General features: G+C 68.8%; 109 protein-coding genes and 1 pseudogene (1 of these 110 cut by a window edge). 56 read left to right on the top strand and 54 right to left on the bottom strand.

The window, feature by feature from the left end; all coding sequences use genetic code 11:
* The 4 genes from rfbD to PKE75_RS10320 all read left to right on the top strand — a co-directional run.
* A protein-coding gene (gene rfbD, locus PKE75_RS10335; protein ID WP_271168654.1) for a dTDP-4-dehydrorhamnose reductase crosses the window boundary here: on the top strand, positions 1-505 show its 3' portion. The gene continues 383 nt to the left of window position 1, outside the view; only the last 505 of its 888 coding nucleotides appear in the window; its start codon lies beyond the left edge, outside the window; it ends in the stop codon at positions 503-505.
* A 170-nt stretch (positions 506-675) separates the two neighbouring features.
* Complete coding sequence (locus PKE75_RS10330; protein WP_271168653.1) at positions 676-864, top strand: YegP family protein; 189 nt, start codon at positions 676-678, stop codon at positions 862-864.
* A gap of 62 nt (positions 865-926) precedes the next feature.
* Entirely contained in the window at positions 927-2,078 is a 1,152-nt protein-coding gene (locus PKE75_RS10325; RefSeq protein ID WP_271168652.1) for a DNA cytosine methyltransferase, read from the top strand.
* 32 nt (positions 2,079-2,110) lie between these two features.
* Positions 2,111-2,500: a very short patch repair endonuclease gene (locus tag PKE75_RS10320; RefSeq protein ID WP_428979138.1), complete on the top strand. Its 390-nt coding sequence runs from the start codon at positions 2,111-2,113 to the stop codon at positions 2,498-2,500.
* Here the strand turns inward: PKE75_RS10320 and PKE75_RS10315 are convergent.
* On the bottom strand, positions 2,497-2,691 hold the full coding sequence (locus PKE75_RS10315) for a hypothetical protein (protein ID WP_271168650.1): 195 nt from the start codon (positions 2,689-2,691) through the stop codon (positions 2,497-2,499). The two genes, PKE75_RS10320 and PKE75_RS10315, sit on opposite strands and share 4 nt — an antisense overlap.
* Positions 2,692-2,880: 189 nt before the next feature.
* Here PKE75_RS10315 and PKE75_RS10310 point away from each other — a divergent pair, with 189 nt between their 5' ends.
* Positions 2,881-4,158: a sensor domain-containing diguanylate cyclase gene (locus tag PKE75_RS10310; RefSeq protein WP_271168649.1), complete on the top strand. Its 1,278-nt coding sequence runs from the start codon at positions 2,881-2,883 to the stop codon at positions 4,156-4,158.
* A 4-nt stretch (positions 4,159-4,162) separates the two neighbouring features.
* Here PKE75_RS10310 and lepA read toward each other — a convergent pair whose 3' ends face one another.
* Positions 4,163-5,968, bottom strand: a complete 1,806-nt coding sequence (lepA, locus tag PKE75_RS10305) for a translation elongation factor 4 (RefSeq protein ID WP_271168648.1) — start codon at positions 5,966-5,968, stop codon at positions 4,163-4,165.
* Positions 5,969-6,163: 195 nt separating this feature from the next.
* Entirely contained in the window at positions 6,164-7,369 is a 1,206-nt protein-coding gene (locus tag PKE75_RS10300) for an MFS transporter (protein WP_271168647.1), read from the bottom strand.
* 107 nt (positions 7,370-7,476) lie between these two features.
* On the opposite strand from PKE75_RS10300, the gene PKE75_RS10295 reads away from it, so the two are divergent.
* From PKE75_RS10295 to PKE75_RS10245, 11 genes are all read left to right on the top strand, one after another.
* Positions 7,477-8,103 (top strand): TetR/AcrR family transcriptional regulator, encoded by a 627-nt coding sequence (locus PKE75_RS10295; protein WP_271168646.1) that lies wholly within the window; start codon positions 7,477-7,479, stop codon positions 8,101-8,103.
* 114 nt (positions 8,104-8,217) lie between these two features.
* Positions 8,218-8,469: a DUF2934 domain-containing protein gene (locus PKE75_RS10290; RefSeq protein ID WP_271168645.1), complete on the top strand. Its 252-nt coding sequence runs from the start codon at positions 8,218-8,220 to the stop codon at positions 8,467-8,469.
* A gap of 125 nt (positions 8,470-8,594) precedes the next feature.
* Positions 8,595-9,413 (top strand): exodeoxyribonuclease III, encoded by an 819-nt coding sequence (gene xth / locus PKE75_RS10285; protein ID WP_271168644.1) that lies wholly within the window; start codon positions 8,595-8,597, stop codon positions 9,411-9,413.
* Between the two features lie 181 nt (positions 9,414-9,594).
* Positions 9,595-10,341 (top strand): Crp/Fnr family transcriptional regulator, encoded by a 747-nt coding sequence (locus PKE75_RS10280; protein WP_271168643.1) that lies wholly within the window; start codon positions 9,595-9,597, stop codon positions 10,339-10,341.
* Positions 10,338-10,574: a hypothetical protein gene (locus PKE75_RS10275; RefSeq protein ID WP_271168642.1), complete on the top strand. Its 237-nt coding sequence runs from the start codon at positions 10,338-10,340 to the stop codon at positions 10,572-10,574. Before PKE75_RS10280 ends, PKE75_RS10275 begins: the two co-directional genes overlap by 4 nt.
* A 128-nt stretch (positions 10,575-10,702) precedes the next feature.
* The gene (locus tag PKE75_RS10270; RefSeq protein ID WP_271168641.1) at positions 10,703-11,236 is read left to right on the top strand and encodes a YciE/YciF ferroxidase family protein; all 534 of its coding nucleotides are present in this window, start codon (positions 10,703-10,705) and stop codon (positions 11,234-11,236) included.
* A 94-nt stretch (positions 11,237-11,330) separates the two neighbouring features.
* Positions 11,331-12,245: a manganese catalase family protein gene (locus tag PKE75_RS10265; RefSeq protein ID WP_271168640.1), complete on the top strand. Its 915-nt coding sequence runs from the start codon at positions 11,331-11,333 to the stop codon at positions 12,243-12,245.
* A gap of 151 nt (positions 12,246-12,396) precedes the next feature.
* Entirely contained in the window at positions 12,397-12,648 is a 252-nt protein-coding gene (locus PKE75_RS10260; protein ID WP_271168639.1) for a hypothetical protein, read from the top strand.
* A 236-nt stretch (positions 12,649-12,884) separates the two neighbouring features.
* Entirely contained in the window at positions 12,885-14,063 is a 1,179-nt protein-coding gene (locus PKE75_RS10255; protein ID WP_271168638.1) for a zinc-dependent alcohol dehydrogenase, read from the top strand.
* A gap of 183 nt (positions 14,064-14,246) precedes the next feature.
* On the top strand, positions 14,247-14,534 hold the full coding sequence (locus tag PKE75_RS10250) for a hypothetical protein (RefSeq protein ID WP_271168637.1): 288 nt from the start codon (positions 14,247-14,249) through the stop codon (positions 14,532-14,534).
* Between the two features lie 119 nt (positions 14,535-14,653).
* Positions 14,654-14,851 carry a hypothetical protein gene (locus PKE75_RS10245; protein ID WP_271168636.1) on the top strand — a complete coding sequence of 66 codons (198 nt, stop codon included), beginning with the start codon at positions 14,654-14,656 and terminating at the stop codon, positions 14,849-14,851.
* 10 nt (positions 14,852-14,861) lie between these two features.
* On the opposite strand, the gene PKE75_RS10240 is transcribed toward PKE75_RS10245, so the two are convergent.
* Entirely contained in the window at positions 14,862-15,842 is a 981-nt protein-coding gene (locus PKE75_RS10240; protein ID WP_271168635.1) for an aldo/keto reductase, read from the bottom strand.
* A 299-nt stretch (positions 15,843-16,141) separates the two neighbouring features.
* Here PKE75_RS10240 and PKE75_RS10235 point away from each other — a divergent pair, with 299 nt between their 5' ends.
* From PKE75_RS10235 to PKE75_RS10225, 3 genes are read left to right on the top strand one after another with little or no spacing between them, the layout of a single operon-like run.
* Positions 16,142-17,491 (top strand): phospholipase D-like domain-containing protein, encoded by a 1,350-nt coding sequence (locus PKE75_RS10235; protein ID WP_271168634.1) that lies wholly within the window; start codon positions 16,142-16,144, stop codon positions 17,489-17,491.
* 16 nt (positions 17,492-17,507) lie between these two features.
* Entirely contained in the window at positions 17,508-18,230 is a 723-nt protein-coding gene (locus tag PKE75_RS10230) for an endonuclease/exonuclease/phosphatase family protein (protein ID WP_271168633.1), read from the top strand.
* Positions 18,231-18,265: 35 nt separating this feature from the next.
* Positions 18,266-19,174, top strand: a complete 909-nt coding sequence (locus PKE75_RS10225; RefSeq protein WP_271168632.1) for a VOC family protein — start codon at positions 18,266-18,268, stop codon at positions 19,172-19,174.
* Between the two features lie 109 nt (positions 19,175-19,283).
* Here PKE75_RS10225 and PKE75_RS10220 read toward each other — a convergent pair whose 3' ends face one another.
* Genes PKE75_RS10220 through PKE75_RS10195 form a run of 6 tightly spaced genes read right to left on the bottom strand, consistent with a single transcriptional unit; the run spans position 19,284 to position 24,871 of the window.
* Complete coding sequence (locus tag PKE75_RS10220) at positions 19,284-19,703, bottom strand: PaaI family thioesterase (RefSeq protein ID WP_271168631.1); 420 nt, start codon at positions 19,701-19,703, stop codon at positions 19,284-19,286.
* A complete protein-coding gene (locus PKE75_RS10215; RefSeq protein ID WP_271168630.1) occupies positions 19,700-21,184 on the bottom strand; it encodes a class I adenylate-forming enzyme family protein in 1,485 nt (494 codons plus the stop codon). The genes PKE75_RS10220 and PKE75_RS10215 overlap by 4 nt, the downstream gene beginning before the upstream one ends.
* A complete protein-coding gene (locus PKE75_RS10210) occupies positions 21,181-22,188 on the bottom strand; it encodes a zinc-binding dehydrogenase (protein WP_271168629.1) in 1,008 nt (335 codons plus the stop codon). Before PKE75_RS10210 ends, PKE75_RS10215 begins: the two co-directional genes overlap by 4 nt.
* A gap of 49 nt (positions 22,189-22,237) precedes the next feature.
* Positions 22,238-23,044 carry an ABC transporter permease gene (locus PKE75_RS10205; protein ID WP_271168628.1) on the bottom strand — a complete coding sequence of 269 codons (807 nt, stop codon included), beginning with the start codon at positions 23,042-23,044 and terminating at the stop codon, positions 22,238-22,240.
* A 10-nt stretch (positions 23,045-23,054) separates the two neighbouring features.
* Positions 23,055-24,038 (bottom strand): ABC transporter substrate-binding protein, encoded by a 984-nt coding sequence (locus tag PKE75_RS10200; protein ID WP_271168627.1) that lies wholly within the window; start codon positions 24,036-24,038, stop codon positions 23,055-23,057.
* Positions 24,035-24,871: an ABC transporter ATP-binding protein gene (locus PKE75_RS10195; protein WP_271168626.1), complete on the bottom strand. Its 837-nt coding sequence runs from the start codon at positions 24,869-24,871 to the stop codon at positions 24,035-24,037. The genes PKE75_RS10200 and PKE75_RS10195 overlap by 4 nt, the downstream gene beginning before the upstream one ends.
* A gap of 359 nt (positions 24,872-25,230) precedes the next feature.
* On the opposite strand from PKE75_RS10195, the gene PKE75_RS10190 reads away from it, so the two are divergent.
* On the top strand, positions 25,231-27,372 hold the full coding sequence (locus tag PKE75_RS10190) for a TonB-dependent siderophore receptor (RefSeq protein ID WP_271168625.1): 2,142 nt from the start codon (positions 25,231-25,233) through the stop codon (positions 27,370-27,372).
* Positions 27,373-27,384: 12 nt separating this feature from the next.
* On the opposite strand, the gene PKE75_RS10185 is transcribed toward PKE75_RS10190, so the two are convergent.
* Positions 27,385-27,984, bottom strand: a complete 600-nt coding sequence (locus PKE75_RS10185) for a HupE/UreJ family protein (RefSeq protein ID WP_271168624.1) — start codon at positions 27,982-27,984, stop codon at positions 27,385-27,387.
* Between the two features lie 366 nt (positions 27,985-28,350).
* Between PKE75_RS10185 and PKE75_RS10180 the strand changes: the two genes are divergently transcribed.
* The 6 genes from PKE75_RS10180 to ligD all read left to right on the top strand — a co-directional run bounded on the left by PKE75_RS10180 (position 28,351) and on the right by ligD (position 38,231).
* On the top strand, positions 28,351-29,994 hold the full coding sequence (locus PKE75_RS10180) for an OFA family MFS transporter (protein WP_271168623.1): 1,644 nt from the start codon (positions 28,351-28,353) through the stop codon (positions 29,992-29,994).
* A gap of 126 nt (positions 29,995-30,120) precedes the next feature.
* Complete coding sequence (locus tag PKE75_RS10175) at positions 30,121-31,491, top strand: sigma-54-dependent transcriptional regulator (RefSeq protein WP_271168622.1); 1,371 nt, start codon at positions 30,121-30,123, stop codon at positions 31,489-31,491.
* Positions 31,484-33,505: a sensor histidine kinase gene (locus PKE75_RS10170; protein WP_271168621.1), complete on the top strand. Its 2,022-nt coding sequence runs from the start codon at positions 31,484-31,486 to the stop codon at positions 33,503-33,505. The genes PKE75_RS10175 and PKE75_RS10170 overlap by 8 nt, the downstream gene beginning before the upstream one ends.
* A 167-nt stretch (positions 33,506-33,672) precedes the next feature.
* Positions 33,673-34,725 (top strand): NAD(P)-dependent alcohol dehydrogenase, encoded by a 1,053-nt coding sequence (locus PKE75_RS10165; RefSeq protein ID WP_271168620.1) that lies wholly within the window; start codon positions 33,673-33,675, stop codon positions 34,723-34,725.
* Between the two features lie 109 nt (positions 34,726-34,834).
* Positions 34,835-35,695: a non-homologous end joining protein Ku gene (ku, locus tag PKE75_RS10160; protein WP_271168619.1), complete on the top strand. Its 861-nt coding sequence runs from the start codon at positions 34,835-34,837 to the stop codon at positions 35,693-35,695.
* A gap of 4 nt (positions 35,696-35,699) precedes the next feature.
* Entirely contained in the window at positions 35,700-38,231 is a 2,532-nt protein-coding gene (gene ligD, locus PKE75_RS10155; RefSeq protein WP_271168618.1) for a DNA ligase D, read from the top strand.
* 132 nt (positions 38,232-38,363) lie between these two features.
* Here ligD and ku (PKE75_RS10150) read toward each other — a convergent pair whose 3' ends face one another.
* Positions 38,364-39,173 carry a non-homologous end joining protein Ku gene (ku, locus tag PKE75_RS10150; RefSeq protein ID WP_271168617.1) on the bottom strand — a complete coding sequence of 270 codons (810 nt, stop codon included), beginning with the start codon at positions 39,171-39,173 and terminating at the stop codon, positions 38,364-38,366.
* 205 nt (positions 39,174-39,378) lie between these two features.
* Here ku (PKE75_RS10150) and PKE75_RS10145 point away from each other — a divergent pair, with 205 nt between their 5' ends.
* Entirely contained in the window at positions 39,379-40,026 is a 648-nt protein-coding gene (locus PKE75_RS10145; protein WP_271168616.1) for a DUF1007 family protein, read from the top strand.
* Positions 40,027-40,066: 40 nt separating this feature from the next.
* The gene (locus PKE75_RS10140) at positions 40,067-41,170 is read left to right on the top strand and encodes a nickel/cobalt transporter (protein ID WP_271168615.1); all 1,104 of its coding nucleotides are present in this window, start codon (positions 40,067-40,069) and stop codon (positions 41,168-41,170) included.
* Positions 41,171-41,313: 143 nt separating this feature from the next.
* Here the strand turns inward: PKE75_RS10140 and PKE75_RS10135 are convergent, their stop codons facing one another.
* The 4 genes from PKE75_RS10135 to PKE75_RS10120 are packed head-to-tail and all read right to left on the bottom strand — an operon-like array spanning position 41,314 to position 43,976.
* Positions 41,314-42,207, bottom strand: coding sequence for a metal ABC transporter solute-binding protein, Zn/Mn family (locus tag PKE75_RS10135; RefSeq protein ID WP_271168614.1), 894 nt, complete (start codon positions 42,205-42,207; stop codon positions 41,314-41,316).
* 22 nt (positions 42,208-42,229) lie between these two features.
* The gene (locus PKE75_RS10130) at positions 42,230-43,102 is read right to left on the bottom strand and encodes a metal ABC transporter permease (RefSeq protein ID WP_271168613.1); all 873 of its coding nucleotides are present in this window, start codon (positions 43,100-43,102) and stop codon (positions 42,230-42,232) included.
* On the bottom strand, positions 43,099-43,854 hold the full coding sequence (locus PKE75_RS10125; RefSeq protein ID WP_271168612.1) for a metal ABC transporter ATP-binding protein: 756 nt from the start codon (positions 43,852-43,854) through the stop codon (positions 43,099-43,101). Before PKE75_RS10125 ends, PKE75_RS10130 begins: the two co-directional genes overlap by 4 nt.
* Positions 43,851-43,976 (bottom strand): hypothetical protein, encoded by a 126-nt coding sequence (locus PKE75_RS10120; protein WP_271168611.1) that lies wholly within the window; start codon positions 43,974-43,976, stop codon positions 43,851-43,853. Before PKE75_RS10120 ends, PKE75_RS10125 begins: the two co-directional genes overlap by 4 nt.
* 200 nt (positions 43,977-44,176) lie before the next feature.
* Between PKE75_RS10120 and PKE75_RS10115 the strand changes: the two genes are divergently transcribed.
* Both PKE75_RS10115 and PKE75_RS10110 read left to right on the top strand, forming a co-directional pair.
* Positions 44,177-44,635 carry a DUF4126 family protein gene (locus PKE75_RS10115; RefSeq protein ID WP_271169172.1) on the top strand — a complete coding sequence of 153 codons (459 nt, stop codon included), beginning with the start codon at positions 44,177-44,179 and terminating at the stop codon, positions 44,633-44,635.
* Positions 44,635-46,015, top strand: a pseudogene (locus tag PKE75_RS10110) (FAD-containing oxidoreductase). The gene PKE75_RS10115 and the pseudogene PKE75_RS10110 overlap by 1 nt, the downstream one beginning before the upstream one ends.
* A gap of 274 nt (positions 46,016-46,289) precedes the next feature.
* Here PKE75_RS10110 and nagA read toward each other — a convergent pair.
* Both nagA and PKE75_RS10100 read right to left on the bottom strand, forming a co-directional pair.
* On the bottom strand, positions 46,290-47,432 hold the full coding sequence (gene nagA, locus PKE75_RS10105; RefSeq protein ID WP_271168610.1) for an N-acetylglucosamine-6-phosphate deacetylase: 1,143 nt from the start codon (positions 47,430-47,432) through the stop codon (positions 46,290-46,292).
* Positions 47,429-48,301 (bottom strand): glucosamine kinase nucleotide-binding domain-containing protein, encoded by an 873-nt coding sequence (locus PKE75_RS10100; RefSeq protein ID WP_271168609.1) that lies wholly within the window; start codon positions 48,299-48,301, stop codon positions 47,429-47,431. Before PKE75_RS10100 ends, nagA begins: the two co-directional genes overlap by 4 nt.
* A 93-nt stretch (positions 48,302-48,394) precedes the next feature.
* Between PKE75_RS10100 and PKE75_RS10095 the strand changes: the two genes are divergently transcribed.
* Positions 48,395-48,520 (top strand): hypothetical protein, encoded by a 126-nt coding sequence (locus tag PKE75_RS10095; RefSeq protein ID WP_271168608.1) that lies wholly within the window; start codon positions 48,395-48,397, stop codon positions 48,518-48,520.
* Here the strand turns inward: PKE75_RS10095 and PKE75_RS10090 are convergent, their stop codons facing one another.
* Together PKE75_RS10090 and PKE75_RS10085 are read right to left on the bottom strand one after the other, a co-directional pair.
* On the bottom strand, positions 48,521-48,658 hold the full coding sequence (locus PKE75_RS10090) for a hypothetical protein (protein ID WP_271168607.1): 138 nt from the start codon (positions 48,656-48,658) through the stop codon (positions 48,521-48,523).
* A complete protein-coding gene (locus tag PKE75_RS10085) occupies positions 48,658-49,554 on the bottom strand; it encodes an ROK family protein (protein ID WP_271168606.1) in 897 nt (298 codons plus the stop codon). Before PKE75_RS10085 ends, PKE75_RS10090 begins: the two co-directional genes overlap by 1 nt.
* A 106-nt stretch (positions 49,555-49,660) precedes the next feature.
* Here PKE75_RS10085 and PKE75_RS10080 point away from each other — a divergent pair, with 106 nt between their 5' ends.
* The 4 genes from PKE75_RS10080 (at position 49,661) to PKE75_RS10065 (ending at position 52,048) form a co-directional block, all read left to right on the top strand.
* Complete coding sequence (locus PKE75_RS10080; protein WP_271168605.1) at positions 49,661-50,044, top strand: hypothetical protein; 384 nt, start codon at positions 49,661-49,663, stop codon at positions 50,042-50,044.
* Between the two features lie 110 nt (positions 50,045-50,154).
* Complete coding sequence (eda, locus tag PKE75_RS10075; RefSeq protein ID WP_271168604.1) at positions 50,155-50,805, top strand: bifunctional 4-hydroxy-2-oxoglutarate aldolase/2-dehydro-3-deoxy-phosphogluconate aldolase; 651 nt, start codon at positions 50,155-50,157, stop codon at positions 50,803-50,805.
* 74 nt (positions 50,806-50,879) lie between these two features.
* Positions 50,880-51,689: a tellurite resistance TerB family protein gene (locus PKE75_RS10070; RefSeq protein WP_271168603.1), complete on the top strand. Its 810-nt coding sequence runs from the start codon at positions 50,880-50,882 to the stop codon at positions 51,687-51,689.
* 59 nt (positions 51,690-51,748) lie between these two features.
* Positions 51,749-52,048, top strand: coding sequence for a DUF2934 domain-containing protein (locus PKE75_RS10065; RefSeq protein WP_271168602.1), 300 nt, complete (start codon positions 51,749-51,751; stop codon positions 52,046-52,048).
* A gap of 157 nt (positions 52,049-52,205) precedes the next feature.
* Here the strand turns inward: PKE75_RS10065 and PKE75_RS10060 are convergent, their stop codons facing one another.
* Complete coding sequence (locus PKE75_RS10060; RefSeq protein WP_271168601.1) at positions 52,206-53,387, bottom strand: pyridoxal phosphate-dependent aminotransferase; 1,182 nt, start codon at positions 53,385-53,387, stop codon at positions 52,206-52,208.
* Between the two features lie 151 nt (positions 53,388-53,538).
* Between PKE75_RS10060 and PKE75_RS10055 the strand changes: the two genes are divergently transcribed.
* Together PKE75_RS10055 and PKE75_RS10050 are read left to right on the top strand one after the other, a co-directional pair.
* Entirely contained in the window at positions 53,539-54,111 is a 573-nt protein-coding gene (locus PKE75_RS10055; protein WP_271168600.1) for a type 1 glutamine amidotransferase domain-containing protein, read from the top strand.
* 14 nt (positions 54,112-54,125) lie between these two features.
* Positions 54,126-54,590 (top strand): hypothetical protein, encoded by a 465-nt coding sequence (locus PKE75_RS10050; protein WP_271168599.1) that lies wholly within the window; start codon positions 54,126-54,128, stop codon positions 54,588-54,590.
* A gap of 23 nt (positions 54,591-54,613) precedes the next feature.
* Here PKE75_RS10050 and PKE75_RS10045 read toward each other — a convergent pair whose 3' ends face one another.
* The gene (locus PKE75_RS10045; protein WP_271168598.1) at positions 54,614-55,090 is read right to left on the bottom strand and encodes a MarR family winged helix-turn-helix transcriptional regulator; all 477 of its coding nucleotides are present in this window, start codon (positions 55,088-55,090) and stop codon (positions 54,614-54,616) included.
* A 147-nt stretch (positions 55,091-55,237) separates the two neighbouring features.
* Here PKE75_RS10045 and PKE75_RS10040 point away from each other — a divergent pair, with 147 nt between their 5' ends.
* The 3 genes from PKE75_RS10040 to PKE75_RS10030 all read left to right on the top strand — a co-directional run bounded on the left by PKE75_RS10040 (position 55,238) and on the right by PKE75_RS10030 (position 57,025).
* A complete protein-coding gene (locus tag PKE75_RS10040; RefSeq protein ID WP_271168597.1) occupies positions 55,238-55,888 on the top strand; it encodes a pyroglutamyl-peptidase I in 651 nt (216 codons plus the stop codon).
* 21 nt (positions 55,889-55,909) lie between these two features.
* The gene (locus PKE75_RS10035; RefSeq protein WP_271168596.1) at positions 55,910-56,722 is read left to right on the top strand and encodes a creatininase family protein; all 813 of its coding nucleotides are present in this window, start codon (positions 55,910-55,912) and stop codon (positions 56,720-56,722) included.
* Between the two features lie 90 nt (positions 56,723-56,812).
* A complete protein-coding gene (locus PKE75_RS10030; protein WP_271168595.1) occupies positions 56,813-57,025 on the top strand; it encodes a hypothetical protein in 213 nt (70 codons plus the stop codon).
* A 46-nt stretch (positions 57,026-57,071) separates the two neighbouring features.
* Here the strand turns inward: PKE75_RS10030 and PKE75_RS10025 are convergent, their stop codons facing one another.
* On the bottom strand, positions 57,072-58,025 hold the full coding sequence (locus PKE75_RS10025) for an alpha/beta hydrolase (RefSeq protein ID WP_271168594.1): 954 nt from the start codon (positions 58,023-58,025) through the stop codon (positions 57,072-57,074).
* 103 nt (positions 58,026-58,128) lie between these two features.
* Here PKE75_RS10025 and PKE75_RS10020 point away from each other — a divergent pair, with 103 nt between their 5' ends.
* Complete coding sequence (locus PKE75_RS10020) at positions 58,129-58,611, top strand: secondary thiamine-phosphate synthase enzyme YjbQ (RefSeq protein WP_271168593.1); 483 nt, start codon at positions 58,129-58,131, stop codon at positions 58,609-58,611.
* 101 nt (positions 58,612-58,712) lie between these two features.
* Complete coding sequence (locus PKE75_RS10015) at positions 58,713-59,378, top strand: response regulator (RefSeq protein WP_271168592.1); 666 nt, start codon at positions 58,713-58,715, stop codon at positions 59,376-59,378.
* Between the two features lie 34 nt (positions 59,379-59,412).
* Here the strand turns inward: PKE75_RS10015 and PKE75_RS10010 are convergent, their stop codons facing one another.
* Positions 59,413-62,907, bottom strand: coding sequence for a PAS domain-containing hybrid sensor histidine kinase/response regulator (locus tag PKE75_RS10010; RefSeq protein ID WP_271168591.1), 3,495 nt, complete (start codon positions 62,905-62,907; stop codon positions 59,413-59,415).
* Between the two features lie 155 nt (positions 62,908-63,062).
* Here PKE75_RS10010 and mscL point away from each other — a divergent pair, with 155 nt between their 5' ends.
* Complete coding sequence (mscL, locus tag PKE75_RS10005) at positions 63,063-63,494, top strand: large conductance mechanosensitive channel protein MscL (protein WP_271169171.1); 432 nt, start codon at positions 63,063-63,065, stop codon at positions 63,492-63,494.
* A gap of 4 nt (positions 63,495-63,498) precedes the next feature.
* A complete protein-coding gene (locus tag PKE75_RS10000; RefSeq protein ID WP_271168590.1) occupies positions 63,499-64,119 on the top strand; it encodes a glutathione S-transferase family protein in 621 nt (206 codons plus the stop codon).
* A 49-nt stretch (positions 64,120-64,168) separates the two neighbouring features.
* Here the strand turns inward: PKE75_RS10000 and PKE75_RS09995 are convergent, their stop codons facing one another.
* Both PKE75_RS09995 and PKE75_RS09990 read right to left on the bottom strand, forming a co-directional pair.
* Entirely contained in the window at positions 64,169-64,651 is a 483-nt protein-coding gene (locus tag PKE75_RS09995; RefSeq protein WP_271168589.1) for an SRPBCC family protein, read from the bottom strand.
* A 54-nt stretch (positions 64,652-64,705) separates the two neighbouring features.
* Positions 64,706-65,257: a methylated-DNA--[protein]-cysteine S-methyltransferase gene (locus tag PKE75_RS09990; protein ID WP_271168588.1), complete on the bottom strand. Its 552-nt coding sequence runs from the start codon at positions 65,255-65,257 to the stop codon at positions 64,706-64,708.
* Between the two features lie 107 nt (positions 65,258-65,364).
* Between PKE75_RS09990 and PKE75_RS09985 the strand changes: the two genes are divergently transcribed.
* Together PKE75_RS09985 and PKE75_RS09980 are read left to right on the top strand one after the other, a co-directional pair.
* Positions 65,365-65,703, top strand: coding sequence for a peptidoglycan-binding domain-containing protein (locus tag PKE75_RS09985; RefSeq protein WP_271168587.1), 339 nt, complete (start codon positions 65,365-65,367; stop codon positions 65,701-65,703).
* A 162-nt stretch (positions 65,704-65,865) separates the two neighbouring features.
* Entirely contained in the window at positions 65,866-66,804 is a 939-nt protein-coding gene (locus PKE75_RS09980; protein WP_271168586.1) for a S1C family serine protease, read from the top strand.
* Positions 66,805-66,826: 22 nt separating this feature from the next.
* On the opposite strand, the gene PKE75_RS09975 is transcribed toward PKE75_RS09980, so the two are convergent.
* The 6 genes from PKE75_RS09975 to PKE75_RS09950 all read right to left on the bottom strand — a co-directional run bounded on the left by PKE75_RS09975 (position 66,827) and on the right by PKE75_RS09950 (position 76,471).
* Positions 66,827-67,534, bottom strand: coding sequence for an alpha/beta hydrolase (locus PKE75_RS09975; protein ID WP_271168585.1), 708 nt, complete (start codon positions 67,532-67,534; stop codon positions 66,827-66,829).
* On the bottom strand, positions 67,531-70,608 hold the full coding sequence (gene polA / locus PKE75_RS09970; RefSeq protein ID WP_271168584.1) for a DNA polymerase I: 3,078 nt from the start codon (positions 70,606-70,608) through the stop codon (positions 67,531-67,533). Before polA ends, PKE75_RS09975 begins: the two co-directional genes overlap by 4 nt.
* A gap of 90 nt (positions 70,609-70,698) precedes the next feature.
* A complete protein-coding gene (locus PKE75_RS09965) occupies positions 70,699-71,094 on the bottom strand; it encodes a c-type cytochrome (protein ID WP_271168583.1) in 396 nt (131 codons plus the stop codon).
* Between the two features lie 133 nt (positions 71,095-71,227).
* Positions 71,228-72,289 (bottom strand): acyltransferase family protein, encoded by a 1,062-nt coding sequence (locus PKE75_RS09960; protein WP_271168582.1) that lies wholly within the window; start codon positions 72,287-72,289, stop codon positions 71,228-71,230.
* Between the two features lie 202 nt (positions 72,290-72,491).
* On the bottom strand, positions 72,492-73,085 hold the full coding sequence (locus PKE75_RS09955; RefSeq protein WP_271168581.1) for a TetR/AcrR family transcriptional regulator: 594 nt from the start codon (positions 73,083-73,085) through the stop codon (positions 72,492-72,494).
* Positions 73,082-76,471: an acyl-[ACP]--phospholipid O-acyltransferase gene (locus PKE75_RS09950; protein ID WP_271168580.1), complete on the bottom strand. Its 3,390-nt coding sequence runs from the start codon at positions 76,469-76,471 to the stop codon at positions 73,082-73,084. The genes PKE75_RS09955 and PKE75_RS09950 overlap by 4 nt, the downstream gene beginning before the upstream one ends.
* A 131-nt stretch (positions 76,472-76,602) precedes the next feature.
* Between PKE75_RS09950 and PKE75_RS09945 the strand changes: the two genes are divergently transcribed.
* Complete coding sequence (locus tag PKE75_RS09945; RefSeq protein ID WP_271168579.1) at positions 76,603-77,211, top strand: sulfite oxidase-like oxidoreductase; 609 nt, start codon at positions 76,603-76,605, stop codon at positions 77,209-77,211.
* Positions 77,208-77,945, top strand: a complete 738-nt coding sequence (locus tag PKE75_RS09940) for an FAD-binding oxidoreductase (protein ID WP_271168578.1) — start codon at positions 77,208-77,210, stop codon at positions 77,943-77,945. Before PKE75_RS09945 ends, PKE75_RS09940 begins: the two co-directional genes overlap by 4 nt.
* 10 nt (positions 77,946-77,955) lie before the next feature.
* Here the strand turns inward: PKE75_RS09940 and PKE75_RS09935 are convergent, their stop codons facing one another.
* Positions 77,956-78,132 carry a hypothetical protein gene (locus PKE75_RS09935; RefSeq protein ID WP_271168577.1) on the bottom strand — a complete coding sequence of 59 codons (177 nt, stop codon included), beginning with the start codon at positions 78,130-78,132 and terminating at the stop codon, positions 77,956-77,958.
* Between the two features lie 30 nt (positions 78,133-78,162).
* On the opposite strand from PKE75_RS09935, the gene PKE75_RS09930 reads away from it, so the two are divergent.
* Both PKE75_RS09930 and PKE75_RS09925 read left to right on the top strand, forming a co-directional pair.
* Complete coding sequence (locus PKE75_RS09930; protein WP_271168576.1) at positions 78,163-79,500, top strand: lysozyme inhibitor LprI family protein; 1,338 nt, start codon at positions 78,163-78,165, stop codon at positions 79,498-79,500.
* A 141-nt stretch (positions 79,501-79,641) separates the two neighbouring features.
* Positions 79,642-80,475, top strand: coding sequence for a tetratricopeptide repeat protein (locus PKE75_RS09925; protein WP_271168575.1), 834 nt, complete (start codon positions 79,642-79,644; stop codon positions 80,473-80,475).
* Between the two features lie 117 nt (positions 80,476-80,592).
* On the opposite strand, the gene PKE75_RS09920 is transcribed toward PKE75_RS09925, so the two are convergent.
* The 3 genes from PKE75_RS09920 to PKE75_RS09910 form a co-directional block, all read right to left on the bottom strand.
* A complete protein-coding gene (locus PKE75_RS09920; RefSeq protein ID WP_271168574.1) occupies positions 80,593-81,354 on the bottom strand; it encodes an ABC transporter permease in 762 nt (253 codons plus the stop codon).
* Positions 81,351-82,277 (bottom strand): ABC transporter ATP-binding protein, encoded by a 927-nt coding sequence (locus PKE75_RS09915; RefSeq protein WP_271168573.1) that lies wholly within the window; start codon positions 82,275-82,277, stop codon positions 81,351-81,353. The genes PKE75_RS09920 and PKE75_RS09915 overlap by 4 nt, the downstream gene beginning before the upstream one ends.
* 229 nt (positions 82,278-82,506) lie before the next feature.
* Complete coding sequence (locus PKE75_RS09910) at positions 82,507-82,638, bottom strand: hypothetical protein (protein ID WP_271168572.1); 132 nt, start codon at positions 82,636-82,638, stop codon at positions 82,507-82,509.
* 355 nt (positions 82,639-82,993) lie between these two features.
* Here PKE75_RS09910 and PKE75_RS09905 point away from each other — a divergent pair, with 355 nt between their 5' ends.
* On the top strand, positions 82,994-83,236 hold the full coding sequence (locus PKE75_RS09905; protein WP_271168571.1) for a hypothetical protein: 243 nt from the start codon (positions 82,994-82,996) through the stop codon (positions 83,234-83,236).
* A gap of 3 nt (positions 83,237-83,239) precedes the next feature.
* Here PKE75_RS09905 and PKE75_RS09900 read toward each other — a convergent pair whose 3' ends face one another.
* From PKE75_RS09900 to PKE75_RS09885, 4 genes are all read right to left on the bottom strand, one after another.
* Positions 83,240-84,655, bottom strand: coding sequence for an FGGY family carbohydrate kinase (locus PKE75_RS09900; protein WP_271168570.1), 1,416 nt, complete (start codon positions 84,653-84,655; stop codon positions 83,240-83,242).
* Positions 84,649-85,914 (bottom strand): NAD(P)/FAD-dependent oxidoreductase, encoded by a 1,266-nt coding sequence (locus PKE75_RS09895; protein ID WP_271168569.1) that lies wholly within the window; start codon positions 85,912-85,914, stop codon positions 84,649-84,651. The genes PKE75_RS09900 and PKE75_RS09895 overlap by 7 nt, the downstream gene beginning before the upstream one ends.
* The gene (locus PKE75_RS09890) at positions 85,911-87,290 is read right to left on the bottom strand and encodes an NAD(P)/FAD-dependent oxidoreductase (RefSeq protein WP_271168568.1); all 1,380 of its coding nucleotides are present in this window, start codon (positions 87,288-87,290) and stop codon (positions 85,911-85,913) included. The genes PKE75_RS09895 and PKE75_RS09890 overlap by 4 nt, the downstream gene beginning before the upstream one ends.
* Before the next feature lie 357 nt (positions 87,291-87,647).
* Entirely contained in the window at positions 87,648-89,240 is a 1,593-nt protein-coding gene (locus PKE75_RS09885; RefSeq protein ID WP_271168567.1) for an amino acid permease, read from the bottom strand.
* A 195-nt stretch (positions 89,241-89,435) separates the two neighbouring features.
* On the opposite strand from PKE75_RS09885, the gene PKE75_RS09880 reads away from it, so the two are divergent.
* The gene (locus tag PKE75_RS09880; protein ID WP_271168566.1) at positions 89,436-90,209 is read left to right on the top strand and encodes a DeoR/GlpR family DNA-binding transcription regulator; all 774 of its coding nucleotides are present in this window, start codon (positions 89,436-89,438) and stop codon (positions 90,207-90,209) included.
* Between the two features lie 215 nt (positions 90,210-90,424).
* Here PKE75_RS09880 and PKE75_RS09875 read toward each other — a convergent pair whose 3' ends face one another.
* Positions 90,425-91,894, bottom strand: coding sequence for a helicase HerA domain-containing protein (locus PKE75_RS09875; RefSeq protein ID WP_271168565.1), 1,470 nt, complete (start codon positions 91,892-91,894; stop codon positions 90,425-90,427).
* Between the two features lie 209 nt (positions 91,895-92,103).
* Between PKE75_RS09875 and PKE75_RS09870 the strand changes: the two genes are divergently transcribed.
* The 4 genes from PKE75_RS09870 (at position 92,104) to oxc (ending at position 97,724) form a co-directional block, all read left to right on the top strand.
* Positions 92,104-92,493, top strand: a complete 390-nt coding sequence (locus PKE75_RS09870; protein ID WP_271168564.1) for a DUF930 domain-containing protein — start codon at positions 92,104-92,106, stop codon at positions 92,491-92,493.
* Positions 92,494-92,647: 154 nt separating this feature from the next.
* The gene (locus tag PKE75_RS09865; RefSeq protein WP_271168563.1) at positions 92,648-94,066 is read left to right on the top strand and encodes an amidase; all 1,419 of its coding nucleotides are present in this window, start codon (positions 92,648-92,650) and stop codon (positions 94,064-94,066) included.
* A 218-nt stretch (positions 94,067-94,284) separates the two neighbouring features.
* Positions 94,285-95,577, top strand: a complete 1,293-nt coding sequence (oxlT, locus tag PKE75_RS09860) for an oxalate/formate MFS antiporter (RefSeq protein ID WP_271168562.1) — start codon at positions 94,285-94,287, stop codon at positions 95,575-95,577.
* A 377-nt stretch (positions 95,578-95,954) separates the two neighbouring features.
* The gene (gene oxc / locus PKE75_RS09855) at positions 95,955-97,724 is read left to right on the top strand and encodes an oxalyl-CoA decarboxylase (RefSeq protein ID WP_271168561.1); all 1,770 of its coding nucleotides are present in this window, start codon (positions 95,955-95,957) and stop codon (positions 97,722-97,724) included.
* A 172-nt stretch (positions 97,725-97,896) separates the two neighbouring features.
* Here oxc and PKE75_RS09850 read toward each other — a convergent pair whose 3' ends face one another.
* The 13 genes from PKE75_RS09850 to PKE75_RS09795 all read right to left on the bottom strand — a co-directional run.
* Positions 97,897-98,595, bottom strand: a complete 699-nt coding sequence (locus PKE75_RS09850; protein ID WP_271168560.1) for an alpha/beta hydrolase — start codon at positions 98,593-98,595, stop codon at positions 97,897-97,899.
* A complete protein-coding gene (locus PKE75_RS09845; protein WP_271168559.1) occupies positions 98,592-99,752 on the bottom strand; it encodes an HPP family protein in 1,161 nt (386 codons plus the stop codon). The genes PKE75_RS09850 and PKE75_RS09845 overlap by 4 nt, the downstream gene beginning before the upstream one ends.
* Positions 99,753-99,933: 181 nt before the next feature.
* The gene (frc, locus tag PKE75_RS09840) at positions 99,934-101,184 is read right to left on the bottom strand and encodes a formyl-CoA transferase (RefSeq protein ID WP_271168558.1); all 1,251 of its coding nucleotides are present in this window, start codon (positions 101,182-101,184) and stop codon (positions 99,934-99,936) included.
* Complete coding sequence (locus PKE75_RS17940) at positions 101,181-101,582, bottom strand: PAS domain-containing protein (protein WP_428979130.1); 402 nt, start codon at positions 101,580-101,582, stop codon at positions 101,181-101,183. Before PKE75_RS17940 ends, frc begins: the two co-directional genes overlap by 4 nt.
* A gap of 633 nt (positions 101,583-102,215) precedes the next feature.
* On the bottom strand, positions 102,216-103,013 hold the full coding sequence (locus PKE75_RS09835; protein ID WP_271168557.1) for an inositol monophosphatase family protein: 798 nt from the start codon (positions 103,011-103,013) through the stop codon (positions 102,216-102,218).
* A gap of 60 nt (positions 103,014-103,073) precedes the next feature.
* A complete protein-coding gene (locus PKE75_RS09830; protein ID WP_271169170.1) occupies positions 103,074-103,367 on the bottom strand; it encodes a TOBE domain-containing protein in 294 nt (97 codons plus the stop codon).
* On the bottom strand, positions 103,364-103,948 hold the full coding sequence (locus PKE75_RS09825; RefSeq protein ID WP_271168556.1) for a hypothetical protein: 585 nt from the start codon (positions 103,946-103,948) through the stop codon (positions 103,364-103,366). The genes PKE75_RS09830 and PKE75_RS09825 overlap by 4 nt, the downstream gene beginning before the upstream one ends.
* Before the next feature lie 38 nt (positions 103,949-103,986).
* Complete coding sequence (gene hpxZ, locus PKE75_RS09820; RefSeq protein WP_271168555.1) at positions 103,987-104,376, bottom strand: oxalurate catabolism protein HpxZ; 390 nt, start codon at positions 104,374-104,376, stop codon at positions 103,987-103,989.
* Between the two features lie 64 nt (positions 104,377-104,440).
* Positions 104,441-106,159 carry an ABC transporter permease subunit gene (locus tag PKE75_RS09815; RefSeq protein ID WP_271168554.1) on the bottom strand — a complete coding sequence of 573 codons (1,719 nt, stop codon included), beginning with the start codon at positions 106,157-106,159 and terminating at the stop codon, positions 104,441-104,443.
* On the bottom strand, positions 106,152-107,222 hold the full coding sequence (locus PKE75_RS09810) for an ABC transporter ATP-binding protein (protein WP_271168553.1): 1,071 nt from the start codon (positions 107,220-107,222) through the stop codon (positions 106,152-106,154). The genes PKE75_RS09815 and PKE75_RS09810 overlap by 8 nt, the downstream gene beginning before the upstream one ends.
* A gap of 28 nt (positions 107,223-107,250) precedes the next feature.
* Entirely contained in the window at positions 107,251-108,357 is a 1,107-nt protein-coding gene (locus tag PKE75_RS09805; RefSeq protein ID WP_271168552.1) for an extracellular solute-binding protein, read from the bottom strand.
* 189 nt (positions 108,358-108,546) lie between these two features.
* Positions 108,547-110,469, bottom strand: a complete 1,923-nt coding sequence (locus PKE75_RS09800) for a sigma-54-dependent Fis family transcriptional regulator (RefSeq protein WP_271168551.1) — start codon at positions 110,467-110,469, stop codon at positions 108,547-108,549.
* A gap of 104 nt (positions 110,470-110,573) precedes the next feature.
* On the bottom strand, positions 110,574-110,698 hold a 125-nt coding region (locus PKE75_RS09795; RefSeq protein WP_271169169.1), incomplete at its 5' end, for an aldehyde dehydrogenase family protein.

The raw sequence follows: 110,698 nt of genomic DNA, 5'->3' as shown, positions 1-110,698 counted from the left end.
GAGCAAGGCCGGCGGCGAGCTCGCGGTCAGGCTCGGCCAGCCGCGTTCGGCGATCGTGCGCACCTCGTGGCTCGTCGGCGCGGGCCGGTCGAGCTTCGTCGCGGCGATGCTGCGGCTGGCGCGTGAGCGCCCTGTCGCGCGCGTCGTCGACGACCAGCACGGCGCGCCGACCATCGCGACGGATCTCGCCGCCGCGCTTGCGACGATCGCGCTCCGGATGGCCGCGGACGAGGCGGCGCCCGCCGGCCTGTTCCACTTCGCGAACGAGGGCGACACGACGTGGCATGGCTTCGCGGCCGCGATCTTCGCGGAGCTGGCCGCCCGCGGCATGCAGACGCCGCGGCTGGAGACGATCTCCTCCGCCGATTACGGCGCGCCGGCGCGGCGGCCAATGAATTCGCGGCTCTCCACCGCGCGCATCCGGCGCGACTATGGCGTCATCCCGCGTCCCTGGGCGTCGGCGCTGCCCCGCCTGATCGACGGCGTGCTGGGAGACCGGACGTGAAGCGCGTCATGCCCGCCTGCGCGACGCGCCGCCGGCCGCCGCCGCGCCTTTCCGGATATGGAGAACCATGGGCTCGGTTCCGCCCGCATGTGCGGTTCCGCTTGGCGCGGGGGCGAGACTCGCTCTAGCTTCGTCTGGCGGATGCGCCATGAACGGTTTGGAGGATGTCGATGTACAAGTTCGAGATCTATAAGGATAAGTCCGGGGAGTTCCGTTTTCGCTTCGTCGCCTCGAACGGCGAGAAGATGTTCGCCTCCGAGGGCTACGCCGCCAAGGCCTCGGCCCAGAAGGCGATCGAGTCGATTAAGAAGAACGCGCCCGGCGCCGAGGTGGTCGACACCACGACGGCGGTGGCCTGACGCTCGGTCCGCCGCGGCGCGTCGAAAGCCCGGCTCCGGCCTGACGGCGCGGAGAGCGCTCCTTGGACGACTTCACCTTCTACGAGTTCTTCGCCGGCGGCGGGATGGCGCGCGCGGGGCTTGGGCCCCGCTGGCGCTGCCTGTTCGCGAACGACCTCAGCGCCAAGAAGGCGGCGGCTTACCGCGCCAACTGGGGCGATGACCATCTCCACGTCGGCGACGTGCACGAGATCGGGCCGGCCATGCTGCCGGGTCTGGCCGACCTCGCCTGGGGATCGTTTCCCTGCCAGGACCTGTCGCTCGCCGGGGCCGGCGCCGGCCTTTCGGGCAAGCGCTCCAGCGCGTTCTGGGGGTTCTGGAACGCGATCCTCGCGCTCAAGGCCGAGGGCCGCGCGCCCCGCACGCTGGTGCTCGAGAACGTCTGCGGCGCGCTGACGTCGCGCGGGGGGCGCGACTTCGCCGCGATCGGCGAGGCGCTGAGCGACGCCGGCTACCGCTTCGGAGCCATGGTGATCGACGCCGCGCTGTTCGTGCCGCAGTCGCGGCCGCGGCTGTTCATCGTCGCTGTCGCCGAGGGCGTCGGGATTTCCCCGGGGCTCGCAGGCGAGGGGCCGCTGGCGCCGTGGCACACGAAGGCGCTGGTCGCGGCGCATGCGGGGATGAGCGACGCCGCCCGTGAGAACTGGATCTGGTGGCGGGCGGAGCCGCCGCGCGCCAATGTCGCGACGCTCGCCGACATCGTCGAGGACGCCCCCCAGGGCGTCCGCTGGCACACCGCCCGCGAAACCGAGGCTGTGCTCGCGCTGATGGCGCCGTTGCACCGTGCGCGCATCGCAGCGGCGGGCGCTGCCGGCGCGACCTGCGTCGGCGCGGTCTACAAGCGCATGCGGCTCGACGCGACGGGCGCCAAGGTCCAGCGGGCGGAGGCGCGTTTCGACGGCGTCGCCGGCTGCCTCCGGACGCCCGCCGGCGGTTCGAGCCGCCAGACGCTGATCCTCGTCGACGGAGCCAGCGTGCGCACGCGGCTGATGTCGCCGCGCGAGGCTGCGCGCCTGATGGGGCTGGACGACGGCTATCGTTTGCCGGCGAACTACAATGACGCCTATCGGCTGGCGGGCGACGGGGTCGCGGCGCCGGTGGTGCGGTTCCTTGCGGACGCGTTGCTGGAGCCGCTGCTCGGCGCCGCCCGTCCGCTGGTCCGGAGAGCCGGGTGAGAGCGGAGACGCCGGCCGAGCGCTCCGCCGTGATGCGGGCGGTCAAGAGCCGCGACACCGGCCCCGAGATGATCGTCCGGCGCGCGGCGCATGCGCTCGGCTACCGCTTCCGCCTGCACGCCAAAAGTCTGCCGGGCAGCCCCGACCTCGTCTTTCCCTCGCGAAGGAAGGCCGTGTTCGTCCATGGATGCTTCTGGCACGGCCACGACTGCGCCCGCGGCGCGCGCGCGCCCAAGGCCAACGCCGAATACTGGAGCGCCAAGATCGCCCGCAATACGGCGCGGGACGAGCGGGTGCGGGGCGAACTTGCAGCCCTCGGCTGGGACACGCTGACGGTCTGGGAATGCGAGCTCAAGGCCGGCGCGCCGACGCTGCCCTCGCGGCTGGCGGGCTTTCTCGGCCGCCCCGGCCGCGCACGCTAGAGCCGCGGCAGGCTCTCGACGACCAGGATCAGCCCGCCAAGCACGACGACGCCATCGAGGATCGCGACATGCGGCAGGATCGGCGGCGGCGGCAGCCCCGTGCCGTAGCCCGCGACGCCTCCGCGCACGGAGGCCAGGACGGCGACCGCAGCCACAAGCATATATTGCGTAAATGAGACGTCCAAGATCATGCTGCGGGCCTATCGGCGATATCTTGCGGTACGGGCATTGCAAAAGCGGGCGTCGGGCATGTCGTGGATCGCGCCGGCTAGCCCCGCCGCCTCAAAGCTTCGTAAAGCTTCGCCCTGATACCGCTGTATGTCGCAAATCCGTCGCCGGGGCCCTGGAGCCTGACCCCGGCGGCGGCGAAGGAGTTCGTCATGGCCTCCAAACGATCGCCTCCTGCGGCCGAGGGGGGTGCAGGGCGCGTACAGGCCGAGGCTTCCGTGCTGCGGGAAGACGCCCGGCTGCTGGCGCTTGAGCGTTACGACATTCTCGACACCCCGGAAGAAGAGGCGTTCGATCGCGTCACCCGGCTCGCCCAGACCATATTCCGCACGCCGATGGTCACCGTGACGCTTATCGACGGCCACCGGCAGTGGTTCAAGTCGCGGCGCGGCATGACGCTGCGGGAGACCCCCCGGGCGCACGCCTTCTGCAACGAGACCATCAAGCGCGCCGCGCCCCTCGTCGTGCGCAACGCCCTCAAAGACGAGACATTCGCCGACAATCCGCTCGTGACCGGGGCGCCGGGCATCCAGTTCTATGCGGGCGCGCCGCTGGTGACGCCGGACGGCCACCCTATCGGCACGCTGTGCGTCATGGATCGCATGCCGCGAAGCTTTGACGACGACGAGCTGGCGATCCTCGTCGATCTCGCGGGGATCGTGGTCGACGAGCTCGAGCTCCGCCGGCTCGCCACGGTCGACGTGCTGACCGGCGCGCTCTCCAGGCGGGCGTTTCGCAACGAGGCCGGCCGCACGCTCCATCTCGCCAGGCGGCACGGGCACGAATTCAGTCTTGTCGTGTTCGACCTCGACAACTTCAAGGCCGTCAACCGCGCCCACGGGCACGCAGGCGGCGACGTCGTGCTGGCGCGCAGCGTCGCGGCCTGCGGCGCGCTCTTGCGGGCTTCCGACGTGATGGGCCGGCTGGGCGGCGAGGAGTTCGCGATCGCGCTTCCGCATACCGGCGCCGAGGCCGCGCTCGGAGTGGCCGAACGGCTGCGGGAGGCGATCGCGGCTGAGGCGCACCCGACGAACGGGGCGGCGGTTTCCGTCACCGCCAGCTTCGGCGTCGCCTCCTATATCCAGGGGGCCGCCGACATCGACGCGCTGTTGCGCGAGGCGACCAGCGCGCTCTACCGGGCGAAGGCCGAAGGCCGGGACCGCTGCGCAGCCGCGCAACGCGGCGACGACGGAGTCGACGCGCCCGCGCGACGTCGCGTGCTCAAGGGCGGCCGCATCCTGTTCAACCGGCGGACGTCTGCGGTCGACTGCACGATCCGCAGCCTCTCGGCGACGGGGGCAGGGTTGGACGTCTCCAGTCCGGCCGGACTGCCGGAGACGTTCGAGCTTTCGATCGAGGCCGACCGGATCATGCGGAACTGCCGCATCGTATCGCTGTCGGACCGGCGCATCGAGGTCGAGTTCGGCTGACGCCTCACTCGTCCATCTTCAGGGCGGCGATGAACGCCTCCTGCGGGATCTCCACGCGGCCGAACTGGCGGAGCTTCTTCTTGCCCGCCTTCTGCTTGTCGAGCAGCTTGCGCTTGCGGCTGGCGTCGCCGCCGTAGCACTTCGCCGTCACGTCCTTCCGCAGCGCCCGGATGGTCTCGCGGGCGATGATCTTGCCGCCGATCGCCGCCTGCACCGGGATGACGAAAAGATGCGGCGGGATCAGCTCCTTGAGCTTTTCGCACATCACGCGGCCGCGGGCCTCCGCCCGGGTGCGGTGGACCAGCATCGAGAGCGCGTCGACCGGCTCGGCGTTGACCAGGATCGACATCTTCACGAGGTCGCCGGGGCGGTAGTCGGTGATGTGGTAGTCGAACGAGGCGTAGCCCTTCGAGATCGACTTCAGCCGGTCGTAGAAGTCGAACACGACCTCGTTCAGGGGCAGGTCGTAGACCACCATGGCGCGCTTGCCGACATAGGACAGGTCGACCTGAAGGCCGCGGCGGTCCTGGCAGAGCTTGAGCACCGAGCCGAGATAGTCGTCGGGGGTCAGGATCGTCGCCTTGATCCAAGGCTCGTTGATCTCGGCGATCTTCATCACGTCCGGCATGTCGGCCGGGTTGTGCAGGTCGATCTCGGTCCCGTCCGTCAGCTTGATCTTGTAGATGACCGACGGCGCGGTCGCGATCAGGTCGAGGTTGAACTCGCGCTCCAGCCGCTCCTGGATGATCTCAAGGTGCAGCAGGCCGAGGAAGCCGCAGCGGAAGCCGAAACCGAGCGCGGCGGAGGACTCCATCTCGAAGGAGAAGCTGGCGTCGTTGAGCCGGAGCTTCCCCATCGCGGCGCGCAAATCGTCGAAGTCGGCGGCGTCGACCGGAAAGAGGCCGCAGAACACCACGGGCTGCGCCGGCTTGAAGCCCGGCAGCATCTCCGCCGTCTGGCGCTTGTCCTCGGTGATGGTGTCGCCGACGCGGGTGTCGGCCACTTCCTTGATCGAGCCGGTGAAGAAGCCGATCTCGCCGACGCCGAGCTCCGCGATCTCGGTCATCTTCGGCGTGAACACGCCGATGCGGTCGACGTCGTACACCGCGTCCGCGCCCATCAGGCGGATCTTCATGCCCTTCTTCAGCACGCCGTCCACGATGCGCACCAGCACGACGACGCCGAGATAGGTGTCGTACCAGCTGTCGACGAGCAGCGCCTTGAGCGGCGCCGTCCGGTCGCCCTTCGGCGGCGGCAGGCGCTTCACGATCGCCTCGAGCACGAGATCGATGCCGAGCCCGGACTTGGCGGAGATCGGCACGGCGTCGGAGGCGTCGAGGCCGATGACCTCCTCGATCTGCTCCTTCACCCGCTCGGGCTCGGCGGCCGGCAGGTCGATCTTGTTGAGGACGGGCACGATCTCGTGGCCGTTGTCGAGCGCCTGGTAGACGTTGGCGAGCGTCTGGGCCTCGACGCCCTGGCTGGCGTCGACCACCAGCAGCGAGCCTTCGCAGGCCGCAAGGCTCCGCGACACCTCGTAGGCGAAGTCGACGTGGCCGGGCGTGTCCATGAGATTCAGGATGTAGGTCTGCCCGTCCTGCGCGGGGTAGGTGAGGCGCACGGTCTGCGCCTTGATGGTGATGCCGCGCTCCTTCTCGATGTCCATCGAGTCGAGCACCTGCTCCGTCATCTCGCGCGCCTGCAGGCCGCCGGTGGTCTGGATCAGCCGGTCGGCGAGCGTCGATTTCCCGTGGTCGATATGGGCGACGATCGAGAAGTTGCGGATGTTGTTCTGGGGAGCTGCGGCCATGCGCGGCGGATAGCAGGGGCGGCGGAGAACGGCAAGGAGATGAGGGGAGAGACGTAGGCGTTCGGGCCGAACGCCGGTGTTGAAGCGTCCGCCGTCGCCGCCGGATGCGCCGAGGCGCTGCGCCTGGTCCAGCGCCCCTTTCTCCGCACAGCAGCGGCGCAGCGGTCAGCCGAATCGCGGCTCGGCCCGCTCCGATCAGCCGGCCGTTGCGCGGGGGCCGCTCAGAAAGCCGGCGGTCCGGGCGAGCCAGGCGATCGCGAGGCCGGCCACGAGCAGGGGCAGCGCCGCCCAGGGAAACGACGCCGCGCCCCATGTCTTAAGAAGCGCTCCCCCGAGCAGGCCGCCGCCGGCGATCGCGCCGTTCCATGCGACGACGTTCATGGAGAGGGCCACGTCGGCGTCGTCGCCCGCGTTATCCGCGAGAGCGGTCTGAAGAAAGGTCGCGGCCCCGCCGAACGTCAGGCCCCACGCTGTGACGCCCGCATAGATCACGAAAGGAACCGAGCCGAACAGTCCGAACGCAAGCGTCGTCGTCGCGAACCCCCCTAAGCTGACGAGCACGGCGATCCGGAGAAAGTGGTCGACCGTTCGTCCCGCGACCCAGATTCCCGCCAGCGCGGCGACGCCGAACACGAGAAGCACGAAATCGACCTCGCCGGCCAGCCCCGCGCGCGCGACGAACGGCGCGACGTAGGTGTAGAGCACGTTGTGGGCCAGCATCCATGCGATCACGACCGCCAGCACTGGGCGGACGCCGCGCGTCGTGAGAACACCCCGCAGCGACGACCGCGCCGTTTCAAGTCGCCCGGCATAGTTCGGCGCCTTCAGCAGAACCCAGCCGATCAGACCGACGGTGAGCAGGGACATGGCGGCGAACGCAGCTCTCCAGGATACGGCCGTTCCAAGCCATGTGCCGAGGGGCACGCCGAGCGACAGCGCGATTGGGGTCCCCACCATCGCGATGGCCATCGCCCGGCCCTGCTGGCTGGGAGCCGCCATCTGGCGGGCGTAGCCGCCGAGCAGGCTCCACGCCAGACCGGCGGAAGCTCCGGCGAGGAAGCGCGCCGCGAGCGTCAACGCAAAGCTCGACGAGACCGCCGTGATCGAATTGAACGACAGAAACCCGACGACCGTGACGAGCAGCACGGTGCGCCGCCCCCAGCGTCGCGTGGCGATCGTTAGCGGGATCGCCGCGATGAGGGAGCCGAGCGCGTAGACGGTGACCAATTGCCCGGCCGCCGACTGCGACACGTCCAGTCCTTCGGCGATCTGCGGCAGCAAACCAGCCGGCAGCGTCTCGGTGGCGATGCAGACGAAGCCGGTCATCGCGAGGGCGAGCAGCGCCGCGAGCGGCAGCGCTTCGGAGGATTCCTGCGCGGCGCGCGCGGGCGTGGCGTCCATGGTCGGCGAATCCAAACTTATGGAATGATCGTTCCATAAATATCGGGACGGTCCGCTTGGCAAGGACATATGGAGCGACTAGTCTAAAAATGCTGAGAGGGGCTGAGATGGCCAGAACAGGGCGCCCACGCGAGTTCGACCGGGAGAAGGCCGTCGACGCGGCCATGGCGCTGTTTTGGGAGCATGGGTACGAGCCCACCTCGCTGAGCCAGCTCAAGGACTGCATGGGCGGGCTTTCGCCCGCGAGCTTCTACGCGGCCTTCGGTTCCAAGGCCGGTCTGTTCCGCGAGGTCGTCGCCCGTTATCTCGAAACCCACGGGCAGGCTACGACGACCCTCAAGGACGCATCGCTGCCCCCGCGCGAAGCGATCGAGACCGCTTTGCGGCGCTCGGCGCGCATGCAGACGGCGGCGTCGCATCCGGCGGGTTGCCTCATCGTCCTCGGCGCCGCCAACTGCTCCCCCGAGAACCGTCATATCGAAGCGCTTCTCGCATCCGAACGGGACCGCAACCGGCGCGCCATCAAGGCTCACGTCGACCGTGCGGTGGAGAATGGCGATCTGCTTCGATCCGCGGACGGTCCGGCGCTCGTGGCGTTGATCAACACGTTCCTTCTCGGCATCTCGCCCGCCGTCCGGGATGGAGCGACGCTCGACGAGCTCGAGGCGTCCATCACGCGGATCATGAGCGTCTGGGACGATGCGGCGGCGAAGCCGCGGAGCGACGCGTCCTAGCTCCGCGGCGCCAGAGCCGCGGTTTTCGGCGAAAGATATCCGCGCGCCACCGCGGCCGCGCGGGAACAACAGCCTCCGGGGCGGGTTGAGCTCCTGTTCCGCATGGAGGCTTCGATGGACGACCTGACGCAAAAAATCCGCGACCGCGCCTACGAGATCTGGCTCGAGGCCAGGCAGCCCGAAGGCATGGAGCAGCAACACTGGGCGCAGGCCGAGCGAGAACTCGGCGTGACCGGTTCGGACGACGCGACCGGGGAGAGGGAGGATCGGCTGGACGATAGCCTCGAGGAGACCTTCCCGTCGAGCGATCCGGTCTCCGAAGCGCAACCCGGAGGCGGGATCACGGGGCCCGGCGACGACCGCTGAAGCCGACCGCCGCGCGCGTGGGCCGGGAGCGGCCGCGGGGCGCGACGCGGGACCGCGGATGAAATGGGCGCCGCCTATGCGCCGACGATAGGCTCGGCCTTTCGGAAGAACGGATCGGGCGGCGGATGAAGATCGCGACGTTCAACGTCAACGGCGTCAACGGGCGCCTCGCGGTGCTGCTGCGGTGGCTCGAGCAGGCGCGGCCCGACGCCGTCTGCCTTCAGGAACTCAAAACCCCGCAGGAGAAATTTCCGGCGGCCGCCCTCGAACAGGCCGGCTATGGCGCGGTGTGGCAGGGCAAGAAAAGCTGGAACGGCGTCGCGATCCTCGCCCGCGGCGCGGACCCGGTCGAGACGCGGCGCGGCCTGCCCGGCGATCCGGACGACGCCCAGAGCCGCTACATCGAGGCGGCCGTCGGCGGCGTCCTGATCGGATGCCTCTATATGCCCAACGGCAATCCGGCTCCGGGTCCGAAATTCGACTACAAGCTCCGCTGGTTCGAGCGGCTGACGGCCCATGCGGCGGAGTTGATGGCGGCCGGGATTCCCGCCGCGCTGGTCGGCGACTTCAACGTCATGCCGACCGATCTCGACGTCTACAAGCCGGAGCGCTGGGTCGACGACGCGCTGTTCCGGCCTGAGGTGCGCGCCGCCTTCGCAGGGCTGACAGGCCAGGGGTGGACCGACGCGCTGCGCGCGGCCCATCCGACGGAGCGACTCTACACCTTCTGGGATTATTTCCGGAACGCCTGGGGACGGGACGCAGGGCTGAGGATCGACCACCTGCTGCTCAGCCCCGCGATCGCCGGCCGCCTGACGGCCGCGGGCGTCGACCGAGAGGTCCGGGGCTGGCCGAAGGCGAGCGACCATGCGCCGGCCTGGATCGAGCTGTCGGACGTCGCGGCGAAACGGACGACGCGCGCCCGCAGGACCGCGGTTCCCTGACGCCGCTCATCCGGCGACCCCGCCCCGCGAAGGCGGATCGTTCGCCCCCGCCCGGCGTTTGATCACGGTGCCGGGAACGCCCGGTCCGATCAATCAGGAGCGTGGCCGTGCGCCGTCAGTCGAACAGTCGGCCGAGACCGCCCACCCTGGCCGCAGGCAAATTCCGCTGAAGGGGAGCCCGATGCTCGACGCCATGCTCGCCAAGCTCGAGGCGCTGCAGCCGCTGCCGGAGGAGGACAAGAAGCTTCTCCATGCGATCGTCGGCAAAGGCCGTCCGATCAAGGCCGGAGACCCGATCACGCTGGAGGGCGAGCAGTACAAGCTCGTGCACGTCATGCTGTCCGGCCATGCGTGCCGCTACAAGATCCTGGCCGACGGCAAGCGCCAGATCATCGGCTATCTCGTGCCGGGAGATTTCTGCGATCTGTTCGGCTTCCTGCTCGACCGGATGGACCACAGCATCTCCGCGCTGACGCCCTGCGAGATCGTCGAGCTGACGGAGGACGACGTGCTGATGCTGACGGCGCGCCCGATGCTGGCGCGGGCGCTGTGGTGGTCGAACCTCGTCGACAGCGCCATTTTGCGCGAGTGGCTCGTCAATGTCGGACGCCGCACGCCGGACAAGCGCATCGCCCACATCCTCTGCGAGCTGCTGGTGCGGCTTCAGACGGTCGGGGTGGCGAGATCCAACGGGTTCCGGCTCGCATTGTCTCAGGCGGACCTTGGCGACACGGTGGGCCTCACGACGGTTTCGGTGAACCGCGCGCTGCAGCGGCTCCGTCGCTCGCGCCTCATCGTCCAGACCAGCCGCGAGATCACCATCCCGGACGTCTCCGCCCTGATGGCGTTCGCCGACTTCGACCCCTCATACCTTCATTTCCGGCAGGATCGGGACGAACCGCTCCAGCCCCGGCAGGAGATCGCATGATGGAGTTTCAGCCGATCAAGGTCGCCACTGGCTCCAGCGACGAAGAAGGACGCCTCGTCCTGCTCGACGGCCGACTGATCGCCGTCATCGTCCGGCTCGACGACGAAGCCCACGGCGCCGCGCGCGGCCAATGGAGCCTCGAGGCCGGTTTCAACGGCGTGGACAGCGTGAAGCCGCCGCTGTTCGCGAACCTGCAGTCCGCGGAACGCTGGATCGAGATGCAGATTGTATAGGCGTATAACGCCCGCCGGAGTTGTTTCGCGGTTTGCGCGGCGTTCCGACTGAAACAACGTTTTGGGCCGGAACGTCCGTCCCTCCCGCACGTCTGTCGAGTCCTGACTCACAGACAAGGGAGGCCCGCTTGGCCAAGGAAAAGACGCTCGCAGACGCGTTCCACGAGACCCTCAAGGATGTCTATTTCGCCGAAAAGGCCTCGGTTCGCGCGCTGAAGAAATCCGTCAAGGCCGCCGGATCCGCACAGCTGAAGACGGCGTTCGAGGAGCACATGGAGGAGAGCGCGACGCAGGTCGAGCGGCTCGTCCAGGTCTTCGAGATCATCGGCAAGCCGGCCCGCGCCAAGACCTGCGACGCCATGCAGGGCCTCACCTCCGAAATGGAGGACGATCTCGAAGACTTCGGAGAGTCGCCCGCCGCCGACGACGTGCTGATCGGCTGCGCGCAGGCGATGGAGCATTATGAGATCGCGCGATACGGGCTGCTCAAGTCCTGGGCCGGCAAGCTCGGTTACGACGAAGCGGTCACCCTGCTCGACCAGACGTTGCAGGAAGAGAAGAAGGCCGACGAACTGCTGTCGCAGATCGCCCTAGGCCTCGACGTCGGCGCCGGCGCCGACAAGGCGACCTCCACGGGCCGAAAGACCTCCAAGGCGGCGTGAGCCGATCGTCGTTCGAACGACGTCCAGTCCCGCCGCAGCCCCCGCTGCGGCGGGCTCAGGAGCAGCCTGACGCTCCCAACAGAGGATTCGCCCCATGTTCATGCGTGTAGACAAGCTTCAGGCCGAGCTGCCGAAGCCGAAGAAAGCCGACCCGAACGCCGCGGCGGCTCTTCAGGAGCTTCTCGGCGGCAAGTTCGGCGAGATGTCGACGCTCAACAACTACATGTACCAGAGCTTCAATTTCCGCAATAAATCCAAGGTGAAGCCGTTCTACAGCCTGGTCGCGAGCATCACGGCCGAAGAGCTTGGGCATGTCGAACTGGTCGCCAACGGCATCACCATGCTCGCCAACGGTCCCGATCCCGAGAAGGACCACAACGGCGACGTTTCGACGGCGCCGTTCGAAGACATGAAGGACATCCGCTCCGCGGCGTCCTTCCTGCACGCCGGCGGCGGCGCGATGCCCGTCGACTCCAACGGGCTGCCCTGGAACGGAACCTTCGTGTTCTCGACGGGCAACCTCGTGCTCGACCTGCTGCACAACTTCTTCCTCGAATGCGGCGCCCGGATGCACAAGTTGCGGGTCTACGAGACCCTGTCCGATCCGACTGGCCGCGAGGTGTGCGGCTATCTGCTCGTCCGCGGCTCCGTGCATGCGCACTCCTACGCGCTGGCGCTGAAGAAGCTGACCGGCGTCGAGATGGAGAAGCTGCTGCCGACCCCGAATATCGATCTCTCGAAGATCCCGGAGTCGCAGAAATATCTGGACGAGGGATCGCATCGCCGGTTGTACACCTGGGGCGAGGAGACCTACCGCGACATGGAGGCGATCTGGGGCGGCGGCGAGAAGGCGCTTCCCGGCGACCCGCCCGGCGATCTCGAGGTCGTCTCGGGCCACCCCGACGGCGGCAAGATCGACGAACTGAAGGGCGCGTCGTCGGCGTTCACCACCGACTACGATCCGATGGAGATCTTCGAGATCGCGTCGAAGCTGCACGCCAAGCTCTGATTGCGGGTCGGTCCGGGCGCCGGCGGTTTGAGCCGCGGAGCGCCCGGACGGCGGCGCATAAACGCGTCGTCATCCGGGTGTTTCTTATCGGGGTATAATGTCCCGGTCTCGGATGTTGATTATCCTCGGCTCCGGTCTCAGGGAGTTGCGTATGCCTTTCCGGGTTTCAGCCGGCGCCGTGGGCGCCGTCACCATCGTCACTGAGACCGTCGAACAGGCGATCAAGCTTGCCGCGACCCTGACGGCGGAAGGCAAGACGCCGGTCATCCAGACGCTCGACGGCGTGGCGGTGGAGCTCGTGGCGTTCGAGAAGGCCGACAACAGCGCGTTCGCCGCTCCGGACCTCGGCATCGAGACCGCGAGGCGCGACCAGGATCTGGCGTCGGATCTCGACGAACAATAAGGCGACGCCGCTGTTCGGGCGCGGCCGCCGATGCGCGGTCGCTGAACGATGCTGCGCGCCGGCAATACATGGCGCCTGTCATAGATTTTCTTCGGCGTTGAAGAAAATCCGAAGACGTTGAGCCAAGCCGGAACGAAACCTCCATAACAGCGCTTCCCTTACGCTTGGCGGGCGATTTCGCCGGCGCGCGGTCTGTCGCCTCAGGCTGCACGGATCCAGCATTGGGAGCTTGCGGCATGAAGGCGCTCACCTGGCACGGCAAGGGAGACATCCGGTGCGACAGCGTTCCGGACCCGCAGATTCAGGATGACCGCGACGTCATCATCAAGGTGACGGCATGCGCGATCTGCGGATCGGACCTTCATCTCATGGGCGGCTTCATGCCGACCATGGAGCGCGGCGACGTGCTCGGGCACGAGACCATGGGCGAGGTCATGGAGGTCGGCCGCGCGGCGTCCCGGCTGAAGGTCGGCGACCGGGTCGTCGTGCCCTTCACCATGTCCTGCGGCGAGTGCCGGCAGTGCAAATGGGGCAACTGGAGCTGCTGCGAGCGCACCAACCCCAACGGCAAGATGCAGGCCGAACAGTTCGGCTATCCGCTCGCGGGCCTGTTCGGGTTCTCGCACATCACCGGGGGCTTCGCCGGCGGACAGGCGGAATATCTCAGGGTTCCGTACGCCGACGTCGGGCCCCTGATTGTTCCGGACGGCCTCAGCGACGAGCAGGTGCTGTTCCTCTCCGACATTTTCCCCACGGCCTATATGGCGGCGGAGAACTGCGGGATTAAGGGCGGCGAGACGATCGCGATATGGGGCGCCGGACCGGTCGGCGTGCTGGCCGTGAAGTCCTGCCTTCTGCTGGGCGCCGAGCGCGTCATCTCGATCGACGACGTGCCGGAGCGGCTTGAACTCGCACGTCAGGCCGGCGCCGAAACGATCGATTTCGGCAACCAGACGGTGCAGGACGAACTGATGGCGATGACCAACGGTCGGGGCCCCGACGCCGTCATCGAGGCCGTCGGCATGGAGGCTCACGGCGCCGACACGCTGGCGCAGAAGGTCTCGTCGGCGGTCATGGCGGCGACGTCCAGCATGGCGCGGCCCTTCGCGCTCAATCAGGCGATCCTCGCCTGCAGGCCAGGCGGCGTGGTCTCCATGCCCGGCGTCTTTGCGGGGCAGGCGGGTCCGGTGGCGCTCGGCGTGCTGATGAACAAGGGGCTGACGCTGAAGACAGGCCAGACCCACATGCTGCGTTACATGAAACCGCTGCTCGACCGGATCGAGCGCGGCGAGATCGACCCGTCCTTCATCATCAGTCACCGCACGACCTCGCTCGAGGACGGACCGGAGCTTTACAAGGCGTTCCGCGATAAGACCGACGGCTGCACGAAGGTCGTCATCAAGCCGCACGGCTGACGCCTCCCTCAACTCCCGAGTCTGCGACCCGACGTGATCTGTCCTAAGGACATCGACGTTGCTCTGTATCGACGCCATCGATTTTTGCAATGCACACAATCGATTTGAATAATCATAGGCCGCAGACGACATTGCTCTCAGAGGCGACGGAGGTCCCCGCCGCCAGCCAGTGAGAGCAGCACCATGTCGAACGTCTTGAAGAGTTTCGCGATCAGCGCCGCGATCGCCGCATCCACCGTCAGCGCCTTCGCGCAGGACGGCGTCGTCTCCCTCTCGACCGTCGATAGCCGGCCCGCAAGCCTGCAGGTCACCCGAGCGGACGGCGCCGCCGCCTACAGCCCCGGCTCCGTCGGCGCGATGCACTACGCCGTCGCCGGCCGCGCCACGAGCACGGCGGACGTCCGTCGCGAGAGCTCGAACCAGCTGACGGCCGTCTACGCGCACTGGGTCGCGCCGAAGGCCGGGTCATAACCGGCCCGAAGACAACGCCGCGCGGCGCCGGCTGACAGCCGGCGTCGCGAAGAACGGCCCGACTCTCGGAACTTCAGCGCCCGTCCGGCTTTTCTGTTCGAAGCAGGGAGTCGAGCGCGATGAATCCGTCAGGACAGGACCCGAAGACGCCGCCGCATCGGGGACAGGAGGGCGAGACGGACGACAAGCCCGACTCGCAGCACGACGAGCGGCCGGAGGGCCCTCACGCCAGGCCGGATCTCACCAACGAGGAAGCGACCCCCGGCGCCGGGACGCTGCCGGACGACGAGGATCCTGCGGGCGGGACGGCGAGCTGACCTCAGCCGTTCATTCGAACCCGGCCACGGCGTGGGGCGCGTAAGGCGCCTCAAGCGTCGCGATCTCGTCCGGCGTCAGCTCGAGCGCCAGCGCCGCGACCGCGTCGTCGAGATGGTGCGGCTTCGACGCGCCGATGATCGGCGCCGTCACCACGTCCTTCGCCAGCACCCAGGCGAGCGCGACCTGCGCGCGGGGAACGCCGCGCGCCTTCGCGACCTCGGCGACCGCCGCGATCACCTTGGCGTCGGCCTGCTCGGTCGCGGCGAACAGCCTCTTGCCATAGGCGTCGCTCTCCTGCCGGGCGCTGCCCTCGTCCGGGTCGCGCGTGAGGCGCCCGCGGGCGAGCGGACTCCAGGGCAGCACGGCGACGCCCTGGTCCTCGCAGAGCGGCAGCATCTCGCGCTCCTCCTCGCGGTAGAGCAGGTTGAGCTGGTTCTGCATGCTCACGAATTCGGTCCAGCCGTTCAGCCGGGAGACATAGAGCGCCTGGGCGAACTGCCACGCGAACATCGAGGACGCGCCGATGTAGCGGGCCTTGCCGGCCTTCACGACGTCGTGCAGCGCCTCGAGCGTCTCCTCGATCGGCGTGCCATAGTCCCAGCGGTGGATCTGGTAGAGGTCGACATAGTCGGTGCCGAGCCGCTTCAGGCTGGCGTCGATCGAGGCGAGAATCGCCTTGCGTGACAGGCCGCCGCCGTTCGGCCCCTTGCGCATCGGGAAATAGACCTTGGTGGCGATCACCACCTCCTCGCGCGAGGCGAGCTCCTTGAGCGCGCGCCCGACGATCTCCTCCGACGTGCCGTCCGAATAGCGGTTCGCTGTGTCGAAGGTGTTGATCCCGAGCTCCAGCGCCTGGCGGAAGAACGGCCTGCTCGCCTCCTCGTCGAGCGACCAGGGATGGTCGCCGCGGTCGGGGACGCCATAGGTCATGCAGCCGAGGATGATGCGCGAGACGTCGAGGCCGGTGCGGCCGAGCTTCACGATTTCCATGGGAAACGCCTTTCTGAGAGACGGCGCAGGTCGCGCCGCGCTGAGGAATGTCGAGACGGTCCGTCGGCGAGACGGCGCAGCCCTGCGACGCAGAATTGGAGAGGTTTGGCCCGCGGCGCCACTCCGCGGGGGGCGGATCGGCTCTGCGCGCCGGTGCCATCGGGGCTTGTCGCGACCCGGCCGGTCAGGGCACGGTCGGGCGCCGAGTTTCGCGATCCCGCGCGACCGCCGTTCAGGAGATCGACGCCATCCATCTGGATCTTCCTGCGGCCCAGGGGCTGGCCTTCACCCTCCTTCATGTGATCGTCGCGTCGGTCGCGACCATCCACGCGCTGCTGAACAAACGCGACGTCCGGGCCGCGATCGGCTGGATCGGCGTCACATGGCTGTCGCCCGTTTTCGGCGCTCTGCTCTATTTCGCGTTCGGCATCAATCGCGTCCATCGCAAGGCGCGCCGCCTGCGTGGGCTCAAGCAGGCCGGCGGCGCCCGCCGCGGCGCCAGGCCGACGAAGTCGCGCGACCAGCTGCAGGCCGCCGTCGGCGCCATCACCGGCCTCCAGCTCGAGGACGGCGCGGTCGACATGGTGCTGCAGTCCGGCGACGAGGCCTATCCGCGGATGATCGCGGCGATCGGCGAAGCGAAAAAGAGCGTCGCGCTCTCGACCTTCATCTTCCGCACCGACGCGCCCGGACTTCAGTTCATCGAGGCGCTGAGCGCGGCGCATCGCAGGGGCGTCGCGGTGCGCGTGCTGATCGATGGGATGGGCGGCGGATTCTTCCTGTCCCGCGCCTATCGCAGGCTTCGGTCGGAAGGCGTGCCCGCCGCCCGCTTCCTGCACTCGATCTGGCCGTGGAAGATGCCTCTGCTCGATCTCCGGCTGCACAAGAAGGCGCTGATCATCGACGGCGAGTTCGCCTTCGTCGGCGGCCTGAACATCGCAGCCGAGAACGTGCTGGCGCGTCCGACCGGCTCGCCCGTGCGCGACACGCATTTCCGGGTCATCGGCAACGTGGTCGGCCAGATCGCCGACGGCTTCGACGACGACTGGGCGTTCGCGACCGGCGAGGATCCGGACGACGCGCCCCCGCCGCGCATCGCCCCCGCTGCGGCGTTGGCGCGGGCGATTCCGTCCGGCCCCGATCAGGCGGTCGATCAGCTCGCTCTGGTGCTGATGTCGGCGATCGCCTCCGCCAAGCGCTCCATCCGGATCGCGACGCCGTATTTCCTGCCGGAGGAGCAGCTCATCACGGCGCTCCAGCTCGCAGCCTGGCGCGGCGTCGAGGTACGGCTCGTCATGCCGGCGAAAAACAACCACCGGATGGTCGCCTGGGCCGCGGAGGCCCACATCCGGCCGCTGCTGGAGGCGGGATGCAGCCTCTGGCGCTCGCCGCCGCCGTTCGACCATTCGAAGCTCATGACCGTCGACGACGAATTCAGCCTGATCGGCAGCGCGAACTGGGACGCCCGGAGCCTGCGGCTGAATTTCGAATTGACTGTCGAGCTCTATGACCGCGACCTTTCGGCGAGGCTCTCCGGACTGATCGACGGCAAATGCGTCGATCGCGTCACGCTTGCCGATGTCGACGGGCGGCTGTTCGTCACCAAGATGAGGGACGCCACCGTGCGTCTTCTTTCGCCCTATCTCTAAGGATCAAGGCAGCCCGTTGAAGGTCGCGTCCTACAACATCCACAAGTGCAAGGGCACCGACGGCCGCGTTCGGCCCGACCGCATCGCCGGGGTGCTCGGCGAGATCGGGGCCGACCTCGTCGCCCTCCAGGAGGTCGACCACCGTTTCGGCAAGCGGATCGGTCTCCTTGACCCGGACGTGGTGCGGCGCGAGGCGGGCCTGCATCTGCTCGCGCAGTCCGACGCGCCGGACGGTCACGGCTGGCATGGCAACGCGCTGCTGGTCGCGCGAGAGCCGGTCTCCTATCGCAGGCTTCGCATTCAGCTTCCCGGCGTCGAGCCGCGCGGCGCTATCATCGCTGAGCTCGATCTGGGCGAAGGCCCGTTCCGGGTGATCGCCGCGCATTTCGGTCTGCTGCGCCGGTCGCGCATCAGCCAGGCCAATGCGCTGATCGCGGCCTTCACCTGGATGACGCCGATGCGCACGATCCTGCTCGGCGATCTCAACGAGTGGCGCCGACGGCGCCGCTCGTCGCTGAGCGCCTTCGAGCCGCTGTTCGGCGAGGCCCGTCCGCTGCCGAGCTTCCCGTCGCGCCGACCGATCTTCCCGCTCGATCGGATCCTCGGCTGGCCGCGCGGGCTGGTGCAGGACCTTGCGGTCCACAACACGCCGCTCGCCCGCATCGCCTCCGATCATCTGCCGCTGACGGCGACGGTCGACCTGTCGTCCCACAGCCTGTCGATCCGCAACGTCGCCTGACGTCCCGGTCAGCATTCGCAGGAGCTTGAACGGCGATGGCGACACGGCAGCTTCCGGAAGCGTCGGAGATCTTTCTCGACCATGTCGGGCATTTCGTGGCCGACATCGCCGCGGCGGAGCGTGCGCTGCGCGCCGCGGGCTTCGCCCCGACGCCGTTCTCCGCGCAGGTCGCGCCGACGGGCGAGGGCGGCGCGCTGGAGCCGACCGGCACGGGAAACGTCTGCGCCATGCTCGGCCAAGGCTATATCGAGGCGCTCGCCAAGGTCGCCGACACGCCGCTCGGGCGCGAGCTCGAAGCGGCGGTGGACAGGCGGGCCGGGCTGCACCTCGCGGCGTTCGCGGTGGCCGACGCCGCGTCGTTCCATGCCGGGCTGGCGGAGGCCGGGTTTCCCACCCGACCGCTGGTCTTCATGCGCCGGCCGGTGGACACGGAGGAGGGGCCCTCCGAGGCGCGCTTCACCGTCGCCCGCGTCGAGCGCGGCGCGATGGCGGAGGGCCGCATCCAGGCGCTCACCCACCACACCGAGCGCGAGGTCTGGCAGGAGCGCTGGCTGACCCACCCCAACGGCGCTCTGGAGCTGCTGGGCGTCGTCGTGGTGAGCCCGGACCCCGAAGAGGCCGCGGGCCGCTTCGGGCGCTTCCTGGGGCGCCCGGCGGAACGCGCGGGGGCGGACAGCCTCCATGTCGAACTGTCGCGGGGCCACGTCAGGATCGTGGGGCGAACGACCGCCGCGGCCCTGTTCGGCGGCGAGACGCCCGAGCCGCCATGGATCGCGGCCTATGGCCTGCGGGTGGCCGACCGTGCGGCGACGATCCGGCTGCTGAGCGAGGCCGGCCTCGCCGTGCGGATCATCGACGGCGCGGCGCTGGTCGCGTTCCCTGCAGAACTCGGAGAGGGTTTTTGGGCCTTCGTCGAGGACCGCGACGCGCTGCCGTGGCTGTAGAACAGGCCGTCATGCCCGAAGGAGCCGGGTATCCACGACTTCTTGGGATCTGCAGGCGCCACCCAAGTCGTGGATGCCCGCAAAAGCGGGCATGACGGTTTGGTCGTCCCTACTTCGTCGACGTCGCGTAGGTTCCGCGGCCGCTGGCGAGCAGCCTGCCGGCTTCGTCCTCGACCGAGGCTTCCGCCGTCGAGAAGCTCGAGCCGAGCTTGATGATCTTGCCGCGGGCGCGCAGCAGCCCCTTGGTCGCCGCACGGTGATAGTCGACCCGCAGGTCGATGGTCGGGAACGGCCGGCCGAGCCTGGTCGCGATCGCCCAGTCGGCGGTGAGGTCGACCAGCGTGGCGAGTATTCCGCCATGGGCGTAGCCGCCCTCGGGGTTGACCACGAACTCCTCGCGCCACGGCAGCTCGATGACGATCTCGCCGTCTCCCACCTCTACGATCGAGAGCCCGAGCCACTGGTGATAGGGCGCGCGCCTGATGCGGGCGTCGAGCGTCTCGCGGTCCGTCGGAAGGGCGTCGGTCATCGCGGCGTCGTCTCCTTGGAGAAGAGCTCCTTGAGCGCGGACTTGTCGATCTTGTTGGCCCCGTTGAGGGGCAGGCTGTCGACGAACAGCACGCGGCGCGGGTGGGCGTAGGCCGGGCCGTTCGCGATGGCGTAGGCCTTGAGCGCGGCTTCGTCCGGCGCTGGCCCCGGCCGCAACACGACGAAGGCCACGGGCACCTCGCCCTTGGTCTCGTTGGGGACGGCGATGACCGCCGCCTGCCGCACGGCGGGGTGGCGCTCCAGCAGGCCCTCGACCTCCTGCGGAAACACGTTCTCGCCGCCGGTCACCATCATGTCGTCGATGCGCGAGACGAAATAGAACCAGCCCTCGGCGTCTCGCCGCAGACGGTCTCCGGTGCGGTACCAGCCGTCGATGAAGCGCTCGGCGGCGGCCTCCGGCCGGTTCTGGTAGCCCTTGGCGACGCCGGGGTTCTTCACCCAGAGCTCGCCTTCATCCGCCGTCGCGCCGCCCTCAAGCCGCCATTCGCAGCCCTCGATCGGGTAGCCGATGCTGTGGTTCGGCTGCGGCCGCCCGTCCGGATGATACCAGCCGAACATGATCGGCCCGCCCTCGGTCGTGCCGTAGTTGAGGTGGATCTCCGCGTTCGGGAACGCGCTCGCGAGGTCGCCCAGCAGCCGCTCGGATGCAGGCGACGATCCCATCGACACCACCCGGACCTTCGCGCGGGTCGCGGCGTCCGGGAGCTCGGGATGGTCGAGCAGCAGCCGCATCATGGTCGGCACGCCGGTTAGCATGGTGACGCCGTGATCCGCGATCGCGCGGGCGTAGGCGCCGGCCTCGAAGCGCGGCATGACGATCATCGCGGACCCCGAGACCAGCGCCGTCTTCAGCGCGACGATCGCGTTCTTGTGGTACATCGGCGCAGCCAGGATCGCCCGGTCGTCAGCCCGGAGCCTGCGGGCTTCGACGAGCGTTCCGGCGGCCCAGATCTGGCCGCCATGCGTCAGCAGCACGCCCTTCGGCGCGCCGGTCGAACCGGAGGTGTAGGGCTGCATCGAGATCGCGTCCGGCGCGACCGCGACAGGCTCGAAATCGCCGAAGTCGAGGAAATCCTCGAACCCCCGGTCGAAGTCGATCACCTCTACGCCCGCCGGGATCGCGCCGGCGAAGGCGGTCTCCACGAAGGCGAGCCTCGCCCCGCTCGCGGCGATCACCTCGGACAGCGTCTTCGCCGGCAGTTTGACGTTGAGAGGGGCCGCGATCGCGCCGGCGAGCAGCGTCCCGAGCAGCACGGCGGGAAAGTCGGCGCGGTTGAACGCCGCGAGCGCAACCCGCTCGCCCGGCCTGACGCCACGGGCGACGAGCCCGCGCGCGACGGCCTGGGAGCGCCGCTTCAGGTCGCCATAGGTGACGTCGAGCGGTTCAGGGCCCCGCAGATCGACCATTGCGACCCGGGCCTCGTCGACGTCCCAGCCGAGCGCGCCTGCGTTCGAGATCATGGGACGACGATCACCTTGCCGATCGCCTCGCGATCCTCGATCAGCCGCACAGCCTCGGCCGCCTTGTCGAGCGGCAGCACGGTGTCGATCACGGGCTTCAGGTCGCCGTCCGAGATCAGCTTCATCAGGTGCACGAGGTCCTCGCGCGCCCAGCTGTTCGAGCCCAGAATCTTGAGTTCGAAGGTCCAGATGAAGCGCAGGTCCTCGGTCGGGTCGAAGCCTGCCGTCGCGCCGCAGGTGAGCAGCCGGCCGCCGCGCTTTAGCGCGCGCAGCGACGGCACCCAGGTGTCGCCGCCGGTGAAGTTGACGACGACGTCGACGCCGCCGTCGAAGGTCCGGCGGTGCGGCTTGCCGAAACGCGCGAACACCTCCTTGGCGAAGTCGACGCGGGTGTAGTCGATCACCTCGTCGGCGCCGATCTCGGTCAGCCGCTTCAGCTTGGCGTCGCTGCCGCCGCAGGCGACGACACGGGCGCCGGCGTGCTTGGCGAGCAGCACCGCGCCGGTGCCGACGCCGCCGCTCGCGCCGAGCACGAGCACAGTCTCGCCGGCCTTCACATGGCCGTTGGTGAACAGCATGCGCTGCGCCGTGCCGTAGGCGACGGGCAGCGACGCCGCCTGCTCGAACGAGACCTTGTCGGGGATCGGCACGAGCTGATGGGCGCGGACGCGCGCGAACTCCTGCAGGCCGCCGTCCGTGGTCTCGCCCATCAGGCCGCCCTCGACGCGGTTGAGGGGGTCGACCAGCACGCGGTCGCCGATCGAGACCCCCGAGACATCGGGGCCGATCTCGACGACTTCGCCCGCGAGGTCGAGGCCCGGCACGACGGGCAGCGCGAGCTTGATGCCCGGCATGCCGCGGCGGGTGAAGACGTCGTGGTAGTTCAGCGAGCAGGCCTTCACGCGCAGCAGCACGTCGCCCGGGCCGATCTCCGGCTTCGGCCAGTCGCCGACGACCTCGAGCGCCTCCGGGCCGCCATGCGCACGAACGATTGCTGCTTTCACGTCATCGTCTCCTTGGTCGTTTTCTTGTCGGCCGGTTCTTGGGCGGCGGTCAGACCGACCGCGCCTTTTGCCAGCGGAACAGGCGGCGCTCCAGCGGACGGAGCAGGCCCGCCTCGAGCGCGATCATCATGGCGACCATGATGATCGTCCACGCGAACACCTGGTCGGCCTGGAACAGGTCGGCCGCCTGCCGCAGCCGGTAGCCGACGCCGCTCGAGGCGCCAAGCGTCTCGGCGACGAGGCTCACCCGCCAGCCGAAGCCGAAGGCGAGCCGCGCGCCGGAGAACAGATAGGGCAGGATCGACGGCAGGTAGATCGACGCGAAGGTCCGGAGCCGCCCGAAGCGCAGCGACAGCGCGACCTCGACGAGGTTCGGGTCGACGTTGCGCGTGCCGGTCCAGACATTGGTGATGATGAGCGGCATCGCCGTCATGAACACCACGAAGATCGTCGCCGCGTTCGACAGCCCGAACCACAGCATGGCGAAGATCGCCCAGATCGCCGAGGACACGGTGTTCAGCACCGGCAGGATCGGCTCGAAGAACGCGCCGACGCTCTGGTTTGACCCGAACAGCAGCCCGAGCGGCGTTCCGATCACGAGCGCGAAGGCGAAGCCCGCCACCACCCGGCCGAGCGTGGCGCCCATGTCGTTGAGGAAGGTCTGGGTCTTCGCCAGCTTGAGGATCGCCTGCGCGACCACCTCCGGTCCCGGCAGGATGTACGGCGGCAGCCCGCGCGCCGCGATCCACCAGACGCCAAGCACGGTGATGGCGAGCAGCGCGCGAAGCAGGCTCGGCGAGACGCCGCGCTCGTTGCGCGGCGCAGGCGGCGGTCGTTCGGTTGAAATTTCCGCCATGCCCTGTCGATCAGTTCTTGCCGGCGGCCTGGAACGGTCCCGGCGCGTAGATGTCGTCCGGGGCCACGCCGTTCGCGGCGCCGGCGTCGACGAAGGTCTTGTTCTCGTCCTTCATGCCCTTGATGTCGGCCTCCGTCAGCGACGCCACGTAGATCTGGCTCCAGAGCGCGGCGTAGGCCTTGGCGTCCTTCTCGTTGAGGTTCGCGACGCTGACCAGCGTGTTCGCCACCGCGTCGGGCTGCGCCTTGCCGTAGGCGACGGCTTCCTGCGTCGCCTTGACGAACGCGGCGAGCTCCGGCCCCCGCTTCGCCACGACGTCGGCGGTCGTCAGCGCGACGCCGAGGATCGGCGGGGCCTCGCCCTTGGTCAGCTTCTTCCAGTCGTCGACGACGTTGACCAGCGTGCGGAGCTCGCCCGCCGGCACCTGGGCGACCGTGACGTTGCGCACCGCCGCGGCGTCGATGTCGCCGCGCTGCAGCAGGCCGATGAGCTGACCCTCGTTGCCGGGCACGACCTCGTAGTCGCCGGACTGCAGCCCGTAATTGTTCTTGAGCAGCGTGGTCGCGAGCGCATGCGTCGAGCTGCCCGGACGCGACATGCCGATCTTCTTGCCCTTGAGGCCGTCGATCGAGGTGATCGGGCCGTTGGCCTTCACCACGATCTGGCCCTCGAGCACCTGCGTCGCGAGGATCACGCGGACGGGGGCGCCCTGCTGGCCGAGATTGAAGGCGGCGGCGGCCGGCGCCGCGAAGGCGACGTCGATATTGCCCTGGAGCACGGCCTGCGCGGGCGCGCCGACCTCTCCGAAGCGGCGGAACTCGACCTTGAGCCCGGCCTTCTCGAGGAACTTGTTCTCCTCCAGCACCGCCCCGAAGCCGAGGCTGTAGCCGCTGGTCCAGTAGCCGATGCGCAGCGGCGCGTCGTCCGCGGCGGCGGGGGCGACGGACGCGCCGAGCGCCGCCGCGAGCAGGGCGCCGAGAAGGCCGGTTCTCATGCGGTGGTCTCCATTAGCGCGTCGCCGCGGGCGGAAGCCGGCTGGCCGCCGAGCGCGTCTCTCAGGGTTCTGATGGTGGCGGTCGCCCCCGGCGACGTCGCGTCGCGCGGAGCGGCGCCGTCAAGGGCGAAGGTTTCGACCACGCGGCCGGGCCGCGGGGCGAGCACCGTGACGGTGTCGGCGAGCACCGCCGCCTCGTCGATGTCGTGGGTGACGAACAGCACCGTCATATCGAACAGTTCGCGCAGCCGCACCAGCTCGGCGTGCATCTGCCCGCGCGTCTGCGCGTCGAGCCGCGAGAACGGCTCGTCCATCAGCAGGATGCGGGGGCGCCGCACCAGCGAGCGGGCGAGCGCGACGCGGGCGCGCATGCCGCCGGAAAGCTCGTTCGGAAACGACTGGGCGAACGGCGTCAGGCCGACCAGCCCGATGATCTCTGCGGCGCGCGTGCGGCGCTCGTCGCGCGACAGAGGCTGGTTCTCCAGCGCGAGCTCGACGTTGCGCTGAACCGTGCGCCACGGCAGCAGGCGGTCGTCCTGAAACATGTAGCCGATGGCGGCCCAGTCCCTGAAGGCCGCGCTGTCGACGCCGTCGATTTCGAGACGCCCGGAATCGAGCGGCAGCAGGCCGGCGACGATGTTGAGCAAGGTCGACTTGCCGCAGCCCGACGGCCCGAGCAGCGCATGGATCTGCCCATGGCGCACGGCGAGCTGGATGTCGCGCAGCACTTCGAGCCGTCCCCCGCCCCTCAACGGCATCGCCTTCCTCACGCCATGCAGCGCGATCGCGATGGGAGGCGGCGGTGCGGTCGCGGGGGTTTGGGCTGGCGTCAAGTGGCGATGACCTCGGGGTGGGATGGCCCCGAGATAATAGGGGCGGGACGGCGTGATCCAATAGTCGTACGGCGCGACAGTCCGGGAAGAGGCCCGCTCCCGTGCGCCGCCCCCTTTTTCGTAACGCCGCGCCACGGCCGGTCTTACCGCACGATCGGAATCGGCCGTCGACCGAAAACCGCGGCAGCCCGATGCGGGGTTCGCCTCATTCTTTTTAAATAGAAAACTTAAAAGATACATCTTCACCGTTATTTGACATGCCTTGAATAAATCATTATCCGCCGAAGAGTACGTTCGGGGATCTTGAGATGCCTTTTATTTGTAGTCGCGCAAGCTTCGCTTGCGGCGGACGAGGGCGCTTGCGGTTATTTCTCTTCTCCGCGGCCATCGGCGCCGTCGGTCCGGCCCACGGCCAGTCAGCGTCGAGCGGCGCCGCAGTCGAGCTTGCTCCGATCGAGGTGCAGGGGACCGGCGCCGCCGCCGGCCCGATCACGGCGGACGGCTATGTGGCCAAGAGCAGCGCCGTCGGTTCGAAGACCGACACGCCGCTGACCGAGATCCCGCAGTCGATCTCGACCATCACCCGCCAGCAGCTCGACGACCGGCATGTCCAGACACTGAACGACGCGGTGCTGTACTCCTCCGGCGTCCGCGTCGGGACGTCCGGCTTCGACCCGCGCTTCGACAGCTTCTATGTGCGCGGCTTCGACGCGACCTATACCGGCGTCTACCGCGACGGGTTGCGCGAGCAGAACGGCAATTTCTCGATCTTCAAGACGGAGACCTACGGCCTCGAGGGCGTCTCGATCCTGAAGGGGCCCGCTTCCGCGCTCTATGGCGGCGGCTCGCCGGGAGGGATAATCGACCTGACCACCAAGCGGCCGACCTTCACGCCAATCGGCGAAGTCGGGGCCGAAATCGGCAACCGCGACCGCTATCAGGTCGAGTTCGACGTCGGCGGCCCGGTCAACGGCTCCGATGAGTTCGCCTATCGCCTGACCGGCTTCGCCCGCAACAGCGACACCCAGCTCATGGGGATGAAAGACGACAAGGTCTATATCGCGCCCGCCTTCACCTGGAAGCCGAACGACGACACCACCTTCACCCTGCTCGCCGAGTATTCGCACATCAAGACCGGCGGAAACACGTCCTACTATATGGACGAGACGCCCGACGGCAAGCGACGCATCACCAACTATTACAGCGGCGACCCGGCGTTCAACGACTTCATCCAGAACCAGTACCGCCTCGGCTATGCGTTCGAGCACAAATTCACCGACAACGTGACGTTTCGGCAGAACTTCCGTTACGCGCACATCGACGCCCGGGCGGAGTATGTCGACATCGACGAGGGCGCGATCACCCCCGGCGCGACCTCGGCGACGCGCAGCGCCGGCCTGATCATCGACCACATCAACACGCTCGCGCTCGACAATCAGGTCCAGGCCAACGTGACCACCGGGCCGTTCGCCCACACGCTGCTCGCAGGCGTCGACGTCCAGTACGCCAACGGCACCGACAAATCGGCGTACGGGGTCGCGCCCGACCTCGACCTGACCACGCTGAACTATGGCGACCAGCACATCCCGGCGCCGGACGACTTCAGCGACGACAACACCCGCCAGAGGCAGCGGCAGATCGGCGTCTACCTGCAGGACCAGATCAAGCTCGGGCCGTTCATCGCGACGCTTGGCCTGCGGAACGACTGGGCGCGGACGCTGACCACGAACAGGGCGACCGGAGACACGTCGCCCGCCCAGACCGATCACAAGCTCACCGGCCGCGCCGGCCTGACCTATGTCGGGCCGTATGGAATCTCGCCCTATGTCAGCTATTCGACGTCGTTCACCCCGACGCTCGGAACCGATGCCGACACCGGCAAGCCGTTCGTCCCGACGACCGGCGAGCAGTATGAAGCGGGCGTGAAATACGCGCCGCCCGGCTACAACGCGCTCATCACCGGGGCTGTGTTCGACATCACACAGCAGAACGTCCTGAGGACTGACCCGGACAACGAAAACCGCCAGATCCAAACCGGCGAAATGCGCTCCCGCGGCTTCGAGCTGGAGGCGACGGGAAGCCTGGACAACGGTCTGTCCTTCACCGCCTCCTACACGCATCTCAACCTGGAGATCGTGAAGGGCGAGGCCGGCACGGACGGCAAAGCGCCGTCGGGGATCCCGAGAAATTCCGCAGCGCTTTGGGCGGACTACGTCTTCCGCCCCGGCGCAGCGCTCGAAGGGCTCACCGTCGGCGCAGGGCTTCGGTACAACGGCCGAAGCTTCGGCGACGACGAAAACACCTTCAGGAACAAGGCGGCGGCGTTCGTCGATTCCGGGCTCAAGCTCGAGATGGACCGGTTCGACCCCCGCCTGAAGGGACTGAAGCTCAGGGTCGACGCGCGCAATCTGTTCGACAAGAAGACGGTCGCCTGCCAGTCCGGCTACTGCTATCGCGGCGACCGCCGCACGGTGATCGCGGGGCTCAGCTACGCCTGGTGAGGGCTGCGAGCCTCAAAGCAGTCCGGTGAGAATTCCGGCGCCCGCGATCGCTGCGAGGCCTCCGGCGGTGCGCATGAGCAGCGGGCCGCGGGAGTCTCCGATGCGGCCGACAAGGGCGCCCACCCCGACGCCGCCGGCGTGCAGGAGCGCGGTCGCGAGCATGAAGCCGCCGGCATAGGCGAGACCGGCCGCGCTGTCCGGCATCTCGGCGCCGTGCGCATGGCCGTGGAAGATCGCGAACAGGCCGACGAGACCCATGGCGGCCGCGACCGGCGCCTTCACGCCGAGCGCCACGACCGCGCCGAGCACGATGATCGACAGCGCGATCCCGACCTCGACGAACGGAACAGCCACGCCCGCGGCCCCGAGCGCGCCGCCGAGCGCCATGACGAGCACGAAGGTCGCCGGGACCAGCCAGAGCGCGCGTCCACCGAGCTGGTAGGCGAACAGGCCGACCATCACCATCGCCAGCACGTGGTCGAGACCGCCGATCGGATGCGCCACGCCCGCCAGGAAACCGCTGGCTTCGCCATGGCCGGGATGCGCCATCGCAGCCGAGGGAAGTAGGGTCAGTCCGGCCATCAGGCCCCCGAGGCGAAGCGACGCTTTCATTCCGGTTCTCCGTGCTTTCGAACCGCGACGCATTCACGGCCGGCCCAATCAACAGCCCGTCACCGGCTTGATCAAGCTGAAAAAGCAGGCGCGTTCAAGTGATAGGCGGGCGCGTGCTGGCGTCGCCGACCGTGGCGTCGATCGGGATGCGGGCGGCCCGGCGTTCGACCGGCGGCCGGTCATTTTGTCCGAAGGTCGCCGACACGCGGCGAGCCTAAATGGACATTTTGTCCATCGCGTGAGTGAGATTTCCTATCATTTCATTGAATCTTCAGCGTAAACGCCGATGGCGCGGGCATTGCTCCAGGGGGCGCAGGAGGGCGGCGCAGACCGCCTTCGTCGGCGATAAGAACCCCAGGAGGAACGATGTCGATCACCGTGTCGGACGCGCCCGATTTCTTCAGTCGAGAGCGCACCGTGGCAGGGCCCGCCTTCAACCGGTGGCTCGTGCCCCCGGCGGCGCTGGCCATTCATCTGTGCATCGGCATGGCCTACGGCTTCAGCGTGTTCTGGCTGCCGCTGTCGCGCGCGGTGGGAATCACGCAGCCGGTCGCCTGCCCGGCGGATCTCGGCTTCTTCGGCTCGCTGGTCGCCACCGGCTGCGACTGGAAGATCAGCCAGCTCGGCTGGATGTACACGCTGTTCTTCGTGCTGCTCGGCTGTTCGGCGGCGCTCTGGGGCGGCTGGCTGGAGCGCGCGGGTCCGCGCAAGGCGGGCCTCGTGTCCGCGGCCTGCTGGTGCGGCGGCCTGCTGATCTCGGCGCTCGGCGTTTACCTTCACCAGCTCTGGATGCTGTGGCTTGGCTCGGGCGTCATCGGCGGCGTCGGTCTCGGCCTCGGCTACATCTCGCCGGTGTCGACGCTCATCAAATGGTTCCCCGACCGGCGCGGCATGGCGACCGGCATGGCCATCATGGGCTTCGGCGGCGGCGCCATGATCGGCGCTCCGCTCGCCGACTGGCTGATGCGCTACTACGCCTCGCCGACGTCGGTCGGCGTCTGGCAGACCTTCGTCACGATGGCGGTCATCTACTTCGTGTTCATGGTCGGCGGCGCGCTCGGCTACCGCGTGCCGCGCGAGGGCTGGAAGCCGGAAGGCTGGACGGCGCCCGCCACCACCAAGAATGCGATGGTGTCGTCGAAGGACGTCGCCCTCGAGGTCGCCTGGCGCACCCCGCAGTTCTGGCTGATCTGGGCCGCGCTCTGCCTCAACGTCTCCGCCGGAATCGGCGTCATCGGCATGGCGTCCCCGATGCTGCAGGAGGTGTTCGGCGGCCGGCTGATCGGCGTCGACGCCGCTTTCGGCGCGCTCGACGCCGGGCAGAAGGCGCAGATCGCCGCCATCGCCGCCGGCTTCACCGGCCTGCTCAGCCTCTGCAACATCGGCGGCCGCTTCCTCTGGGCGTCGTCCTCCGACACGCTCGGCCGCAAGGTCACCTTCGCGATCTTCTTCGTGCTCGGCTTCGTGCTCTACGCCTCGGTCCCTACGCTCGCCGAAGCGCACAACGTGCTGCTGTTCGTGCTCGCCTTCTGCGTCATCATCTCGATGTATGGCGGCGGCTTCGCGACGGTGCCGGCCTATCTCGCCGACATGTTCGGGACCCGGATGGTGGGGGCGATCCACGGCCGGCTGCTGACCGCCTGGGCGACCGCCGGCATCCTCGGCCCGGTTCTGGTGAACTACCTGCGCGAACACCAGCTCGCCGCCGGACTGCCGAACGCGGAGGCGTACAATCAGACCATGTACATCCTCGCCGGGCTCCTGGTGGTCGGTCTGATCTGCAACCTTCTGGTCCGGCCTGTCGCCGCGCGCCACCACATGGCCGAGGAGAAGGCGGATGTCGGCGGCGCCCGCGTGACGGCGGTCGCCCCGAACGCCTCCGTCACGCCGGCTGGCGCGACCTCGGCGGTTTCGCCCGCGGTGGTGTTCGCGGCCTGGGCCGCGGTCGGCGTGCCGCTCGCGATCGGCGTGCTCATCACCCTGCAGAAGGCGGTGATCCTGCTGCACTGACCGCGCCGACGCCAAATCGAGCCGGCCCGCCATGTCCTCCGGCGGGCCGGCTTCGCCTTCACCCAAGCTATGCTCTAATCACGCCGTGACGGGCCGCATCCACGGGCCCCCCCCAGCGGCGGATCGATGAGCGAGCGGGTTGCAAGAACCGAAGGCGGCGACGGGCCTCCGGACCCGTGGCTGCCGCAGGCGACCGTCCTGGTCGTCGACGACGAGCCGGGCATGCGGAACTTCCTCGTCCGCACCCTCGGGCCGCGCTGCCTGCGGGTCGAGGCGGTGGGCGACACCGTCGCCGCGGCGCGTCTGATGGACGCCCAGCATTTCGACCTCGTGATCCTCGACAACGTCATGAGCGGCCGCACCGGCCTCGAATGGCTGCAGGAGCTGAGACGCGACGGCTTCTTCAACGAGGTGATCCTGATCACGGCCTTCGCGGACCTCGAGACCGCGATCGAGGCGCTGCGCGCCGGCGCCGCCGACTTCGTGCTGAAGCCGTTCCGCACCAAGCAGATCCTGAACGCGATCGCGCGCTGCCTCGACCGCGCGGCGCTGCGCCGGGAGAACTTCGTGCTGAAGCGCGCGCTGGGCGCGAGCCCCCAGGGCGACGCCGGGGAGCGGCTGATCGGCGCCTCGCCCCAGATCGCCCGCATCCGCGAGATGGTGGCGCGCGCCGCGGCCCTTCCGACGACCGCGCTGATCACGGGCGAGTCCGGGGCCGGCAAGGAGGTGACCGCGCGCGCCCTGCACGAGCTTTCGCCGCGGGCCGACAAGCCGTTCGTGCCGGTGAACTGCGCGGCGATCGCGGCCGAGATCATCGAAAGCGAGCTGTTCGGCCATGTGAAGGGCGCCTTCACCGGCGCGGCGTCGTCGCGCGAAGGCCTGTTCTTCTATGCCCAGGGCGGCACGCTGTTCCTCGACGAGATCGCCGAGCTGCCGCCGTCGCTGCAATCCAAGCTGCTCAGGGTTCTGGAGGACAAGAAGGTGCGGCCCGTCGGCGCGGACCGGGAGATCCCGGTCGACGTCCGCCTGATCGCGGCGACCAACAGCGACCTCGCCGGCGAGGTCGCTGTTGGTCGCTTCCGCGCCGATCTCTATTACCGGCTCGACGTGTTCCGCATCCATCTGCCGCCGCTGCGCGACCGCCCGGAGGACGTCGGTCCGCTCGCGCATATGTTCATGGAGCAGATTTCCGCCCAGCTCGGCGTGCCGCCGCTGCCGATCGGCGCCGACTCCCTGCGCCGGCTGGAGGCCTATCCCTGGCCGGGAAACGCGCGCGAGCTGCGCAACACGATCGAGCGCGCGCTGATCCTCGGCGGCTTCGCGGAGGCCGACGCCGACGCGGTCGGGGAGGCGCGCACAGACAGCCTCGCCGACATCGAGAAGCGCCACATGCTGCGGGTGCTGGCGGCGGCCGGCGGCAACCGCGCCGAGGCCGCCCGCCGGCTCGGCGTCTCGCGCAAGACGCTCGACCGCAAATGCGCGGACTGGAATGTCTGAGCAGCCCGCGCCGCGCGCCGGCCGCCTCGGCTCGGTGCGGACGCGGCTGCTCGCGATCGCGCTGCTGCCGATGGTGGTGGTGTTGCCGGTGGTGCTCGGCATCGCGCTGTTCTGGTGGCTCGCGCAGTTCGACACGCTGCTGATCTCGAAGGCGAACGACGATCTCATCATCGCCCGCCAGTATCTCCGCCGCATCATGGAGCAGAACGGCGACCAGCTTCGCGCGCTCGGCCAGTCCGCCGATTTCGAGCGGGCCCGCCGAGGGCCCGATGCGAGCGCGACGCAGGCGCTGCTCGATCGCAGACGGGTGGAGATGGGCCTCGACTTCCTCTATCTCGCCGAGCCCGGCGGCCGGATCGCGGCGGCCTCGCCCGCCGGGGCGACGCCGGTCAACCCGCACGAGCGCAAGGTGGTGGAGGCCGCGCTTCGCGGCGAGCCTCTGACCGCCATCGACGTGTTCTCGCCCGAGGAGCTTCGCAGGCTATCGCCCGAGCTCGAGCGGCGGTCTCGCATCGAACTGGTGCCGACCGCCGCCGCCGCGGCGACCGACCGCTCGGTCGAAACGCGCGGCCTCGTGGTGCATTCGGCGACGCCGGTCTCGCTCGCCGACGAAGGCGAGGGGGCCCTGGTCGGCGGCTCGCTGCTCAACGGCAATCTCGGTTTCGTCGACACGATCAACGAGCTGATCTACGCGCACGCCGAACCGCCCGCGGGAGGGCAGGGGACGGCGACCCTGTTCCTCGACGACGTCCGCATCGCGACGAACGTCCGCCTGTTCGGAGATCGCCGCGCGCTTGGCACCCGGGTGTCGAAGGAGGTGCGCGACGCGGTGCTCGGCGCCGGCCGGACATGGCTCGACAGCGCCTTCGTCGTGAACGACCGCTACATCTCGGCCTACGAGCCGATCGTCGACAGCGGCGGCAAGCGCGTCGGGATGCTCTATGTCGGATTCCTCGAGCGCCCGTTCCGCACGACGCGGCTCACCATGGTCGGGGCGGTGCTCGCGGCCTTCGCGATCGCGGCGGCCGCCACCGTGCCGCTGCTGCTGCGCTGGGCGCGCGCGATCTTCGGGCCGCTTGAGCGGATGGACCGCACGATCGCCGCGGTCGACGCCGGCGATCTCGGCGCGCGCACCGGCGCGGTCGCGGCCGACGACGAGATCGGCCGGCTGGCGCGCCATTTCGACGGGCTGCTCGACGGCATGCAGCACCGGGACCGCGAGCTTCGCGCCTGGACGCGCGAGCTCGACGCCCGCGTCGAGGAGCGCACCCGCCAGCTCGAGGAGACCCGGCGGCAGCTCGTGATGTCGGAGAAGCTCGCCTCGATCGGCGAGATCACGGCCGGCGTCGCGCACGAGATCAACAACCCGATCGCCGTCATCCAGGGCAATCTGGAGGTCGCGCGCGAGGTGCTGGGAGACGCCGCCGACGAGGTGCGCATCGAGTTCGCGCTGATCGACGCGCAGGTGCACCGCATCAACATGATCGTGACCCGGCTGCTGCAGTTCGCGCGGCCGGAGGAATACGCCGGCTATATGGAGGCGATCGCGCCGGGCGGCGTGCTGTCCGACAGCCTCGTGCTGGTCCGGCATCTGCTCGACCGCGCCGACGTGGCGGTCTCGATCGACGACCGCGCCGCCCGCATGGTCGCCGTCAGCCGCACCGAGCTGCAGCAGGTCGTGATCAACCTCGTCGTCAACGCGGTCCACGCGATGCCGGAAGGCGGCGCGCTCGCCCTGCGGACCGCAGACCGCGAGCGGGACGCCGTCGCCGGCGTCGCGATCGAGGTGGCGGACACCGGCGTCGGCATTCCGGCGGATCAGCTCAAGAAGATCTTCGACCCCTTCTTCACCACCCGCACCCATGGCGGCACCGGGCTCGGCCTGTCGATCAGCTACACGCTGATGGCGCGCTACGGCGGCGCGATCACCGTCGAAAGCGCTGCCGGCCTTGGATCGACCTTCACGATCTGGCTGCCGGCGGCCACCGCCGAGGTCGACGACGCCGAGGGCTGACGCGCTTGCACGAGCGCAGACCGGCATGACCGTCGTCGCCAGTGGAATATAGCGCCGGGCCATGCGAACCTGTGACATCGCCATTCATCGCTTTGCGACGCTCCTCCCGCGCTGAAGCCCAGCTCCGCGCGGCCGCGTCCATCGAGCGCACGACGGAAGGAAAGCCCATGTTCGCCTGCATCGGATACGCGACTGAATCCGCAGACAAGCCGCTGGTCCCCTACAGCTTTGAGCGCCGGGACGTGGGTCCGAAGGATGTGAAGATCGACATCGCCTATTGCGGCGTCTGCCACTCCGATCTCCACACCGCCCGCAACGAGTGGAAGAATACGATCTACCCCTGCTGCCCCGGCCACGAGATCGTCGGCACGGTCACCGAGGTCGGCGCGGAGGTCCGCAACTTCAAGGTCGGCCAGCTCGCCGGCGTCGGGTGCATGGTCGACAGCTGCCGCGAATGCGCCAGCTGCAAGGAGGGCCTCGAGCAGTATTGCGAGGCGTTCTTCACGGGCACCTACAACGGCACGGAGAAGGAGACCGGCAAGGTCACCTTCGGGGGTTACTCCAAGGCGATCGTCGTCGACGAGCATTTCGTGCTGCGCCTGCCGGAGAACCTCGAACTGGCGGCGGTCGCGCCGCTGCTGTGCGCTGGCATCACCACCTACTCGCCGCTCAGCCACTGGAAAGTCGGCCCGGGCCAGAAGGTCGGCGTCGTCGGCCTCGGCGGCCTCGGGCACATGGCCGTCAAGATCGCCCACGCCATGGGCGCGCACGTCGTGCTGTTCACGACCTCGCCGAGCAAGGTCGCCGACGCCAAGGCGCTCGGCGCCGACGAGGTGGTGATCTCGAAGAATCCGGACGAGATGGCGGCCCACGCCACCAGCTTCGACTTCATCCTCGACTGCGTGGCGGCGAAGCACGACATCAACGAATATCTCGGCCTGCTGAAGCGCGACGCCACGCTCTGCCAGGTCGGCGCGCCGGAGGACCCGCTCGCCGTCGCGGTGTTCAGCCTGATCTTCAAGCGCCGGAATTTCGCCGGCTCGCTGATCGGCGGGATCGCGGAGACGCAGGAGATGCTCGACTTCTGCGGCAAGCACGGCATCACCTCCGACATCGAGATCATCAAGATCCAGGATATCGAGGCGGCCTACGCCCGCATGCTGAAGAGCGACGTGAAATACCGCTTCGTCATCGACATGGCCTCGCTCGAAGCAGCCTGAGGCGCGCCGGGTTCCGAGGGGCGATCTCACGCCGGGATCGCTCCTAGGGAACCCTCCGGAACCAAGCCAAAGCCTGCGCGTTCGAGTCCCGTTTCCGGGAGTCCGACGCGTGGCGCCAAGAGCGAACTGGAAGGGCTTCCTGAAGGTCGGCGAGGTCGTCTGCCCCGTGGCGCTTTACACCGCCGCCTCGACCTCCGACCGCATCGCGTTCCACACGCTGAACCGCGAGACCGGCAACCGCGTCCGGCGCGAGTTCGTCGATTCCGAGAGCGGCAAGGTCGTCGAGCACGACGATCAGGTGAAGGGCTACGAGGTGGCCTCCGGCGACTATGTCGTGCTCGAGCCCGACGAGGTCGCGGCCGCGGTTCCGGAAGCCGACAAGACGCTCGACGTCGATGCGTTCATCTCATGCGGCGACGTCGACGACGTCTATTTCGACAAGCCGTACTACCTCGCTCCGAGCGACCGGTCAGCGCAGGAGGCGTACGACCTCATCCGCGAGGGGATGCGCGCCAAGAAGGTCGTCGCGATCGCGCAGACGGTGCTGTTCCGTCGGATGCGCACCCTGCTGATCCGCCCGCACGGGCCCGGTCTCGTCGCATCCACGCTGAACTTCGACTACGAAGTGCGGTCCGCGAAGGAAGCCTTCAGCGGTCTTCCCGAGCTGAAGATCAAGGGCGAGATGCTCGATCTCGCGCGGCACATCATCGACACCAAGCGCGGCGAGTTCGATCCGGCGGCCTATGACGACCGCTACGAGGCGGCGCTCGCCGATCTCGTGAAGGCGAAGATCGAAGGCCGCAAGATCGCCCCGATCAAGCCGAAGGCGCCGACGAAGTCCGTGGACCTCATGGAGGCGCTGCGCCTGAGCGCAGGCGGCGGAAAGACGGCGGCGAAGCCCGCGCCTGCGAAAAAGGCCAAGGCGCCGGCGAGCAAGCCCGCCGACGCGTCGCGCCGCAAGGCGAGCTGAGCCGATGGCGCTCGACGTCTATCGCCGCAAGCGGGACTTCAAGAGCACCAGGGAGCCGGCCGGCGCCGACGCCGCGTCGGGGACCGGCGACGCCTACCTCATCCAGAAGCACGACGCGCGGCGGCTGCATTACGACCTGCGGCTCGAGATGGACGGCGTCCTCAAGAGCTGGGCGGTGACGAAGGGGCCGAGCCTCGTCCCCGGCGAAAAGCGTCTTGCGGTCCATGTCGAGGACCACCCGCTCGAATATGGCGACTTCGAAGGCACGATCCCGAAGGGCGACTATGGCGGCGGCTCGGTCATCGTCTGGGATCGCGGCAGCTGGTCCCCGATCGGCGACGCCGCCAGGGGCTTCGCCAAGGGGCATCTCGAGTTCGAGATCCATGGCGAGAAGCTGCACGGCCGCTGGCATCTCGTCCGCATGGCCGGCAAGCGCGGCGAGAAGCGCGAGAACTGGCTGCTGATCAAGGGCGACGACGACGAAGCCCGCGCCGAGGACGCGCCCGACATTCTCGAAGAGCGGCCGGAGTCGGTGAAGACCGGCCGCCTCGTCGAACAGGTCGCAGGCGAGGAGCCGGGCTGGTCGTCGAAGACCGGCAAGATCGAGCGCGACGAGCCACAGGAAGAGACGACCGTCGTGGTCGATCCTTCGAAGATCAGGAAGGCGCGCAAAGGCCCGCTGCCCGCCTTCACGCCGCCTGCGCTCGCTACGCTTTCGGCCAAGGCGCCCGCCGGAACCCGCTGGGTCCACGAGATCAAGTTCGACGGCTACCGGCTGCTCGCCCGCATCGAGGCGGGGCGGGTGAAGCTGCTGACCCGCAGCGGGCTCGACTGGACGAAGAAGTTCGGCAAGCAGGTGATCGCGGCGCTCCAGGCGCTCCCGGCCGGAACCGCGCTGATCGACGGCGAACTGGTGGTCGAGGGCCCGGCCGGCGCGTCCGACTTTTCCGCGCTGCAGGCCGACCTCAGCGAGGGCCGGAGCGACCGCTTCACCTATTACGCCTTCGATCTGCTCCACCTCGACGGCTACGACCTCACCGGCGCCGCGCTTCTCGACCGCAAGGCGGCGCTCGAGACGCTGCTCGGCGCAGCCGACGGCCCGATCAAATACAGCGCGCATTTCGAGGACGACGGCGGGCTGGTGCTGCAGCACGCCTGCCGGCTCAGCCTCGAAGGCGTGGTCTCCAAGCAGAAGGACGCCCCTTACGCCTCCGGGCGCGGCAAGGGCTGGATCAAGTCGAAATGCGTGGAGCGCCAGGAGTTCGTCATCGGCGGCTTCACGCCGTCCTCGACGTCGCGCAACGCGATCGGGTCGCTGGCGCTCGGCGTCCATGAGGGCGACGAGCTTCGCTATGTCGGCCGCGTCGGCACCGGCTTCACGGCGACGGTTGCCGAGCGGCTGTTCGCGCGTCTCGAACGCATCCGGACGAAGGAGGCGCCCTTCGCCGGGCGGCTGACCGCCGACGAGGCGCGCGGCCTCCGCTATGTGCGCCCGGAACTGGTCGCCGAAATCGAGTTCCGCGCCTGGACCGGCGACCACCACCTCAGGCACGCCTCGTTCCGGGGCCTGCGCGAGGACAAGCCGGCCGAGGAGGTCGTCCGCGAGAACGCGACCGCCGCGCCGTCGAAGCCGGCGCCCCGGCCCGCGGTGAAGCTCACCCATCCAGAGCGGCTGTACTGGCCGGAGGACGGCGTCACCAAGGAGGGTCTCGCCGACTACTACATGGAGGTCTGGCCGCGCATCGCGCCGTTCATCGTCGCCCGGCCGCTGTCGCTGCTGCGCTGCCCCGGCGGGCTCGCGGCGCAGTGCTTCTTCCAGAAACACGCCTGGAAGGGCGCAAGCGCCTCCATCATCCAGACGCCGGACCCGAAGGACCCGTCGGCCGAGGCGCTGCTCTCCATCAACGACCGGGCGGGGCTGCTCGGCCTGGTGCAGGGCGGCGTGCTTGAAATTCACCCCTGGGGCTCGACGCTCGCCGCGATCGAGACGCCCGACATGATCATCATGGATCTCGATCCGGGCGAAGGCGTCGACTGGGAGACCGTCATTTCGGCCGCGCTCGAGGTGAAGCGGCGGCTCGAGGAGGCCGGGCTCGCCGCCTTCGTGAAGACCTCTGGCGGCAAGGGCCTCCATGTCGTGTCGCCGCTGAAGCCGTCCGCCGGCTGGGAGGCGACCAAGGCCTTCACCAAAGCGATGGCCGACTCGATGGCGGCCGACGAACCGGACAAGTTCGTCGCGACCGTCACGAAGGCGAAACGGGGCGGCAAGATCCTCGTCGACTATCTCCGCAACGGCCGCGGCGCGACGGCGGTCGCGCCCTATTCGACCCGGGCGCGCGCCGGCGCCGGCGTGTCGATGCCGCTCGCCTGGGAGGAGCTCGGGTCCGCGATCGGCCCGGCCTATTTCACGGTGGCCAACACGCCGTCCCGCCTCGCGGCGCTGAAGTCGGACCCGTGGGAGGATTTTCGCGCGGCGGCGAAGCCCATTCCGGAAGGCGCGGGCGACAAGGCGCCGGCCCGGCGAAAGCGCGGGTGAAACGCCCCGTCATGCCCGGCGGAGCCGGGTATCCACGACTTTCCGGAACGTGGAGCTTTGCGCCCAAGTCGTGGACACCCGCGAAGGCGCGGGCGTGACGGCGAGGCGGCCTTACGCTAACCCCGGAGGTTTCTAGCGCTTCGGCCCCTTGCCCTCGGACGCCAGGCTCTTGCGCAGCGCGTCCATGATGCTGACGACGTTGCCGCCGGTCGCGGCCGGAGCGTCGGTCTTGGGACGGGAGGCGGGCTTGCGGCCCTTCTTCTTGGAGGCGATGAGCTCCAGCAGACGCGTCTGAACCGGATCGTCGACCATGTCGGGAGACCAGGTCTTGGAGCGCTCCTCGATCAGCGTCTTCACCAGCGTCAGCAGCTTCGGGTCGACCTTGTCGCCCTTGAGGTCGCCGAAATAATCCTTGGGATCGCGGACCTCGTCACCGTAGCGCAGCGTCCAGAGCACGATGCCGTCGTCGCGCGGCTCAAGCATCACCGCGCGCTCGCGGCGATACATCACGAGCCGCGAGACGCCGACCGTCTCGGTCGCGGCCATGGCTTCCCGGATGACGGCGAAGGCTTCCTCCCCGACCTGATCGTTGGGGGTCAGGTAATGCGGCTTGTCGTACCAGATCCAGCCGATCGAATCCTTGGGCACGAACATCTCGATGTCGATCGTGCGCGTGCTTTCGAGGGCGACGGCGTCGAGCTCGTCGTCCTCCAGCATGACGTGATCGTTCTCGCCGCGCTCATAGCCCTTGACCTCGTCGTCCTCGTCGACGGCGGCGCCGGTGACGCTGTCGACGTAGCGGCTCACGACGCGTGCGCCGCTCTTGCGGTTGAGCGTGTGGAACCGGACCTTCTCGTTGTCGGTCGTCGCAGGCGTCATCGCGACGGGGCAGGTGACGAGCGACAGCTTGAGATAGCCCTTCCAGAACGACCGTGCGGCCATGGCGCGTGAGGACTCCGGGTTAAGCCGCTAACACAACCCCAGCATGGCCTTTACGGTTCCGGGCCCTGCCGGGAATGAACGGCCAGGACCGCGCGATGGCGGGTTCGTGACCGCGCCTCGCCGTCCGAGACATCGGGCGAGGACCGGGCGCCGCCATTCGGCCCCAGTCGGACGTAACAAAGAGCGGGCGATTCGAGGGGCTGTGATGAGTTTCTGGCGACCCGTTTTCGCGGCGCTTCTGCTGATCGCCGCCGCAACGCCCGTGCAGGCGCATCCGCATGTCTGGGTCACCGCCCGCAGCGAGATCGTCTATGGCCCCGACGGTCGCGTCGCCTCCGTTCGCCACGCCTGGACCTTCGACGAGATGTTCTCGTCCTTCGCCGTTCAGGGGCTCGACACGAATGGCGACGGCAAGCTGTCGCGCGAGGAGCTGGCGCCGCTCGCCGAGGTCAACGTGACCTCGCTCGAGGAGTTCAAGTTCTTCACCTTCGGCAAGTTCCGCGACCAGCGCATCGTGTTCGCCAAGCCCGTCGACTACTGGCTGGAGAGCGACGACAAGGGGCTGCTGACGCTGCACTTCACCCTGCCCGTGAAGGACAACGCGCCCGCGAAAGGCGAGCCCTTCAGGGTCGAGGTCTATGACCCCACCTATTTCGTCGCCTTCGAGTTCGCCAAGGAGAACCCGGCGCAGACCGTCTCGGCGCCTATGGGCTGCGGGGTCGATCTCGACCGGCCGAAGCCGCCGGACCCGACTCAGGCCAAGACGCTGTCCGAGAGCTTCTTCACCGGCCTGTCGCCGGGGTCGAACTTCGGCGCGCAGTTCTCCAACACGCTGCTCGTCGCCTGCAAGTGACGCGTGACTCCCCCTTACCCGTCACGCGTGGAGCATGAACGTGTCCGTTAGACCCACCGTCGTCATCCCGGCCGAAGTGCCGGGATCCAGACGCGCCCGCGGCTCCGGACTTGTCTCAGGTTATGGCTCTGGATTCCGGCACTTCGGCCGGAATGACGACGAGGGGAGCTACGGATGGAGGCCCTCCCGCTGCCTCGTCGTCCTGGCCGCGCTCGCCTGCCTCTGCCTCGCGGCCGGGGTCGACCATGCGCTCGCCCAGAACGCCGGGCCGTTCGGCGTCGGGCGACCCGACGCCTCGGGGCCCGGCTCGACGGTTGGGATGTTCGCCTGGATCGCCGAGATGCAGTCGGCGTTCTACCAGGCGCTGTCCGGGACGATCCGCTCGATCCGCACGGACAAGACCGCGCTCGCATCCCTCGTCGGGCTGTCCTTCGCCTATGGCGTGTTCCACGCGGCAGGACCCGGCCACGGCAAGGCGGTGATCTCCTCCTATCTCGTCGCGACCGACGAAGGCTTTCGCCGCGGCGTGATGCTGTCGGCGCTGGCCGCCCTCGCGCAGGCCGCGACTGCGATCGTGGTGGTCGGAATCTTCGCCGTCGCGCTCGGGGCGACCAGCATCGCCATCGGGGCCGCGACCTTCTGGCTGGAGGCGTCGAGCTACGCTGCGATCCTCGCGCTCGGCGCCGTGCTGCTGTGGCGCAAGGGACGGGGCCTGGCCCGCGTCGCTCGGGGCAAGTCCGCCCATGTCCACGGCCCGGACTGCGCCCACGACCACGGCGTCGATCCGGCGGTTGTGCAGGGGCGCTTCGACTGGCGGCGCGCGGGAATGGCGGTGATGGCGGTCGGCCTACGCCCCTGCACCGGCGCGCTGATCGTGCTGGTGTTCGCGCTGGCGCAGGGGCTCGCCTGGGCCGGAATCCTCGCGACGCTCGCCATGGCGGCGGGGACGTCCGTGACGGTCGCCGCGATCGCGGCGTTCGCCGTCGGCGCCAAGGCCGCCGCGCTTCGGATCGCGACGGCGCGGCCGGGCGCCGGGGCGCTGCTGATCGCAGGCATGGAGACGCTAGGCGCCGTGGTGATCCTGCTGTTCGGCGCGCTGATGCTGGGCGGGATGATAGTGACGGGAGCCGGCGGGGCGGGCTGAAGAACGGACCGCCGCCTCAAACCGCCGTCATCCCGGCCAAAGCGCCGGAATCCAGACGCGCCACCTGCGTTCAGTTTGGCGACCAATGTGCGTCTGGATCCCGGGACAAGCCCGGGATGACGGCGGAGATGTGGAGACGTCGCTTACTGCGTGATCGCCGCGGCGATCTGGTCGACGTTGTAGCGCAGCATCTTCACGTAAGTCGGCGTCGGACCGTCGGCGGCCGAAAGCGCCTCGGGGTAGAGGTCGCCGCCGGGCCTGGCGCCGGTCGCCTCCGCGATCTGGCGGATCAGGCGCGGGTCGTTGGAGTTCTCGAAGAAGTAGACCTTCACCTGCTCGCGCTTGATCTGGTCGATCAGCTTGGCGACGCCGCCGGCAGAGGGCTCGGCCTCGGTCGAGACTCCGAGCGGCGACAGGAAGGTCACGCCGTATTCGCGGGCGAAATAGCCGAAGGCGTCGTGGCTCGTCAGCACCTTGCGCCTGTCGCGTGGAATGGCGTCGAATTTCGAGTGGGCGTAGGCGTTCAGCTCCGAGAGCTCCTTGGTGTAGCGCTCGGCGTTCGCTTTGAAGTCGGCGGCGGCGGCCGGATCGGCGGCGGCCAGCGCCTTCTCGATATTGCCGACCCAGACGATGACGTTCTGCGCGCTGTTCCAGACGTGCGGGTCGGTGACCTTCTGGCCGTCCTCGTCCATCTCGTGGGTCTTGATCCCCGCCGAGACCATCACGGGCTTCGCCTTGTAGCCCGCCGCCTTGGCGAGACGGGCGAACCAGGTCTCCAGCCCGTCGCCGCTGACGAAGGCGAGGTCGGCGGCGCCGAGCGCCTTGGCGTCGGTCGGGGACGGCTCGAACTCGTGCGGGTCGCCGTTCGGCGGCACGAGGCTCTTCACCGCGACATGGTCGCCGCCGACGTTCTTCACGACGTCGCCGAGCACGGTGAAGCTCACCACGACGTCGAGCGTCTTGGCGCTCGCCGCCTGGGCGCCGAACGTCAAGGCGGCGGAGGCCAGCAGGCCGGCGATCAGAGTTCTGGTCTTCATCGAGGCGGTTCCCTTGCGATGATCAAGCCGCGAGATGCGGGCGGGGAAACAGACGGCGGAGCGCGCCGGAGGGCGCGAGCAGCAGCGAGCCGACATAGATCAGGCTCGCGGTGAGGATGATCGTCGGGCCTGAGGCGAAGCCGAGGTGGAAGGAGGCGATCAGGCCGAAATAGCCGGAGACGATCGCGGTCGAGACGGCGATCGCGAACATCGCGGGCAGCGTGCGCGCCCAGAGCTGGGCGACGGCCGCCGGCAGCATCATCATACCGACCGACATCAGGGTGCCGAGCGCCTGGAAGCCGGCGACGAGGTTGATCACCACCAGGAACATGAACAGCAAATGGTAGAGCGGCCCGCGCCCGCCGACCGCGCGCAGGAAGCCGGGATCGAAGCACTCGGCGACCAGCGGCCGGTAGACGGCGGCGAGCGTCAGCACGGTGAGCGAGGCGATGCCGGCGACGAGGTAGAGCGCGACGGAGTCGATCGCGAGGATGGTGCCGAACAGCACGTGCAGCAGGTCGATGTTGGAGCCGCGCAGCGAGACGATCAGCACGCCGAGCGCGAGCGAGGTCAGGTAGAGGCTCGCGAAGCTCGCGTCCTCGTTCAGCGCCGTGGTGCGGCTGACGAGCCCGGACAGCAACGCGACGCTCAAGCCCGCGACGAGGCCGCCGAGCCCCATGATGGGGAGCGACAGGCCGCCGGCGATCAGAAAGCCGATCGCGGCGCCCGGCAGCACGGCGTGCGCCATGGCGTCGCCGACCAGGCTCATCCGCCGCAGCATCAGCAGCACGCCAATCGGGCCGGAGCCGAGGGCGAGCGCGAGCGAGGCGACCAGCGCCCGGCGCATGAAGCCGTAGTCGACGACCGGCGCGATCAAAAGGGAATAGAGCGTCATGCGCGCCGCCTGTCGTCCGCGTCGCAAGGGTCGGCCTCTTCGTCCCAGCTCTCCGCCATCGAGCGGGCGCGCAGCAGGTTCGCGGCCGACAGCGCGCTGTCGGTGTCGCCCCACTCGATCGCCTCGCGGGCGAGCAGCAGGGTTCGCGGGAAATGCGCGCGCACCTGCTCGAAATCATGCAGCACGGCGATCACGGTGCGCCCGTCGCGGCGCCAGCGCTGGACGATCTCCAGCAGGTCGCGGGTGGTGCGGGCGTCGATCGCGGTGAAAGGCTCGTCCAGCACGATGACGCTGGCGTCCTGCATCAGTAGGCGCGCGAACAGCACGCGCTGGAACTGGCCGGCCGACAGCGAGCCGATGTGGCGGCGCTCGAAGCCGTCCATGCCGACCGCGCTCAGCGCCTGACGGGCGCGGTCGGCCGCGGCGCGCGTCGCGCCGCCGAAGGCGCCCGTCTCGCGCCATGCGCCGAGCATCACCGCGTCGGCGACGGTGAGCGGGAAGCGCCGCTCGATGTCGGCCGCCTGGGGCAGATAGCCGAAATCGCGCGCCGACAGTCCGCCGCGGTCGATCACGCCCCCCGACAGCGGCAACTCGCCCATCAACGCCTTGAGCAGCGTCGACTTGCCCGCCCCGTTCGGCCCGGCGACCGCCGTCAGGCTGCCCGCCGGGAACGAGCCGGACAGGTGATGCACCGCCGGATGCCGGTCATAGGCGATCGTGACGTCGCGGAATTCGATGCCCTTCGCGCTCATGCCAGAGAGACCGCCCACAGCACGGCGAGCCACAGCGCCGCGACCAGGCCCGCCGCCGCGATCACGCGGTGATAGGCGGGGCGCGCCACGAGCGAGGACAGGAATGGATCGCGGTCGGCCATGGGTGGGCTCCTTCGGCTCCTCTCGTATGCGTAATAATATAACATTACAATCCCGGCGACGGCCTTGAATCCGGATCGCCGTGGGACGCGGCGTCGCAGGCGCACTCGACGGGGCGCGTCGACTGAACGAGGATTGTGCTCCGGCCCGAGCGTGGCGGGCATGGGCCTGCCGAAGCAGGCCAATCGGGAACGCTCGTATGATGTTTTTCATCGGAGCTTTGCTCATCGGCGTGATCGCGGGTCTCCGGGCTATGACGGCGCCGGCCGCCGTCAGCTGGGCCGCGCATCTCGGCTGGATCGACCTGTCGTCCTCGTGGCTGGCCTTTCTCGGCTATGCTTGGACGCCCTACATCTTCACCGTGCTCGCGCTCGCCGAGCTCGTCACCGATCAGTTGCCCTCGACGCCGAGCCGCAGGGTTCCTCCGCAGTTCGGCGCGCGCATCGTCAGCGGCGCGCTGAGCGGAGCGGCGCTCGGCGTCGCGGGAGGCTCGCTGATCGGCGGTCTCGTGGCTGGCGCGGCGGGCGCCGTGATCGGCACGCTCGGCGGCGCGACGATCCGTGCGAAACTCGCCGCCTCCTTCGGCAAGGACCCGCCCGCCGCATTTATCGAGGACGCCGTCGCGATTCTCGGCGCCTGGGCGATCGTGGCCTCGCTCTGATGGCGGGTGCCTACGACGCGATCGTCATTGGCGCCGGGCAGGCCGGCCCCTCGCTCGCGGCGCGGCTTGCGGGCGCCGGCATGACGGTCGCGCTGATCGAGCGGCATCTGATCGGCGGCACCTGCGTCAACACCGGCTGCACGCCGACCAAGGCGATGGTGGCGAGCGCCTACGCAGCCCATCTCGCGCGCCGCGCCGCCGATTTCGGCGTCCGGATCGGCGGAGACGTCACGATCGACATGGCCAAGGTGAAGGCGCGGAAGGACGAGATCGCCGGAAATTCGCGCCGGAACAACGAGACGTGGCTCGCGGGGATCGACCGCCTCACCGTCATTCGGGGCCATGCCCGTTTCACCGCGCCGCATGAGATCGAGGTCGGCGGCGAGACGATGACGGCGCCGAAAATCTTTCCTGAACGTCGGCGGCAGGGCCGCGACGCCTGACATGCCGGGCCTCAGCTCGATCGACTACCTCACCAACAGCTCGATCCTCGAGCTCGACCATGTGCCGGCCCGGCTCGCGGTGATCGGCGGCAGCTATATCGGGCTCGAATTCGCGCAGATCTTCCGCCGCCTCGGCGCCGAGGTGGTCGTCGTCGAGATGTCGCCGCGGATCGTGCAGCGCGAGGACGAGGAGGTCTCGGCCGCGATCCAGGCCTTCATGGAGGAGGAAGGCGTCCGCTTCCGCCTGAACGCTGAATGTATCAGCTTCGAAAAGCGCGGCGGCGGGATCGCCTCTTTCGTGAGCTGCCGATCGGGCGAACCGGAGGAGGTCGGCACGCACGTCCTTCTCGCGGTCGGCCGGCGTCCGAACACCGATGATCTCGGGCTCGGCAGAGCGGGCGTCGCGACCGACGCACGCGGCTATGTGACGGTCGACGAGGAGCTCCGGACAAACGTCGAGGGAATCTGGGCGCTCGGTGACTGCAACGGCCGCGGCGCCTTCACCCACACCGCCTACAACGACTTCGAGATCGTCGCCGCGAACCTGCTCGACGGCGACAACAGGCGTCTGAGCGACCGCTTTCCGGTCTATGCGCTCTACACGGACCCGCCGCTCGGCCGCGTCGGCATGACCGAGGCTCAGGCCAAGGCTGTCGGGCGAGACTATCTCGTCGCGACCCGGCCGATGACGCGCGTGGCCCGCGCGCTGGAAAAGGGCGAGTCCAAGGGATTGATGAAAGCCGTCGTCGATGCGCAGACGAAAGAGATCCTGGGCGCGGCGATCCTCGGCGTCGGGGGCGACGAGGCGGTGCACAGCCTGCTCTACGCCATGCAGGGCGGCGTCGACGCCGAGGTCATACGGCGGACCACGCCGATCCATCCGACCGTGTCCGAGCTGCTGCCGACGCTGATGGGCAGCCTGGCGCCGCCGTCCTAACGCGTTCAACGGACTGATACTTTGGTCCATTCCAGGGAACTTGGTCCGAGGCGCGCCCGTTTATCGCCCGACCATGCGGCTGCCCCGCTTCGTGACCTGCGCTGGGCAGCCTCGCGTAAGGAGTTGAGCGATGAACATGATGGCCGGAACGCCGTTCGCCTTCTGGATGACCGGGATGATGTGGTGGGCGGAGACGCTGGCGAAGGCCAGCAAGCCGTGACAGGCGATTGCTGACGGATTCAGGGGCGGCTTCGGCCGCCCTTTTCATTTGCGCTCAACAGGTCTCGAACACGCCGCCGATCCAGGTGGCCGTCGCGCGCAGGCCGCCATCCAGCGCGACGAAATCCGCCCGATAGCCCGCGGCGACGCGGCCCATCTCGCGATCGAGGCCGAGGAACGTCGCCGGCGTCAGCGAGGCCATCGCGAGCGCGTCCGCGAGCGGGACGCCGAGCGCCTCGACCGTGTTGCGGACCGCGCTCGCCATGTCGAGGTCCGACCCCGCCAGCGTGCCGTCCTCGGTCGTCAGGCGGCCGCTTGAACGCAGGATGCGACGGCCCTGAAGCCGGAACTCCGTGACGTCGGAGCCGACCGTCGACATCGCGTCGGTGACCAGCATCATCCGCGCCGCGCCCTTGGCCGCGATCGCCGCCCGGGCGGAGGCGGGCGCCACGTGGTGGAGGTCGACGATCAGCCCGCAGAACGTCTCGCGCTCCGAGAGCGCTGCGCCCACCGGTCCTGGCGCGCGGCCCCCGAGCGGCGGCATGGCGTTGAACAGGTGGGTGTAGCCCGACAGCCCCTCCGCGCGAGCCCCGTCCAAATCCTCGACGGTCGCCTCGGTATGGCCCGCGGCAACTCTTACGCCCGCGTCCGCGAGTCGGGCGATCACCCCCTTCGCCACGCGCTCCGGCGCCAGCGTCAGCATCACGACGCCGGGGCCGGAAGACGTCAGCAGCGCGAGGTCGGCCTCGTCCGGGGCGCGCATCAGCGCGGGATCATGCACGCCCTTGCGCGCCGGATTCAGGAACGGCCCTTCGATATGGACGCCGATCACGCCCGGGACGCCCGCGTCGATCGCGGCGCGGACCGCGCTGAGCGCCGCGGCCATCGTGTCGTGCGTGTCCGTGATCAGCGTCGGCAGCAGCGCCGTCGCGCCGAAGCGCCGATGCGCCGCCGCGATCCTGGCGACGCCTGCGGACGAGGGATCGTCGTTCAGCAGCACGCCGCCGCCGCCATTGACCTGCACGTCCACGAAGCCCGGCGCCAGAAGGCCCGGCGCGCGCGTCACGGGCGCGTCTGAGGGCATGTCGGCCGCCGGCCCAACCGCGACGACGCGGCCGGCCTCGACCAGCACGGCCGCGTCGTCGCGGAAACGCTCGCCGTCGAACAGCCGTTCGGGGTGGAGCACGAAGCGGCTCAAAGGTTCTGCCCCTGCTTCGCCAGCGCGATCGCTCCGTCCATGGGATCGGCGATCGCCGCGACCAGCGGCGCGCGGGCCGCGTCCGTCAGATAGGGCTCAATCGCGGCCGACAGTCCGCCGACCAGCGCGACGCGGCCGACCCCGCAGGCGACGAGGCGATGGATCAGGGCGGCCACGTGGGCCGCCGCCTCGTCGACCAGCCGTCGCGCTTCCGGGTCTTCGGCCGCATGCTTCAGCGCGAGCGGCGCCAGCCTGCCGAAATCGGCGGGCGCGGCGCGGCCGACCCACTCGACCGCCGCATCCTGGTCGCCGCCGATCGCGTGCAGCACGTCCTCGGCCAGCGGCCCGCGCGGGATCAGACCGTCGGCTGCGCGCAGCGCCGAGCGCACCGCCTCGCGTCCGAGCGGCGCGCCGCCGCCGTCGTCGCCGACCTCAAAACCCCAGCCGCCGAAGCGCCATTCCGAGCCGTTCGCCCGTCCATAGGCCGCGCTTCCCGTGCCGACGATGACGATGCCGCCGTCGCCGCCGCCATGCGCGCCGAGGCAGGCGATCGCAAAATCGGTGGCGATCGAGATCGAGCGGAAGGGGTGCGGTTCGGCCCGCATCGCCGCCATTTCGCGCGTCTGCGACACGCCGGCGAGGCCGACGCCGGCGATCAGGTTTGAAAGCGTCTCCTCGGGCCGCCGGGCGGCGGCGAGCGCCGCGCGGCTCGCCGAGACCACGGCGTTCATCGCGGCCGCGGCCCCGCGGCGCGCATTGGCGGAGCCTGCTTCGCCCTCGCCGAGCAGCCGGCCGGCGCCGTCCCGGATCCGCGCGCGGCAGCGGGTGCCGCCGCCGTCCACGCCAACGTGCAGAACGCCGCCGTTCACAAGGCGTCGGGGGCTTGGGAACCCGGAGTCGACCCCGGCGTTCTACGAAACGGAAGGGTTTTCAGCATCGCGCCTCAAGGGGGAGAAATCGACATGACCGACCGCACGCTTGCGCGATTCGAACGGCGCCAGATCGCGGCACAATACGGCACTTCGGCCGCGATCGTCGCGATGTGGGGCATGGGACTTTGGGTCCTGGCGCAGCTTCTTCTGACCTGATCAGAACAGCGCCATCAGCCGGCGCGCGGCGCCGGCGGCCAGAACCAGCATGATTACGACATAGGCCACGATCCAGGCCTTACGCTCGAACGCGGATTCGCCATCCGTCGCCTTCGGCGTCTCCTCCTCGTCGGCCATCAGCGCCTCCAGAGCCATGCGGCGCCCCTGACGCCCGACGAGTCGCCATGAGCCGCCGGCCGGACCGGCGTCGAGAACGCGTCCGAGAACACATAGGCGGCGATGCGCTCGGAGAGGCCGTCGTACAGTTCGCCGACGTTCGACATCCCGCCGCCGAGCACGAAGACGTCCGGGTCGAGCAGGTTTGCGACGCTGGCGAGCGAACGGGCGAGCCGATCCGCATAGATCTCCAGCGATGCTTTGGCGGCGCCGTCTCCGTCGCGGGCGGCCGTCACGATCTCCTCGGCAGTCAGCGGGGCTCCGCCGGGGTTGTGAAGCCGCGCGAAGCCGGGGCCGGACAGGAAGGTCTCGATGCAGCCGCGCCGGCCGCACCAGCACGGCGGGCCCGGCTGCTCCGCCGCCCCTGCCGCCCAGGGCAGCGGATTGTGGCCGAACTCGCCCGCGATCGCGTTGCGGCCGCCGACCGCCCGGCCGTCGATCGCGACGCCGCCGCCGCATCCCGTGCCGAGGATGACCGCGAACGCCACCCGCGCCCCGGCGCCCGCGCCGTCGACCGCCTCCGACACCGCGAGGCAGTTGGCGTCATTCTCCAGGCGCACCTCCCGACCGAGCGCCGCCTCCAGATCGCGCTTCAGCGGCTTGCCGTTCAGCCAGGTCGAGTTGGCGTTGCGCATCAGGCCGGTGGTCGGCGACAGCGAACCGGGGACGCCGAGGCCGACGCCCTGCGCCGGTCCGAGCCGGCTTTCGAGCCCTGCGACCAGATCTGCGATCGCGCGGACGCCGCCGGCATAATCCCGCCGGGGCGTCGCGACGCGCTCGCGCGCCAGCGTTTCGCCGTCCTCCGCGAGGGCGGCGGCCTCGATCTTCGTGCCGCCGACGTCGAAACCGATCAGCATTCGATGGACCGTCCCGCGGGGAACGAACGTCGGGTGACGAGGTTTTTCCGGCATGAGCCGCCGAAAGCGGCGGCCCGCGAGACGCAGGAAGCATAGGGAGACGATCATGTCGATCATGCGCGAAGGGGCCCGCCTCACGATCACGGCTCTGGCCCTCCTATCGGCCATGGGCGTCGCGGCCGCGCAGAGCGGCGGCGGGTCGGGGGGCGGTTCGTCGGGCGGCGGCGCCGGCGGCGCCTCGGGAAGCGCCGGGACGGCGGGCGGCGGGGGCGCAGGGTCTGCCTCGCCTGGCGCCTCGGGCCAGCCGTCCTATTCGATCGCCCCCGGGGCCGGGGAAACCAGCGCCGATGGCGGCTCGGCCGCCAGCCGCGCCGCCGGCCACGCGTCGACGGGCGACGAGCCCGAACTCCCGACCAAACCGAAGATCGTGCGCTGCAGGGACGGCTCGGTCGGGGACCAGGCGGCGGGAGGTTGTCTCGGAGGCCGATAGGGCTGCGCGCGGGGGCCCGCCATTTGCGGCGAAAATGCGCGCAACTTGACTCTTGGGCTGAAGCGGCGCGATGGACGGCGACGTTAGTCTAGTCTCGTCGAGGAGCCCGTATGTCGTTCACGCTCGCCAAGACCGAACGCCTCGCCGCCATCCTCTCGACCGTTCCCGTCATTCCGGTGCTCACCTTCTCCGACGTGAAGTCTGCGGTCGGCACGGCGATCGCGCTGCGCGACGGCGGCCTCACGGTGCTGGAGGTGACGATGCGCACCCCGCAGGCGCTCGAGGCGCTGAAGGCGATCGTCGACGACGTCGAGGGCGTGACGGTCGGCGCCGGGACCATCCTCGAGCCCGAACATGTGCAGAAGGCGATCGTCTCCGGCGCGGCCTTCCTCGTCAGCCCCGGCGCGAGTTCGCGCCTGCTTGCTGCCGGCGGCGAGGCGCCGGTGCCCTATCTTCCCGGCTGCTCGACGGCGTCGGAGGCGATGCAGCTCGCCGAGCGCGGCGTGACCTTCGCGAAGTTCTTCCCGGCGGGCCCGGCGGGCGGGGCGCCGTTCCTGAAAGCGCTGGTCTCTCCGCTTCCGGACCTGACCTTCGTGCCGACCGGCGACATCAACATGGCCAACGTCCGGGACTACCTCGCGCTCCGCAACGTCTGCTGCGTCGGCGGCTCGTGGGTCGTGCCCAAGGCTGCGGTCGAAGCCGGCGACTGGGAGACGATCAAGGGTCTCGCTAAGGAGGCCTCCGCGCTCAAGGCGAGGTGATCAGGCTTGCGGGGCCCGTTCCGCAACCCTAACTCCGGTCGGCCTGCCGCCTGAACCCTCCGGAGATCAATCCCATGTTCGACGTCAAGACGATCCTCGACCAGCTCGTGGGCGCAGGCGGAAATTCGAGCCAGGCCGGCCGGCCGACAGGCCAGCCGGGCAGGGTTCCGTCCACCGGCGGGGGCCCGCTCGGCGGCCCGGGCGACCTGATGGGTCAGGTCCAGGATCTCGCGCGCGGTAATCTCGGCGGCCTCGCCGGCGGCGCGATCGCCGGAAGCCTCGCCTCGGTGCTGCTCGGCGGCGGCAGGAAGGGTCCGCAGATCTCCGGCTCGGCCGTGAAGCTCGGCGGCCTCGCGATCCTCGGCGGCCTCGCCTACAAGGCTTGGCAGAACTATCAGGAGAAGCAGGCGGGCGCCGCCGGAAGCCCGCATCCGGCGCCGCAGTCCGGCCCCGTGCAGGTCGCGCCGCCGCCTGCCGAAACTCCCTTCACTCCTTCGACCGCCGGCGAGGAGCAGGAGCTCGGCCAGATGCTGGTCCGCGCCATGATCGCGGCCGCGCGCTCGGACGGCCGCATCGACGGCGACGAGATCGCGAAGATTCGTGAAGGCCTCAAGGCCTCCGGCGCGGGCGACGACGAGCAGACCTTCCTGATCGAGCAACTCGGCAAGCCGGATGACCTCGACGGCATCGCGGCGCAGGCGCGGGGGCCGGAGCTCGCCTCAGAGGTCTGGATGGCGGCGCGGCTGACGATCGATGCGGATTCGCCTGCCGAACAGGCCTTCCTCAAGACTTTCGCCGACAAGCTCGGCCTCGGCGCGCCGCTGGTCGCGCATCTCGAGGCGACGGCCGCGCAGGCCAAACATTCCGGTGTCGACGCCGTTTAAAGGGGAACACCGGCTCCCGTCGGGGGTTGGGTTCGGTCACGTCAGTTCGCGAGGTTGTTATGTCCGAGACGCCAGTCACTCCGAAGATCCGCGAGCGCGCCCGCAAATTGTGGGAGGACGCCGGCAGCCCGGCGGGCCGCGAGGACGACTATCTCGAGCGCGCCCGTGAACTCGCCGGGATGGAGTCCAGCCCCGGCGCAGGCCTCGAGCCGAACCCGCTCGCCGACGGCGTCGTGACGCCGGCCGAGCGCGGCCAGCCGGTCGAGGAGGCGTTCCTGCAGGAAAATCTGGGGGAGTTCCCCGGCCTGCAGACCGATCAGGGCGACCAGGAATCGACGCCGCACTCCCATAAGGAGTGACGCGGCCGGTCACCAACCTCGCCGTCATTCCGGCTGCAGCGAAGCGGAATGCCGGAATCCAGACGCGCAGACTTCAGCCTAGCTCAGCGCCGTCGGTGCGTCTGGATCCCGGCGCTTCGGCCGGGATGACGGGTGACTTCACCTAGAACCGTCCCGCTCAGGCGGCTTTCCGCTCCGTCAGGAACCGGCCCATGCGCTCGAGCGCGCGGGTGATGTTTTCGGCCGAGTTGGCGTAGGAGAGGCGGATGTAGCCCTCTCCGAGCACGCCGAAGTCGGGCCCGCCGATCACGGCGACGCCTGCGTCCTCGAGCAAGGCGGAGGCGAGCGGCTTCGCCTTCCAGCCGGTCTCCGCGACGTTGGGGAAGGCGTAGAATGCGCCCTTCGGCGTCGCCGCCCTCACGCCGGGCAGCGCGTTGAGGCCTTCGGTGACGAGCTTCCGGCGCTTGTCGAACTCGGCCCGCATGTGCTCGACGGCGTCCTGCGGGCCTTCGAGGGCGGCGATCCCGGCGTATTGCGTCGGAGCGTTGACGCAGGACCAGGCGTTCACCGCAAGCTTGCGGACCTTGTCGTAGAGCGTCTTCGGCCAGACCGACCAGCCGAGCCGCCAGCCCGTCATGGCGTAGGTCTTCGACCAGCCGTTCAGCAAGATCAGCCGGTCGCGGATCTCCGGAAAGGCGAGCAGGGTCTGATGCTCGAGCCCGTCGAAGATCAGCTGGTCGTAGATCTCGTCCGACATGATCGCGACGTCGGGAAACCGCTCGAGTCCCTTCACGAGCTTCTCGATCTCCGCCTTCGGCGTCACGCCGCCGGTCGGATTGGCGGGCGAGTTGATGATCAGCAGGCGCGTCTTCGGCGTGATCAGCGACAGCGTCTCCTCCGCCGAGAACGCGAAGCCGTTCTCCTCGCGGATGGGGACGGGGATTGGATTCGCTCCGGTGAACTCGATCATCGAGCGATAGATCGGGAAGCCCGGATCGGGATAGAGGATGTCCACGCCCGGTTCGCCGAACAGCAGGATGGCGGCGTACATCGTCACCTTGCCGCCCGGCATGATCATCACGAGGTCAGGATCGACCTCGACGCCGAAGCGCCGGTTCAGGTCCTTCGACACCGCAACCCGCAGGGGCAGGATCCCGGTCGCCGGCGTGTAGCCGTGATGGCCGTCGCGCAGCGCCTTGATCGCGGCCTCCACCACATGAGGGGGGGTCGGAAAATCCGGCTGGCCGATGCCGAGATTGACGATGTCGCGACCCTCCGAGGCGAGCTTGGTGGCGCGCGCCAGCACCGCGAAGGCGTTCTCTTCTCCGATGCGATCGAAGGCGTCGACGGTCTTCAGCATGGTGTCCTCCGGCGTCCGCGCGACCGGGAACAATCCGCCGCGCAAGGTGTTGGTCCAGGGAAGGGCGGCCGCGGACCGAGCGGCGCGCCCATACGCGAAAGCCGAATTTAGCGCTTTCCGCACCCAGAAAGAACGCCCGAAGGAGAATGTCATGGCGACGCGCCTCGACGGACGCAAGATTGCAATTCTCGCCGCCGACGGGTTCGAGCAGGTGGAGCTCACAGAGCCGATGAAGGCCCTGAAGGCCGCCGGCGCCACGGTGACGGTCGTGAGCCCAAAGAGCGGCTCGATCAGGGGTTTCAACCACGACAAGCCGGGAGACGACGTTCCGGTCGACCAGGAGCTCGCTTCTGCGAACGCCGGTTCGTTCGATGCGCTGCTGATCCCGGGGGGCCTGTTCAATCCCGACGAACTGAGGCGCGATCGGAAGGCGGTGGCTTTCGCCAAGGCGTTCTTCGACGCAGGCAAGCCGGTCGCCGCCATCTGCCACGGCCCGCAGGTGCTGATCACGGCCGGCGTCGTGAAGGGCCGCAGGATGACCGGGTTCGAGGCCATCCAGATCGACCTCAGGAACGCCGGGGCTATCGTGTCGGACGAGGCGGTTGTGACCGATCAGGGTCTCGTCACGAGCCGCAAGCCGGATGACATCCCGGCCTTCAACGCCAAGATCATTGAGGAGTTCGCGGAGGGCCGCCACGACGGCCAGCGTCGCTCCGCGGCTTGAGACCGGCGGCCTTGATGAGCGATAGGAAGACGGCGGGCGCGAAGCCCGCCGTTTTTGCGACAGGGGTCGAGCTCATGCGGATCGCAGCGTTGATCGTCGTGGCGCTCGCCGTCCCGGCTGCGCAGGCCGCAGCCGCCGCGCCGAAGACGTTCGAGGTCGCGAGCAAGGTCGGGCGCTCGAACGTCCGGTTCAGGGCGATCCTGCATCCTCAGGCGGACGCCTGCTCGGCCGCCCAGATCAAGACGCTGCGCGCCAAGGTCCTCGCCGAGGGCGAGGCGCATATGCGCGCGCATCTCAAGGAGGTGATCGCCAAGAGCAAGACCGACGCCAGCGCGCCGAACGAGTTCTTCGGGCTGAGCTATCTCGTCGGCTGCCCCGCCGACGGCGGAGCGTGGGTCGCGTTCCCCGCGCAGGGGCCGAACAAGGCTGTCTCCCGCTTCTCGCCGGTCGAAGGCTGGTCCCCCATGGCGCCGCTATAAGGGGCTTAAGCCCGAAGGCTGCTTCAATCCTCGATGGGGCCTTCGAACTCGTCGACCTCCGCGCCGCCGAGTTTCGTCGAGACGTTTTGGCCGAGCTTGCGCAGCAGCTTTCTGAGCCGCTTGCGGTCCTTGCCGTCGATCTCGCCGACGGCCTCCCGCTCCAGCGCCTCCCAGACCGCCTCGACGGCCTCGGCGCGCCGGCGGCCCTCGGTGGTCAGCCCGACGCGCACGGTGCGGCCGTCGCCGCCGGACGACAGCCGCTCGACGAGCCCCTGCGCGGTCAGCCGCGCCACGGTTTTGGAGGCGGTTGGCGGGCGGACCCGCAGATTGGTCGCGAGTTCGCCCATCGTTCGGCCGTTTTCGGCCGAAAGCAGCGTCAGAACCTGCTCCTGGCCCGGGAAAAGTCCGAGCTCGCTCAGGAGCTGCGCGCTGCGCGCGCGATGAAGGCGGGCCGCGTGAAGCAGTTCGAAGCCGACCGTCTTAGCATAGGGGTTTTTCATCAGATGAACACTTACGATGACAATAAAACGCCGCCAGTCAGCATATGTTGTGTCCGGCAAAAGAAGTCGAGAGTCGGCCATGCATGATTTCGTACGGCCCTCTCGATTTGCGGAGACCTTCGGTCGCCGTTTGCGGCGCAGCGGGCGATGAGCCTTCTTCTCACGGCTTTCGGACGCTTCGACGGCGGCCCGAACTGCTCGGAGCGTCTGCTCGAGGCGCTCGCCGCCGATCGCGCGGCGCTGGAGGCGATCTGGCGAGGCCCCGTCGCCGCAGTCCGCCTTGACGTCGATTCGGAGACCGTCGCCGCAGCGCTCCGCTCGGCTGTCGAGCGGGCGCGGCCGACGCATGTGCTGCTCATGGGACAGGCCTCCGGCAGGGACGCCCTCTGCTTCGAGCGGATCGCGCGAAACCGGCGTGACCTTCGTACGCCGGACATCGCCGGGCGGATCGGCGATCTCGGGCCGGTGGCGCCCGGCGGTCCCGATCAGCTTGAGGCCACCTGGCCTGATCTCGCTGCGCTTGCGGCCGCGCTTGTCGCCGAGGGCGTTCCGGCGAGGGTGTCGGACGACGCCGGCGCGCACCTCTGCAACCAGACGCTCTATACCGCGCTCCGGGCGGCGGAGCGGGCGTCGCCCCGCTTCGTCGTCGCCTTCGTCCATCTCCCGTTGCTTCCGGAGCAGGTGGCGGCGCAGATCCCGGCCGCGGCGAGCCGGCCCGGATGCCCGACGGTCGCGCTCGACGACATGGCGCGTGCGGTTCGGGCCGTTCTGCGGCATACCCGGCGCGACGAAGCCTGACGATCCGAGGACACAAGCCCGATGCCCCTGCCGCGCCGCCGCTGGGTCGACATGACGACGGAGGATTTCGCCGACCCCGACGTCGGATCCTGGATCGCCGTCCTGCCGGTCGCCGCCGTCGAACAGCACGGACCGCATCTGCCGGTGGGCGTGGACGCCATGATCGGGGAGGGGTATCTCGAGCGCGCTCTTGCTCTCGTCCCGGCCGAGCTTCCCGTCACCGTGCTGCCGATGCAGACGGTCGGCGCGTCGAGCGAGCATTCATCGTTTCCCGGCACGCTCTCGCTGTCGCCCGAGACCGTGATCCGCGCCTGGACCGAGATCGGCGGCTCGCTCGCCCGGGCGGGTCTGCGCAAGCTGGTGTTCGCCAACAGCCATGGCGGCAACTCCGCCGCGCTCGACGTCGTCGCGCGGGCGCTGCGGGTGTCGCATGGCATGCTGGCCGTCGCCACGAGTTGGCCGCGGCTCGGCTATCCCGCCGATCTGTTCACCCATATGGAGCTGCGCCATGGCATCCACGGCGGGGAGATCGAGACCTCGCTGATGCTGTCCTTCCGGCCCGAGCTGGTGCGGATGGACAAGGCGCGGGACTTCACGCCCGCGACCTACGACATGGAGCGGGACTACGCCCAGTTGCGCGCGGGCTCGCCCGCGGGGTTCGGCTGGATGTCGCAGGATCTGAACCCCTCGGGCGCGATCGGCGACGCGGCGTCCGCGACCAAAGAATCAGGCGAGGCCGCCGCGGAGTTCGGGGCGAGAGCCTTCGTCGAATTGCTCCACGACGTGCATCGCTTCCCGATCGAGAGGCTGGCGAAGGGGCCGCTCGACGATTGATGGAGCCGTCGACCGGCGAATGCGGGTCGACAATCGCACGTCCGCGGCCCACGATGCGGACGCCAGAAGACCAAGAAGGCAGGGGGCGGAATGCCGGACGCGCGTCAGGACGAGCGGCTGATCGAAGGGCTCAAGGTCATCGAAACGATCGAGAGCGACAACGTGCTGCGCTGGGACGGCTCGGTGCTCTATGTCGAGCAGGACGTCTATCACAACGGCCAGCTCGTCCACCGGAAGTACCGCCGCCGGGTCACCGCCGAGGTCGCCCGCGTGCTGCTTAGCGTGGTTTCGGGCAAAGGCTGAGACCCGACGCCCGGCGGCGATGTGACGGCTTCAACTCGCCCTCCGTTCACCCCTTCAGGAACGCCATGACGCGCTCGAACGCCGGCGCCGCGTTCGGCTCGGGCAGCGAGGTGTGGACGTGGCCGGAGCCCGGCCACACCGAAAGCTCCGCCTCGTTCCCGGCCGCGATCCACCGCGCCGCCATGAACAGCGTGTCGTCGATCAGCGGATCGCGGGTCCCCACCGTGAAGATCGCCGGCGGCAGCCCCGAAACGTCGGCGTAAAGCGGCGAAACGTCGGGATCCGACAGGTCCTCGCCGTTCTGCAGGTAATTGGCCGCGAACATCCGGAGGTCGCGCGTGCCGAGCACGAACTTGTCCGTCTCCGACCGCCGCGCGCTCGGGGTGAGGCCGAGATCGTAGCTGCCGGCCGCGAGGTTGGCCTTCGAGAACGGCGTGAGACCGTGGCGGTCGCGGAGCCTCAGCATGGTGACCGCCGAGAGATGGGCGCCGGCGGACTCGCCGCCGATCATCAGGCGGTCGACCCCGAAGCGGCCGGGCGCTTCGCGGACGAGCCAGAGCGCCGCGGCCTCGCAGTCGTCCGGTCCCGCGGGGTACGGGTCCTCAGGCGCCAGCCGATATTCGACGGAGACGCAGGCGAAACCGCATTCGGTCGCGAGCCGTTCGAGCCGCGGGTCGTCCTGATCGCTCTCGCCTAGCGTCCAGCCGCCGCTGTGGAAGTGGAGATAGACCGCGACCGGGCTGTCCGGCGCGATGATCCGCAGCGGGATCGGCCCCCGCGGGCCATCGATCGAGACCGCCTCGGCGCGCGCGCTCTTAGGCTCCGTGACGAAGGGCGTCATGCCGGCCCTGCGACGCAGGCGGACCTCCGCCGGACCGAGCGACCAGATGTCGGGCGCGGTGCGGCCCTGCGCGATCAGGCTTTCCGCGTAGGCGACCGTCGCCTCCGGCGCGGCGCCCGGGGCGAACCAGGCGGGGTCGATCATGATCGGTCGCGACATTCGCGGGCGCCTCGCTCGCAGGGAAACAGGAAGGGCCGCAGAAAACGCGAGCGGGGGGCTCGCCGCAAGCCCGCCGGGACCCAACATCGCCTCCATGGGCGCCATGACCTCAGCGAAGCGCGTTTCCTCCGAGATCCGATCCGGACCCGTCGACCATCAGATGGTCGCCGGGCTTTCGGTCACGACCCGCGGCCCGGGGCTGGTCGACGTGACGGCGCAGATCGCGGACGCGCTTGCCGCGGGCGAGGCCGGCGACGGACTGGCGACCATCTTCGTGCGCCACACCTCGGCGTCGCTGACCATCCAGGAGAACGCCAGCCCGGAGGTGCGCGACGATCTCGTCGACGCGCTCGACCGGCTCGCTCCGCGAAACGCGGGTTGGCGCCACGACATCGAGGGCCCGGACGACATGCCCGCCCACGTCAAGGCGACGCTGACGGGCGTCTCGGTCGCCGTCCCCGTGCTCGCCGGGCGGCTCGCGCTCGGGACGTGGCAGGCGATCTACCTGATCGAGCACCGCGACCGGCCGCATTCGCGCGAACTCGTCGCGCATTTCATCGGGTCGAGGCTTCGACAAAATGCTTAGCGCGTCACGGCCGAGTTAATTACGCAACGGTCATACGGGGATTGCTTATGGAGGCGTTCTAACGCATCGATTTCGCAACCGCGAAGCGATATGAGAGCGTTATGACAGCTGCCGATTCCTACCGCCTGCTCATCGCCGACGACCACCCGCTGTTCCGCTCCGCCTTGCGCGAAGCGATGTCAGGGGGCGGCGCGACGATCGCCGAAGCCGGCTCGTTCGACGAGGCGTCGAAGGCGCTGGAGGCCGACAGCTCGATCGACCTCGTGCTGCTCGATCTCAACATGCCGGGCATCAGCGGCTTTTCCGGCCTCATGTATCTCCGGGCGCAGTACCCGTCGGTGCCGGTCGTCGTCGTCTCGGCGAACGAGGATCCGAAGGTCATCCGCCGCTGCATGGAGTTCGGCGCCTCCGGTTTCATTCCGAAGACCCTCGACGTCGAGAAGATGCGCGAGGCGGTGCGCGTCGTGCTCGCCGGCGACGAGTGGACCCCGCCCGACGTCGATCTCGGCGCGACCGGCGACGACGAGGCCGCCAAGGTCGCAGCCAAGCTCGGCACGCTGACGCCGCAGCAGGTGCGCGTGCTGATGATGCTGAGCCAGGGGCTGCTGAACAAGCAGATCGCCTACGAGCTCAGCGTGTCGGAAGCCACCGTGAAGGCCCACGTCTCGGCCATCCTCGCCAAGCTCGGCGTCGAAAGCCGGACGCAGGCGGTGATCGCGGCGTCGAAGATCGAATCCGGCCAGTGGCCGGAGCGCATGCCGGGCTGAACCGCAATACGGGCGCCGCCCTTGTGGCGACGCTCTATTCGGCGGCTTCCCGTCTGGCGAGAAGCTGCGCCAGCAGAGCCCGCAACGCCGCCGGACGCACCGGTTTCGGAAGAATCTGCAGGTCTTTCGCCGCCGCCTTCTCCCGCAGGCCCGGAGAGCGGTCGGCGGTGATCAGCACCGCCGGTATCGGCGACCCCAGCTTCCACCGCAGCTTGACGATCGCCTCGAGGCCGTCCGCCTCGTCGAGGTGATAGTCGGCGAGGATGACGTCGGGCGTCAGCTTCCGCCTGACGATCGCCTGCTCGGCTTCGCGTTCGCTCGCGGCCGCGATCGCGGTGCAGCCCCAGCCTTCGAGCAGCGTCGTCATGCCGTCGAGGATCGCCGGCTCGTTGTCGATCGCGAGCACCACCAGCCCCTTGAGCGCCGCGTTGCGGTGGCTCGGCGCGGCGTCCGCGGCGACGGGCGCCGGCATCGGGGCGGCGGTCGGCGCCTCGAGAGCGAACACCGACCCCCGGCCGGGGGTCGAGCGGAGCGTGATCGGATGATCGAGCACGCGCGCGATCCGCTCGACGATGGACAGGCCGAGCCCGACGCCCGGCGCCACCTTCGCGCCCTGCTCGAGCCGCTTGAACTCGCGGAACACCAGCCTCTGCTGCCCGGAGGCGATGCCGAGGCCGGTGTCCCACACCTCGATCCTGAGCTTCCCCTTGAGCCGTCGGCAGCCGACGATGACGCGGCCGGACGGCGTGTATTTGATCGCGTTCGAGACGAGATTCTGCAGCACCCTTCGCAGCAGCCGGCGGTCGGACCGCACGGTCAGGCTGGTCGGCAGCACCTTCAGCTTCAGACCCTTCTCGGCCGCGACCGGCGCGAACTCGCGCGCGAGCTGGGAGACGATCTCGTCGAGCCGGAAGTTCGACAGCTCGGGCTTCATCGCCCCGGTGTCGAGGCGGGAGATGTCGAGCAGCGTGGAGAGGATCTCCTCGACCGCGTCGAGCGAGGAGTCGACGTTGCGCGCCAGCCGGGCCTGGTCGGTCTCGGGCGCGGCGCGCTCGACGAGGCTGGTGGCGAACAGCCGCGCCGCGTTCAGCGGCTGCAGGATGTCGTGGCTCGCCGCCGCGAGGAAGCGCGTCTTCGAGATGTTGGCCTCGTCGGCCTCCGTCTTGGCGCGGGCGAGCTCCTGGTTGAGGCGGGTGAGCTCGCGCGTGCGCTCCCGCACCCGGCGCTCCAGCGTCTCGTTGGCGCGCTCCAGCGCCTCCTGCGCCGCGACCGTCTCGGTGATGTCGGTGTAGGTGGTGACGACGCCGGCGTCCGGCATGCGCGCCGAACGGATCTCGATCACGCGGCCCGATGGGTGAAGCCGGGTTCGCAGGGTCTCCAGCCTGACGACGAAACGCTCGATGCGGTCGGCGACGAACTCGTCGGCGATCACCGGCCCGTAGAGGCCGCGCGCGGCGTTGAAGCGGAAGATGTCGTCGAGGCCGACGCCGAGATGGATCATCTCCTCAGGCAGGTCGAACAGCTCGCGGAACTCGCGGTTCCAGCAGACCAGCTTCATGTCGCCGTCGATCGCGGTGACGCCCTGGCGCGCATGGTCGAGCGCGTTCTGCAGCACGTCCCGGTTGGTTTGCATGGCGGCGGAGGCGTCGTCGAGCAGCTGGAGCGCGGCGGTGCTCGTCACGTCGCGCTGGGTCAGCAGCATCGACAGCACCAGGCGCGAGGCCGCCGGCCCGATGGCCGAGGCGAGCAGCCGCTCGGCGAAGCGCAATGTCTGGAGGTCGGCTTCCGCCGCGCCCTCGGGCGCGCCGCCGCGGGCGATCGCAAAGCCGCGGAACGCGGTCTCGGTGCGCTCGGGACCGAGATAGCGCGCGACGGTCTGGGCGAGCTCGCCGGCCGTCGCCCGGGTGCGGCGGCTGCGGAGCGTCGCGGGCGTCGTCGTGGTCGCCGGGGCGTCCCCGAAGAAGGCCGCCGCCTGCTGGCGTTCGATGGGGAAGGGCGCCCGCGTCAGCGAGCCGCCGACGAAGGCCAGCAGGTTGAGAGCGAGGCTGACGAACAGTCCATGGGGCAGCGGATCGGCGAAGGAGAGCCCGAACATCGCGCCGGGCCGCAGCCAGCCGAAGCCGAACGGCCCGTCCGCCACCACGCTTTCGAGCGCCGGGACCTGCGAGGCGATCACCGGCAGCATCAGCGTCCAGAACCAGGCCGCAAGCCCCACGGAAATCCCCGCGACCGCGCCGCGGCCGGTGCCGCGCCGCCAGAACAGGCCGCCGAAGAACGCCGGCGCAAGCTGCGCGATCGCGGCCATCGACAGAAGTCCGATGGTGGAGAGTTCGGCCGCGCCCGTGATGCGGTGCACGAGATAGGCGGCGAACAGCGCGGCGGCGATCGCCGCCCGGCGCAGGATGAGCAGCCGGCGCGTCATGCTCTGGCGGCGGGCCCGGCCGCGCAGCAGGATCGGCATCGCGAGGTCGTTGGAGAACATGATGGCGAGCGCGACCGACTCCACGACCACCATGGCGCTGGCGGCCGAGAGCCCGCCGATGAAGGCCGCGCCCGTGATCCACGGCGCGCCGGCCTGCAGCGGCAGGGCGAGCACGTAGGCGTCGGGCGCGACGTCGCCCGCCGCATGGAACGCGATGAGGCCCGCGAGCGCGATCGGCGCGATGAACAGGTTGAAGACGAGCAGATAGAGCGGAAAGGCCCAGGCGGCGCGCTTCAGCTCGTGGTCGCTGCGGTTCTCGACGATCGCCACGTGGAACTGGCGCGGCAGCAGCAGGAAGGCGGCGAACGACAGCACGGTGAGCGCGACGCATTGCGACAGCGCGGGCGCCCGCGCGAAAGCCGCGCCGACGCCAGCCTCCCGCGCGCGGGCTATGATGTCCGCCGGGCCGTCATGCAGCCAGAAGACGGCGAACAGACCGACGGCCGCGAAACAGACGAGCTTCACAACCGACTCGGTCGCGATCGCGAACATCAGCCCGTCCTGGCGCTCGGTCGCCGCCACCTGACGCGTGCCGAACAGCGCCGCGAACAGAGCAAGCACCGCGGCCGCCGCGAAGCCCGGATCGACGACCGCCGACGCCTGCGGCCCCATCACGAGCTCGAGCGAGGTCGAGATCGCCTTGAGCTGCAGCGCGACGTAGGGCGTGACGCCTGCGATCGCCACGATCGCGACCAGGCCTGCGACCACCTCGCTCTTGCCGTAGCGCGCCCCGATGAAGTCGGCGATCGAGGTGATGTTGTCGGACTTCGCGAGCCGCACCACCCGCCGGATCGTCGAGCCGAACAGCAGCAGCGCGAGCGCCGGACCGAGCGAGAGCGCGAGAAAGCTCCAGCCGGCGTTGGCCGCAAAGCCGATCGCGCCGAAGAACGCCCATGACGTGCAGTAGACGCCGAGGCCGAGCGCATAGATCCAAGGCCTCAGCGGCCCGGCAAGCCAGAACGGCCGCTTGCGGTCGACGAAGGCGGCAAGCGCGAACAGCGCGCCCAGATAGCCGATCGCGACCGTGACGACGACCCAACCCTGCACGCTCAAATCCCCTTCGGCGCCGCCGATCCGGCCGGGCTGGTTTCCGCCCCGGCGCAAGCGAACTGCGGCTTGCGTCGCGCTCCGACGTCCCGTTAACGTCTAGCGGGCGGAGCGGCCCGGCGCCACCAGCGAGGGAGGGATCGACGCCAATGTCGGTGATCCAGGAATTCAAAGAATTCGCGATGAAAGGCAACGTCGTCGATCTCGCGATCGGCGTCATCATCGGCGCTGCGTTCGGCAGGATCGTCGAGAGCCTCGTCGCCGACGTGTTCATGCCGGTGATCGGCGCGGTCGTCGGCGGACTGGACTTTTCGAACTATTTCATCGGCCTGTCGTCGGCCGTGACGGCGACCTCGCTCGCCGAGGCGCGTAAGCAGGGGGCGGTGCTCGCCTACGGCAACTTCCTGACGATCGCGATCAACTTCCTGATCATCGCCTTCATCCTGTTCCTGATCATCAAGGCGATCAACCGGATGAAGAAGAAGGAGGAGGCCAAGCCCGAGGCGGTCGCCGAGGTCCCGCAGGACGTCAAGCTGCTGTCCGAGATCCGCGACCTGCTCGCGGGCGGCGCCGCCCCGCGGGCCTGACGTCGTGGCGCCCGCCCGCTTCGTCCTGCACCACAACCCGCGGTCGCGCTCCCAGCGCATCCGCTGGCTGCTGGAGGAGATCGGCGAGCCCTATGAGATCGTCGCAGTCGATCTGGAGGCCGGCGAGCACAAGCGGCCGGCCTTCCTCGCGCTCAACCCGGACGGCAAGCTGCCGACGCTGATCGACCGCGGGCCGGACGGCGCGTCTGCGGTCGTGGTCACCGAGAGCTCCGCGATCCTGCTGCACGTCGCGGACGCCTATCCCGAGGCCGGGCTCGCCCCGCTCCCAGGAACGCTGGAGCGCGGCCGCTATCTGACCTGGGTCTGCTATGCGGCGGCGGGCCTCGAGCCGGCGCTGGCGGATCTCGTCTTCCCGCGCGCGGCTCCGCCTCCGCCGATGGCGATCGGCTGGCCGACCTTCGACAAGGCGCTCGCCCGCGTGCTGGCGGCGGTCGAGCCCGGACCCTGGCTGCTCGGCGAAACGTTCTCCGCAGCCGACGTCATGGTCGGCGCGCTGCTCGGCTGGATCGTCTCATGGGGCAAGCTGCCGGAGCCGGAGCGCTTCGCGGGCTATCTCGGCCGCCTCGCCGCGCGGCCGGCATACGCCAGGGCCTACGGCGCCTGACGGCCTGGATCGGCTGCAGCCGATCCAGGCGCAGGACGTTCGCTCGCGATCAGGGCTTCGTCGCCTGATCCACGATGCCGGCGAGGCCCTTCACATAGATGCCGTCGATCACGTCCTTGGCGGCGGCGTCGCTCGCGCCCTTCGCCTGGAACGTGCCGGTCCACGTCACCTTCGAGCCCGCAGAACCCGACGGCTCGACCTGGATGGTCGAGACGTAGTCCGCGACCGGCAGCGGACCGTCAATGATCGCGTAGCTGTACTTCATCAACCCGTCGTCTCGGCGGAGCTCGCGCTCGACGAGCTTGCCGCCGCCTTTCAGAGCGAGCGTGCGGACCAGCTTGGCTCCGCCGGTCGACAGCGTGCAGCTCTCGACGACCGGGTGCCAGTTCTGGATTCCGCAGAAGCCGCCGATCGTGGCCCACACCTTGTCCGGCGTGGCGTTCACCGGGGTCGCCTCGGTGACTTCGACGGCGAGGGCCGGCGAGGCGACGAGCGCTGCGACGGCCGCGACGAATGAAGCGCGCTTGAGCATTTCCTCATGTCCTTTTTGTTTTGGACGGCTCTGTCGGCCGCCGAGGACAAGGGTCTAGCGCGCGCCTGGCGCTTGCACAGGAGGCCGGGCGTCCGCCGCCGACGCGCGGAACAGCCCGTTCCCGAACGGCGCGCCGCTCTCGAGCGTCAGGAGGCGCACCTTCGCCGCGAGGCCGCCCGCAAATCCCGTCAGCCTGCCGGACGCTCCGACCACACGGTGGCAGGGCGCGACGATCGAGATCGGGTTGCGCCCGTTCGCGGCCCCGACCGCCCGCACCGCCTTGGGGCTGCCGACCGCGGCCGCGATCTCGCCATAGCTGCGCGTCTCGCCATAGGGGATCGCGATAAGCGCCTCCCACACAAGCCGCTGGAACGCCGTCCCGCGGAAATCGAGCGGCAGCGCAAACGACCGGCGCTCGCCCGCGAAATATTCTCCAAGCTGCCGCGCCGTCTCGGCGAGCGCCGGATGCTCGCCCGCCACGCTCGCCGCCGCCCACGGCACGCGCCGCGGATCGTCGTTCTCCCACAGCACCGCGGCGAGCCCGGCGTCGCTCGCGACGAGGGTGAGGGTTCCGACGGGGGAGGGGAGGAGGGCGTGGAGGAGCATTGAGGTCTTCGGGGGTCTCGAGGCAAAAAAGCGGCTTTGGACTCGCGGTCCAGAATTTCCAACCTATAGTTGCCTGCAGGAGGTCGGCGCCTCCGTCGGGGCGAGCTATGAAGATCTGGGTCCTCTTCGGATTCCTAGCTGTGGCGGCCGCCATCGGCGCCCAGCCTGTCGCAGCCCTCAACCGCGCAGACTATCAGATCGCAGAACGCGCGTTCTATGCGTCGGATGCGAAACAGCACTTCGAAGTGCCGCTTCTTCTGATCGCAGCCGGCCACTTCAACGGAATGAGCACCGGCGCCTTCGGGCCACGGCTCTTCAAGGCGATTCAGGAATATCAATCGTCGCTCGGCGCGCCGCAAACCGGGTGGCTTACTCCGGACCAACTGGCCCGACTTCGCGTGTCCGGCTATGGCGCAATGTCAGCGTGGGGCATGACAGAGATCTAGCGTCCCTACACAAACGCCAAACTCTACGTTCCGAAGAAAGCTGCTCCGCTTCAGGTCAACACCGCCCGCGGCTACAGCTACGAAGCTTATGATCGCTCGCTGAGCGTCGACTTTTCCTTCTTCTCCGCGTCGGAGACGTCGCTGGAACAGCTTTACCTCCGGATGAGCTCGACGGCCGGCGCGCGCAGGATCGACTACAAGGTGATCCGGCCGCGGTTCTTCGCGGTGGCCGGCGGGGTCGGCGACCGGGCATTCTACACGAAGTATCAGCTGTCGCGCGGCGGTGTGGTGGGCTTCGCCACGAGTTGGGACTCGAACCGCATTGAACGGGGCGACCGCATTCCCAACCTGATGGCCAACCTTTTCTCCGTTTCGCTGGATGGCGGAGGCGATACAGCGCAAGCGACGTACACGCCGCCGACGATGCCGGTAATGCCAGCACCTGCTCCGTCACCTCCTGCTGAAGCCGCTGCGCCGAGCGAGGACAAGTCCGGTACGGGTTTTTTCGTCTCTCAGAAGAGACTCTTGACCAACGCTCACGTGGTGAAGGGCTGTGCGGTCGTCACCCTGACCATCGGTCAGAATAAGGCGACCGGTAGGGTGCTGGCCCGCGACGAGCCAAACGACCTAGCGTTGATTGAAAGCGATAAGGCGAGTGATGCGGTCGCGAAGCTGCGGGCCGGCGTTCGCCTCGGCGAAGACGTCGCCGCCTTCGGTTTTCCCTTGAACGGCGATCTCGCAACAAGCGGCAACTTCACCCGGGGTGGGGTCACGGCTACCGCAGGGCTGCACGACGATTCAAGTAGGATACAAATTTCCGCACCCGTTCAGCCCGGCAATAGCGGAGGGCCGTTGCTTGACGAAAGCGGCAACGTGGTCGGCATCGTCGTTGCGAAGCTGAACACACTGAAATTCGCTTTAGCGAATGGCGGCGACATTGCACAGAACGTCAATTTTGCGATCAAGAGCTCGGTCGCTCAGACGTTTCTAGAGACGAACAACACGACGTTCGACGTGGGCGCGCCCGGAGAGACCATGAAGCCTGCCGATCTCGCTGCGCATGCGCAAAGCCTCTCCGCGGTAATTGAATGCAGGCCGTAAGGTCGCTGTTGCCTTCCCCCCCTCAGTCCTCCGTCTTCGCCAGCCACTCCGCGAGGTCGAGCGTCTCGGCGTCGGTGATCTGGTGGCCCATGCCGGGGTAGGCGTGGAACGCTGTGGGGGCGTGGAGCTTGGCGAGCGTCGCCTGGGCCGAGCGGGCGGAGGCGAAGGGGATGCGGTCGTCCCTGTCGCCGTGGGCGATGAAGAAGGCGGTGCGGGACCAGTCGGCGCCGGCCGGGGCCTGCGCGGATTTCGGGATCGCGCCGCTCAGCGCCGCCGCGCCGCGGAAGCGGGCGGGCTGGGTCAGGCCGAGCTGGTAGGACAGCGCCGCGCCCTGGCTGAAGCCGCCGACGAACACCTCCGCCGGGTCGACCGCGTAATGCTTCGAGACCGTGCCGATCAGCGACAGCACGTCCCGTGCGCTCACCTCGACGCCCTGGCCGTCGCCGCCGCCATACCAGCGGTAGCCGCCATTGGCGTTCCTGAACGGGGCGCGCGGCGACACGATCAGGAAGTTCCGCGGCAGCTGCGGCCACAGGCCGATGAGGTCGAGCTCGTCGGCGCCTTGCCCGTGCAGCAGCACCAGCAGCGGCGGGTGCGGCGACTTCACCTCGGGCTCGTGGACCGCATAGGTCAGCGCGGCCTTGTCGTCGGCGTCGGCCGTCGAGGACACGGCGAACCCTGCGAGAAGCGCCAGCGCGACCGCGCGTCCCGCCCTTCGAAGCGCGCTCAATGCGCCTCCTCCCAGTTCAGCGCGGCGCGGGCGTCCACCTTCAGCGGCACGCGAAGCTTGAGCGCGGGGTGGGGGGCGTCCTCCATCACGCGGGTGATGATCGGGATCACGGCGTCGACCTCGGCGTCGTCGACCTCGAAGATCAGCTCGTCATGCACCTGCAACAGCATCTGCGCCGACAGTTTCGCCTCGGCGAGCGCGGCCTCCATCCGGATCATCGCGCGGCGGATGATGTCGGCGGCCGAGCCCTGGATCGGGGCGTTGATCGCGGCGCGCTCGTTGAACGCGCGCTCCGCCGGGTTCGAGGCGCGGATCGAGGGGTAGTGGCACTTCCGGCCGAAGATGGTTGTGACGTAGCCCTGCTCGCGCGCCGCGGTCTTGGTCGCCTCCATGTAGTCGCGGATGCCGGGGAAGCGCTCGAAATAGGTCTTGATGTAGAGACCCGCCTCCTCGCGCCCGATGCCGAGCTGGTTCGCCAGCCCGAAGGCCGAGATGCCGTAGATGATGCCGAAATTGATCGCCTTGGCGCGCCGCCGCGTCGAAGGGTCCATGCCCTCGACCGGCACGCCGAACATCTCCGAGGCCGTCATCGCATGGATGTCGAGCCCGTCGGCGAAGGCCTGCACCAGCTGCGGGATGTCCGCCATGTGGGCGAGGATCCGGAGCTCGATCTGGCTGTAGTCGGCCGACACCAGCTTGGCCCCCTCCGCGGCCACGAAGGCGCGCCGGATCTTGCGGCCCTCCTCGGTGCGGATCGGGATGTTCTGCAGGTTCGGCTCGGTCGAGGACAGCCGGCCCGTCGTGGTCGCGGCGAGCTGATAGGTGGTGTGGACCCGGCGCGTCTCCGGGTGGACGTAGGTCGGCAGGGCGTCGGCGTAGGTGCTCTTGAGCTTCGAGAGCTGGCGCCAGTCGAGGATGCGGCGGGGCAGATCGTGGCCTTGAAGGGCGAGCTCCTCCAGCACGCCGGCTGCGGTGCCCCAGGCGCCGGTCTTGGTCTTCTTCGCGCCGGGAAGGCCCATCTTGCCGAACAGGATGTCGCCGAGCTGCTTCGGGCTGCCGAGGTTGAACGGCTCGCCCGCGAGCGCGTGGATCTCGGCTTCGAGCGCCCCCATGCGCTGGGCGAGCTCGCCCGAGAGTCTGGAGAGCATCGGCCGCTCGATCGAGACGCCGCGCTGCTCCATGCGCGACAGCACCGCCGGCAGCGGCCGCTCCAGCGTCTCGTAGACGGTGACCATGCGCTCGGCGACCAGGCGCTGCCTGAACAGAGTCCAGAGCCTGAGCGTCACGTCGGCGTCTTCCGCCGCGTAAGCCGTGGCCTTGTCGAGCGCGACTTGCGCGAAGTTCAGGCGCGCCTTGCCGGTGCCGGTCACCTCGTCATAGGAGATGCAGGCGTGGCCGAGATGGCGGCGGGAGAGCTCGTCCAGCCCCTGCGCGCCGAGCCCCGAATCCAGCGCATAGGACATCAGCATCGTGTCGTCGTAGTTCGCGACGCGGACGCCGAGGCGGTCGAGGATCGTCAGGTCGTATTTGATCCCCTGGCCGATCTTGAGGACGGAGTCGTCCTCCATCAGATCCTTCAGCACGGCGAGCGCCTCGTTCGCCGGGATCTGGCCCTCGACGAGACCGCCCCCGGCGCCGTTCTCCGACAGGAGGTCCCCCGCCGCCGTGACGTGGCCGAGCGGCACGTAGGCCGCGACGCCCGGCGCGATCGCGAGCGAGAAGCCGACGAGCTCGGCGCGCATCGGGTCGACGGCCGAGGTCTCCATGTCGACCGCGAGCCGGCCGGCCTCGCGCGCGTCCTCGAGCCAGTTGGCGAGGCGGCCGACATCCGTCACGCACTCATAGGCCGAACGATCGACGACCGCGCCCGCGGCCTCGACCCGGCGCTTCTCGGCCAGCGCCTGCGGCGTCGGGCCGTCGAAGGCGCTCTGCGCGCCGCCGTTCGTCGGCGGCGTGTAGTCCATGCCTTTGCGCGCGCGGCCTTCCGCGCGCTTGTACCAGCCGCCTCCGGCGCCCTTGTCGAGGGTCTCCGTCTGCGGCAGTGCGGGGTCCGGCGGCTCGCCGAGGTCGAACTCGTCGTCGTCCTTCGGACCGGCCGCGACCGTCTCGCTTCCGCGCGGAGCCGGCGCGGAGCGCTTCGCCGACATCATCTCGGCGTCGGGCGTCACGGCTGCGATGTCGACGCCGGTCGCCTCGGCGACGCGGCGGGTCAGCGTGTTGAACTCCATCGCCTTGAGGAAGGCGACGAGCCGCGTCGGGTTCGGCTCCTGGACCGCGATGTCGTCGAGCGAGACGTCGAGCGGCACGTTGGTCTCAAGCGTCACCAGCCGCTTCGAGATGCGGGCGAGGTCGGCGTATTCGATCAGGTTCTCGCGGCGCTTCGGCTGCTTGATCTCGTGGGCGCGCCCGAGCAGCGTTTCGAGGTCGCCATATTCGGAGAGCAGCTGGGCGGCGGTCTTCGCGCCGATGCCGGGCACGCCCGGCACGTTGTCGACCGAATCGCCCGCCAGCGCCTGCAGATCGATCATCTTGTCCGGCCCGACGCCGAACTTCTCGAACACCTCGTCGGGCCCGATGCGCTTGTCCTTCACGGGATCGAGCATCGTCACCAGCCCGCCGACGAGCTGGAACAGGTCCTTGTCGGAGCCGACGATGGTGACCTCGGCGCCCGCTTCCGCGCCGAGGCGGGCATAGGTCGCGATCAGGTCGTCCGCCTCGTAGCCGCCCTTCTCGATACACGCGATCGAGAAGGCTTCGGTCGCGCGCCTGATCAGCGGAAACTGCGGGATCAGGTCCTCGGGCGGCTCGGACCGGTTGGCCTTGTATGTCTCGTGGATCTCTTTGCGGAACGTGACCTCCGACTTGTCGAAGATCACCGCGAGGTGGGTCGGGTCGACCCAGCCGGCGTCGCGCAGCAGCTTCCACAGCATGTTGCAGAAGCCGGACACCGCGCCGACCGGCAGCCCGTCGGACGGGCGCGTCAGCGGCGGCAGCGCGTGATAGGCGCGGAAGATGTAGGAGGAGCCGTCCACGAGGACGACGTGGTCGCCGGAGGCGACAGGGCGGTTCGGCATGCGTGAGAAGTCCCGGCCAGGTTCGGCCGGGACTATAGGCGTCGGCGGCTTGAAGGGAACCGGCGAACGCCGGCGCCCTTCAAATCCCGATCACGGCGTGAGCTGCGCGCCCTTCGCCGAATCCGCGGACATCTCGGTCTGACCCGGCGTGAAGCCGTTGAGCGAGAGGATGTACGCCGTCAGCACGTTCAGCTGGTCTTCCGTCAGCGAACCCGGCGCGTTCTGCGGCATGTTCGTGTGGATGTAGTCGCGCAGCTCGGCGACCGGCTTGCCGCCGAACACCTTGAGGAACGCGTCGCCCTTCAGAGCGGGCCCGAGCGCGCCTGCGCCTTCCTTGGCGTGGCACTGGCGACAGGCGCCGTTGTATTCGGACTTGCCCTTGTCGAGCTGGGCCTGCGTGTACGGCCCTTCGGCCGCCATCGCGGCGGAGCCCGCGACGAGCGCCGAGCCAAGGGCGAGGCTTGCAAAAACTGCCTTAATTCTCATTGCGGCATTTTCCTCCGTGGGCGTCGAGATCGCCTCTCGCGTTTAACGATAGCGCGCGAGAAGAAGATGCGAACCCGTCCTTCGTCAAACTTTAGAACAAATCCGAAGTGCGGCGGAACCGCGCACTTCTGCGTTATCGAGCCGGCTGCAGGCCGGTTTCTCGCAGCGGGGTCTTGGGGCGGTCGATGTGGAAAGCCTGCGGCCGGACGAACAGGAACTTTGCCCATCCGGTCTTCATCACGAGCCAGTGCAGGGCGAGCGGCGCCACCACGCCGACGGTCGTCACGATCACCGAGACCCAGCCGAGGTCCGAGATCACCCCGGTCTTGAGAAGGACCGCGCGCGTCGCCGCCATCGGCAGGAAGAACGCGAGATAGACGACGATCGAGCGTTCGCCGGCGTAGCGCAGCGGCTCGGCGGCCGAGGAGCCCGCAATGAGGGCGGCGACCGAGACGATCGCGAGCGCCCCGGCGACGCCGAGCATGAGGCTGACGACGGGCAGCGTCGCGACGCCGCCGAACACAGCGGCGCCGTTGATCAGCGCCCAGGCCACGAGGCCCGCGAGCGCCAGGCCCCGGCGGCCCCGCACCATGTCGGCGAACGCGAAGATGCGGGGCGCGCCGTACCACCCGAGCATCACGTAGAACAGCCGTGCGCAGAACTCGTCCGGGACCATCCAGCCGGTGTGGACCTGGAGCGATTCGAGCAGGGCGGCGAAGGCCAGCACCAGCAGCGGCGGGAGCCGGCGCACCAGCTTGGCGAACACGAAGAAGATCGGCAGCAGGTAGATGAACCACAGTGTGCCGAACGGATCGACCAGCGACACCAGAAACTGGTGGACGACCGCGCCGATCCCTTCGTCGATCGCCAGCCCGGGCCACTTCGTGGCGCCCTGGATGACGAGCCAGAGCAGGTAGAAGTAAGCGAAGTGGACGACCTTGCGGTCGAGATAGAGCCGCCAGTCGCGGTCGATCACGAGGGCGAGGAACAGCCCGGATATCAGGAAGAAGTCCGGCATCCGGAACGGCCGCGCGAAGGCGACGGCGTAGTGCATGAAGCCCTCGGCCCCGGCGGCCTTCTCGACGCCGAGCGTCGAGTGCATCATCACCACGAGGACGATGCATATGCCCTTGGCGACGTCCACCCAGTCGACGCGGGGCGTCGTTGCGGATGCGTCGCGAGCGATGCTCGTCATCATCTCGGCAGCTCCCGGAGCCAGTGGCGGACCCGCCGCATTATAGCGGAAACGACGGCCGGAAGGGCGCGAGACGCTGATAACGGAGGGGATTCCTGTTTTTACTATTAATTGACGCTGTTTTGCATTGTCGCGCTCACGATTGATTAACCATCGGCGTTTCGGCGCGGAGCGCGCCGGACGAGGGAGGAAGCGGCGGGCGCTAGACCGCGCTGTCAGTGACGCCCACCGCCCGCCGGATCGCGCCTGCGATCGCCGCGCGATGCGCCGAGGGCGGCTCGGCGAGCCGGCCGTAGATGAAGAAGATCGCCGGCTGCACCACGAGGCCGAGCGCGAGCGCCGTCGTCAGCGCGACGTCGCCGCGCGGGATGTCGCCCGCCGCCATCGCGTCCTCGAACACGCGGCCGAGCGCCGCCACCGCATTCTCCGGCGCCGCCTTGTCGAGGCCGCGCAGATGCTCGTGCTGGGAGACCAGCACATAGGCGAAGCCCGCAGGGTCGGCGTCGAAGGAGGCGGCGAAGAAATCGACCAGCGCGTCGAGCCTGTCGCCGAAGCCGGAGCGCTCGGCGCGGATCGTCTCGATCCCGCGGGCGAGCGCTCCGTAGCGGTCGATGAACAGCGCGCGCGACAGCTCCTCCTTGGAGGCGAAGTGCCGGTAGAGCGCGCCCTCGGTGAGGCCGGCGCCGGCCGCGATCTCGCGGATCGAGGCGCCGTCGACGCCCTTGGCGGCGAACAGCCCGAGCGCCGCGGTCTCGATCCGCCTTCGCGTGTCGTGGACGCCGCGCGCGGCGCTCACGCCGCCTGCTCCTTCGATCCGGCCGCGAGCTTCGCGACCGCGACATAGTCCGTCTTGCCGGAGCCCAGCAGCGGAATCTTCCCGACCGTGACGATCTCCGCCGGGACCGCGATGTCGGGCAGGCCCGCCTGCCGGAACGCGGCCTGCAGCGCGCCGCGCTCGGCGTCCTTCTTCGTCGTCACCAGCACCACCCGCTCGCCCTTGCGGGGGTCGGGCGCGGTGGCGGCGGCGTGCGAGGCTTCGGGCCAGGCCCTGGCGGCCGTCTCCTCGACCAGCCCGAGCGACACCATTTCGCCCGCGATCTTGGCGAAGCGCTTGGCGCGGCCCTTGATCGAGACGAACCCTGCGTCGTCGAGCGCGACGATGTCGCCGGTGTCGTGCCAGCCGTCGACCGGCCGCTCCAGCACGCCGGGCCGCTCGGAGCGCAGATAGCCCAGCATGACGTTCGGTCCGCGGATCGACAGCCGACCGCCGTCCTCGACGCCCTCGACGGGGGCGAGCCGGTGCTCGATGCCCGGAAGGAACTGGCCGACGGTCCCGCCGCGGTTGAAGATCGGGGTGTTGACCGCGACCACCGGGCTCGCCTCCGTCACGCCGTAGCCTTCGAGAATCCTCAGCCCGAACTTCTCGGCCCAGACCTTGCGCGTCTCGAGCTTCACCGCCTCCGCGCCCGCCACCACGAAGCGCAGCGAGCGGAAATCGTAAGGGTGCGCGGAGCGGGCGTAGCCGGCGAGGAAGGTGTCGGTGCCGAACAGCACGGTGGCGTTCGAGCCGTAGACCATCTCCGGCACGATCCGGTAGTGCAGCGGCGAGGGGTAGAGGACGGTCTTCACCGCCGAGACCAGCGGCAGCAGCAGGCCGCCGGTCAGCCCGAAGGCGTGGAACACGGGAAGCACGTTGAACACGACGTCGGCCGGCCCGAAGTCGATGCGCGCGGCGACCTGCGCCACGTTAGACAGCAGGTTCCTGTGGCTGAGCACGACGCCCTTCGGCGCGCCCTCGGACCCGGACGTGAACAGGATCGCCGCCGGGGCGTTCGGGTCGCCGCGCGCCGCGCGACCGCTGGCGAGCAGGCCCTTGAGGCGGTCGACCAGCCCGATCGCGTCCCGGACGTCCTCGAGATAGACGAGCCTCACGGCGCCGCCGAGCGCGGCCTCCTCCTTTTGCAGGCGACCCTTCTCGATGAAGGCGCGCGAGGTGAGCACCGTGCGCGCCTCCGCCGCCTTGCACGCCGCGACGAGGTTCGCGGCGCCGGCGGTGTAGTTCAGCATCGCCGGCACGCGGCCGCCGCGCTGGAGAGCGAGGAAGGCGAGGGCGACCGCGGCCGTGTTCGGCAGCAGCACGCCGACGGCCTCGCCCGGCTTTGCGAGCCCTCGCAGCTTCACCTCCAGCGCCGCGGCGCCGGCGAACAGCCTGCGGTAGCTGAGCCTGGCGCCCAGCGCGTCCGCCACCGCGACCTGGCTGAAGCCTTCGGCCTTGGCGGCGGCGACCGTCGCCTCGTGCAGGGTGCGGTCGATATCGGTGGTCGCGAACACCATCCGCGACATCAGAGCGGTGAGCGCCGCGCCCGCGGCCTGCCGGCGCCTGCGACCGACGAGCGAGGCGTCGACCCCGAGCTTCTCCGGCGGCAGGATCGTGACGACGACCTTCGGGAACAGCCGCTTCCGGAGCTGGCGGCGCGTGAGATAGGAGAACGGCGAGCGGTCGAGCCCCTCGATCCGCACCGGCACGACCGGCGCGTCAGACTTGTCCGCGATCAGTCCGGCGCCGTCGTAGATCTTCATCAGCGAGCCGGTGACGGTGATGCGCCCCTCGGGGAAGATCACCAGCCGGTTTCCCTCCCTCACCAGATTGATCAGGGCGCGGGTCGCGAGCGGCTTCGCGGGGTCCATCGGGAAGGCGCGCACCATGTTGGCGAAGGGCTTCACCCACCACCGCGTCGCCATCGCGCTGTCGATCGCGAACACCGGCTCGTCGGCGAGCAGCGACATCACCAGCGGCGCGTCGAGCAGGCTCGAATGGTTGATCGCGATGACCGCCTTCGGCCCCGCCTTTTCGAGGTTCGCCATGCCGCGCACCTCGACCCGGTAGAGCAGAGAAAACGCCAGATGAGCCGTGTCGCGCAGCATCGAGCCGGGGAGGGCGCGCCCCAGAACGGGCGCGCCCGCGATCGACAGCGCGCCGAGCAGGGCGATCAGCGTCGAGGTGGTCAGCCCCGCCGCCTGCAGCGCGATCAGCACGACCGCGCCCGCGGTCATGAAGGCGGCGTTCAGCACGTTGTTCGCCGCGACCACGCGGGCGCGCCGGTCTTCGCCGGCTTCCGACTGCAGGAAGGCGAACACGGGCACGACGAACAGGCCGCCGGCGGCGGCGATCGCCAGAAGGTCGACCAGGATGCGGATGTCGGCTGCCGAGCGCACGAACTCCGTCCAGCCGATCAGCGGATCGGCGGGCGTCATGCCGTAGGTGGCGAGGGCGAGGTCGAGCGAGAACACGCCGACGATGACGCCCGCGATCGGGGTCAGCGCGAGCAGGATGCGCCGCTCGCTCAGCCGCGCCGCGGCCATCGAGCCGAGCGCGATGCCGATGGTGAACACGGCGAGGAACAGCGTGACGACGCTCTCGTCGCCGCCGATCGCGGTCTTCACGAGCTGCGGCACGAGCGCGAGCAGGATCGCGCCGACCAGCCAGAAGCAGCTGACGGCGATCGAGGCGATCCACTGCCGCGGCTCGCGCTTCAGGTCGCGCAGCAAGGCCGCCGAGCTCTTGAAGACGTTGCGCTCGATCTTCAGGTTCGGCGCGCTTTCGCCTGTCGGCGGAATCAGCGTCGCGCAGAAATAGGCCAGGCCCGACACGCCGAGCGTGACCGCGGCGACCGCGTAGGGGCTCGCCTCCGCCACCATGATCCCGCCGCCGACGGTGCCGGCCAGGATCGCGAGGAAGGTCGCGGTCTCGATCAGCGCATTGCCGGCGACCAGCTCCTCACGCTTCAGGTGGTCGGGCAGGATGCCGTATTTGACCGGGCCGAACAGCGCGGACAGCACGCCGGTCAGGAACAGCGCGAGGAACAGCAGGACCGCGGAATAGAGGAAGAAGCCGACTGCCGCGATCACCGCGACGCCGATCTCGGCGAGCTTGGTCCAGCGCGCGACGCGGCCCTTGTCGTAGCGGTCCGCAAGCTCGCCGCCGAGCGCCGACAGCGCGAAGAACGGCAGGATGAACAGCCCGCCCGCAAGCGTCACCAGCATTGGCCCGCTCGCGCCGCCGATGTGGAACAGCAGCAGGATGACCAGCGCGTTCTTCACGAAATTGTCGTTGAACGCGGCGAACAGCTGGCAGCCGAACAGCGGCGCGAACCGGCGGGAGCGTAGCAGCGCGAACATCATGGGCGAAACGAAGCTCCTGTGTGAGTGAATGTTTACTCACATGTTCGGGCTGGTCAAGACGCCGGCCGATACGCAATTGCCTTCGCCGCTCCGACGGCTACTCTGCGCCCCGACGCAAACAGGATCCCGTCATGATCACGCGTGGTTTCACCGGACGGCGGACTCCGGAGGACGTCGCGGCGCGCGTACCGCCAGGGCAGGCGCTGACGACCGACTTCCCCGTGCTTTCGGCCGGTCCGACGCCGCGCATCAAGCTGGAGGACTGGAGCTTCACCCTGAAGGTCGGCCCGCGTCCGGTGTTCAAATGGACGTGGGAGGAATTCAACGCCCTGCCGCAGACCTCCTACGTCAGGGACATCCACTGCGTCACCACGTGGTCGAAGCTCGACACCGCGTGGGAGGGCGTGACGATCGACGACCTGCTGAAGGCGGCCGGCGTCGAGGCCGCCAAGCCCTTCGTGCTGGCGCATGGCTTCGACGGCTACTCGACCAACCTGCCTGCCGCCGACCTCGCCGGAGACAAGGCGATGATCGCGCTGAAATATGACGGCGAGCCGCTTGCGCCGGACCATGGCGGTCCGGCGCGGCTACTGGTGCCGCACCTCTATTTCTGGAAGTCGGCGAAGTGGGTGAGCGGCCTGCAGTTCACCGACGTTGACACCGCGGGCTTCTGGGAGCTGCGCGGCTACCATATGGTTGGCGACCCCTGGCGCGAGCAGCGCTACCACGACGACCCGTGAACGACGCCCCCTCAGCCTGGCGCACCGCGACGATCGAGAAGATCGTCCCGCAGACTTCCAGGGTGTCGAGCTTCTTCCTGGCCCCCGAGCCGCCCTTCGCGTTCCGCGCCGGTCAGCATGTCGATGTCCGGCTGACCGCTGCCGACGGCTATCAGGCGCGCCGGAGCTATTCGATCGCCTCGGCGCCTGAGAACAACCGGTCGGTCGAGCTCGCGATCGAGGAGCTGGAGGAGGGCGAGGTCTCCGCCTTCTTCCACGAGGTCGCGGCGGTCGGCGACGCGGTCGAGATTCGCGGGCCGATCGGCGGCCATTTTGTCTGGAGCGTCGAAGACGGCGGTCCGCTGCTGCTCGTCGGAGCGGGGTCCGGCGTCGCGCCGCTGATGGCGATGGCGCGCCACCGCGCGGCTCGCGGGTCGCGCATCCCGACCCTGCTGCTGGTCGCCGCGCGCACTTGGGACGACGTGCTGTTCCGCGAGGAGCTGCTCGAGCTCGAGGCTCGCGGCGACGGTTTCGCCTTCGTCGTCGCGCTCTCGCGCGGAGCGGCGTCGCGCGCCGGCGACCACGGCCGGCGCGTCGACGCGGCGATCGCCGCGGACGCGCTCTCGCGCCTCCCAGCTTCGCCGCTGCGGACCTTCGTCTGCGGCTCGAACGCGTTTGTGGAGACCGCCTCGGCGGGCCTCGTCGCCGGCGGTCTGGCCGCCTCGGTCATCCGCACCGAACGCTATGGCGGCTAGACAGCCCGCTTCAGCGGTTCAGCCAGAGCAGCACGATCATCGTGTAGAGAATGCCGGCTCCGCCGTAGAACCAGGCCGGATTGAGGTCCGGCGTCGTCTGGGACAGCAGGAACGCGCCCGAGCCCATCAGTCCCATCAGCGCGAGGGCCGCCGCGAGGCCCAGCGCGTTACGCACCCATTTCATCATCGAAGACGTCCGCTGGAAGGCGCGGGAACAATGGCGCCCCCGGACGCCGCCGCCAATCCCGTTTCGGTGCGGGCCGCTGTTATCGCCGCTTTAGAAGCTTGCGAAGATCCGCCGCTACGATACCTTCGTTGGATACGGAAGATCATCCTAATTATACTGGCCATCCCGATATTTGCGTCCGCGGGGCTAGCAGGTCCACCCAGCTTCGACTGTTCAAAGGCCGAAGCTCCTGACGAGAGAGCGATCTGTAGTGACGCGATCCTTTCTTCCAATGACCAAGAGACCACCCGTCTCTTCCAGGCCCTAAAGGCTCAAGATAAGCAGGCTGCGCTTAGCGCTGCGCGAGCGTTTCTGGCTCATCGAAAGCTCTGCGGATCAAGCCTCTTCTGCATCAGGAAGACCCAAGAGGATGCCATTGTGCTTTTCCGCGAGCGGATCGGCAGCGCGACCACTCAGCCGGCCCCCTTCGACGGAGTGCCGGACCTCTTGGCGGAGGTGAAAGATCCGCGTCTCGGCGCGATGTTACCGGACATACAGAGGCTGTGCAGGCAACCGCAAAAGCGCTCTGAGGCTTGCCGCGGCGAACAGACCTCTGCAGCCCGCGAGTATCTGGATATAAAGGACAACATCATCGCGGATACCGTCAAATCGACGATGATGACGGAATGCCTTGAAAGGTTCGGCAAGAAGAGCGGCGCTGACTGGAGGCAGGTAGTGAGCTGCTTCAAGAGTGATATGGACGCGCACAACCGTGCGGCCTTGCTCGCGGAAGAGGAGCAAGCAAGGAAAGCTGCTGAGCAGAGGCGGCTTGACGAGGCAAGGCGCGCCGAGGAGCAGAAGAAGGCGCAGGAGGAAGCCGAGCACCAAGCGGAGGCCAGGCGCATCGAGCAGGAAAAGCGGGCTGAAGAGGAGCGTGCAGCGAAGGCAAAGCTCGACGCGGAAGTCGCGGAGATCGAAAAGCCTCAAGATTGCGTGGAGCCAAGCTCTTCAGAGCTCGAAACGATAAGAGATAATTTCGAGATCGATCTTTATGACGCCCGGAGCGCTCGTTTTCATAGCGCATGCAAGTACACGAAACCAGACCATCGCGACAGGAGCTTCGTCTGTGGGCTGGTCAATTCAAAGAATGCGATGGGGGCCTACGTTGGGTACCACCCCTTCTACGCGGAGATAGAAACCGCGCAGATCAAGGACATCGTCGCTGACGAGGGAACAGGCGACGAGACGAAACGGCTGATCAAGCAATTCCAGCTCACATCTCACTGCGAATACTGCACTACCGCCAATCGGTCATATGAGGCGTGCAGGGAGGCAGTGAAGTCAGGGAAATACGATCCACTCGAGGAGGCCCGCAGCCGGCGGCAGTAGCCCTGCCCAAGCTTTGGCTGCACTTCCGGCAACTTCCGGGAAATAGGCCATAAGGATCGTCCCCGCTCCCGCGACGCCCGGCTCGGCTTGTTGTAGAAACGCCGCTTGGGGGCGTCCGCCCCGTCGGGGCTCGGTGCGCGTTTGATCCGGATCGCTATCCTCGCGGCGCTGATCGTGGCGGCCCTGTTTGCGACGGACGCGCGGCAGCACGCCGGCCGCGCCTTCTACGAGGCCGGGCTGCCGCGGGTCGCGGCGCTCATGCTCGGCGGGCCGGCGTGGCGGGGCGCGGCGCTCTACGAGCGCGGCCGTTACGAGGAGGCGGCGCAGGCGTTCCGCGCCGCCGAGTTCCCTGGCCAGCTCTACGATCTCGGCACGGCGCTCGCCCGTTCGGGACGCCTCAGGGAGGCGGCGCAAACCTTCGACGACGCGCTCGAACGCGACCCGAACGACGAGGACGCTCGCTACAACCTCGCTGTCGTGGAGTCGCTTCTGGCGAAGCGGCGCGCCGACGCCGTCGACGCCAGGAACGGCGCGAACGCCAGCGCCAGCGCCAACAAGCGCGGCGGCGAAGCGCCCTCGGACGCCGAGAACGAGATCAACTCGACCGGCGAGGGCGCCGCCGGCGACCGCGATTCCGGGCGTCAGGCGAACTCCGCGGGTCGGAGCAGGGTGTTCAAGAGCGGCCGGGCCCCCCAGTCCGGCGATCCCTCGGAGAACACGAAGGCGAGCGGCTCGATCGGGTCCGCCGCCGGTCTCGGCCGCACCGGCGAGTCCGCGATGAACGTCGCCCGCCCGCCCGAACAGCCGGCGCTGCGCAGCGAGAGCATGATGCTCAAGACGATCTTCGCCTCGCGCCAGTGGCTGGAGACGCTCCCCGACGATCCCGGCGTCTATGTCCGCAAGCTGTTCGTCCAGCAGCGCGAGGCCCGCAGGGAGCGGGGCATGGCGGCGCCTGAGGTGACCGACCAGTGGTGAGACGCTAGCCGTCATGCCCGGCGCAGCCGGGTATCCACGACTTGATCGCAGGGCTCGACGTCCAAGTCGTGGATACCCGCGAAGACGCGGGCATGACGGTGTCTTTGCGCCGATCGCTCAGGCCTTCAGCCGGTACCCCGACTTGAAGATGTAGCGCACCCCCGTCAGGCAGAGCGCGAGGAAGAACAGCGTCATCCCGAGGCTCACCACGACGCCGACGTCGGACTTTCCGAAGAAGCTCCAGCGGAATCCCGAGACGAGATAGACCACGGGGTTGAACAGCGACACGCCGCGCCAGAACGGCGGCAGCATGTCGATCGAGTAGAACGCGCCGCCGAGGAAGGTGAGCGGCGTCACGATCAGCAGCGGCACCAGCTGCAGCTTCTCGAAGCCGTCGGCCCAGATGCCGATGATGAAGCCGAACAGGCTGAACGTCATCGCGGTGAGGATCAGGAACGACACCATCCAGATCGGGTGGTGGATCTCGATCGGCACGAACAGCGAGGCGGTCGCCAGCATGATCAGCCCGATCAGGATCGACTTGGTGGCGGCCGCGCCGACATAGGCGATCACGATCTCGACGAACGACACCGGCGCCGAGAGCAGCTCGTAGATCGTGCCGGAGAAGCGCGGGAAGTAGATCCCGAACGAGGCGTTGGAGATGGACTGGGTCAGCAGCGTCAGCATGATCAGCCCGGGCACGATGTAGGCGCCGTAGGCGACGCCGTCGATCTGCTGGATGCGCGAGCCGATGGCCGCGCCGAACACCACGAAATAGAGCGAGGTCGAGATCACCGGCGAGATGATGCTCTGCATCACGGTGCGCCAGGCGCGCGCCATCTCGAACAGGTAGATCGCCTGGACTGCGCGCCAGTTCATGGCCGGTCGCTCACGAGGCCGACGAATATCTCCTCGAGCGAGCTCTGCTTCGTCTGCAGGTCCCGGAAATGGATGCCGGCGGCGGCGAGATCGGTCAGGAGGCCGGTGATGCCGGTGCGGTCGCCTTGGGTGTCGTAGGTGTAGACAAGCTCGCTGCCGTCTTTCGCAAGCGCGAGGTCGTGGCCCGCGAGCTGCGGCGGCACGGCGGTCAGCGGCTCCTGAAGGTTCAGCGTCAGCTGCTTGCGGCCGAGCTTGGTCATCAGGTCCGTCTTGTTCTCGGTGAGGATCAGCTCGCCCTTGCTGATCACCCCTATGCGGTCGGCCATCTCCTCGGCCTCCTCGATGTAGTGCGTGGTCAGGATGATGGTGACGCCGGTCTCGCGCAGCCCGCGCACCAGCGCCCACATGTCCCGCCTGAGCTCGACGTCGACGCCGGCCGTCGGCTCGTCGAGGAACAGCACGCGCGGCTCGTGCGCCAGCGCTTTTGCGATCAGCACGCGGCGCTTCATGCCGCCCGAAAGCGTGCGGATGGTCGCGTCTTTCTTGTCCCAGAGCGAAAGGTCGCGCAGCACCTTCTCGACGACGGCGGGGTTTTTCGGCTTGCCGAACAGGCCGCGGCTGAAGGTGACCGTCGACCACACGGATTCGAAATGGTCGGTGGTCAGCTCCTGCGGAACGAGGCCGATCAGGGAGCGCGCCGCGCGATAGTCCCGGACGATGTCGTGGCCGTCGACCAGCGCCTCGCCCTCGCTCGGCGTGACGATGCCGCAGAGGATGCTGATCAGCGTGGTCTTGCCGGCGCCGTTGGGCCCGAGGAGCGCGAAGATCTCGCCGCGGTCGATCGTGAGGTCGATCGCCTTCAGCGCGTGATGGCCGGTGGCGTAGGTTTTCGAGAGCTTGGAGATCGATATGATTGGCGGCATGGCCGCGAGATAGACTTAACCCGCCGCTTCGTCCATGGCGGCCGCCTGCGGAACGCCGCTTGCACCGGCGCATCCTGCGGGGCTGGAGGCGGCGCGCTCGCGCCGATCCTGTGGGTGGCGCGAGCCGAGGGACGTCAGCGCCTGGCGCGTCCTCAATCTCGCGCCCTGGTCGTGCGGCGAGACGATCGCGGCTCGCCCGCCTGCGGCTTACGCCGTGAGCTGCGCCTGCTCAGGCCTTCTTCTTGCCCGGCGTCTGTGGCGTGGTCGCGCCCTTGAGGAAGCTTGCGGGGGCCGGGGCGGCCTCCTTCACCTTCTTCGGCTTCTTGGCTTCCTTGTTGCCGCGCTTCTGGGCCTTGGCCATCACGTCTCTCCAGCAGCTAGCCGCATGCGCGGCGCATCAGGGTCCGCGGCCTCGATGAGGCCAGGGTCGGCTTCAGGCGGACGTCGTCATCAGCGACGGCGATGCAGGCGATAATCAATATCGCCGACTATTCTTGGAAGAGCCGGCGCGTCGGCGCGCAAATGCAAATGTCTATTGCGGTGCGCAACGTTTTGTGAGCGCAGGATCAGATTATCCGCTCTCCCGTCGACTTGGCGAATATGCGACTCGCGGAATCCGAAAACAAGCGAGAAGTCGGTTTTCTTTCGACGCGGCTGATTTATAAGCCGCAAGGAGCCGGCTTGGTACGGGCTCGTCCCGCTTGAGCGAGGGTTCCGTGGCCAGCGACGTCGTCCACCTCGTCCTCACCTACAGCCTCGACAAGCGCGGCAAGCTGCGGGCCGAGGCGCCGCTGAAGTTCGGCACCGCGCGCGAGGCCGAGGCCCGCGCCCAGCGCGCCGAGGCGCGCTTCGCAGGCGTGGTCGCGCTCAGCCAGGCCTATGACGTCGACACCGAGCAGGCCGAAGAGACCAGGATTCTGTTCCGCGCCGGCCGGCTGCCGCCCGAATTCGACGACTGAGCCTCAGCCGCGCCAGTTGCGGCACCGCGAAACGGCGTCGGCGAAACGCGCGCGACGCACTTCGACCCCCTCGGCGCGCGGCGTGAAGCGGCGGGACTTCGCGCCGGCCGGGGGCTCCAGTTCGATCCCGAAGGCGAGCGCGGCGAGCGCCGCCGCGCCGAAGGCGGTGCGTTCGTCGAAGTCCGACACCACGACCTCGCGCGACAGGCTGTCGGCGAGGAACTGCGCGAAATAGCGGCTGCGCGCCAGGCCGCCGTCGATCGATATCTCCGGCCCGATCGGCGCCCGCTTTGCAATCGCCGCGACCACCTCGGCCGCGCGCAGCGCGACGCCTTCGAGCAGCGCCTTGCGCATGTCCTGCTTGGTCGTCGCGCCCGACATGCCGAGGAACAGCGAGGCGGCCGAGCGGTCCCAATAGGGGCAGGCGAGGCCCGACAGCGCGGGCACGAAGACGAGCCCCTGATCGATCGCAGCCTCGCCCTCGAACGCGTCGAGCTCGGACAGATCGTCGACCAGCCCGATGCGGCCGGCCCATTCGATCGCGGAGCCCGCGTCGTAGACCCCGCCGTCGACGGCGTAGAGGCGCCCCTCGGCCGTCGCCCAGGCGACCGTCGGCAGCAGGCCCATCTCCGGCGCGCGCACGATGTCGCCGCCGGTGACCGCGAGCGCGAAGGCCCCGGTGCCGAAGGTGATCTTGGCGTCGCCGGGCTTTCGGCAGCCATGCCCGTAGAGCGCGGCTTGCTGGTCGACCATCGCGGCGACGATCGGCAGACCCTCATACGAGCCGAACCCGCCGACGGTCGTGCGGATCTCGGGCAGGCATTCGACGGGCACGCCGAACATTGCGCAAAGGTCCGTGTCCCATTGCGCGGTCACGAGGTTCATCAGCGAGGTGCGCGACGCCGTGGTGACGTCGGTCGCGAACACGCCGGCGAGGCGGTCGAGAAAGAATGCGTCGGTCGTGCCGAGCCGCAGCCGCCCGGCGGCGTGGGCCGCCTGCGCTTCAGGGCTCGAGGTCAGGATCGAGCCGAGCTTGGCCGCGGAGAAATAGGGATCGAGCGGCAGGCCGGCGCGCTCGAGCGCCAGCGCCGCGCCGGCGTCGCCAAGCGTCGCCAGCGTCTCCGCTGTGCGGTTGTCCTGCCACACGATGACGGGCGACAGGGCCGCTCCCGTCTCGGCGTCCCAGGCGAGGCAGCTCTCGCCCTGGTTCGCGATCGCGATCGCGTCGACCGGTCCCGCCGCCGCGAGGCACGCCCTGATGTTGGCGAGCAGCTCCTCGGGATCGTGCTCCACCAGTCCGGGCGCGGGGTGCGTCTGACGGTGGCGGATGCTGTAGGCGATCTCGGCCGTTCCGGCGTCCGTGTCGGCGACGAGCACGCGCGTCGATGTGGTCCCCTGGTCGATCGCGGCGATCAGCATCCGGTCACTCTACTCAACGGTTCGACGCCGACAACGACCGGACCGGGCCCGGCTGCGAGACCCGCGGCCGGAAACAGCACGCGCCGCTCCGGCTGCGCAGACAGCGCCACGGATGCGAGCGCCGCGCCGTTCCGGCGCGCGACCAGCCGGCCCTTTGCGGCGGCGCTTACGCGGAGCTGAAGACGGTCGAGGCCCCCGCCGCCGGGCGCGAGCCGCTGGGGAACGATATAGCGCACGCCGCGGCCCGGCTCGATCGCCGTCGCGCCGTCCGCCGAGGGCAGACGGCCTTTCAGATCGTCCGCGACGAAGCCCGCTACGCGCCGGCCTTCGTCCCACGACCAGCCCGCGGTCTCGACCGGCCGCAAGAGGTTGCCTGCGGCGAAGACTCTCGGGTCGCTGGTGCGGCCGAACTGGTCGATCGACGGCCCCCGCGTGCCGGGATCGACGACCAGGCCGATCCTGCGCGCAAGGCTCGATTCCGGAATGAAGCGCCCGGTGAACAGCACGCCATCGCAGGCTATGTCTTCGACAGAGCCGTCGGCCGTTCGGATCGAAACGCGCTCGACGCGGGGCTTTCCCCTGATGTCGACGATATGGGCGCCGTAGCGGACGGGCACGCCGAGCAGCCGCGGCAGCGCCATGAAGGGGCGGCGGACCGTCGGTCCCGCGTTCTCCTCGATCATGGCGACGGGCTTCGCGCCGACCGACCGGCAGGTCAGCAGGCTCGACAGCGCGACGAGCTCGGTGCCGACGATCACCGGCCGGCGGAACGGCGCGAGATGCTGGAGATAGGCGTAGGCCTGCAGCGCGCCGGTGTTCAGCACGCCGATCGGGCGGTCGCCCGAGGCGAGACGCTGGGCCCGCGTCCGCTCCCGCACGCCTGTCGCGAGCACGATGCGCCTCGCCTCGATCCGGAAGAGTCCGCCGTCGTCGGTGAGCGTGGCGACGAGGCTTTCGCCGCGCTCGATCCCGACGACCGTCGCGCCGAGCTTCAGGGTCACGCCGGCTTCGAGCGCCCGCGCCGCGAGGCGGCGGGCGTAGGCCGGCCCGGTCAGCACGCGGGAGAATTCGCGCATGCCGAAGGGCGGGTGGCCGCAATGGCGCGGCACGCCGCCGGCCTCCGTCTCGCGCTCGACGACGACCACGGAGCCTACGCCGAGGCGTTTCAGCGCGGTCGCGGCCGAAAGGCCCGCGGGGCCGGCGCCGACGATCAGGACATCGACGACCCCGTCGTCGCGCGGCGCAGGCGTCGCGGTCACGCAGCCTCGTCGGCGGCGAGCGGCGCCGCGAAGCGGCCGGCGGTCATCTCGGCCAGCCGGGCGTTGCAGTTGAAGCCCTGGCAGCGCCCCATGCCGGCGCGGGTGCGGCGCTTGAGGCCGCCGAAATCGCCGGGGGGCAGCGGCCCTTCGAGCGCCTGCGCGATCTCGCGCTGCGTAACCAGCTCGCAGTGGCAGACGATGTCGCCATGGCCGGGCCGAGCCCAGTCGCGCAGGCGATGCTCGGCGAGGTTCGCGACCGTCGGCCAGACCGGGTCGGCGATCGGCTGATGACGGCGGCCCATCTCGCCATAGAGCCCGAAGACATGGGCGGCGATGCCGAGCGAGGCGGTGAGCCCCGTCGAGCGGATGCCGCCGACCGTGATCCAGTTCCGTTCGGGCAGCGTCCGGATGCGGTAGCCCTTCTCCTCGCTCGCGGGCCGAAGGCCGGCATAGACCGCGGTGACGTCGACGTCGGCCAGCGCCGGGACCATCGCGATCGCCCTGTCGAGCAACGCGACGAGGGCGTCCTCCTCGACGGTCGCGCGCTCGCGGTCCTCCTGCTCCTCGGCCGTCGGGCCGACCAGAACATTGCCGAAGGCCGTGCGGCACAACACGACGCCCTTGGTGCGCTCGTTCGGGACCGGCAGCACGATGGTCCGGATCAGCTCGGCCGCGGCCTTGTCGAACACCGCGAACTGGCCCTTGCGGGGCCGGATCTCGAAGGACGCCTCGCCGAGCAGCGTCCGTTCGATCCGGTCGCCGTAGAGCCCCGCGCAGTTGACGATCGTGCGGGCGTGGAACTCGCCCTTCGCGGTGCGCAGCGTCCAGCCGTCGCCGTCGAAGGCGCCGCCCAGGACTTCGGCGTCGAACACGATCTCGGCGCCGTGGGCCTTGGCCTGGAGGAGGTAGGCGAGGAACGGCGACCATGGGTCGATGACGTGCTCGCCCGGAACGAGCAGCGCCTCGAGCGCGCCGTGAGACAGATTGGGCTCGCGCTCGCGTATTTCCGATGCGGTCAGGCGGCGGACGTCGCCCACTCCGTTCGTCCGCGCACGGTCCTCGATCCCGTCGAGCGCCGCGCGCTCGGCGTCGGACCACGCCACCACCATCGCCCCGGTCTTGAGCAGCGGCAGGTTCATGCGGTCCCGGATTTCGAGATATTCGGCGTAGCCGGCCTGCATGCAGGCGAGTTCGACGCTGCCGGCCGGCGCGTCGAAGCCGGTGTGCAGGATCGCGCTGTTCGCCTTGCTCGCGCCGGAAAGCAGGTCGGCGCCCTTCTCCAGCAGGAGCACGCGGGCGCCTTCGAGGGCGAAGCGGCGGGCCATGGCGCAGCCCACGGCGCCGGCGCCGATGATCGCGACGTCCGAGGCTGGCATGGTTCGACTCAATGTCGCCTCTGTCTCGCAAATTTCGCCGGAACGGCCCGTGGATCATCCGAAAATCAACCGGAGATCATCAGGAATTGCCTTGGCCGTTAACCCGAATTAACGCGCCCGGCCGGGCCGGAATTGATTCCGTGAGCACGTTAATCTGACGGGCGGAATTAACGTCTCGAGCGGTTTGGATGACGGCCGAATTAACTCGTGAGCTGTTCGGCTGACGGAAAATTAACTCCCGAACGCCATCGGCGGACCCAAGTCGGCTCCGCTTTTCCAATCTAAAGACTTATCTCGCAGAAACGCCCGTTCGGTCAACATAAAAGACCGAACGGGCGTTTTGCGTGGCGTGCTGCGTCAGCCGGCGCCGCCGAGCGAGGCTTCCGCCGCGGCGATTTCAGCCTGGCGCTTGGCGATGGCGGCGCCGATCGGAGGACCGGCGAAGCGGCGACGCTCGAGGCCGAACCAGAGCAGCACCAGCAGGACGACCAACCCGATCGCGTAGTTGATCAGGATGTCGAACGGCGGCTGGATGCCGGCGTACATCAGGACCAGCGTGCCGAGCAGCACGAGAACGCCCATCGGCTTGGAGAAGACGCCGAGGCGGAACGGGCCGAAGGTCGTCCAGGTCTTGCCCTCCGCCAGAAGTCCGGCGGCGATCGGCATGGCGTAGGAGATGTAGAGGAACAGCGCGCAGCCGGCGGCGAGCGCCGCGAAGGCCGGCGAGTAGAGCGTCGCCGCGACCGAGAGCACGGCGGCGAGCCAGATCGCCGGAACCGGCGTCCGCCATTTCGGGCTGACCTGCTTCCACATGCTGGAGCCGGGCAGGCCGCCGTCACGCGCGAAGGCGTAGACCATGCGCGACGTCGAGGTGAGGCCGGCGAGCGCGCAGATGAAGTTCGCCACCACGATCGCGATCGCGATGATGTCCTTCAGGAAGGTCGGGGCCGGCAGGTTGTTGAACAGGTTGAACCAGGCGTTGGCGCCGTCCTTGGCGGTCGCGGCCAGATCGGGGCTCGCGAGCACGAAGGAGACCGCCATCACGAAGCCGAACACCAGCGACCAGAACACTGAATGGATCATGCCGCGCGGCACGGCGCGGCGGGCGTCGGCGGTCTCTTCCGAGGTGTGCGCCGAGGCGTCGAACCCGGTGATCGTGTAGAGCGGATACAGCAGGCCGACGAGGAACGCGATCAGCGCCGTCCGGGCCTCCGGCACATAGCCGCCGCCGGGCTCGCCGGTGTTGTTGACGAAGGTGGTCAGCCGCGAGAAGTCCCAGGTCGCGCCCCAGATCAGGAACATCGCCGTCAGCACGACGGCGACGACCAGGATCAGGTAGCCGGAGAAGTCGGTGAGCAGCGTGGTCAGCTTGATGCCGAAGTGGTTGACCAGAGCCTGGGCGAGCACGATCAGGCTGACCGCGACCACCTGCACGTAGTAGGCGTGGGTGTTGTTGGCGTCGACCTGATCGGCCGTCATGCCTGCGGGCAGCGGATCGGTCGCGAGCACCGTCCACGCCGTCACGTCGATGTGGAACACGCCGGCGAGCACGAGGTCGCGGAACAGCAGCCAGACGCCGACGTCGACCGACGCCACCACGAAGATCAGGCCGAGCAGATTGATCCACGCCGTGGCCCAGCCCCAGCCGCGGCCGCCGAGGATCGAGGACCAGTGGTAGAGCGCGCCGGCGGTCGGATAGGCCGAGGCGATCTGTCCGAGGCAGGACGCGACCAGCAGGGCGAACAGGCCGCCGACGATCCAGCCGATGGTCGCCTCGAAGCCCGAGCCGGTCGCCATCGCGAGCGGGAAGGACGTGATGCCGCCTGCGAGAATGCAGATGATCGAGAATGAGATGGCGAAGTTCGAAAACCCGCCCATGCGCCGCGACAGCTCCTGCGCATACCCCATGGAGTGGAGGGTCCTGGTATCCTCGTCGTGGTGTTCAGCCATGGCAAACCCCTGTTGAGCCCTGCGAAAGGGCGTCCCGTCCCGAATTTCCGCCGTCCTGTCCGCGCTCACCAAGACGTCAGCGACTTTGCAGAGCGCCGCTGTTTCGCAAGCCCGAATTTCACGTATCCTCCGCCTTGCGCCCCCGATCGGTCAAGCGGGATGACTGTTCGGTAATTGGGCGCTGAGTGGTGAAAAATGCGGCCGGACGAAAGACGGGAACGGATCGTCGCGCTCACGCATGAGCGTGAGCGGGTGACGGTCGAACTGCTGGCCGACGCGCTCCGGACGTCGCGCGAGACGATCCGGCGCGATCTCACGGAGCTCGACCGGCGTGGGCGCCTGCGCAAGGTCCACGGCGGCGCGACGCTGCCGGATCCCGCGCTCTACGAGCCGGGCCGGGAAAGTCCGTTCCAGATGCGGCTCGCGGAGAACGCCGCGGCCAAGCGGGCGATCGCACGGTGCGCCGCGCAGCTGTTCCAGCCCGGCGAGACGCTGTTCGTCGACACCGGCACGACGACGCAGTTCTTCGCAGAGGAGCTTGCGCGCGCGAGCGGGCTGACGGTCGTGACCAATTCCGCGGTCATCGCGGCGCTCGCGGCGCGCGGGAGCGACAACACGATCTTCCAGGTCGGCGGCGCCTATCGCAGCGACGCCGCCGAGAACGTAGGCCCGCTCGCGGTCGAGCAGATCGAGCGGTTTCACGCCGATCACGCCGTCCTCACCATCGGCGCGGTGGGGACGGTCGGCTTCCTCGACTACGACCTGGAGGAGGCGATCGTCGCCCGCGCGATGATCGCGCAGGCGCGATCGGTCACGGTGCTCGCCGACGCCTCGAAATTCGGCCCCGGCGGTCTGTTCAAGATCGCCCCGCTCGACGCCGTCGCGCGCCTCGTCACCGACAAGGCCCCGGACGGCCCGCTCGCCGACGCGATGAGAGAGTCGGGCCCGGAGATCGTCATCGCGGAATGACCGGCGCCGGGGCGGATGACCGAACGGTCAAGCCGAGCGACGCCCGCGCCCGTCTTTGATCGAACGCCGCATTGCTTTTGAAGGCGTAAAACTTGGCCGGCCAGTTAATTCAACCGTCCGCAGGAGTTAATCGAAGATCATCGCGAATTGATTTCCGGGTAATTTTCCGGACGATTCAGGGCGGAAAACGCCCTCCGGAGTTAATTCTCCGGCGATCAGTTCACCGGCGCCATATCGACCGGCCCGGGCGCGGTCTGCCAGCCGACGTCGGGCAGCATGACGATGCGGTTGCCGCGCAGGTCGGACGCGCAGGCGATGAAGCCGCGCTCCTCCATATAGGTCAGCAACCGGCGCGCCCGGCCGGTCGAGCGAGTGCCGTAGGCCTTGGCGATCTCGCCGTCCGACGGGCAGGGCGCCTTGCTCAGCGCCGCCTTCGCGATCAGCAGGAACACGCCGCGGACATCCTCCGGCAACGAGGCGGCGACCAGCGTCGCCTGGTCCCAGTCGGCCGAGGCGAAGCCGACCTCGCCGAGATCGGCCTTGGCGATCGCGAACTCCTTGCGGAAGCGCGGCAGGTCGATCGGTTCGCCAGGCACGCGGGCGATCCGGCAGCGGACCAGGAAGTCCTGGTAGAGCAGCGAGATCGGCTGAAAGCCTGCGTCGGGCTCGGCCATCATCTCGGTCATGATCCCGGCGATCGCGGCGTCCCGGTCGGCGTCGGCGAACAGGTCGATCCGGGCGGGGACCGCGGGTTCGGGGCGGGCCTGGGCGAGCTGCGCCAACACGTCGGTGACCGAGGCGGCGGGCGCCGGCGCGCGGGCTTGCGTCTCCTCCGGCCCGCGGCGGAAGATCAGGCCGGCGGCGTCGTCTCCGTGGGTCTCGGGGAGCGGGGTCAGCTTGGGGCTGCCGCCACGCCCTTCGGTCTGCACCGGCCCGATTCGCACGGTCTCGGGCTTGCGGCCGATCGCGGGGCCGAGCGAGACGAAATGCCCGCGGTCGAGGTTGCGAAAGGTCTCCGCCTGTCGGCGCTCCATCCCCAGGAGGTCCGCGGCCCGCGCCATATCGATGTCGAGGAAGGTGCGGCCCATCAGGAAGTTGCTCGCCTCCGCCGCGACGTTCTTCGCGAGCTTCGCCAGGCGCTGGGTCGCGATCACCCCGGCGAGCCCGCGCTTGCGGCCGCGGCACATCAGGTTGGTCATCGCGGCGAGCGACTGGCGGCGCGCCTCTTCGTCGGCGTCGCTGGCGGCGGCGGGCGCGAACAGCTGCGCCTCGTCGACCACGACCAGCATCGGGTACCAGAAGTCGCGCTCGGCCTCGAACAGGCCGTTGAGGAACAGCGCGGCGGCGCGCATCTGGCGGTCGACCTCGAGGCCTTCGAGGTTGAAGACCACCGACACCCGGTGCCGCCGCACGCGGTCGGCGATGGTCGCGAGGTCGCGCTCGCAGCTCGCCGCGTCCACCACGACATGGCCGAACTGGTCGGCGAGCGTGACGAAGTCGCCCTCGGGGTCGATCACGCATTGCTGGACCCAGGGGGCGCTCTGCTCCAGCAGGCGGCGCAGCAGATGGGATTTGCCGGAGCCGGAATTGCCCTGCACCAGCAGCCGGGTCGCCAGCAGCTCCTCGAGATCGACGACGCCGCGCTGGCCGTTCGCCTTGGCGCCGAGCTCAATGCTGATCGTCATGCCGTCCCGTTACCCGCAAACCCACGGCCGGAAGCCCGCGCCCGCGGACCGTGTCTCATCCCGCCGCCACAGTCCAAACCGTCGGCGGCTTTTCCCCAGGGAAGCGAGGCGCCGCGGCGATGCGCCATAGGCCGGCGCGTGACGGGAAGACGAATCAAGCCCCGGATGCTAGCCGCTTCGGTGCGTTTTTGCGGACTGGAGCCTCGAATATGCGATCCATCCTTCCCGCGGCCGTCGCGCTGGCCCTCGCTTCAACTCCCGCCGCCGCGTTCGACGACCGCGTCGAGGCGAGCCTCCGCAAGCTCGAGCCGGAGACGCGGTTCCATCAGATCTGCGACATCGAAACGATGCGACGCATCCAGGCCGACGACGGCCCGCTCCATCCCGACCGCATGGTGATGGACGCCCGGAGCGACGCAGCGCTCGACGGCGACGTGCTTTCGGGCTCCGGGGGAGCCATCCGCAGCGCAGGCAAATGGTATCGCCTGACGTTCCGATGCCGCGCTTCGGCGGACCGCATGACGGTGCTGGCGCTCACTTACCGTATCGGGGAGGCGATTCCGGAGCGCGAATGGGAGCGCTACGGCCTCTGGCGCTGACGCGGACACGCTGGCGCCCGATCGCGCGCTAACTCCATGGGATATGGCGGCCGGGGAAAGCCGATCGCCATGCGGAGAGTCTCCCGCCGGCAGATCGGCGCATTCTGTGCATTCGAAAATGCGCATTCCCAGCGAAGCAACGGATTATCGCGCAATGACGCTGACGACCTGGACCGCAGGGGTCTCCCACCCCCTCGACCTCAAGGCCACGGAGATCGCGGCGGGGATAAAGGCAGGCCGCTTCTCGGCGGTCGAGGTGATGGAGGAGTCGCTCCGCCGCGCGCGCCGCGTCGCCGCCGACTTGAACGCCTTCGCCATGATCCGCGACGACGCGGCGATGGAGGGCGCCGCCCGTGCGGACCGGATGGTGCAGGACGGCGAGCCGACCGGCTTCCTGCACGGCGTTCCGTTCGCGGCGAAGGACCTGACGCCGACTGAAGGCGACCTCACCACGCTCGGCTCATGGAGCTCCGGCGATTTCGCGCCGCAGGAGACGGCGCTCGTGGTGCGCCGGCTCCAGGCCGCCGGCGCGATCCTGATGGGCAAGACCACCACGCCGGAGTTCGCCCATTCGAGCTTCACCTGGAGCCCGCGCTTCGGGCCGACCCGCAATCCGAACGACCGGGCGCGCACGTCCGGCGGGTCGTCGGGCGGTTCGGCGGTGGCGGTCGCGACCGGCGTCGCGCCGTTTGCGGAGGGAAGCGACATGGGGGGCTCTGTGCGCATTCCCGCATCGTTCTGCGGGATCGTCGGCCTGAAGCCGAGCTTCGGGCGGATCCCGATGACGATCCTGCCCAGCGTGTTCGACAACATCTCGCATTTCGGCCCGCTCGCGCGGACCGTCGAAGACGCTGTGGCCTTCATGCAGGCGACTTCGGGCCCGAGCGACGAGGACATCTCCTCGCTGCCGCTGACCTTCGAACCCGAGCGGACGCTGGACGCGAGCCTCGCGGGCAAGCGTTTCGCGCTGTCGGTCGACCTCGGCTATTACGCCGTTCAGCCGCAGGTGGAAGCGGCGCTCCGCCGCGCGGTCGACGCGATGCGCGCCGCCGGCGCCGTCGTCGAGGAGATCGAGCTGCCGTGGACGCGCGCGGTGACCGACCAGTGGTTCGAGGTGTGGTGCGTGTTCATGTCGGCCTTCTTCGGCGACCGGCTGGACGAGTTCCGCGATCGGATGGACCCGTTGATGGTCACCATGATCGAACGCGGCTTCGCGATGGGGGCGACCCCCTACAAGCGCGTCGAGCTGCTGCGCACATCGATATGGCGCGACATGGCGAAGGTGTTTCAGACCTATGACGGCCTGCTCTGCCCGACCTGCGCGGTCACCGCGCCGCTCGCGGAACAGACCGACGCCGACTTTTTCGACGACGACGAGCAGGGGCGCTTCCGCGGTCTCGACATGACCTGCGCGTTCAACTTCACGCCGCAATGCCCCGCGATTTCCGTTCCGATCGGCCGCGCGGCGGACGGCATGCCGGTCGGGCTGCAGATCGTCGGACGGCGTTTCCAGGACGAGGCCGTGCTCGGCTTCGCGCGCGGCGTCGAAGCGCTCGATCTCGACGGCGCATGACGGAGATTGCGGCTGCGCAAGGATCTCCCTCACGTGACGGACCGAGGCCGATCGCCGCCATCACTTTGCCAATGTTGAGAAATTCCAAATGGATGCGGCGCGGGAACGCCCAGTCTACTGATTTGGCATGCCAAATACTGGTATCTTGCATGCCAATTTCATTGGTGCGTTAATCCCCGGCAATGGCCCCTAAGGGTCGCAAAAAAAAGAGATCAGGGATGGAACGTCAGGACGCACCATCGGTGAAATGGGTGCAGCTCGCCTTCGGCGTGCTCTGCATGGCCATGATCGCCAATCTTCAATATGGCTGGACCCTCTTCGTCGACCCGATCGACGCCAAGTATCACTGGGGCCGGGCGGCCATCCAGTTCGCCTTCACCGTGTTCGTCGCCACCGAGACCTGGCTCGTCCCGATCGAGGCCTGGTTCGTGGATCGCTACGGCCCGCGGGTCGTCGTGTTCGTCGGGGGCGTGCTGATCGCCTCCGCCTGGACCATCGACGCCTATGCGAGCTCGCTTCCGCTGCTCTACCTCGCGGCTGTGGTCGGCGGCGTGGGCGCGGGCTGCGTTTATGGCACCTGCGTCGGCAACGCGCTGAAGTGGTTTCCCGACAAGCGCGGCCTTGCGGCCGGCGTCACTGCGGCGGGCTTCGGCGCGGGCGCGGCCCTCACCGTCGTGCCGATCGCGAAGATGATCGCCGCCGGCGGCTACGAAAGCGCGTTTCTGACCTTCGGCCTGATCCAGGGCGGGGTGGTCATGGCGGTGTCGTTCTTCCTGCGGAAGCCCTCGGTCGCCATTCCGGTCAAGCGCAAGAGCGTGCGGCTGCCGCAGAGCAAGGTGGATCGCGCGCCGAGCGAGGCGATCCGCACGCCGGTGTTCTGGGTGATGTACGCGATGTTCGTGATGGTCGCCTCGGGCGGCCTGATGGCGGCGGCGCAGATCGCCCCGATCGCCCACGACTTCAAGGTCGCAGACGTTCCCGTCAGCATGTTCGGCCTGCAGATGGCGGCGCTCACCCTCGCGATCTCGCTCGACCGGATCTTTGACGGCTTCGGGCGTCCGTTGTTCGGCTATATCTCGGACAATATCGGGCGTGAGAACACCATGTTCATGGCGTTCAGCATCGCGGCGCTCGCCGTGGTCACGCTGCTCTCCTACGGCCACAACCCGGTGATCTTCGTCTTCGCCACCGCCTGCTACTTCGCGGTGTTCGGAGAGATCTACAGCCTGTTCCCCGCGACCTGCGGCGACACCTTCGGGTCGAAGTTCGCGACCACCAACGCCGGGCTGCTCTACACTGCGAAGGGGACCGCCGCCTTCCTGGTGCCGATCGCAAGCATCATCTCGGCGGCCTATGGCTGGACGGCGGTGTTCGCGATCGTGATCGGGCTGAACGCGACGGCTGCGCTGCTCGCTTTGTTCGTGCTGAAGCCGCTGCGTCTCAGCTACCTGATGGCGAGCGTGGCGCCGGCCCCGGCTCCGCTCCCAACGGAAAACGCCCGCCTCGTCTGAGGCTTACGCCGTCCGCCGGCGCGTCCCGCTTGTGGACGCGCCGGCGGACGCATCTGTTCCGACAATCCGCTGCCGACGGCGCGAGGCGGCTCGTCCACAGCGCAGTCTTCAGTCCGGGCGATCAAATAGTCGTCCCCGGCAGAGATAGTGTTTGACGCGTGGCATCTGGCATGCCAGTCTTTTTGTCACGTAGTACGGGACCAAAGACCTGCCTGAGTCGATCGAGTTCTGTTCGGTCGGGACGTCCCAGTGCGGCTTTAGCCCCGATACTTTGAAAATCTAAGTTAAGGCGACCTGACGTTCAGGAAAATTTAATAGCAGGCGCGAAGCAAGACCGGTGAACCGGCAGCTGCGCCAGAGGGATCGAGGAGACGACCATGAGCGTGACGGCGTTAGCTCAAATCATCGATGTGAACACCACCGACGTCCAGTCGTCGGTCGCGGGCGAGCCGCGCGAGCTGACCGACGGTTTCCACCTCGTCATCGACGCGCTGAAGCTGAACGGCATCGAGACGATCTATGGCGTGCCGGGCATTCCGATCACGGACCTCGGCCGGATGTGTCAGGCCGAGGGCATCCGCGTCGTCTCGTTCCGCCACGAGCAGAACGCCGGCAACGCCGCCGCGATCGCGGGCTTCCTCACCAAGAAGCCGGGCATCTGCCTGACGGTCTCCGCGCCGGGCTTCCTCAACGGCCTGACCGCGCTCGCCAACGCCACCACGAACTGCTTCCCCATGATCCTGATCTCGGGCTCTTCGGAGCGCGAGATCGTCGACCTGCAGCAGGGCGACTACGAGGAGATGGACCAGCTCGCCATCGCCAAGCCGCTTTGCAAGGCGGCGTTCCGCGTGCTGCACGCCGCCGACATCGGCATCGGCGTGGCGCGGGCGATCCGCGCGGCGGTTTCGGGCCGCCCGGGCGGCGTCTATCTCGACCTGCCGGCGAAGCTGTTCTCGCAGATCATGGACGCGGAGGCGGGCGCCGCCTCGCTCGTCAAGGTGATCGACGCAGCTCCGGCCCAGTTGCCCGCGCCGTCGGCGATCAAGCGCGCGCTCGATCTGCTGAAGACCGCCAAGCGTCCGCTGATCGTGCTCGGCAAGGGCGCCGCCTACGCGCAGGCCGACGACTCGATCCGCCAGCTGATCGAGAAGAGCGGCATTCCCTACGTGCCGATGAGCATGGCCAAGGGCATCCTGCCGGACACCCATCCGCTCTCGGCGGGCGCCGCGCGCTCCACGGCGCTCAAGGACTCCGACGTCGTGGTGCTGATCGGCGCCCGGCTCAACTGGCTGCTCAGCCACGGCAAGGGCAAGACCTGGGGCGCGCCCGGCTCGAAGAAGTTCATCCAGATCGACATCGAGCCGCGTGAGATGGACTCGAACGTCGAGATCGTCGCTCCGATCGTGGGCGACATCGGCTCCTGCGTCGAGGCGCTGCTCGCCGGCTTCGACGGCCAGTGGCCGATCCCGCCGGCCGAATGGACCGAGACCCTGAAGACCCGCAGGGATGCCAACGTCGCCAAGATGGCGCCGCGGCTGATGAAGAACACCGCTCCGATGGACTTCCACAGCGCGCTCGGCGCCCTGCGCACGGTGATCAAGGAGCGCCCCGACGCGATCCTGGTGAACGAGGGGGCCAACACGCTCGATCTCGCCCGCGGGATCATCGACATGTACAAGCCGCGCAAGCGGTTGGACGTCGGCACCTGGGGCGTGATGGGCATCGGCATGGGCTTCGCCGTCGGCGCGGCCATCGAGACCGGCAAGCCCGTGCTCGCGGTCGAGGGCGACAGCGCCTTCGGCTTCTCGGGCATGGAGGTCGAAACGATCTGCCGGTACAACCTTCCCGTCACGATCGTCATCTTCAACAACAACGGCATCTATCGCGGCACCGACGTCGATCCGACGGGGCGCGACCCCGGCACGACCGTCTTCGTGCCTGATTCCCGCTATGACAAGATGATCGAGGCCTTCGGCGGCGTCGGTTATCACGTGACGACCCCGGACGAGCTGAAGCGCGCGGTGGACCAGGCGATGGACTCCGGCAAGCCCTCGCTCATCAATGCGGTGATTGATCCGGCCGCCGGCAGCGAGAGCGGCAACATCGGCAGCCTCAACCCGCAGAGCGTCGTCGTCCGCAAGAAGTGATGCGGTCGGCTTCGGCCGATCGTCCAGCGAGATGCGGAGTGAGCTGAGTCCTCCCTCCAGGCTCATGACGCAGAATCCCGGCAGGCGCTCCCGTTCCGCCTGCCGGGATTTTTTTGTTCGATCGACGCGGAGCGGGGGACGCAGGCCGTCGCGCTGCTTCAGCCGAGCAGGTTCACCTGAAGGCGGGGACGCGCTCGGCGAGGAAGAACTCCGCGCCCTGTCGCGCGACGTTCGGCTGCCAGGCGTGCGGGCCGTCATATTCGACATAGGTGACGTCATAGCCGGCGTCGCGCAGCAGGGCGGAATGCACGCGGCCGCTGCGGTCGATCGGAATCTGCTCGTCGCGCGTCCCGTGCGAGATGAAGACGCGCGGCGCGCCCGTCTGCATGTGAACAGACATGAAGCCGGCCGACGAGACGATCATATGCGTCACGAAATGCCCGTTGGTCGGCCCGAGCGACAGCGTGTAGCTGCCGCCGTCGGAATGGCCCGCGAAGGCGAGGCGCGTCGGGTCCAGCAGAAACCGCGACGCGACCTCGGCGAGCGCAGCGTCGAGCCGCTCGCGATCCGGGCCGTTGCCGCCGATCACGATGTCCCAGGTCGGAAACAGCGACTGCGGCGCGAGCAGCAGGAAGCCTTTCTCCTGCGCGTGGGCTTCCATCATCGGCAGGATCTTCTCCGCGCTGCCGCCGCCGCCGTGAAACAAGGTCATCAGCGGCGTCGGACGTCGCGGATCGATATTTTCCGGAACCACGAGCACCGCGTCGCGCTGCTCGAACAGGCCGAGCGGATTGCGGCCGGGCGGGAGCGGCGGCTTGGTCGGAAGCCGGTGGACGAAGTCGAGCCGGCCGGCGAGATGCGGGTCGATCACGGCGTCGCCCTCGCCCGGTCGACCGCGTCGGCGAGCAGGGCGGCCGCGAGATCGCCCTGCGAGACGACGCCCGCAAGCTTTTCGTCGGCTCCGACCACGGGCAGATGGTGAAGACCGGCCGCCGACATCCGCAGCACGATCTCGGCGATCGGCGTCTCCGGCCGAACGGTCCTCACCGCCGTCGCCATGATGTCCGCCACCACGCCGTTCGGCGCGCGGGTGCGGCTCAACGTCAGGCGGATGCGCTGGCGCACGCCAAGGCGCGGACCCCCCGTCCCCCAGACCGCCTTGTCGAGAAGATCGGTCTGCGTGACGACGCCGAGCACGCGCGCTCTTCCGTCCGTCACGGGGAGCATCTTGACGTGGTGGCTCCGAAGCAGCTCGAGGGCGTCCTTCAGCGGCGCGTCGGGCGTGATCGCAACGACGTCGCGCGACATGATCTCCGCGCAGGTCAGCGGGCCACGCCGGGGACGATACGACCGCAGCTGGGTCTGTCGCATAATCGCCTCGAGGTCGCCGCGGCTGACGTCTAGGAACTGACCATAGTCGCGCAGCGCGGCGTCGAGGTCGGACGATGTGAAGCCGACGCGCGACAGAGGCTGCGGGTCCGTCGTCTTGCGGTCCGCGGCTCTCGGCCGGCCGCGCGGATAGGCTCGGCCGGTCAGGTTGTTGAACAGCAGCGCGGTCGCGAGCAGCAGGAACGAGTTGGCGAGGACCGGCCAGAACACGAACTGGTAGCCAAGGCTGGTGATCGCGGGGCCGCCCAGCACCGCGGTGAGCGCGACCGCGCCGCTCGGCGGATGCAGGCATCGCAGCGCCATCATCAGCGCGATCGCGCAGCCGACGGCGACGGCCGCCGCAACGAATGGATCGGCGATCAGCGTCGCGGCGGTGACGCCAACCAGTCCCGCGACGAGGTTGCCGCCGACGATCGACCAAGGCTGCGCAAGCGGGCTTGCCGGAACCGCGAACAGCAACACGGCGGAGGCGCCCATCGGCGCGATCAGGACGGGAAGCGCAGAGGCGTCGCCGACGGCCGCGCGGCTGAGAAGCCCGGTCGCGAGAATACCGACAAGCGCGCCCGAGGCCGAGCGAAAGCGCTCGCTGAGGCCGACGGACGCAGGGTCGGGCACGAAATCGCGCAACTGCGGCGTCATGGGGCATGCTCGGCGAGGGGAGGGCGGAGCCGCAGGACGACCGGGCGGCCCGGGATCGGGGCGGACCGTCGCGTTAGCGCGGGTCGCGGCGCCGGAAAAGACGACTTCCGAAGCAGAACGGCGGGACGACGGCGCATATCGTTGTGCGCCGCCGTCCCGTTTCAGTGTCGGCGGGACCGCCTCAGACGGCCTTTTCCTGATGCAGCCGCTCGATCTGCTGGGCGGTGTAGCCGAGGTCGTGGAGGACTTCGTCGGTGTGCTCGCCAAGCAGCGGGGACGCCTTGATGTCGACCTTCATGTCCGAGAACTTGATCGGGCTGCCGACCGTCAGATACGAGCCGAGCTGCGGGTGCTGGACCTCGACCACCGTGCCGCTGGCGCGCAAGGACGGATCGACCGAGATCTCCTTCATGGAGAGCACCGGCGAGCACGGGATGTCGAACTTGCGCAGGATATCGACGGCCTCGAACTTGGTCTTGTCGGCGAGCCACTCCTCGATCGTGCCGAAGATGTCCATGATCTTGTCCTGGCGGGCGCGGGCGGTGTTGTAGGCCGGATCGTCGATCCATTCCTCCTTGCCGATCGCCTTGCAGATCGGCGCCCAGGCGTGGCCCTGGATGGTGAAGTAGATGTAGGCGTTGGGATCGGTCTCCCAGCCCTTGCACTTCAGCACCCAGCCCGGCTGGCCGCCGCCTCCGGCGTTGCCGCCGCGCGGCACGACGTCGGTGAACTCACCGTGCGGATACTGCGGATATTCTTCAAGGAAGCCGAGCGCGTCGAGGCGCTGCTGGTCGCGCAGCTTGACGCGGCAGAGGTTCAGCACCGCATCCTGCATGGAGACGGCGACCTTCTGGCCCTTGCCGGTCTTGTTCTTCTGATGCAGCGCCGTGAGAATGCCGATCGCGAGATGCATGCCGGTGTTCGAATCGCCGAGAGCGGCGGCCGACACGGTGGGCGGACCATCCCAGAAGCCGGTGGTGGAGGCTGCGCCGCCCGCGCACTGCGCGACGTTCTCGTAGACCTTCAGGTCCTCGTAGTGATGGCCGTCCGAGAAGCCCTTCACCGAGGCGAGGATCATGCCCGGGTTGAGCTCCTGGATGCGCGCCCAGGAGAAGCCCATGCGGTCGAGCGCTCCGGGGCCGAAATTCTCGACCATGACGTCGGATTCCTTGATCAGCTTCTCAAGGACTTCCTTGCCCTGCGGCGTCTTGGTGTCGAGCGTCAGCGAGCGCTTGTTGCTGTTCAGCATGGTGAAATACAGCGCGTCGGCGTCTTCGACGTGGCGAAGCTGCGAGCGCGTTACGTCGCCCGAGCCCGGACGCTCGACCTTGATGACGTCGGCGCCGAACCACGCAAGCAGCTGCGTGCAGGCCGGACCCGCCTGCACATGCGTGAAGTCGATGATCTTGATGCCTTCCAGGGGTTGGCTCATAGCGATAGTCTCCCTTGATTTGTTTTATGTTGATCCGGTGTCGGATTTACTGCCCGCGACAGCAATGTCGGGGCGCCCTTATTTGCCGGCGCGCCCGGAACCCCAGCTTCGAATTCCGATCGACCACGGCCGTCCGTCCTTGCGCGGCGCCCGCAGCAAGTCGGGGCCGTAGCGGGTTCGCGTGTCGCCGTGGTCTCGCCGGAGCTGAGCCAACAGCGCTTCCGGCGGCGCTCGGGCGTGATCAGGTCGAGCGACCGGCCGACCGTCTCGGCTTCCGAAAACCCGAAGACGCGCTGCGCCGCCTGGTTCCAGACGGCGAGTACGCCGCTCGCCTCGGAGACGACGATGGCGTCTCCGGCGGAAGCGACGATCTGGCTGAAGTCAATTGCATGCGACATGAGATCACCAACGACCGTCTCGCTGATCCGGCATCGGGCGCGGCGCCCGAAGCGGTCGTGTTCGAGTTGTCGATCGGTCGCCGACGCGCCCCGACTTCAAGCGGTGCGAAGCAGCTCGCCGGTCGACGCCGGACGTCAGGTCTTGCTCAGATGATCCGTCATTGTTTCCGTTCCCTCTCCGTCGCTTCGAGCGGAAGGCGAGAACGCCCATCGACCGGAACGACCACTGCACGCGTTTCCGTGCTATTTTGTGGTATAAGGTATGCCAGCGTTCGGGTCCCGTCAAGAACCGGAGGCGAGCTGGCTCGCTGCGAAGACTTCGCTGCAGCGGTGGAAGGCTGCGCTATTGATTCCGCCATTTCGGCCGATAGGCGGTCGATCTCAGTGTCTCTAAACGAAAAATGAAGTAACGGCTTTTGACCGGCGCAGACCTGTATTCAATATGGCAGCGGGCGCTGCGCGTCTTGGTCGGCGACATCTCAGATAGCATGGCCTCGCTAGCTATTGATCTGGATGACGTCGCCTACATCAGATCGCCATCCGCGTGGACCGCCGCAAATTGCGTCTGACCCCGGCATCAAGATAAAGCCCCTCGCGCACGACGCGTCCTGAGCGGATGCAACGTCGCCTGGCCTAGAACGCCGCCCGGTCTGGCGAAGCGCCGGCGTCGAGCGCCCGGAGCAACTGGTCGTGCAACTTGCGCGACGACGACGCGAGGACGGCGCCGCTGTAGTCGAGCGTCAGAGCGCGGCCTTGCCAGTCGGTGATCACGCCGCCGGCGCCCTCGATCACCGGAACCAGCGGCATGAAGTCGTGCGGAGCCATCGAGCCGTCGGCGACCGCGTCGCAATAGCCGCAGGCGAGCAGCGCGTAAGCCGAGCACTCCCCGCCGAAGCGCCGCGCGGCGCCCTGACGGCTCGCCGCGTCGAAACGGGCCCAGTCCTCGTCCCGGAAATAGTCCGGCCCCGAGGTGGAGAGCCGGGCCTCGGACAGCGCGGCGCAGCCGCTGACGCGCACGGGCTGGCCGTTGAACGTCGTCGCGCCGTCATAGCCTGTCAGGCGCTCCTTCAGGGCCGGAAGCTCCACCACGCCGACCACGGGCGCGCCGTCTTCGGCGTAGGCGATCAGCGAGCCGAAGGTCGGCATGCCCATCATGAAGCTCAGCGTGCCGTCGATCGGGTCGAGCACCCACATCTCGCGGCCGGCGTTCGAGACGCCGCGCTCCTCGCCCTGGATCCCGTGCCCGGGATAGGCCTTCTCGATCGCCTGTCGCAGAGCGTCCTCGATGGCGCGGTCGGCGATCGTCACCGGGCTCTTGTCGGACTTGCTCTCGAACGCCGTCGTGGCTCGGAAATGCGACCGGGCGAGGTCGCGCGCGATGTCCGCCAGCTGGTTCGCGAACCGGGCGATCTGCATATGGTCCGGGCTCATCGAGCGCTCCGTGAAATGAGATGACCGTCGCGGTCCCGACGGCGGCAAGGCGATGCGCCCTCAGCGGCGCAGCCGGGCTCCGTCGCTCGAGAAGGCGAGCAGTTTTTCCGCAGACAGCCGCACGGCCACCGGGTCGTCGACGCCAAGCCCTTCGAGGCGGGCGCCGCGCGCGGTGAGGCCGAGGCCGTCGGCGCCGATCTCGACGATCGTCTCCGGCCCGAGATGCTCGACCCCGACGATGACGCCCGTCGGGGACGCTCCGTCGGCGACCTGCTCCACGCGCAGATGCTCGGGGCGAACGCCGGCGTAGGCCGCCTCGCCGCGGGCGGCGGGATGCCGCTCCCGGAGCTCTATGGGCCGAGGGCGCCGTAGCCTGCGCTGACGTCGAGGGAGATCACGGCGTCCCGTCCCGCGATCTCGCGGGAGATGTGCGCGCCGAGCAGCGTGGCCCGCGCCGCGGGCGCCAGCACGATGTGGTCCGTCTCGCCGAGCGAGACGACCGTCACGTCGGCCTGAACGCCGCCGCGCTTCCCCAGGAACAGCGTGCGCGCCGCGCGGCCGGGCCCGCCTATGGCGGCGGTCGCCATCGCCTCCAGCGCCTCGCGCGCGCCGGATCCCATGAGGTGGAACTTGGCCAGCGAGCCGAGATCGAAGATCGCCGCGGCCCCGATCGCGGCCGCGCGCTCCTGCGCGATCGCCTCGTCCTGCGTCTCGCCGCCGGGGGCGAACCATGCCGGAATCTCCCAGCCCAGGACCGGCTCGAACACCGCGCCCGCCGCTTCGCAGCGGCTATGCGTCGGGCTGAGGCGCAGCGGGCGGCCGGCCTTCAGAATCTCGGTCGGGTCGCCCTTGGCGTAGTGGTTCGCGAAGCCCTCCATCGCGCGAGCGACGACCTGCCGGTCGGAGCGCATGTGGCCGCCCATGGCCATCGCCATGGTGACGTCGCGTTGAATGTGGATTTCCGCTCGAAGCGTCAGCCCTGCGGCTCGTCGATGACGCTGACATGCGCCGCGACCACCCGCCAGCCCTCAGGGAAGCGCACCCAGGTCTGGCTCTGGCGGCCGATGCGGCCCGGCGCCCCGTCGCGCCGGAACAGCGTGTTGGCGACGGCGAAGTCGCGGCCATAGGTGGTGATCACGGTGCGCTCGAGCGTCCGCGCCAGGCCCTTCGGAGACCGCGTCCTGCGGAACGCGCGGATCTCGTCCATGCCATAGAGGTTCTCGCCTGCGCCGTAGCGCAGCGTTCTCGGATCGTCTTGGAACAGCGCTTCGAGGGTCGCCACGTCGTTGCCGACGAGCGCGGCCTCGTAGGCGGCGAACGCCGCCTCGACCTCGGCGAGCGCCTCGGGATTGTCGATCTCCACTCGTGCCTCCGTCTGGCCCCGCCGTCGGCGCGGATGCGACGCCCTGTTTCGAGCGTCCGACGCGTCAGGCCGTCGCGCCGCGCGCCTTCGCGCCGATGCGCGTCGCCACGATTACGATCGCCAGGCAGGCGACCGCAAGCAGCGCGAACACCGCGTTGACGGTCGGCGTGAAGCCGAACCGCATCTGGTTGAACACCCAGATCGGCAGGGTCTGCTGGGGACCGGCGAGGAACAGCGTCACCATCACGTCGTCGGCGGAGAGCGTGAGGCCGAGCAGGGCGCCGCCGACGACTGCGCCGCGGATCAGCGGGAACAGCACAAAGACGAAGCTGCGGATCTTGTCGGCGCCGAGATCGAGCGACGCTTCGAGCAGAGACGGGTCGAGTCGTCTCAGCCGAGACAGCACCAGCATCATCACGACAGGCAGAACGAAGCTCGACTGGCCGACGGTGGTACGGATGACGCCCGAGGGGATCTTGAGCCATTCCGTGCCGAGCACCATCACGATGCCGAGCACCACGCCCGGCGTCGCGATCGGCAGGCCGATGGTGAACTCGCAGAAGCGGGCGCCGGCGATCTTTCCGTAATGCAGGATCAGCGCGAAGCTCGTGCCCACGATCGTGGAGAACGTCACGACCATGAAGGCGACGAGGAGAGAGCGCTGGGCCGCGACCAGAAGGCCCTGGTTCCCCGCGAGCTCCTCGTACCAGCGCAGGCTGAAGCCCGCCATCGGGAAGCTCTGCATGCTCGACGCGTTGAACGAGAACGCCGCCATCAGCAGGATCGGCGCATAGAGGAACAGGACCGTCAGCGTGACGCCGAGCGAGCCTGCGAGCCGAAGCGTTCTGGCGCCCGGCGTGTCGCGGGCCGCCGGGCGCTGCCCCTCGTCGCCGAGCAGCACGCCCCGCGCCGGGCAGAGCGCCATGACGATTCCGACGATCGCCCCGCAGCACAGCATCAGCACGATCGCGACCGCGGCGCCGTAAGGCCAGTTGTTGGCCATGCCGAACTGCGACGAGATCATCACGCCGATCGTGGTGCCGTCCACGCCGCCGATCATGGCGGGGGTGACGAAGTCGCCGACCGTGATCAGGAAGGCGAGCGACACGCCGATCGCGAGGCTCCGCCGCGTCAGCGGCCAGACCACGTGCAGGAAGGTCCGCAGGCCTGAGGCGCCGGAATCCTCCGACGCCTCCAGCAGCGACTGCGGCAGCTTCTCGAAGGCGTTCAGCGTCGAGATGAAGATGTACGGGATCGCGATATAGGTGAAGACCAGGACGACGGAGGCAGAGGTGTAGAGGAACGCCTCCGACGGCTTGTCGAGGACGCCGCTCGAGACCAGGAAGCTGTTGAGCAGACCGGACTGGCCGAGAATGAGCCGCCACGCGAAGACGCGCATGAGCAGGCTGATCCAAAGCGGGACCAGCACCAGCGTGACGAGCAGCGCCTTGTTCCGCCTGACGCCGCGGCCGACGAAATAGGCCATGGGGTAGGCGATCAGCGCGGCGATCCCGCTTCCGAGCAGGCTGAACTTCAGCGTCCGGAACAGCAGCGCCCAGAAGCCGGCCGAGTCCCAGAGCCGCTGATAGTTCGCGAGCGACGGCTCGAACGTCATGAAGCCGTTGCGGATCCTCAGGAAGCTCGTGCCGATCAGCAGCAGGTTCGGCAGCAGCACGATCAGCGTCAGCCACGCCCAGACCGGCAGATTGATCAGGCGGAAGCGCCGGGGCCGGGACAGGGCCGGCGTCGCGACGTCCGTCCGGGTCAACAGCTGGTCAACCATGGAAGACGCGGGCGTTGCTGAGATCGAGCAGGATGTTGACCGGCTGCCCGTGGGCGAGCGTCGGCGTGCGCGCCGCCGGGATGCTCGCGATGATGTTCAGCGACCCGCAGCGCACGTTGACCTCCAGATTGGTGCCGAGGAACAGCACGTCCTCCACCACGCCCGAAAGATCGCCGGCGCCTTCGGAGGCCGGGACGACGCGCACCGCCTCGAAGCGCAGCGCAAGGCGCGCCGGGCCGGCCTTGGCGGCGTTGAGCCTCGGGAACCGCTCGCCGTCGATCACCGCGACGTGACCGCCGTCGCCCGGCTGGAACGTCACGGGGATGAGGTTTGAGCGCCCCACGAACTGCGCCACGAACTCGGACGCCGGATCGAAATAAAGCTCCTCCGGCGTGCCGAGCTGGGCGATGCGGCCCTCGCGCATGACGGCGACCCGGTTCGACATCGACAGCGCCTCGCCCTGGTCGTGGGTCACGTACACGAAGGCGATGCCGAGCTCCTTCTGGAGCGACACGAGAGTGTGCTGCATCTGCTGGCGCAGCCTGAGGTCCAGCGCGCCGAGCGGCTCGTCGAGCAACAGGATCTTCGGCCGGCACACGATGGCGCGGGCGAGGGCGACGCGCTGGCGCTGCCCGCCCGAGAGTTGGTGCGGCAACCGGTCCGCATAGGACGTCATGTCGACGAGCGCGAGCGCCTCCAGCGCCATGCGGGCGCGGTCGGCGCGGCCGTGGCGGGCCATGCGCAGCGGATATTCGACGTTGCCGCGCACCGTCAGATGCGGGAACAGCGCGTAGCTCTGGAACACCGTACGGACGTCGCGCTTGAACGGCGGCACATGGGTGATGGGCTCGCCGTCCATCACCACCCGTCCGCGATCGGGCGTCTCAAAGCCCGCGATCATCCGCAGCAGGGTGGTCTTTCCCGACCCGCTCGGTCCGAGGATCGAGAAGAACTCGCCGCGCGCGACCTGGAACGACACGCGGTCGAGGGCGGGTTTGGTCCCGCCCTCGTAGGTCTTGTCCACCCCGTCGAGAACGAGGATGGGCTGTTCGGCGAGGCTCATCTCGATCTCCAGTTCCGGCGTCGGACCGTCAGAGGGTGCCCGCCTTGAAGTCGTTCCAGATCTGCAGGCGACGGTCGAGGTCCTCGTTCTTCTGGTAAACCACCAGCTTCTCCCAGAAGCTGGCGTCCTCGGCGTCGAGCAGGTTGGTGACCTTCATGGTCTCCTCCGGCACGCCCGCCGAGCGCGCGGCATCGGCGCTCAGCACGCCGTTGTTGCTGGAGGCCTTGATGAAGCGCGCCTGCCACTCCGGCGACAGGTTGTCGTTGAGGAACTTGTAGACGATCGGCCGGTCGCCCTTCTTCGAGACGCCGGCGCAGTCGATCCAGGTCGGGGTGCCTTCCTTGGGCAGCGAGTACTTGAAGTTCTTGCCCTTGGCGTTGAGCGAGGCGACCACCGCCACGTTCTGGCAGTAGCCGATCACCGCGTCGCCGGCGGCGTAGATCGTCGAGGCGTCGTCGAAGCCGCGCGCGATCACGCGGACCTGCTTGCGAAGTTCGCGCAGAGCGTCCTCGCACTTCTTGAACTCGTCGTCCGTCAGGTTGAAGGGGTCCTTCGCGCCGACATAGAGCGCGATCATCGGGAAGGTGATCGTGCAGTCGTCGAACATGTTGACCTTGCCCTGATACTCGGGCTTCCACAGCTCGGCCCAGCTGGTGGGGTCCTTGACGACGTCGGCGTTGTACATCAGCGGCTGGGTGCCCCAATTGTAGGGAACCGCCTGAACCTTGCCGTCGATGCTGGCGTATTTCTTCCAGTCGAGCTTCGGCGTGATGTTCTTGGCGTTCGGCAGCTGCGAGACGTCGAAATCGACGATCAGGCCGCCGGCCTTGAAGCGCGGCAGCGAGCCGGTCTCGATGTACATGACGTCGGGCTGGACGGCGCCCGAGAAGGGCTGCTGGAACAGCTCGTCCTCGGAGCCGATGCGGATCGCCTGGACCTTGGTGTTGTTGGCCTTGCTCCACTCCTCGATCCACGGATCGTCGTGGTAGGTCTCCCAGGTCAGCAGCACGATGGTGTCGTCCGCCATCGCCGGGCGGATCAGGTAAGGCGCCGCCAGCGCCCCGGCGGCGGCGGCCACGCCTGTCTTCAGCACGGCGCGGCGGTCAAGCTTCACGGAAGCGAAGAGATCGGACATAGGCGCCTCTCGACGATGGGGTGTCACCGGGGTCGGGAGCGCAAAGGCTGTGCCAGCCGTTCCGGGACGTCCGGCCACGAGGCTCGAACGCTCATTTTAGAACGCTCGCCGACGGGGCGCGCGAGCAGAGGCCGCCGATGGCGTCGGGTGCGTTGCAATAACGGACGGTGAGTCTCGCGGCTGCGACAGTCACGCCCGAGGCGCGCGGGGTTCGAGCTGGTGCTGGCGGAGCTTGCGGTAGAGCGTCGCGCGGCTGATCTTCAGCGCCCTGGCGGACCGGGTGACGTCGCCATGGTTGGCGGCCAAAGCCTCCTCGATGACGCGCTTCTCCGCGACCGCGACGGCTCCGCGCGCGGTGTCGGCGTCGAGCGAGGGATCCGGCTCGGACGTCGCGAGGCGGTCGGCGGCGGCGCCGGGCAGCATAAGGTCCTCGACGGTCACCACCGGGCCTTCGCAGACCAGGGCGGCTCGCTGCAGCACATATTTCAACTCGCGGACGTTGCCCGGCCAGCCATAGCGGCCAAGCGCGTCCAGCGCCTCGTCGGATAGCCGGAGGTCCTCGCCGCCGCGCGCGGCGTCGAACAGCCGGCGGATGAGGGCCGTCCGATCCGCGCGCTCGCGCAAGGGGGGCAGGGTGACGACCACGGCCGCCAGCCGATGATAGAGATCGGCGCGGAACCGTCCCTCGGCGATCCGCCTCGTCACGTCGTGATTGGTGGCGGCGATGACCTGCAGGTCGACCTGCCGCGGTTTGCCGGCGCCCAGCGGCGTGATTTCGCCGGTCTCGAGCACGCGCAGCAGCCTGGTCTGCAGCCCGAGCGGCATGTCGCCGATCTCGTCGAGAAACAGCGTTCCGCCGTCGGCCTCGAGCAGGCGTCCGGGATTGCCTTCGCGGCTCGCGCCGGTGAAGGCGCCCGCGCCGTAGCCGAACAGCTCGCTGTCGATCAGCGTCTCCGGCACGGCGGCGCAGTTGAAGGCGACGAACGGCTTGTCGCGACGCCCGCCCTCGCGGTGCAGGGCGCGGGCGAGCGTGTCCTTGCCGACGCCGGTCTCGCCCAGGATCAGCATGGGCAGCCGGCTTCCGACCACACGGCGCAGCAGGCGAAGCTGCCCCTGCATCCGCGGGTCGGCGCCGAGACAGGCCTCGACGCTCGGTCCCGCGGCCTCGGCCGCAGGCTGGACGCGGCGGGCCGGCCGGGCGGGGGCGGCGCGGGGCTCGGCGGCCGGGCGCGGCAGCACGCTGAACTCGGTCTCCTCGTTGTTCCGGCGCAGCCGGATGCGGCCTTCGCCCAGGACGCCCGGCGTCGCCTCGCGGTCGAACAGGTCCCAGAGGCTGCGCGTCCGGGGGGAGGCGGCGTCGAGGCTGAGCCATCTGCGGGCCGAGGGATTGGCGCCGACGAGGGTGTGGTCGTCGTCGATCGCCAGCAGCAGCGAACCCGCCGGACCGTACGACGCCAGCAGCGCGTTGCTGCGGAAGTGGCGGCGGAACAGCTGGTTGCCGAGGCGCTCCGCGACCTTCGAGACGAGGCCGCAGGCGAGCCGGAAGGCGCCCTCGGAGACGTCCGGATTGCCCGTCGTGAAGTTGAGCACGCCGATCATCTCGCCGTCCGGCGCGACGACCGGCGCGGCGCAGCAGGAGAGATGGGCGAAATCGCGGAAGAAGTGCTGGCTCTTGAACACTTGCACGGGTCTGCGCTCGACCACGCAGGTGCCGACGCCGTTGGTGCCGGTGACGCCCTCGGCCCAGAGGGTGCCCGCGCGCTCGACCTCGAAATAGTTCCCGGCGGCGCGGTCGGAGCGGTAGTAGAGGATCACTCCCGCCATGTCGGCGAAGCTGACGCTGAAGCTCGCGGCGGAGAGCGGCTCGGCGACCTGATAGATCTCCTCCTCGACCATCGAGAGGATCTCGTCGAACGGCTCGCGGTGATCGCGCAGCTCCGCGCCCGTCAGCGAGGCGACCCGCTGCTTCGTCAGGGCGTTGAGACGGTAGCGGTCGACGCAGCGGCGCCAGGACTCGGCCACGTTGCGGTGGTCCTGAAGAGAGATCAGATCGCCGACCGCGGACGCGTCGGTCGGGACATGCGTGGCCGCTAAGCTGCTCACGTCAGCCATTGGAGCCCTCTCCCGCATAAACAGATGCGATGATTTTGGGCTCCTGCGGCCGGCGCCGTCAAGTTAGGCGCCGGCTGCGTCGTCGGTAAAGCGGGCCGTGGTGTTTAAGCGAGTTTCATGACGACGGCTTTTGTTTCGAGGTATGCGTCGACGTGGTGGAGTCCGGATTCGCGTCCGTATCCGCTGGCCTTGTAGCCTCCGAAGGGGACGGCGGGGTCGAGGCCGCCAT

It is taken from the genome of Hansschlegelia plantiphila, from assembly GCF_027922265.1.
In the GTDB taxonomy this organism is placed as follows: Bacteria; Pseudomonadota; Alphaproteobacteria; order Rhizobiales; family Methylopilaceae; genus Methylopila; species Methylopila plantiphila.
This window is presented reverse-complemented; position numbering and strand designations above follow the sequence as displayed.

What these genes read in the sequence shown, in the direction of transcription:
- PKE75_RS10330 (WP_271168653.1), top strand. Translation starts at nt 676, where the DNA reads ATGTACAAGTTCGAGATCTATAAGGATAAGTCCGGGGAGTTCCGTTTT.
- PKE75_RS10320 (WP_428979138.1), top strand. Translation starts at nt 2,111, where the DNA reads ATGCGGGCGGTCAAGAGCCGCGACACCGGCCCCGAGATGATCGTCCGG.
- PKE75_RS10315 (WP_271168650.1), bottom strand. Translation starts at nt 2,691, where the DNA reads ATGATCTTGGACGTCTCATTTACGCAATATATGCTTGTGGCTGCGGTC.
- PKE75_RS10310 (WP_271168649.1), top strand. Translation starts at nt 2,881, where the DNA reads ATGGCCTCCAAACGATCGCCTCCTGCGGCCGAGGGGGGTGCAGGGCGC.
- lepA (WP_271168648.1), bottom strand. Translation starts at nt 5,968, where the DNA reads ATGGCCGCAGCTCCCCAGAACAACATCCGCAACTTCTCGATCGTCGCC.
- PKE75_RS10300 (WP_271168647.1), bottom strand. Translation starts at nt 7,369, where the DNA reads ATGGACGCCACGCCCGCGCGCGCCGCGCAGGAATCCTCCGAAGCGCTG.
- PKE75_RS10295 (WP_271168646.1), top strand. Translation starts at nt 7,477, where the DNA reads ATGGCCAGAACAGGGCGCCCACGCGAGTTCGACCGGGAGAAGGCCGTC.
- PKE75_RS10290 (WP_271168645.1), top strand. Translation starts at nt 8,218, where the DNA reads ATGGACGACCTGACGCAAAAAATCCGCGACCGCGCCTACGAGATCTGG.
- xth (WP_271168644.1), top strand. Translation starts at nt 8,595, where the DNA reads ATGAAGATCGCGACGTTCAACGTCAACGGCGTCAACGGGCGCCTCGCG.
- PKE75_RS10280 (WP_271168643.1), top strand. Translation starts at nt 9,595, where the DNA reads ATGCTCGACGCCATGCTCGCCAAGCTCGAGGCGCTGCAGCCGCTGCCG.
- PKE75_RS10275 (WP_271168642.1), top strand. Translation starts at nt 10,338, where the DNA reads ATGATGGAGTTTCAGCCGATCAAGGTCGCCACTGGCTCCAGCGACGAA.
- PKE75_RS10265 (WP_271168640.1), top strand. Translation starts at nt 11,331, where the DNA reads ATGTTCATGCGTGTAGACAAGCTTCAGGCCGAGCTGCCGAAGCCGAAG.
- PKE75_RS10260 (WP_271168639.1), top strand. Translation starts at nt 12,397, where the DNA reads ATGCCTTTCCGGGTTTCAGCCGGCGCCGTGGGCGCCGTCACCATCGTC.
- PKE75_RS10255 (WP_271168638.1), top strand. Translation starts at nt 12,885, where the DNA reads ATGAAGGCGCTCACCTGGCACGGCAAGGGAGACATCCGGTGCGACAGC.
- PKE75_RS10250 (WP_271168637.1), top strand. Translation starts at nt 14,247, where the DNA reads ATGTCGAACGTCTTGAAGAGTTTCGCGATCAGCGCCGCGATCGCCGCA.
- PKE75_RS10245 (WP_271168636.1), top strand. Translation starts at nt 14,654, where the DNA reads ATGAATCCGTCAGGACAGGACCCGAAGACGCCGCCGCATCGGGGACAG.
- PKE75_RS10240 (WP_271168635.1), bottom strand. Translation starts at nt 15,842, where the DNA reads ATGGAAATCGTGAAGCTCGGCCGCACCGGCCTCGACGTCTCGCGCATC.
- PKE75_RS10225 (WP_271168632.1), top strand. Translation starts at nt 18,266, where the DNA reads ATGGCGACACGGCAGCTTCCGGAAGCGTCGGAGATCTTTCTCGACCAT.
- PKE75_RS10220 (WP_271168631.1), bottom strand. Translation starts at nt 19,703, where the DNA reads ATGACCGACGCCCTTCCGACGGACCGCGAGACGCTCGACGCCCGCATC.
- PKE75_RS10215 (WP_271168630.1), bottom strand. Translation starts at nt 21,184, where the DNA reads ATGATCTCGAACGCAGGCGCGCTCGGCTGGGACGTCGACGAGGCCCGG.
- PKE75_RS10205 (WP_271168628.1), bottom strand. Translation starts at nt 23,044, where the DNA reads ATGGCGGAAATTTCAACCGAACGACCGCCGCCTGCGCCGCGCAACGAG.
- PKE75_RS10200 (WP_271168627.1), bottom strand. Translation starts at nt 24,038, where the DNA reads ATGAGAACCGGCCTTCTCGGCGCCCTGCTCGCGGCGGCGCTCGGCGCG.
- PKE75_RS10185 (WP_271168624.1), bottom strand. Translation starts at nt 27,984, where the DNA reads ATGAAAGCGTCGCTTCGCCTCGGGGGCCTGATGGCCGGACTGACCCTA.
- PKE75_RS10180 (WP_271168623.1), top strand. Translation starts at nt 28,351, where the DNA reads ATGTCGATCACCGTGTCGGACGCGCCCGATTTCTTCAGTCGAGAGCGC.
- PKE75_RS10175 (WP_271168622.1), top strand. Translation starts at nt 30,121, where the DNA reads ATGAGCGAGCGGGTTGCAAGAACCGAAGGCGGCGACGGGCCTCCGGAC.
- PKE75_RS10170 (WP_271168621.1), top strand. Translation starts at nt 31,484, where the DNA reads ATGTCTGAGCAGCCCGCGCCGCGCGCCGGCCGCCTCGGCTCGGTGCGG.
- PKE75_RS10165 (WP_271168620.1), top strand. Translation starts at nt 33,673, where the DNA reads ATGTTCGCCTGCATCGGATACGCGACTGAATCCGCAGACAAGCCGCTG.
- ligD (WP_271168618.1), top strand. Translation starts at nt 35,700, where the DNA reads ATGGCGCTCGACGTCTATCGCCGCAAGCGGGACTTCAAGAGCACCAGG.
- ku (WP_271168617.1), bottom strand. Translation starts at nt 39,173, where the DNA reads ATGGCCGCACGGTCGTTCTGGAAGGGCTATCTCAAGCTGTCGCTCGTC.
- PKE75_RS10145 (WP_271168616.1), top strand. Translation starts at nt 39,379, where the DNA reads ATGAGTTTCTGGCGACCCGTTTTCGCGGCGCTTCTGCTGATCGCCGCC.
- PKE75_RS10135 (WP_271168614.1), bottom strand. Translation starts at nt 42,207, where the DNA reads ATGAAGACCAGAACTCTGATCGCCGGCCTGCTGGCCTCCGCCGCCTTG.
- PKE75_RS10130 (WP_271168613.1), bottom strand. Translation starts at nt 43,102, where the DNA reads ATGACGCTCTATTCCCTTTTGATCGCGCCGGTCGTCGACTACGGCTTC.
- PKE75_RS10125 (WP_271168612.1), bottom strand. Translation starts at nt 43,854, where the DNA reads ATGAGCGCGAAGGGCATCGAATTCCGCGACGTCACGATCGCCTATGAC.
- PKE75_RS10120 (WP_271168611.1), bottom strand. Translation starts at nt 43,976, where the DNA reads ATGGCCGACCGCGATCCATTCCTGTCCTCGCTCGTGGCGCGCCCCGCC.
- PKE75_RS10115 (WP_271169172.1), top strand. Translation starts at nt 44,177, where the DNA reads ATGTTTTTCATCGGAGCTTTGCTCATCGGCGTGATCGCGGGTCTCCGG.
- PKE75_RS10095 (WP_271168608.1), top strand. Translation starts at nt 48,395, where the DNA reads ATGACCGACCGCACGCTTGCGCGATTCGAACGGCGCCAGATCGCGGCA.
- PKE75_RS10090 (WP_271168607.1), bottom strand. Translation starts at nt 48,658, where the DNA reads ATGGCCGACGAGGAGGAGACGCCGAAGGCGACGGATGGCGAATCCGCG.
- PKE75_RS10085 (WP_271168606.1), bottom strand. Translation starts at nt 49,554, where the DNA reads ATGCTGATCGGTTTCGACGTCGGCGGCACGAAGATCGAGGCCGCCGCC.
- PKE75_RS10080 (WP_271168605.1), top strand. Translation starts at nt 49,661, where the DNA reads ATGTCGATCATGCGCGAAGGGGCCCGCCTCACGATCACGGCTCTGGCC.
- eda (WP_271168604.1), top strand. Translation starts at nt 50,155, where the DNA reads ATGTCGTTCACGCTCGCCAAGACCGAACGCCTCGCCGCCATCCTCTCG.
- PKE75_RS10070 (WP_271168603.1), top strand. Translation starts at nt 50,880, where the DNA reads ATGTTCGACGTCAAGACGATCCTCGACCAGCTCGTGGGCGCAGGCGGA.
- PKE75_RS10065 (WP_271168602.1), top strand. Translation starts at nt 51,749, where the DNA reads ATGTCCGAGACGCCAGTCACTCCGAAGATCCGCGAGCGCGCCCGCAAA.
- PKE75_RS10060 (WP_271168601.1), bottom strand. Translation starts at nt 53,387, where the DNA reads ATGCTGAAGACCGTCGACGCCTTCGATCGCATCGGAGAAGAGAACGCC.
- PKE75_RS10055 (WP_271168600.1), top strand. Translation starts at nt 53,539, where the DNA reads ATGGCGACGCGCCTCGACGGACGCAAGATTGCAATTCTCGCCGCCGAC.
- PKE75_RS10050 (WP_271168599.1), top strand. Translation starts at nt 54,126, where the DNA reads ATGAGCGATAGGAAGACGGCGGGCGCGAAGCCCGCCGTTTTTGCGACA.
- PKE75_RS10045 (WP_271168598.1), bottom strand. Translation starts at nt 55,090, where the DNA reads ATGAAAAACCCCTATGCTAAGACGGTCGGCTTCGAACTGCTTCACGCG.
- PKE75_RS10040 (WP_271168597.1), top strand. Translation starts at nt 55,238, where the DNA reads ATGAGCCTTCTTCTCACGGCTTTCGGACGCTTCGACGGCGGCCCGAAC.
- PKE75_RS10035 (WP_271168596.1), top strand. Translation starts at nt 55,910, where the DNA reads ATGCCCCTGCCGCGCCGCCGCTGGGTCGACATGACGACGGAGGATTTC.
- PKE75_RS10030 (WP_271168595.1), top strand. Translation starts at nt 56,813, where the DNA reads ATGCCGGACGCGCGTCAGGACGAGCGGCTGATCGAAGGGCTCAAGGTC.
- PKE75_RS10025 (WP_271168594.1), bottom strand. Translation starts at nt 58,025, where the DNA reads ATGTCGCGACCGATCATGATCGACCCCGCCTGGTTCGCCCCGGGCGCC.
- PKE75_RS10020 (WP_271168593.1), top strand. Translation starts at nt 58,129, where the DNA reads ATGACCTCAGCGAAGCGCGTTTCCTCCGAGATCCGATCCGGACCCGTC.
- PKE75_RS10015 (WP_271168592.1), top strand. Translation starts at nt 58,713, where the DNA reads ATGACAGCTGCCGATTCCTACCGCCTGCTCATCGCCGACGACCACCCG.
- PKE75_RS09995 (WP_271168589.1), bottom strand. Translation starts at nt 64,651, where the DNA reads ATGCTCAAGCGCGCTTCATTCGTCGCGGCCGTCGCAGCGCTCGTCGCC.
- PKE75_RS09990 (WP_271168588.1), bottom strand. Translation starts at nt 65,257, where the DNA reads ATGCTCCTCCACGCCCTCCTCCCCTCCCCCGTCGGAACCCTCACCCTC.
- PKE75_RS09985 (WP_271168587.1), top strand. Translation starts at nt 65,365, where the DNA reads ATGAAGATCTGGGTCCTCTTCGGATTCCTAGCTGTGGCGGCCGCCATC.
- PKE75_RS09980 (WP_271168586.1), top strand. Translation starts at nt 65,866, where the DNA reads ATGAGCTCGACGGCCGGCGCGCGCAGGATCGACTACAAGGTGATCCGG.
- polA (WP_271168584.1), bottom strand. Translation starts at nt 70,608, where the DNA reads ATGCCGAACCGCCCTGTCGCCTCCGGCGACCACGTCGTCCTCGTGGAC.
- PKE75_RS09965 (WP_271168583.1), bottom strand. Translation starts at nt 71,094, where the DNA reads ATGAGAATTAAGGCAGTTTTTGCAAGCCTCGCCCTTGGCTCGGCGCTC.
- PKE75_RS09960 (WP_271168582.1), bottom strand. Translation starts at nt 72,289, where the DNA reads ATGACGAGCATCGCTCGCGACGCATCCGCAACGACGCCCCGCGTCGAC.
- PKE75_RS09950 (WP_271168580.1), bottom strand. Translation starts at nt 76,471, where the DNA reads ATGATGTTCGCGCTGCTACGCTCCCGCCGGTTCGCGCCGCTGTTCGGC.
- PKE75_RS09945 (WP_271168579.1), top strand. Translation starts at nt 76,603, where the DNA reads ATGATCACGCGTGGTTTCACCGGACGGCGGACTCCGGAGGACGTCGCG.
- PKE75_RS09935 (WP_271168577.1), bottom strand. Translation starts at nt 78,132, where the DNA reads ATGATGAAATGGGTGCGTAACGCGCTGGGCCTCGCGGCGGCCCTCGCG.
- PKE75_RS09930 (WP_271168576.1), top strand. Translation starts at nt 78,163, where the DNA reads ATGGCGCCCCCGGACGCCGCCGCCAATCCCGTTTCGGTGCGGGCCGCT.
- PKE75_RS09920 (WP_271168574.1), bottom strand. Translation starts at nt 81,354, where the DNA reads ATGAACTGGCGCGCAGTCCAGGCGATCTACCTGTTCGAGATGGCGCGC.
- PKE75_RS09915 (WP_271168573.1), bottom strand. Translation starts at nt 82,277, where the DNA reads ATGCCGCCAATCATATCGATCTCCAAGCTCTCGAAAACCTACGCCACC.
- PKE75_RS09910 (WP_271168572.1), bottom strand. Translation starts at nt 82,638, where the DNA reads ATGGCCAAGGCCCAGAAGCGCGGCAACAAGGAAGCCAAGAAGCCGAAG.
- PKE75_RS09900 (WP_271168570.1), bottom strand. Translation starts at nt 84,655, where the DNA reads ATGCTGATCGCCGCGATCGACCAGGGGACCACATCGACGCGCGTGCTC.
- PKE75_RS09890 (WP_271168568.1), bottom strand. Translation starts at nt 87,290, where the DNA reads ATGCCAGCCTCGGACGTCGCGATCATCGGCGCCGGCGCCGTGGGCTGC.
- PKE75_RS09885 (WP_271168567.1), bottom strand. Translation starts at nt 89,240, where the DNA reads ATGGCTGAACACCACGACGAGGATACCAGGACCCTCCACTCCATGGGG.
- PKE75_RS09880 (WP_271168566.1), top strand. Translation starts at nt 89,436, where the DNA reads ATGCGGCCGGACGAAAGACGGGAACGGATCGTCGCGCTCACGCATGAG.
- PKE75_RS09875 (WP_271168565.1), bottom strand. Translation starts at nt 91,894, where the DNA reads ATGACGATCAGCATTGAGCTCGGCGCCAAGGCGAACGGCCAGCGCGGC.
- PKE75_RS09870 (WP_271168564.1), top strand. Translation starts at nt 92,104, where the DNA reads ATGCGATCCATCCTTCCCGCGGCCGTCGCGCTGGCCCTCGCTTCAACT.
- PKE75_RS09865 (WP_271168563.1), top strand. Translation starts at nt 92,648, where the DNA reads ATGACGCTGACGACCTGGACCGCAGGGGTCTCCCACCCCCTCGACCTC.
- oxlT (WP_271168562.1), top strand. Translation starts at nt 94,285, where the DNA reads ATGGAACGTCAGGACGCACCATCGGTGAAATGGGTGCAGCTCGCCTTC.
- oxc (WP_271168561.1), top strand. Translation starts at nt 95,955, where the DNA reads ATGAGCGTGACGGCGTTAGCTCAAATCATCGATGTGAACACCACCGAC.
- PKE75_RS09845 (WP_271168559.1), bottom strand. Translation starts at nt 99,752, where the DNA reads ATGACGCCGCAGTTGCGCGATTTCGTGCCCGACCCTGCGTCCGTCGGC.
- frc (WP_271168558.1), bottom strand. Translation starts at nt 101,184, where the DNA reads ATGAGCCAACCCCTGGAAGGCATCAAGATCATCGACTTCACGCATGTG.
- PKE75_RS17940 (WP_428979130.1), bottom strand. Translation starts at nt 101,582, where the DNA reads ATGTCGCATGCAATTGACTTCAGCCAGATCGTCGCTTCCGCCGGAGAC.
- PKE75_RS09835 (WP_271168557.1), bottom strand. Translation starts at nt 103,013, where the DNA reads ATGAGCCCGGACCATATGCAGATCGCCCGGTTCGCGAACCAGCTGGCG.
- PKE75_RS09825 (WP_271168556.1), bottom strand. Translation starts at nt 103,948, where the DNA reads ATGGCGATGGCCATGGGCGGCCACATGCGCTCCGACCGGCAGGTCGTC.
- PKE75_RS09815 (WP_271168554.1), bottom strand. Translation starts at nt 106,159, where the DNA reads ATGGTTGACCAGCTGTTGACCCGGACGGACGTCGCGACGCCGGCCCTG.
- PKE75_RS09810 (WP_271168553.1), bottom strand. Translation starts at nt 107,222, where the DNA reads ATGAGCCTCGCCGAACAGCCCATCCTCGTTCTCGACGGGGTGGACAAG.
- PKE75_RS09805 (WP_271168552.1), bottom strand. Translation starts at nt 108,357, where the DNA reads ATGTCCGATCTCTTCGCTTCCGTGAAGCTTGACCGCCGCGCCGTGCTG.
- PKE75_RS09800 (WP_271168551.1), bottom strand. Translation starts at nt 110,469, where the DNA reads ATGGCTGACGTGAGCAGCTTAGCGGCCACGCATGTCCCGACCGACGCG.